99 protein-coding genes, 1 tRNA gene and 4 pseudogenes (1 of these 104 running past the window's edge) are annotated in these 112,685 nt (G+C 72.1%); 38 read left to right on the top strand and 66 right to left on the bottom strand.

Annotation, left to right across the window (positions count from 1 at the left end; translation table 11 throughout):
* Positions 1–743, top strand: the end of a protein-coding gene (locus ACZ7DE_RS26890; RefSeq protein ID WP_470765449.1) for a DEAD/DEAH box helicase. Its footprint begins 1,843 nt before the window's first position; 743 of the gene's 2,586 nt are visible here — the last part of the coding sequence; its start codon lies beyond the left edge, outside the window; its stop codon occupies positions 741–743.
* Here the strand turns inward: ACZ7DE_RS26890 and ACZ7DE_RS26885 are convergent.
* The 7 genes and pseudogenes from ACZ7DE_RS26885 to ssd all read right to left on the bottom strand — a co-directional run.
* Positions 643–1,080, bottom strand: a pseudogene (locus tag ACZ7DE_RS26885) (Rv3654c family TadE-like protein); the annotation flags it as partial. The gene ACZ7DE_RS26890 and the pseudogene ACZ7DE_RS26885 overlap by 101 nt on opposite strands.
* A gap of 89 nt (positions 1,081–1,169) precedes the next feature.
* Positions 1,170–1,613 (bottom strand): TadE family type IV pilus minor pilin, encoded by a 444-nt coding sequence (locus tag ACZ7DE_RS26880; RefSeq protein WP_470765532.1) that lies wholly within the window; start codon positions 1,611–1,613, stop codon positions 1,170–1,172.
* Positions 1,614–1,629: 16 nt separating this feature from the next.
* Entirely contained in the window at positions 1,630–1,839 is a 210-nt protein-coding gene (locus ACZ7DE_RS26875; protein WP_470765530.1) for a DUF4244 domain-containing protein, read from the bottom strand.
* A 280-nt stretch (positions 1,840–2,119) separates the two neighbouring features.
* Complete coding sequence (locus ACZ7DE_RS26870; RefSeq protein WP_470765447.1) at positions 2,120–2,902, bottom strand: type II secretion system F family protein; 783 nt, start codon at positions 2,900–2,902, stop codon at positions 2,120–2,122.
* A gap of 112 nt (positions 2,903–3,014) precedes the next feature.
* Positions 3,015–3,875 carry a type II secretion system F family protein gene (locus tag ACZ7DE_RS26865; RefSeq protein ID WP_470765445.1) on the bottom strand — a complete coding sequence of 287 codons (861 nt, stop codon included), beginning with the start codon at positions 3,873–3,875 and terminating at the stop codon, positions 3,015–3,017.
* Positions 3,872–5,191: a TadA family conjugal transfer-associated ATPase gene (locus ACZ7DE_RS26860; protein ID WP_470765444.1), complete on the bottom strand. Its 1,320-nt coding sequence runs from the start codon at positions 5,189–5,191 to the stop codon at positions 3,872–3,874. The genes ACZ7DE_RS26865 and ACZ7DE_RS26860 overlap by 4 nt, the downstream gene beginning before the upstream one ends.
* Positions 5,188–6,300: a septum site-determining protein Ssd gene (gene ssd, locus ACZ7DE_RS26855; protein ID WP_470765443.1), complete on the bottom strand. Its 1,113-nt coding sequence runs from the start codon at positions 6,298–6,300 to the stop codon at positions 5,188–5,190. The genes ACZ7DE_RS26860 and ssd overlap by 4 nt, the downstream gene beginning before the upstream one ends.
* A gap of 574 nt (positions 6,301–6,874) precedes the next feature.
* On the opposite strand from ssd, the gene ACZ7DE_RS26850 reads away from it, so the two are divergent.
* On the top strand, positions 6,875–7,708 hold the full coding sequence (locus tag ACZ7DE_RS26850; protein WP_470765442.1) for an HAD family hydrolase: 834 nt from the start codon (positions 6,875–6,877) through the stop codon (positions 7,706–7,708).
* Positions 7,709–8,344: 636 nt separating this feature from the next.
* On the opposite strand, the gene ACZ7DE_RS26845 is transcribed toward ACZ7DE_RS26850, so the two are convergent.
* Positions 8,345–9,169 carry a Fic family protein gene (locus ACZ7DE_RS26845; RefSeq protein WP_470765441.1) on the bottom strand — a complete coding sequence of 275 codons (825 nt, stop codon included), beginning with the start codon at positions 9,167–9,169 and terminating at the stop codon, positions 8,345–8,347.
* Between the two features lie 101 nt (positions 9,170–9,270).
* Here ACZ7DE_RS26845 and ACZ7DE_RS26840 point away from each other — a divergent pair, with 101 nt between their 5' ends.
* Positions 9,271–10,251 carry an ATP-binding protein gene (locus ACZ7DE_RS26840; protein ID WP_470765439.1) on the top strand — a complete coding sequence of 327 codons (981 nt, stop codon included), beginning with the start codon at positions 9,271–9,273 and terminating at the stop codon, positions 10,249–10,251.
* Between the two features lie 43 nt (positions 10,252–10,294).
* Here the strand turns inward: ACZ7DE_RS26840 and ACZ7DE_RS26835 are convergent, their stop codons facing one another.
* Positions 10,295–11,572: a polysaccharide deacetylase family protein gene (locus tag ACZ7DE_RS26835; RefSeq protein WP_470765437.1), complete on the bottom strand. Its 1,278-nt coding sequence runs from the start codon at positions 11,570–11,572 to the stop codon at positions 10,295–10,297.
* A gap of 336 nt (positions 11,573–11,908) precedes the next feature.
* On the opposite strand from ACZ7DE_RS26835, the gene ACZ7DE_RS26830 reads away from it, so the two are divergent.
* From ACZ7DE_RS26830 to ACZ7DE_RS26805, 6 genes are all read left to right on the top strand, one after another.
* On the top strand, positions 11,909–14,665 hold the full coding sequence (locus tag ACZ7DE_RS26830) for a SulP family inorganic anion transporter (protein ID WP_470765436.1): 2,757 nt from the start codon (positions 11,909–11,911) through the stop codon (positions 14,663–14,665).
* Between the two features lie 398 nt (positions 14,666–15,063).
* Positions 15,064–17,022 carry an acetate--CoA ligase gene (gene acs / locus ACZ7DE_RS26825; protein WP_470765434.1) on the top strand — a complete coding sequence of 653 codons (1,959 nt, stop codon included), beginning with the start codon at positions 15,064–15,066 and terminating at the stop codon, positions 17,020–17,022.
* Positions 17,023–17,258: 236 nt separating this feature from the next.
* Positions 17,259–18,719: a Na+/H+ antiporter NhaA gene (gene nhaA / locus ACZ7DE_RS26820; protein ID WP_470765432.1), complete on the top strand. Its 1,461-nt coding sequence runs from the start codon at positions 17,259–17,261 to the stop codon at positions 18,717–18,719.
* 60 nt (positions 18,720–18,779) lie between these two features.
* The gene (locus ACZ7DE_RS26815; protein WP_470765430.1) at positions 18,780–19,268 is read left to right on the top strand and encodes a phage holin family protein; all 489 of its coding nucleotides are present in this window, start codon (positions 18,780–18,782) and stop codon (positions 19,266–19,268) included.
* Positions 19,265–20,218, top strand: a complete 954-nt coding sequence (locus ACZ7DE_RS26810) for an alpha/beta fold hydrolase (protein ID WP_470765428.1) — start codon at positions 19,265–19,267, stop codon at positions 20,216–20,218. Before ACZ7DE_RS26815 ends, ACZ7DE_RS26810 begins: the two co-directional genes overlap by 4 nt.
* Before the next feature lie 127 nt (positions 20,219–20,345).
* Positions 20,346–20,528, top strand: coding sequence for a hypothetical protein (locus ACZ7DE_RS26805; RefSeq protein ID WP_470765426.1), 183 nt, complete (start codon positions 20,346–20,348; stop codon positions 20,526–20,528).
* Positions 20,529–20,562: 34 nt separating this feature from the next.
* On the opposite strand, the gene ACZ7DE_RS26800 is transcribed toward ACZ7DE_RS26805, so the two are convergent.
* The 3 genes from ACZ7DE_RS26800 to nth all read right to left on the bottom strand — a co-directional run bounded on the left by ACZ7DE_RS26800 (position 20,563) and on the right by nth (position 23,675).
* The gene (locus tag ACZ7DE_RS26800) at positions 20,563–21,762 is read right to left on the bottom strand and encodes a MarP family serine protease (protein WP_470765424.1); all 1,200 of its coding nucleotides are present in this window, start codon (positions 21,760–21,762) and stop codon (positions 20,563–20,565) included.
* Between the two features lie 13 nt (positions 21,763–21,775).
* A complete protein-coding gene (locus ACZ7DE_RS26795; RefSeq protein ID WP_470765422.1) occupies positions 21,776–22,471 on the bottom strand; it encodes an NUDIX hydrolase in 696 nt (231 codons plus the stop codon).
* Between the two features lie 265 nt (positions 22,472–22,736).
* Positions 22,737–23,675, bottom strand: coding sequence for an endonuclease III (nth, locus tag ACZ7DE_RS26790; RefSeq protein ID WP_470765420.1), 939 nt, complete (start codon positions 23,673–23,675; stop codon positions 22,737–22,739).
* Positions 23,676–24,003: 328 nt separating this feature from the next.
* Between nth and ACZ7DE_RS26785 the strand changes: the two genes are divergently transcribed.
* Positions 24,004–24,678, top strand: a complete 675-nt coding sequence (locus ACZ7DE_RS26785) for a Crp/Fnr family transcriptional regulator (protein WP_020129286.1) — start codon at positions 24,004–24,006, stop codon at positions 24,676–24,678.
* A gap of 273 nt (positions 24,679–24,951) precedes the next feature.
* Here the strand turns inward: ACZ7DE_RS26785 and ACZ7DE_RS26780 are convergent, their stop codons facing one another.
* From ACZ7DE_RS26780 to ACZ7DE_RS26760, 5 genes are all read right to left on the bottom strand, one after another.
* Entirely contained in the window at positions 24,952–25,782 is an 831-nt protein-coding gene (locus ACZ7DE_RS26780; RefSeq protein ID WP_470765417.1) for an MBL fold metallo-hydrolase, read from the bottom strand.
* A 16-nt stretch (positions 25,783–25,798) separates the two neighbouring features.
* Positions 25,799–26,011: a hypothetical protein gene (locus ACZ7DE_RS26775; protein WP_470765416.1), complete on the bottom strand. Its 213-nt coding sequence runs from the start codon at positions 26,009–26,011 to the stop codon at positions 25,799–25,801.
* On the bottom strand, positions 26,008–26,889 hold the full coding sequence (locus ACZ7DE_RS26770) for an NUDIX hydrolase (RefSeq protein ID WP_470765414.1): 882 nt from the start codon (positions 26,887–26,889) through the stop codon (positions 26,008–26,010). Before ACZ7DE_RS26770 ends, ACZ7DE_RS26775 begins: the two co-directional genes overlap by 4 nt.
* A 120-nt stretch (positions 26,890–27,009) precedes the next feature.
* Positions 27,010–27,474 (bottom strand): RidA family protein, encoded by a 465-nt coding sequence (locus tag ACZ7DE_RS26765; RefSeq protein ID WP_470765413.1) that lies wholly within the window; start codon positions 27,472–27,474, stop codon positions 27,010–27,012.
* Positions 27,471–27,629: a DUF4177 domain-containing protein gene (locus ACZ7DE_RS26760; RefSeq protein ID WP_020129281.1), complete on the bottom strand. Its 159-nt coding sequence runs from the start codon at positions 27,627–27,629 to the stop codon at positions 27,471–27,473. Before ACZ7DE_RS26760 ends, ACZ7DE_RS26765 begins: the two co-directional genes overlap by 4 nt.
* 118 nt (positions 27,630–27,747) lie before the next feature.
* Here ACZ7DE_RS26760 and bagA point away from each other — a divergent pair, with 118 nt between their 5' ends.
* Together bagA and bagB are read left to right on the top strand one after the other, a co-directional pair.
* Entirely contained in the window at positions 27,748–28,725 is a 978-nt protein-coding gene (bagA, locus tag ACZ7DE_RS26755; protein WP_470765412.1) for an ATPase BagA, read from the top strand.
* Entirely contained in the window at positions 28,722–30,242 is a 1,521-nt protein-coding gene (gene bagB / locus ACZ7DE_RS26750; protein WP_470765410.1) for an ATPase BagB, read from the top strand. The genes bagA and bagB overlap by 4 nt, the downstream gene beginning before the upstream one ends.
* A 35-nt stretch (positions 30,243–30,277) precedes the next feature.
* Here the strand turns inward: bagB and wblA are convergent, their stop codons facing one another.
* Entirely contained in the window at positions 30,278–30,616 is a 339-nt protein-coding gene (gene wblA, locus ACZ7DE_RS26745) for a transcriptional regulator WblA (protein ID WP_069768403.1), read from the bottom strand.
* 407 nt (positions 30,617–31,023) lie between these two features.
* Between wblA and ACZ7DE_RS26740 the strand changes: the two genes are divergently transcribed.
* Entirely contained in the window at positions 31,024–33,306 is a 2,283-nt protein-coding gene (locus ACZ7DE_RS26740) for a transglycosylase domain-containing protein (RefSeq protein WP_470765409.1), read from the top strand.
* A 157-nt stretch (positions 33,307–33,463) separates the two neighbouring features.
* Here ACZ7DE_RS26740 and ACZ7DE_RS26735 read toward each other — a convergent pair whose 3' ends face one another.
* Positions 33,464–33,928 carry a GatB/YqeY domain-containing protein gene (locus ACZ7DE_RS26735; protein WP_470765408.1) on the bottom strand — a complete coding sequence of 155 codons (465 nt, stop codon included), beginning with the start codon at positions 33,926–33,928 and terminating at the stop codon, positions 33,464–33,466.
* 154 nt (positions 33,929–34,082) lie between these two features.
* Here ACZ7DE_RS26735 and ACZ7DE_RS26730 point away from each other — a divergent pair, with 154 nt between their 5' ends.
* The 3 genes from ACZ7DE_RS26730 (at position 34,083) to ACZ7DE_RS26720 (ending at position 36,146) form a co-directional block, all read left to right on the top strand.
* Positions 34,083–35,009 (top strand): metallophosphoesterase, encoded by a 927-nt coding sequence (locus ACZ7DE_RS26730; protein WP_470765407.1) that lies wholly within the window; start codon positions 34,083–34,085, stop codon positions 35,007–35,009.
* Positions 35,010–35,244: 235 nt separating this feature from the next.
* Complete coding sequence (locus ACZ7DE_RS26725; RefSeq protein ID WP_470765406.1) at positions 35,245–36,030, top strand: Pr6Pr family membrane protein; 786 nt, start codon at positions 35,245–35,247, stop codon at positions 36,028–36,030.
* A gap of 42 nt (positions 36,031–36,072) precedes the next feature.
* Positions 36,073–36,146, top strand: a tRNA-Pro gene (locus ACZ7DE_RS26720).
* A 150-nt stretch (positions 36,147–36,296) separates the two neighbouring features.
* Here the strand turns inward: ACZ7DE_RS26720 and ACZ7DE_RS26715 are convergent.
* Positions 36,297–36,457, bottom strand: a pseudogene (locus ACZ7DE_RS26715) (tyrosine-type recombinase/integrase); the annotation flags it as partial.
* Between the two features lie 324 nt (positions 36,458–36,781).
* Here ACZ7DE_RS26715 and ACZ7DE_RS26710 point away from each other — a divergent pair.
* The gene (locus tag ACZ7DE_RS26710) at positions 36,782–37,612 is read left to right on the top strand and encodes an alpha/beta fold hydrolase (RefSeq protein ID WP_362031999.1); all 831 of its coding nucleotides are present in this window, start codon (positions 36,782–36,784) and stop codon (positions 37,610–37,612) included.
* Positions 37,613–37,741: 129 nt separating this feature from the next.
* Here the strand turns inward: ACZ7DE_RS26710 and ACZ7DE_RS26705 are convergent.
* Positions 37,742–38,152 (bottom strand): annotated as a pseudogene (locus tag ACZ7DE_RS26705) (tyrosine-type recombinase/integrase); the annotation flags it as partial.
* Positions 38,153–38,799: 647 nt separating this feature from the next.
* Positions 38,800–39,453 carry a TetR/AcrR family transcriptional regulator C-terminal domain-containing protein gene (locus ACZ7DE_RS26700; RefSeq protein ID WP_470765404.1) on the bottom strand — a complete coding sequence of 218 codons (654 nt, stop codon included), beginning with the start codon at positions 39,451–39,453 and terminating at the stop codon, positions 38,800–38,802.
* Between the two features lie 126 nt (positions 39,454–39,579).
* On the opposite strand from ACZ7DE_RS26700, the gene ACZ7DE_RS26695 reads away from it, so the two are divergent.
* Both ACZ7DE_RS26695 and ACZ7DE_RS26690 read left to right on the top strand, forming a co-directional pair.
* Positions 39,580–41,097: an FAD-dependent monooxygenase gene (locus ACZ7DE_RS26695; RefSeq protein ID WP_470765402.1), complete on the top strand. Its 1,518-nt coding sequence runs from the start codon at positions 39,580–39,582 to the stop codon at positions 41,095–41,097.
* A 253-nt stretch (positions 41,098–41,350) separates the two neighbouring features.
* A complete protein-coding gene (locus ACZ7DE_RS26690; RefSeq protein WP_470765400.1) occupies positions 41,351–41,560 on the top strand; it encodes a hypothetical protein in 210 nt (69 codons plus the stop codon).
* Between the two features lie 183 nt (positions 41,561–41,743).
* On the opposite strand, the gene ACZ7DE_RS26685 is transcribed toward ACZ7DE_RS26690, so the two are convergent.
* Positions 41,744–42,892, bottom strand: a complete 1,149-nt coding sequence (locus ACZ7DE_RS26685) for a hypothetical protein (protein ID WP_470765398.1) — start codon at positions 42,890–42,892, stop codon at positions 41,744–41,746.
* A gap of 323 nt (positions 42,893–43,215) precedes the next feature.
* On the opposite strand from ACZ7DE_RS26685, the gene ACZ7DE_RS26680 reads away from it, so the two are divergent.
* The 4 genes from ACZ7DE_RS26680 to ACZ7DE_RS26665 all read left to right on the top strand — a co-directional run bounded on the left by ACZ7DE_RS26680 (position 43,216) and on the right by ACZ7DE_RS26665 (position 50,105).
* On the top strand, positions 43,216–43,437 hold the full coding sequence (locus ACZ7DE_RS26680; protein ID WP_470765397.1) for a hypothetical protein: 222 nt from the start codon (positions 43,216–43,218) through the stop codon (positions 43,435–43,437).
* Between the two features lie 1,173 nt (positions 43,438–44,610).
* The gene (locus ACZ7DE_RS26675) at positions 44,611–48,882 is read left to right on the top strand and encodes an nSTAND1 domain-containing NTPase (RefSeq protein WP_470765395.1); all 4,272 of its coding nucleotides are present in this window, start codon (positions 44,611–44,613) and stop codon (positions 48,880–48,882) included.
* Between the two features lie 204 nt (positions 48,883–49,086).
* Entirely contained in the window at positions 49,087–49,332 is a 246-nt protein-coding gene (locus tag ACZ7DE_RS26670) for a hypothetical protein (protein ID WP_470765393.1), read from the top strand.
* Positions 49,329–50,105, top strand: coding sequence for a glycosyltransferase family 2 protein (locus ACZ7DE_RS26665; RefSeq protein ID WP_470765392.1), 777 nt, complete (start codon positions 49,329–49,331; stop codon positions 50,103–50,105). Before ACZ7DE_RS26670 ends, ACZ7DE_RS26665 begins: the two co-directional genes overlap by 4 nt.
* On the opposite strand, the gene ACZ7DE_RS26660 is transcribed toward ACZ7DE_RS26665, so the two are convergent.
* From ACZ7DE_RS26660 to ACZ7DE_RS26640, 5 genes are all read right to left on the bottom strand, one after another.
* Entirely contained in the window at positions 50,102–50,299 is a 198-nt protein-coding gene (locus tag ACZ7DE_RS26660) for a ferredoxin (protein WP_470765390.1), read from the bottom strand. The two genes, ACZ7DE_RS26665 and ACZ7DE_RS26660, sit on opposite strands and share 4 nt — an antisense overlap.
* A gap of 25 nt (positions 50,300–50,324) precedes the next feature.
* On the bottom strand, positions 50,325–50,843 hold the full coding sequence (locus ACZ7DE_RS26655; protein ID WP_470765388.1) for a hypothetical protein: 519 nt from the start codon (positions 50,841–50,843) through the stop codon (positions 50,325–50,327).
* 138 nt (positions 50,844–50,981) lie between these two features.
* Entirely contained in the window at positions 50,982–51,377 is a 396-nt protein-coding gene (locus tag ACZ7DE_RS26650) for a luciferase domain-containing protein (RefSeq protein ID WP_470765387.1), read from the bottom strand.
* A gap of 224 nt (positions 51,378–51,601) precedes the next feature.
* Entirely contained in the window at positions 51,602–52,318 is a 717-nt protein-coding gene (locus ACZ7DE_RS26645; protein WP_470765385.1) for a TIGR03943 family putative permease subunit, read from the bottom strand.
* Complete coding sequence (locus ACZ7DE_RS26640; protein ID WP_470765383.1) at positions 52,315–53,355, bottom strand: permease; 1,041 nt, start codon at positions 53,353–53,355, stop codon at positions 52,315–52,317. The genes ACZ7DE_RS26645 and ACZ7DE_RS26640 overlap by 4 nt, the downstream gene beginning before the upstream one ends.
* A 251-nt stretch (positions 53,356–53,606) precedes the next feature.
* Between ACZ7DE_RS26640 and ACZ7DE_RS26635 the strand changes: the two genes are divergently transcribed.
* Entirely contained in the window at positions 53,607–55,571 is a 1,965-nt protein-coding gene (locus ACZ7DE_RS26635) for an NAD-binding protein (protein ID WP_470765529.1), read from the top strand.
* A gap of 341 nt (positions 55,572–55,912) precedes the next feature.
* Here the strand turns inward: ACZ7DE_RS26635 and ACZ7DE_RS26630 are convergent, their stop codons facing one another.
* On the bottom strand, positions 55,913–57,727 hold the full coding sequence (locus ACZ7DE_RS26630) for a S9 family peptidase (protein ID WP_470765382.1): 1,815 nt from the start codon (positions 57,725–57,727) through the stop codon (positions 55,913–55,915).
* A gap of 146 nt (positions 57,728–57,873) precedes the next feature.
* On the opposite strand from ACZ7DE_RS26630, the gene ACZ7DE_RS26625 reads away from it, so the two are divergent.
* Positions 57,874–58,695 carry an SURF1 family protein gene (locus tag ACZ7DE_RS26625; RefSeq protein ID WP_470765380.1) on the top strand — a complete coding sequence of 274 codons (822 nt, stop codon included), beginning with the start codon at positions 57,874–57,876 and terminating at the stop codon, positions 58,693–58,695.
* Here the strand turns inward: ACZ7DE_RS26625 and ACZ7DE_RS26620 are convergent.
* The 7 genes from ACZ7DE_RS26620 to ACZ7DE_RS26590 all read right to left on the bottom strand — a co-directional run bounded on the left by ACZ7DE_RS26620 (position 58,665) and on the right by ACZ7DE_RS26590 (position 65,206).
* Complete coding sequence (locus tag ACZ7DE_RS26620) at positions 58,665–59,696, bottom strand: hypothetical protein (RefSeq protein ID WP_470765377.1); 1,032 nt, start codon at positions 59,694–59,696, stop codon at positions 58,665–58,667. The two genes, ACZ7DE_RS26625 and ACZ7DE_RS26620, sit on opposite strands and share 31 nt — an antisense overlap.
* A 134-nt stretch (positions 59,697–59,830) precedes the next feature.
* The gene (locus tag ACZ7DE_RS26615; RefSeq protein ID WP_470765527.1) at positions 59,831–60,499 is read right to left on the bottom strand and encodes a SigE family RNA polymerase sigma factor; all 669 of its coding nucleotides are present in this window, start codon (positions 60,497–60,499) and stop codon (positions 59,831–59,833) included.
* Positions 60,500–60,874: 375 nt separating this feature from the next.
* On the bottom strand, positions 60,875–61,933 hold the full coding sequence (locus ACZ7DE_RS26610) for an aspartate-semialdehyde dehydrogenase (RefSeq protein WP_470765526.1): 1,059 nt from the start codon (positions 61,931–61,933) through the stop codon (positions 60,875–60,877).
* A complete protein-coding gene (locus ACZ7DE_RS26605) occupies positions 61,933–63,210 on the bottom strand; it encodes an aspartate kinase (RefSeq protein WP_470765375.1) in 1,278 nt (425 codons plus the stop codon). Before ACZ7DE_RS26605 ends, ACZ7DE_RS26610 begins: the two co-directional genes overlap by 1 nt.
* Positions 63,211–63,486: 276 nt before the next feature.
* Entirely contained in the window at positions 63,487–64,152 is a 666-nt protein-coding gene (locus ACZ7DE_RS26600) for a DUF5063 domain-containing protein (protein WP_470765373.1), read from the bottom strand.
* Positions 64,145–64,744: a recombination mediator RecR gene (recR, locus tag ACZ7DE_RS26595; RefSeq protein WP_470765372.1), complete on the bottom strand. Its 600-nt coding sequence runs from the start codon at positions 64,742–64,744 to the stop codon at positions 64,145–64,147. Before recR ends, ACZ7DE_RS26600 begins: the two co-directional genes overlap by 8 nt.
* 117 nt (positions 64,745–64,861) lie before the next feature.
* Positions 64,862–65,206, bottom strand: a complete 345-nt coding sequence (locus tag ACZ7DE_RS26590) for a YbaB/EbfC family nucleoid-associated protein (RefSeq protein WP_470765370.1) — start codon at positions 65,204–65,206, stop codon at positions 64,862–64,864.
* 329 nt (positions 65,207–65,535) lie between these two features.
* Between ACZ7DE_RS26590 and ACZ7DE_RS26585 the strand changes: the two genes are divergently transcribed.
* Positions 65,536–66,270 carry an SLATT domain-containing protein gene (locus tag ACZ7DE_RS26585; RefSeq protein WP_470765525.1) on the top strand — a complete coding sequence of 245 codons (735 nt, stop codon included), beginning with the start codon at positions 65,536–65,538 and terminating at the stop codon, positions 66,268–66,270.
* A 22-nt stretch (positions 66,271–66,292) separates the two neighbouring features.
* Here ACZ7DE_RS26585 and ACZ7DE_RS26580 read toward each other — a convergent pair whose 3' ends face one another.
* The 3 genes from ACZ7DE_RS26580 to ACZ7DE_RS26570 all read right to left on the bottom strand — a co-directional run bounded on the left by ACZ7DE_RS26580 (position 66,293) and on the right by ACZ7DE_RS26570 (position 69,341).
* Positions 66,293–68,170, bottom strand: a complete 1,878-nt coding sequence (locus ACZ7DE_RS26580; RefSeq protein WP_470765367.1) for a serine/threonine-protein kinase — start codon at positions 68,168–68,170, stop codon at positions 66,293–66,295.
* A gap of 92 nt (positions 68,171–68,262) precedes the next feature.
* Positions 68,263–68,721, bottom strand: a complete 459-nt coding sequence (locus tag ACZ7DE_RS26575; RefSeq protein ID WP_470765365.1) for a MarR family winged helix-turn-helix transcriptional regulator — start codon at positions 68,719–68,721, stop codon at positions 68,263–68,265.
* Positions 68,718–69,341, bottom strand: coding sequence for a DJ-1/PfpI family protein (locus ACZ7DE_RS26570; RefSeq protein WP_470765362.1), 624 nt, complete (start codon positions 69,339–69,341; stop codon positions 68,718–68,720). Before ACZ7DE_RS26570 ends, ACZ7DE_RS26575 begins: the two co-directional genes overlap by 4 nt.
* A gap of 247 nt (positions 69,342–69,588) precedes the next feature.
* On the opposite strand from ACZ7DE_RS26570, the gene ACZ7DE_RS26565 reads away from it, so the two are divergent.
* From ACZ7DE_RS26565 to ACZ7DE_RS26550, 4 genes are all read left to right on the top strand, one after another.
* Positions 69,589–70,944, top strand: a complete 1,356-nt coding sequence (locus tag ACZ7DE_RS26565) for an aminotransferase class III-fold pyridoxal phosphate-dependent enzyme (RefSeq protein ID WP_470765360.1) — start codon at positions 69,589–69,591, stop codon at positions 70,942–70,944.
* 145 nt (positions 70,945–71,089) lie between these two features.
* Positions 71,090–71,791 carry a GntR family transcriptional regulator gene (locus ACZ7DE_RS26560; protein ID WP_470765358.1) on the top strand — a complete coding sequence of 234 codons (702 nt, stop codon included), beginning with the start codon at positions 71,090–71,092 and terminating at the stop codon, positions 71,789–71,791.
* The gene (locus tag ACZ7DE_RS26555) at positions 71,788–74,310 is read left to right on the top strand and encodes a glycosyltransferase (protein ID WP_470765356.1); all 2,523 of its coding nucleotides are present in this window, start codon (positions 71,788–71,790) and stop codon (positions 74,308–74,310) included. The genes ACZ7DE_RS26560 and ACZ7DE_RS26555 overlap by 4 nt, the downstream gene beginning before the upstream one ends.
* A gap of 87 nt (positions 74,311–74,397) precedes the next feature.
* The gene (locus ACZ7DE_RS26550) at positions 74,398–75,048 is read left to right on the top strand and encodes a hypothetical protein (RefSeq protein WP_470765354.1); all 651 of its coding nucleotides are present in this window, start codon (positions 74,398–74,400) and stop codon (positions 75,046–75,048) included.
* Positions 75,049–75,075: 27 nt separating this feature from the next.
* Here the strand turns inward: ACZ7DE_RS26550 and ACZ7DE_RS26545 are convergent, their stop codons facing one another.
* From ACZ7DE_RS26545 to ACZ7DE_RS26535, 3 genes and pseudogenes are all read right to left on the bottom strand, one after another.
* Positions 75,076–75,369: a hypothetical protein gene (locus ACZ7DE_RS26545; RefSeq protein ID WP_470765353.1), complete on the bottom strand. Its 294-nt coding sequence runs from the start codon at positions 75,367–75,369 to the stop codon at positions 75,076–75,078.
* 146 nt (positions 75,370–75,515) lie between these two features.
* Positions 75,516–76,817, bottom strand: a pseudogene (locus ACZ7DE_RS26540) (5'-nucleotidase C-terminal domain-containing protein); the annotation flags it as partial.
* 139 nt (positions 76,818–76,956) lie between these two features.
* Positions 76,957–78,240, bottom strand: coding sequence for an adenylosuccinate synthase (locus tag ACZ7DE_RS26535; RefSeq protein ID WP_470765351.1), 1,284 nt, complete (start codon positions 78,238–78,240; stop codon positions 76,957–76,959).
* 206 nt (positions 78,241–78,446) lie between these two features.
* On the opposite strand from ACZ7DE_RS26535, the gene ACZ7DE_RS26530 reads away from it, so the two are divergent.
* The 3 genes from ACZ7DE_RS26530 (at position 78,447) to ACZ7DE_RS26520 (ending at position 81,651) form a co-directional block, all read left to right on the top strand.
* Positions 78,447–79,436 (top strand): diacylglycerol kinase family protein, encoded by a 990-nt coding sequence (locus ACZ7DE_RS26530; protein WP_470765349.1) that lies wholly within the window; start codon positions 78,447–78,449, stop codon positions 79,434–79,436.
* A 75-nt stretch (positions 79,437–79,511) separates the two neighbouring features.
* Complete coding sequence (locus ACZ7DE_RS26525) at positions 79,512–79,928, top strand: DUF6086 family protein (RefSeq protein ID WP_470765347.1); 417 nt, start codon at positions 79,512–79,514, stop codon at positions 79,926–79,928.
* A gap of 214 nt (positions 79,929–80,142) precedes the next feature.
* Complete coding sequence (locus ACZ7DE_RS26520) at positions 80,143–81,651, top strand: APC family permease (protein ID WP_470765346.1); 1,509 nt, start codon at positions 80,143–80,145, stop codon at positions 81,649–81,651.
* A 10-nt stretch (positions 81,652–81,661) separates the two neighbouring features.
* On the opposite strand, the gene ACZ7DE_RS26515 is transcribed toward ACZ7DE_RS26520, so the two are convergent.
* Positions 81,662–82,153: a GbsR/MarR family transcriptional regulator gene (locus ACZ7DE_RS26515; RefSeq protein WP_470765344.1), complete on the bottom strand. Its 492-nt coding sequence runs from the start codon at positions 82,151–82,153 to the stop codon at positions 81,662–81,664.
* A 73-nt stretch (positions 82,154–82,226) separates the two neighbouring features.
* On the opposite strand from ACZ7DE_RS26515, the gene ACZ7DE_RS26510 reads away from it, so the two are divergent.
* Together ACZ7DE_RS26510 and ACZ7DE_RS26505 are read left to right on the top strand one after the other, a co-directional pair.
* A complete protein-coding gene (locus ACZ7DE_RS26510; protein ID WP_470765343.1) occupies positions 82,227–83,117 on the top strand; it encodes an ABC transporter ATP-binding protein in 891 nt (296 codons plus the stop codon).
* Positions 83,114–84,685: an ABC transporter permease gene (locus ACZ7DE_RS26505; protein WP_470765341.1), complete on the top strand. Its 1,572-nt coding sequence runs from the start codon at positions 83,114–83,116 to the stop codon at positions 84,683–84,685. Before ACZ7DE_RS26510 ends, ACZ7DE_RS26505 begins: the two co-directional genes overlap by 4 nt.
* Positions 84,686–84,811: 126 nt before the next feature.
* Here the strand turns inward: ACZ7DE_RS26505 and ACZ7DE_RS26500 are convergent, their stop codons facing one another.
* The 19 genes from ACZ7DE_RS26500 to ACZ7DE_RS26410 form a co-directional block, all read right to left on the bottom strand.
* Entirely contained in the window at positions 84,812–86,029 is a 1,218-nt protein-coding gene (locus ACZ7DE_RS26500) for a cytochrome P450 (RefSeq protein WP_470765339.1), read from the bottom strand.
* A gap of 447 nt (positions 86,030–86,476) precedes the next feature.
* Positions 86,477–87,142, bottom strand: coding sequence for a response regulator (locus ACZ7DE_RS26495; RefSeq protein WP_470765337.1), 666 nt, complete (start codon positions 87,140–87,142; stop codon positions 86,477–86,479).
* Positions 87,139–88,500 (bottom strand): sensor histidine kinase, encoded by a 1,362-nt coding sequence (locus tag ACZ7DE_RS26490; RefSeq protein WP_470765335.1) that lies wholly within the window; start codon positions 88,498–88,500, stop codon positions 87,139–87,141. The genes ACZ7DE_RS26495 and ACZ7DE_RS26490 overlap by 4 nt, the downstream gene beginning before the upstream one ends.
* A 273-nt stretch (positions 88,501–88,773) precedes the next feature.
* Positions 88,774–89,451: a response regulator gene (locus ACZ7DE_RS26485; RefSeq protein WP_470765334.1), complete on the bottom strand. Its 678-nt coding sequence runs from the start codon at positions 89,449–89,451 to the stop codon at positions 88,774–88,776.
* On the bottom strand, positions 89,448–90,941 hold the full coding sequence (locus ACZ7DE_RS26480) for a sensor histidine kinase (RefSeq protein WP_470765332.1): 1,494 nt from the start codon (positions 90,939–90,941) through the stop codon (positions 89,448–89,450). Before ACZ7DE_RS26480 ends, ACZ7DE_RS26485 begins: the two co-directional genes overlap by 4 nt.
* Positions 90,942–90,951: 10 nt before the next feature.
* Positions 90,952–92,184, bottom strand: coding sequence for an acyltransferase family protein (locus ACZ7DE_RS26475; protein ID WP_470765330.1), 1,233 nt, complete (start codon positions 92,182–92,184; stop codon positions 90,952–90,954).
* Positions 92,177–93,196, bottom strand: coding sequence for an alpha/beta hydrolase (locus ACZ7DE_RS26470; protein WP_470765327.1), 1,020 nt, complete (start codon positions 93,194–93,196; stop codon positions 92,177–92,179). Before ACZ7DE_RS26470 ends, ACZ7DE_RS26475 begins: the two co-directional genes overlap by 8 nt.
* A gap of 209 nt (positions 93,197–93,405) precedes the next feature.
* On the bottom strand, positions 93,406–94,299 hold the full coding sequence (locus ACZ7DE_RS26465; RefSeq protein WP_470765324.1) for an alpha/beta hydrolase family protein: 894 nt from the start codon (positions 94,297–94,299) through the stop codon (positions 93,406–93,408).
* A 269-nt stretch (positions 94,300–94,568) separates the two neighbouring features.
* Positions 94,569–95,753, bottom strand: a complete 1,185-nt coding sequence (gene kynU, locus ACZ7DE_RS26460; protein WP_470765322.1) for a kynureninase — start codon at positions 95,751–95,753, stop codon at positions 94,569–94,571.
* Entirely contained in the window at positions 95,746–96,591 is an 846-nt protein-coding gene (locus ACZ7DE_RS26455) for a tryptophan 2,3-dioxygenase family protein (RefSeq protein WP_470765320.1), read from the bottom strand. Before ACZ7DE_RS26455 ends, kynU begins: the two co-directional genes overlap by 8 nt.
* A gap of 155 nt (positions 96,592–96,746) precedes the next feature.
* Positions 96,747–97,160 carry a DUF3151 domain-containing protein gene (locus tag ACZ7DE_RS26450; protein WP_470765318.1) on the bottom strand — a complete coding sequence of 138 codons (414 nt, stop codon included), beginning with the start codon at positions 97,158–97,160 and terminating at the stop codon, positions 96,747–96,749.
* A 132-nt stretch (positions 97,161–97,292) separates the two neighbouring features.
* The gene (locus tag ACZ7DE_RS26445) at positions 97,293–98,810 is read right to left on the bottom strand and encodes an MFS transporter (protein WP_470765316.1); all 1,518 of its coding nucleotides are present in this window, start codon (positions 98,808–98,810) and stop codon (positions 97,293–97,295) included.
* A 98-nt stretch (positions 98,811–98,908) separates the two neighbouring features.
* Positions 98,909–99,940, bottom strand: coding sequence for a class II fructose-bisphosphate aldolase (fbaA, locus tag ACZ7DE_RS26440; RefSeq protein ID WP_470765314.1), 1,032 nt, complete (start codon positions 99,938–99,940; stop codon positions 98,909–98,911).
* A 213-nt stretch (positions 99,941–100,153) separates the two neighbouring features.
* On the bottom strand, positions 100,154–100,702 hold the full coding sequence (gene pyrE / locus ACZ7DE_RS26435; RefSeq protein WP_470765312.1) for an orotate phosphoribosyltransferase: 549 nt from the start codon (positions 100,700–100,702) through the stop codon (positions 100,154–100,156).
* Between the two features lie 23 nt (positions 100,703–100,725).
* Positions 100,726–101,532 carry an aldose epimerase family protein gene (locus ACZ7DE_RS26430; protein ID WP_470765310.1) on the bottom strand — a complete coding sequence of 269 codons (807 nt, stop codon included), beginning with the start codon at positions 101,530–101,532 and terminating at the stop codon, positions 100,726–100,728.
* Positions 101,533–101,614: 82 nt separating this feature from the next.
* Positions 101,615–102,472 carry an SRPBCC domain-containing protein gene (locus ACZ7DE_RS26425; protein WP_470765308.1) on the bottom strand — a complete coding sequence of 286 codons (858 nt, stop codon included), beginning with the start codon at positions 102,470–102,472 and terminating at the stop codon, positions 101,615–101,617.
* 178 nt (positions 102,473–102,650) lie between these two features.
* On the bottom strand, positions 102,651–104,288 hold the full coding sequence (locus ACZ7DE_RS26420; protein WP_470765306.1) for a polyamine aminopropyltransferase: 1,638 nt from the start codon (positions 104,286–104,288) through the stop codon (positions 102,651–102,653).
* Positions 104,289–104,369: 81 nt separating this feature from the next.
* Positions 104,370–104,909: a DUF2617 family protein gene (locus ACZ7DE_RS26415; protein WP_470765304.1), complete on the bottom strand. Its 540-nt coding sequence runs from the start codon at positions 104,907–104,909 to the stop codon at positions 104,370–104,372.
* 568 nt (positions 104,910–105,477) lie between these two features.
* On the bottom strand, positions 105,478–105,759 hold the full coding sequence (locus ACZ7DE_RS26410) for a hypothetical protein (protein ID WP_470765302.1): 282 nt from the start codon (positions 105,757–105,759) through the stop codon (positions 105,478–105,480).
* A gap of 140 nt (positions 105,760–105,899) precedes the next feature.
* Between ACZ7DE_RS26410 and ACZ7DE_RS26405 the strand changes: the two genes are divergently transcribed.
* Entirely contained in the window at positions 105,900–107,096 is a 1,197-nt protein-coding gene (locus ACZ7DE_RS26405; protein ID WP_470765300.1) for a pyridoxal phosphate-dependent aminotransferase, read from the top strand.
* A 76-nt stretch (positions 107,097–107,172) separates the two neighbouring features.
* On the opposite strand, the gene ACZ7DE_RS26400 is transcribed toward ACZ7DE_RS26405, so the two are convergent.
* Complete coding sequence (locus ACZ7DE_RS26400) at positions 107,173–107,709, bottom strand: YbjN domain-containing protein (RefSeq protein ID WP_470765298.1); 537 nt, start codon at positions 107,707–107,709, stop codon at positions 107,173–107,175.
* A gap of 141 nt (positions 107,710–107,850) precedes the next feature.
* On the opposite strand from ACZ7DE_RS26400, the gene ACZ7DE_RS26395 reads away from it, so the two are divergent.
* Positions 107,851–108,378, top strand: coding sequence for a hypothetical protein (locus tag ACZ7DE_RS26395; protein ID WP_470765297.1), 528 nt, complete (start codon positions 107,851–107,853; stop codon positions 108,376–108,378).
* A 76-nt stretch (positions 108,379–108,454) separates the two neighbouring features.
* Here the strand turns inward: ACZ7DE_RS26395 and clpB are convergent, their stop codons facing one another.
* Positions 108,455–111,052, bottom strand: a complete 2,598-nt coding sequence (clpB, locus tag ACZ7DE_RS26390; protein ID WP_470765296.1) for an ATP-dependent chaperone ClpB — start codon at positions 111,050–111,052, stop codon at positions 108,455–108,457.
* 120 nt (positions 111,053–111,172) lie between these two features.
* Here clpB and ACZ7DE_RS26385 point away from each other — a divergent pair, with 120 nt between their 5' ends.
* Complete coding sequence (locus tag ACZ7DE_RS26385) at positions 111,173–111,586, top strand: pyridoxamine 5'-phosphate oxidase family protein (protein WP_470765294.1); 414 nt, start codon at positions 111,173–111,175, stop codon at positions 111,584–111,586.
* A 337-nt stretch (positions 111,587–111,923) separates the two neighbouring features.
* Here the strand turns inward: ACZ7DE_RS26385 and ACZ7DE_RS26380 are convergent, their stop codons facing one another.
* Together ACZ7DE_RS26380 and ACZ7DE_RS26375 are read right to left on the bottom strand one after the other, a co-directional pair.
* Complete coding sequence (locus ACZ7DE_RS26380) at positions 111,924–112,259, bottom strand: hypothetical protein (protein ID WP_470765292.1); 336 nt, start codon at positions 112,257–112,259, stop codon at positions 111,924–111,926.
* Complete coding sequence (locus tag ACZ7DE_RS26375) at positions 112,256–112,531, bottom strand: hypothetical protein (protein WP_470765290.1); 276 nt, start codon at positions 112,529–112,531, stop codon at positions 112,256–112,258. The genes ACZ7DE_RS26380 and ACZ7DE_RS26375 overlap by 4 nt, the downstream gene beginning before the upstream one ends.
* Positions 112,532–112,685: the final 154 nt, after the last annotated feature.

Below are 112,685 nucleotides of genomic sequence, written 5' to 3'. Positions count from 1 at the left end.
CGGTCGCCCGCGACACGACGTCGATCTCCGTCCTGGAGACGGACGTCGAGATCCCCTGGGGCATGGGCCGGTTGTGCTACGGCTCCGTCGAAGTCACCAATCAGGTCGTCTCCTTCCTGCGTCGGCGTGTCATCACCGGTGAAGTCCTCGGCGAGTCGAAGCTCGACCTCCCTCCTCGTACGCTGCGCACGCGCGCCGTGTGGTGGACCGTCACCGAGGACCAGCTCGACGCGGCCCGGATCAACCCGGAGATCCTCGGCGGCGCCCTGCACGCCGCCGAACACGCCTCCATCGGCATGCTGCCCCTCTTCGCGACCTGCGACCGCTGGGACATCGGCGGCGTGTCGGTCCCCCTCCACCCCGACACCCTGCTCCCGACGGTCTTCGTCTACGACGGCCATCCCGGCGGCGCGGGCTTCGCGGAGCGCGCCTTCCACACGGCCCGCGCCTGGCTGACCGCCACCCGGCAGGCCATCGCCTCCTGCGAGTGCGACGCCGGCTGCCCGTCCTGCATCCAGTCCCCCAAGTGCGGCAACGGCAACGAACCGCTGCACAAGAGGGGGGCGGTGCGACTGCTCACGGAACTGCTGCGGGAGGCTCCCGACGAGAAGGCCCGGGAAGCGGCTCAGGAGACGAAGGAGGCGGAGGAGACGGAGAAGGTGAAGGAGGCGGAGGAGGCAGAGTCGGCGGAGGCAGAATCGGCGGAGGCGAGACCGCGTCCGCCGGGCCCGCCCGCGCCCTGACCTCGGCGGTGAACAGCCCTCGCCCCGAGGCCGCCGTCACGTCCGAGATCTCGCCGACGACCGCGCACCGCACCACGCGCGCCCCCTGAGCCCGGGCCACCCGGTCCGCCCGGGCACAGGCCTGCGCGACACCGTCCGACCAGTGGTCGGCCGCGGCGAGCGCCGCAAGATCGGCGCCGCCCGCGGCCCGGTGCCGGACCGCCACCGCCTGCCCGAGCGCGAGCACGACACCGAACACCACACACAGCACGGCCATCGCCCCGAGGCTCCAGACGGTGGCAGAGCCGCGATCCGCGTCCCCGCGGCCCCGGCCGAGCCGCCCGGCGCGACCCTGCACGAGTCGCCAGGCATATCGCTGAGCTCGTCGGTGGGCACATCGCTGGGCCAGCCGGTGGGCCAGTCGGTGGTGGGACCGTTGCCGGGCGCTCATGACCCCGCCTCCGAACCGGGGCCCGGGCCCGTCACCGGTCGTCGCGGCTCCTGTACCGCCCCGGGGCCGTCCCCTGCCGCACCCGCGGCTTCCTCTGCCGCCGCCACGGCCTCCTCCCTCACCTCGAAAGGCAGCCCCCGCAACGCCGGCGGTTTCGCCGCCACCACCACGCGGACCTGGTCACCCTCACGGCTGACCGTCACCTCCGCCCCGCGCGGCGCCGTCGCCCGGGTCACCTCGAGGACCTGGTCCGTCGGGTCCTGCCGGGCCGCCGCCCGGGCGCCGGCCCTGGCCGCGTCCACACACCGGATCTGAGCGGCCATGACGAGCAGCCCCCAGACCAGCGCCATCGCGAACGCCACCAGTACCGGCAGCACCACGGCCGACTCCGCCGTCACGAACCCCCCGTCCCCGCCGAACACCGACCGACGCCGGCACAGAGGCCCCCCGCCGCGCTCACGCGCCCGCACTGAGGGCCTGCCTCACCAGCGCCGTCAGCTGAGCGGAGACCACGTCGCTCGTCACCACCTGGTGGAGGAGCACCGCGAAGCCGACGGCCGCCACGATTCCCATCGCGTACTCGGACGTCACCATCCCCGCGTCCTTCCGTGCCGCACGCGTCCTGCACATCAGGGCACACAGCCGCGCCCGTACCGCCTTGTACATCTCAACCCCCGTGAGGTTCGTTTCCGTTGATCGCTGTTGGTCGTTCATGCGTTGCTCGTCCTGCACTGCTCGTTCACGCAGCCCGGGCTTGCGCTGTTCGTTCGCTCACGCAGCGCGGCTCGCGCTGCTCGGCGGATCGCCGTCGTCTGCGCTCTGGGCTCTGGGCTCTGCGCTCTGCGCTCAGTCGGAGGCTCGCCTCAGCCCAACTCACGCTGCTGCCCTGGGTGTTCGCGCTCGTCGCGCATCCCGCACCCCGCACCGCGGTCTCAGCGCCCTGTCATCACCCACCCCCTCCCATCACCCCGCCCGCGAGTCCGATGACAATCGGGAGTACGCCGACCGCGATGAAGGCGGGCAGGAAGCACAGCCCCACCGGTACGGTGACCATGACGGCGGCCCGCCGGGCCCGTGCCGTCGCGGCGCGCGCCCACTCGGCACGGGTGTCGGCGGCGAGTCGGGCGACCGGTCCGGCCGCCGGCAGGCCCGAGACGTCGGCCCGCTCCAGCAGTGCGGCCAGGGCCGCCGCCCCCGGTGTCGCGGCCAACCTCCGCCATGCGGTGGCCGGTTCGCCGCCGAGACGCACCTCGGCGGCACCACGCGCCAGCCCCTCCCCGATGGGGCCGCCCAAGGCTTCCCCCACGGCCTGCGCCGCGTCCACCGGACCGGCGCCGGCCGCGATGCAGGCGGCCAGCAGGTCGGCGGCCAGCGGAAGTTGCCGTTCGGCGAGGCGGACGTCGGCCTCGCTCACCGCTGCCGCCGCCCGCTGCCGGCGGCGCCACCGCCCGAGCGCCCCCGCGCCGACCAGCCCCAGTACAAGTCCGGTCACACCGCCGACCAGGGCCCATCCGGCACCAGCCACCACCACCTCGGGAAGCCATCTCTGTACGGCCCCCAGCACGGTGGAGCGTCGGGCCTCCGGCTCCCGTACCGACGCCAGCAGCTCGGCCACGCGTCGCCGTGCCCTGCGTCGGCGTCGCTCGGCCTTCAGCCGACGTCCCAGCCACCAGAGTGCCGTGACGATCGCCACGGCCGTCCCCAGCCTGTGGACGACTTCCCCGCTCATGGCGCCTCCTTCCTCGTCCTCCGCGCCGTGTCCCTGCCGTCCAACGTCCACGCGGTCACCGTCGCCGACGCCTGCGCTGTCGGCGTCCACGTCTGCGCCCACCGCGGCCCCATCACGTCGCCTCCGCGTTGCGCACGATCCGCAGGGCCCACCACGCGCCCGCCCCCGCCAGCAGACCGCCGACGAGCAGGCAGCCGAGCCCCGCTCCGGTGTGCAGCAGGACGTGCAGCGGGTCGGCCCCGAGGGCGGCGCCCAGCAGGAGGCCCAGGACCGGCAGGCCCGCGAGCATCACCGCCGTGGCGCGAGGACCTGCCAACTGGGAGCGCAGGTCGGCCCGTTGGTCCCGTTCGGCACGCAGCGCCTCTTCGAGGCGGTCGAGTCCGGCGGCGAGGCCCGCGCCCCGGTCCACGGCCACCCGCCAGCAGGCTGCGAGCCCCAGGAGTCCCTCCGCCCCGGGCTGCCGCGCGGCGACCACGAGAGCCTTGGACACGTCTCCGCCGAACCGTGCCGCCGCCAGCACCGAGGGCTGCGCCGTGCCCAGGCCGCCGGAGTCCCGGGCGGCCCGCTGCAACGCCTCCCCGGGCTGCCGACCGGCAAGGACCTCCCCCGCCAGCGCCGCGCACAATGCGATGACCGCGTCTCCTCGGCGGTCACGCACCCGCCGCGCGTCGGCGGCGCTCCGCGCCCGTCGCAGCAGCGGCACTCCGGCCGCCCCCGCGACGACCGGCAGGACCGAGCCGCCCATCACCGCCAGGACCAGCCCGGCGACCGGTGCCCACCACTCGGGCCGCCACAGCCCTCGGAGTCGTTGCAGTTCGTCGGTCAACTGCCGCCACGAAGGGGGGCCGATACCGACCGTCCCGCCGCCGGCGACCATCAACTGCGCCCGCCTGGCTCCCGAGTGCGGCCCGCCGATCAACCAGGCCGCCGCCCCGGCGCAGGCCACGGCCGCCGCCACCGGCATCTCACTCATCGCTCCCGCCCCTTCTCATCGTCCTCACCGCTTCCGCCCCTTCCTCCGCCCTCACCACTCCCGCCCCTCTCGCCTCCGCGCTCTCTGCTCCCGCCCCTCTCTCGTCCGCTCTCACTGCTCCCGCCGCTCTCTTCGTTGTCCTCGCTCCGCAGCAGCTCCCGCAGCCGCTTCCACCCCCGCTCGTAGGCGAAGGCGCCGGCCCGCCACCGCAGCGCCGGCACGGTCCGCACCAGCCCGCACGGGTCCCGCTCCAGCACGTGGACCTCGTCGATCCGCCGCCGCCCGGCCGAGTCGCGCACGAGGTGCAGGACCACCGCAAGAGCTGCCGCCAACTGGCTGTGCAGCGCGGCCCGATCGAGCCCGGCCGCGGTCCCGAGCGCCTCCAGGCGAGCGGGGACGTCCGCGGCGGCGTTGGCGTGGACCGTGCCGCACCCGCCCTCGTGGCCCGTGTTGAGCGCGGCCAGCAGATGGACGACCTCCGGCCCGCGCACCTCACCCACGACGAGCCGGTCCGGGCGCATTCGCAGGGCCTGTCGCACCAGGTCCTCCAGCGTGACGAGACCGGCTCCCTCCTGGTTGGCGGGTCTGGTCTCCAGGCGGACCACGTGCGGATGATCCGGACGCAGTTCCGCCGAGTCCTCCGCGAGGACGATCCGCTCCCCCGGCCCGACCAGGCCGAGCAGCGCGCTCAGCAGAGTCGTCTTGCCACTGCCGGTACCGCCGCTGACCAGGAAGGACAGCCGCGCCCGCATCAAGGCCCGCAGCACTGCGTCCCCGCCCGGCGGAACCGTGCCCGCGGAGACCAGTTCGTCGAGCGTGAACGCGCGGGGCCGTACGACGCGCAGCGACAGGCAGGTGCAGCCGACGGCGACCGGTGGCAGGACGGCATGCAGTCGTGTTCCGTCGGGCAGCCGGGCGTCGACCCAGGGCCGGGCGTCGTCCAGGCGCCGTCCGGCCACTGCGGCCAGGCGCTGTGCGAGACGTCGGACGGCTGCCGCGTCCGGGAAGGAGACGCCGGTCGGTTCCAGGCCGCCGCCCCGGTCGACCCAGACCCGGTCCGGGCCGGACACCAGCACGTCGGTCACCCAGGGGTCTGCCAACAGCGGTTCCAGGGGGCCGCTGCCGATGAGTTCGGATCGCAGCTGTTCGGCGGCGCCGAGCACTTCCGCGTCGCCGAGCACCCGACCCTGTTCGCGCAAGGCCTGCGCCACGCGCGCGGGGGTCGGTTCGGCCCCGCTCTCCGCGAGCCACTGCCGTACGCCGTCGAGCAGTGTCCCGGTCCCCCTCGCCCGTTCGAGCGCGGACGGCGTGGTCATGAGGCACCCGCTTCGGTCAACGCCCGCTCCCAGAACTCCTTGCAGAAACGGGCGAGCGGGCCGCGCGCGCTCGCGCCCGGCGGTGCCTTGCCACCGTCCGGCCTCAGCAGCCCCGGCTCGACGGGCACCTCACCGGCCAGCGGCAGCCCGAGCAGCCTGGCGACCTCGCTGTCGTCGAGTCCGGGGGCGTAGGGGCCGCGTACGGCCACCCGCAGGTCGCGCAGCACCATGCCGACGGCGGAGGCCACGCGCCCGCCCGCCGCGACGGCGCGCAGTTCGGCCGGGACCACGAGGAGCCCGAGGTCGAGCTGGGTCAGGACCTCGGCGACCCCGTCGTCGATGCGGCGCGGAAGGTCGACGACGACCGTGCCGCCCCGGCGCCGGGCCGCCGCGAGCACCGCGCGGATCGCCTGGGGCGCGATGGCGACGCAGTCACCCCGGTCCCAGCTGAGCACCCGCAGAGCGTGCAGCCGGGGCAGCGACTCCTCCAGGGCGCCGCCGCCGACCCGGCCGCGCGAGGCGGCGAACGCGGGCCAGCGCAGGCCCTCGGCGCTCTCGCCGCCGAGCAGCACGTCGAGTCCGCCCCCCAGTGGATCGGCGTCCACCAGAAGGGTGCGGAGTCCCTCACGCGCGGAGGTGACGGCGAGGGCGCACGCGAGCGTGGACGCTCCGGCGCCGCCGCGGCCGCCGATCACACCCACGGTGAGCGCGGGCCGGCCGACGCCTTCGGCCACGTCGGCGATGCGGTCGACCAGCCACTGTTCGCCGTCGGGCAGCATCAGGACGTGGTCCGCACCGATCTCCACGGCGCGCTGCCAGACTCCCGAGTCGTCCTGGTCGCGCCCGACGAGGACCACTCCGCGTCGTCGGACCGCCCCTCGTACCCGGCGTGCGGCGTCGTCGCCGACCAGGACGAGCGGCGCGGACTCCCAACTGCCCCGGCGCTCCGGCACCGTGTGGTGCACCTCGGGTGTGGCGCCGGCCGCTGCGCACAGGCGTAGCAGGTCGTCGAGGAGGTCAACGTCCTCCGTGACGATCAATGGCTTGCCCGGCCGCCCTCCGAGAGTGGGCGGCGGGTCGTGTGTGACGGCTCCGGTCACGATTTCCATCCCCCTTCGCCACGGGTCGCGCAGTCAACTGCGGCCCCGCGATTCCCAAACGTGTGGAGAACCGGCATCCGGCCTCCAAATGAACGGCCGTTGGAAACCGGCCGTGGACGCCCCGCAGACGGAACCGGCCATGTGAAGTCGGCACCGGCGGACGCGTTGGAATCACGGTGCAGCGAACCGGGAAATAATGTGGATCTTGGTGGATAACTGTGGATGAGCGCGCACTTGTGAATATCGCCATCACCCACACCGGTGAGCCGTGCACAGCCTTCGTGTGCGACTTCCACAGAGCAGTCCGACGACTACACACGGTGACGAGCAGTGGGCATGCGAAAGGGGCGGCCGACGCCGCCGCGATGCGGCGTCAAGGCCGCACAGGGAACGGAAAAACCCACCCGGACATGCGACGACCCCCGCCGGGGGGGAGAGCGGGGGTCGTCTCCACGGCCGACTCGGGGGGGGAGGAGCCGGACCGGGTTAGCACGGTCGCGAACGATCCGTGACTTCCATGGTGTACCCGAGAGCCCTCTCAGGCAAACCCACGCGCCAACCTTACGCCGAATGGGCTGCCCCTATGCTCTTGGTTGTGGAAAACCACTCCTTGCCCCGCACAGCGGCCTTCTTTGACCTGGACAAGACGGTCATTGCGAAGTCGAGCACGCTCACCTTCAGCAAGTCCTTCTACCAAGGCGGTCTGATCAACCGCAGGGCGGCCTTGCGTACCGCATATGCCCAGTTCGTCTTCCTCGTCGGCGGCATGGACCACGACCAGATGGAACGGACCCGCGAGTACCTGTCCGCCCTCGTACGCGGCTGGAACGTCCAACAGGTGAAGGAGATCGTGGCGGAGACCCTTCACGACCTGATCGACCCGCTGATCTACGACGAGGCCGCCTCCCTGATCGAGGAGCACCACACCGCCGGCCGTGACGTCGTCATCGTCTCCACGTCGGGCGCCGAGGTGGTCGAGCCGATCGGCGAACTGCTCGGTGCGGACCGCGTGGTCGCCACGCGCATGGTGGTGGGCGAGGACGGCTGCTTCACCGGCGAGGTGGAGTACTACGCGTACGGTCCGACCAAAGCGGAGGCGATCAAGGAGCTGGCCGAGTCCGAGGGGTACGACCTCTCGCGCTGCTACGCCTACAGCGACTCCGCGACCGACCTGCCGATGCTGCAGGAGGTGGGGCATCCGCACGCCGTGAACCCCGATCGGGCCCTGCGTCGCGAGGCCGTGGCGCGCGGGTGGCCGATTCTGGACTTCCACCGTCCTGTGCGCCTGAAGCAGCGGATCCCCTCCTTCTCCGTACCGCCCCGCCCGGCACTGGTCGCGGCCGCGGCCATAGGAGCGGCGGCAGCGACGGCGGGCCTCGTCTGGTACGCCAGCCGGCGGCGTACGGCGGCGGTCTGACGCGGCCGCACCCAACGGGTCCCCAGGTCCGAGCGAAGGCGAGTCGATGCGCCGCCGACGCTCCCCGCCGGTCGATACGTCGCCGACGCTCCCCGCCGGTCGATACGTCGCCGACGCTCCCCGCCGGTCGAAGCGCCACCGGCCACTCCTCGTCGGCCGAGTCCGCCACCGGCCATGCGCAGGCAGTCGAGGCGTCGGCGGTCGAGGCGTCGGCGGTCGAGGCGTCGGTGGGGGCGCACGCGGTCGAACGCCTCGCCACCACCCCATCTCGCCGGTTTAAAACCCGTTTGGGCGCAAAAGCAAAGAAGTGGTGCCAGCACTTCCGCTTGTCCGGGTCCTGGAGTACAAAGGACTTAACGGCCCGCGAGACCAAGGACATCCGAGAGGATCACCTTAATAACGCATTTGGCCCCACGGACCGCGCATGACCACTGGGCACCCACGCGACGTCGACCCGTCGATTACGGGCCAGCCGCACCAGGTGACGGGCGAAGTTCCCGACCTGATGGGCAATACATCGAGGACGCTTGGTAACCGGGTGAGCATGCCAGCGGCGGTACGAGAACTCGTACCGCCGCAACCCTTTGTACGGCCCTCCACGTGGGGGCCGTATTTCGTGCCACGCGCGTGTGGCCGTTACGCCGCGCCGCGCTGCAACGCCTCGCACACCGCCGTCGACTCGCGAGCGCCCAGTTCCACTGCCCTGCCGCAGTGGGCGATCCACGCCGCCATGCCGTCCGGGGTGCCGGACACGTAGCCGTCCAGAGCCGCCAGGTAGGCCGCCCGCCCCAGTTCGGCGTGTCCCACCTCGGCCGGGCAGACCGACTTGGGGTCGAGACCCGCGCCGATCAGGACGATGCGTTCGGCGGCCCGGGCGACCAGGCCGTTGTAGGAGGTGAAGGGCCGCAGGGCCAGAAGCTCGCCGTGGACGACGGCGGCCGTCACCAGAGCGGGGGCGGACCCACCCGCGATGATCAGCTCCGACAGCCCCTCCAGGCGGCCGGCCAGCTCGTCGGCGCCCGGCAGCGGCAGCTCGATGAGAGGCTCGTCGACCTCCTCCCCGGCCTGCCGGGGACGCCCGACCTCGTCGCCGTTGCTCGCAGCGGCCACCAGGTGCAACCGCGCCAGCACCCGCAGCGGCGACTGCCGCCAGATGGACAGCAACTGGCCCGCCTCGGCGGTCAGCCGCAGTGCGGCGCCCATGACCCGGGCCTCGTCGTCGACACCGAAGTCGCTGCGCCGACGCACCTCCTCGAGCGCCCAGTCCGCACCGGACAGCGCCGCCGAGCCGCGGGCCCCGCGCAGGGCCGCCTCGGAGGTGATCTCGGTGCTGCGACGACGCATGACACGGTGCCCGTAGACCCGGTCCACGGCCTTGCGCATGGACTCCACGGACTCGGCCACACCGGGCAACGAGCCCAGGGCCGCAAGCGGATCGGCGGACGCGCCTGTCGTACTCATGAGTACGACATTACGCAACCCACCCCCACACCCCACGAAGGAGTGGTCTTCTTCACGCACCACTGTCACCTAAAGCTAGGACTTCACTACGCTTGGTGAACGTGAAAATTGCTTTCGTCGGGAAGGGCGGCAGCGGCAAGACCACCCTGTCCTCCCTGTTCATCCGCCACCTCGCAGCAGCCGGCGCGCCCGTGATCGCGGTCGACGCGGACATCAACCAGCACCTGGGCCCTGCCCTCGGCCTCGACGAGGCGGAGGCCGCGCAACTACCCGCGATGGGCGCTCGGCTGTCGTTGATCAAGGACTACCTGCGCGGCTCCAACCCACGCGTCCCCTCCGCCGAGACGATGATCAAGACGACGCCGCCCGGCGAGGGCTCCCGTCTGCTGCGGGTGCGCGAGGACAACCCGCTGTACGACGCCTGCGCCCGACCGGTGGAACTCGACGGTGGGGCCGTCCGTTTGATGGTCACGGGCCCCTTCACGGACGCCGACCTGGGGGTCTCCTGCTACCACTCCAAGACGGGAGCGGTGGAGCTGTGCCTGAACCACCTGGTGGACGGGCGCGACGAGTACGTCGTGGTCGACATGACCGCCGGCTCGGACTCCTTCGCCTCCGGCATGTTCACCCGCTTCGACATGACGTTCCTCGTCGCCGAGCCGACCCGGAAGGGGGTCTCCGTCTATCGCCAGTACAAGGAGTACGCCCGCGACTTCGGCGTCGAGCTGAAGGTCGTCGGCAACAAGGTGCAGGGCCAGGACGACCTCGACTTCCTCCGCGCCGAGGTCGGCGACGACCTGCTCGTGACGGTCGGGCACTCGGACTGGGTGCGTGCCATGGAGAAGGGCCGGCCACCCCGGTTCGAGCTCCTGGAGAACGTCAACCGTCACGCCCTGCACCTGATGCGGACGACCGTCGACTCGGCGTACCACGGGCGCGACTGGGAGCGCTACACGCGGCAGATGGTGCACTTCCACCTGAAGAACGCCGAGTCCTGGGGCAACGAACGGACCGGAGCCGACCTGGCGGCGCAGGTCGACCCCGGGTTCGTCCTCGGGGAGGGCGTCACGGCCTCCGTGTGACAGCCGAGCCGCCACCGGCGTGCGCATCCATCGCCGCGCCCCGCTACTGCCGGACCGCCGGCGCCCCGGGCACACCCTTCGGGGCCGGGGCCGGAGCACTGGAGAGGAAGGACGTCCAGCCCTGTCTCGGGGCCTCGCCGACGTCCAGGGTGCGCAGTCTGGCCAGGACGTTCGGATCCTGGGCGTCCAGCCAGTCCGCCAGCTGCCGGAACGACACGCAGCGGACGTCGGGCTTGTTGCAGACGCGCTCGACGACCTCCTCGACGGCGCGCATGTACGTACCGCCGTTCCAGGACTCGAAGTGGTTGCCGATGATCAGCGGCGCGCGGTTGCCGTCATAGGCCCGATAGAAGCCCTTGAGCAGGCCGTCACGCATCTGATCGCCCCAGAAGGCGAACTTGCGGGGGTTCCCCTGGGTCGTGGTCCCGGACTGGTTGACCATGAAGTTGTAGTCCATGGTGAGCTGCTCGTAGCGGTGGCCGGGGAAGGGCACGAGTTGCATCGACAGGTCCCACAGGCCCTGCTTCCTGGCCGGCCAGACCTGGTTGTTGACACCGCTGGTGTCGTAGCGGAAGCCCAGCTCGCGGGCGGCCTCCATGAAGTTCTTCTGTCCCTCGAGGCAGGGGGTGCGGGCCCCGACGAGCTCCCTGTCGTAGTCGAACGGCAGCGGGGCCGCCTTCGTCATGCCCGTGTTGGTCTTCCAGGTCTTCACGAACTGCTTGGCCTGGGCGATCTCGTCCTTCCACTCCTCGACCGACCACGCGCCCACCCCGCGCTTCCCGCAGAAGTGGCCGTTGAAGTGGGTGCCGATCTCGTTGCCCTCCAGCCACGCCAGGCGCAGCTGCTTCACGGTGGCGGCGATGCCGCGCTCGTCGTTGAAGCCGATGTCGGAGCGGCCCCGCGAGTGCTGCGGCGGTCTGTAGAGGTCCGCCTTCTCCTCCGGCAACATGTAGACGCCACTGAGGAAGTACGTCATCGTCGCGTGGTTGGCCTTGGCCACGTCCCGGAAGTGGGAGAACAGCTTCTGACTGTCCTCGCCGGCGCCGTCCCACGAGAAGACCACGAACTGCGGCGGCTTCCGGCCCGGCTCCAGCCGCTCGGGCCGGGGCAGGTGGGGCTGCGCTCCGGTGTAGGCCGTGGAGCCGTCTCCGATCAGGCGGACCACGCTCTTGGGCGCCGGGGCGGGCTTCGCCTTCCGCGCGCCCGAAGCGCCTTTCTCCGGGCCGTGGGAGACATCGGCGCCCGTCGCGCAAGCGGCGAGTGACACGGCGACTGCCGCGGCGACCGCGGTGCCGACGGCGATCCTGTGGGTGGCGGCCATATTCCGCCCACCTTCTTCCTTCTCTCGGCCAACGCCGACGAGGGCGTTCTCTGGTGACGCGCCGGGATGAGCCGGCAGCGCCGCCAAGGTCGCATGGAGACCGAAAAGGAATTAATACGACAAGCCGATAAAAAGGGCACTTCACTCCTGCGAGTGATTAATTGACCTATTTGCCCCAAAAATCCATGCTTGACCTTTACTCTGCATTACGATCTGTTTACCGAGCGTTGATTTCATCCCGCCGCTGCACGCCGTGACCCACGGCCGCGACCGCCCCCGCAACAGCCGGGGGCCCACCTGTTCCGCGACCGCGCTGCCCCGGAGGAGACGGGAAACATGTCCGCCTGCGTCCCCACCCGAACCGACCACCCGACGCACACCGAGCGCGTCCACCCACCCCACAGCCCCCCACCGGCCCCGCGCCGCCGCTTTCGTATCGCGGGCGCCGACGTGTCCGCCGCGATCGCGGTCTTCCTGATCGCACTGCCCCTGTCGCTGGGCATCGCCCTGGCCACCGGCGCGCCCCTCCAGGCCGGCCTCGTCGCCGCCGCCGTGGGCGGGATCGTCGCCGGCCGGGTCGGCGGCTCACCCCTCCAGGTCAGCGGCCCCGCGGCCGGCCTGACCGTCGTCACCGCCGATCTCATCCAGCGCTACGGCTGGCGGACGACATGCGCCATCACCGTCCTCGCCGGGCTCGCCCAACTGGGGCTCGGATGCCTGCGCGTGGCGCGCACCGCACTCGCCGTCAGCCCCGCCATCGTGCACGGCATGCTCGCCGGCATCGGCGTCACCATCGCCGTCGCGCAACTCCACATCGTCCTCGGCGGCAACCCGCAGAGCTCGGTCCTCGACAACCTCCGAGCCCTGCCCGCCCAGTTGGCCCGCGTGCAGCCCGCGGCCGTCGCCATGAGCGCGCTGACGCTCAGCCTGCTGCTGCTCTGGCCGCGCATCCCCGGGCGGGCCGGCCGTGTGCTGCGCAAGGTGCCCGCCGCGCTCGTCGCCGTCACAGGCGCCACCGCGACCGCCGCGTTCGCCGGCCTGACCCTGCCGAAGGTCGACCTGCCGTCATGGAGCAGTCACGCCCTGGCCGGGATGCCCGAGGGGCCGGTGCTCGGGCTCGTCGCCGCCGTCCTCACCACCACGCTGGTGTGCAGTGTGCAGTCACTGCTCGGCGCGGTCGCCGTGGACAAGCTGATCGCCTCGCGCCCCGGCCTGCTCGGCTCCCGCGCCAACCGGGTCGGCCGCTCCGACCTGGACCGCGAGCTGCTCGGCCAGGGCGCGGCCAACATCGTCTCCGGCGCCCTCGGCGGACTGCCGGTGGCAGGCGTGGCCGTGCGCAGTTCGGCGAATGTGCAAGCCGGCGCCGTGAGCCGGAACTCCACGATGCTGCACGGCGTTCTCGTAGTAGTCGCCGCGCTGCTGATGGTCCCGATCCTGGATCTCATCCCGCTCGCCTCACTCGCCGCCCTGGTGATGGCCGTCGGCATCCAGATGGTGTCCCTGCACCACATTCGCACGGTGACCCGCCACCGAGAGGTGCTGGTGTACGCCGTCACCACCCTCGGCGTGGTGTGCCTCGGCGTCCTGGAGGGCGTGACGCTCGGCATCGCCGTCGCCGTGGCCGTCGCCCTCCACCGCCTCGCCCGCACCCGCATCACGCACTACGCGGAGGAAGGAGTCCATCACGTCCACGTACGAGGCCAGTTGACGTTCCTCGCCGTGCCACGACTCAGCCGCACCCTGCATCACGTGCCCCAAGGCACCTGCGCCGTGGTGGAGTTGGACGGCTCCTTCATGGATCACGCGGCATACGAGGCCCTGCAGGACTGGCAGAAGACCCACACCGCGCAGGGCGGCACGGCCGAGCTGACCGGCCGCCGCTCCGGCACGGGACTCGACGCCGCCTTCGACACGGGCATGAGAGCCGAGGACGACTCGGAGATCGAGGGAAGTGAGTCGACCACTCCCCTGGATCTCGATGCCTCCCGATTCTCCCGCCCCTCCCGGTCATCCCTGCCCTCCCGGTCTTCCCGGGCCGACGCCCCGATCGCCGACTGCCGCTGTCGTCCGTGGACGCCCTGGCGCAACCACCAGTGCCAGGTGCCGCGGGAAACGGCAGCGGACCCCCGGCAGCCGAAGGCAGCGGACCCGGCACACACGGTGGACTCACCGAACACGTCAGACACGGTGAGCCCGTCGGATCCGGCAAGGCCGTCAGAGCGGGCGGACACCACCACGGAGCGCTCGGACACGGAGAAGACAGAAGCGGCAGCCGCGTCGGGGCCAACAGTCTCGACGGCGGAACCGGCACCCGCTTCCAAGGTGAGCAAGCAAGATCAGAGAGAGGAGGCGACGGAGTACAAGAAGCCGACGGAGCCCATGGGCGCGACGCAGGCCCTCGAACCTAGTGGACACCAACTGGTGCGTGGCATCAGCGCGTTCCAGCGCAACACCGCGCCGCTGGTACGGGGTGAGCTCGCACGACTGGCCCGGGAGGGCCAGCGGCCCACCCAGCTCTTCCTCACCTGCGCCGACTCACGGCTGGTCACCTCGATGATCACCTCCAGTGGTCCTGGCGACCTGTTCGTGGTGCGCAACGTGGGCAACCTCGTGCCGCCGCACGGCGAGGAGAGCGGGGACGACTCGGTGGCGGCCGCGATCGAGTACGCGGTGGACGTGCTGGAGGTTCGGTCCATCACGGTGTGCGGGCACTCGGGGTGCGGGGCCATGCAGGCTCTGCTCAACGCCGAACCCGGAGACGTCCGGACCCCGCTGCAACGGTGGCTGCGACACGGGCTGCCGAGCCTGGAGCGGTTGGCCGACGACGACCGCCCTCGGGTCCGGCTGGCCGGACGGGCCCCGGCGGACGACGTCGAGCAGCTCTGCCTGACCAACGTGGTCCAGCAGTTGCAGCACCTGCGGTCGCACGAGTCGGTCGCCCGGGCGCTGCGGGCCGGAGCGCTGGAGCTGCACGGTCTGTACTTCCACGTGGGCGAGGCCCAGACGTACCTGCTCACCGAGACGACCGGGGGCGACGGCCTGGGCGACGGCGGAGTGTTCGACCACGTAGGGGTGGTGGACGTGCCCGCCTGAACTCCGCGCCGGTGTGCCGCCCCCGTTGGGGCAGGGGCGGCACACCGGCCGGCCCCGACACCGGTCGGCCCTCGACGCCGGCCCCTCGCCACCGGCCCCCCTGGCACCGGCCAGGCACCGGCCAGGCACCGGCCCCGGCCCCGGCACCGCCCGCACCCGCACCCGCACCCTCGTGACGACGGCGAAGGGATGTGAAAGGCGTTACATCCGCTGAACTCGGCCTGCTCGGCGTCCGTGGGTACGGATGACCACCGGACGACGGCTGACAGGGGCACGGAGCAAGGCCTCACGAGAGGTCTAAACCAATCCTTCGTCGGCTCTTGTCACCGGACCCCCGGGTCTGATGAGCTGTGGCCTGGGACACAACGGACACGGACACCCTTCGAAAGGGAGATGTCGTGAGCAACGAGAGCCTGGCCAACCTGCTCAAGGAAGAGCGCAGGTTCGAGCCGCCCGCCGACCTGGCGGCCGACGCCAACGTCACGGCGGAGGCGTACGAACAGGCCAAGGCTGACAGGCTCGGCTTCTGGGCCGAGCAGGCCCGTCGGCTGACCTGGGCCAAGGAGCCGACGGAGACGCTGGACTGGTCGAACCCGCCGTTCGCGAAGTGGTTCAAGGACGGCGAACTCAACGTCGCCTACAACTGCGTCGACCGCCATGTGGAGGCCGGACACGGCGACCGGGTCGCCATCCACTTCGAGGGCGAGCCGGGCGACAGCCGCGCCCTCACCTACGCCGAGCTCAAGGACGAGGTGTCGAAAGCGGCCAACGCGCTGCTGGAGCTGGGCGTTCAGAGGGGCGACCGGGTCGCGGTCTACATGCCGATGATCCCCGAGACGGCGGTCGCGATGCTGGCCTGCGCCCGGATCGGCGCCGCGCACTCCGTGGTCTTCGGCGGCTTCTCGGCGGACGCGCTGGCCACCCGCATCCAGGACGCGGACGCCAAGGTCGTCATCACGTCCGACGGCGGCTACCGGCGCGGCAAGCCGTCCGCGCTGAAGCCGGCCGTCGACGACGCGGTCGCGCGCGTGGACAGCGTCCGGCACGTGCTGGTCGTCCGGCGCACCGGTCAGGACGTCGCCTGGACCGAGGGCCGAGACGTGTGGTGGCACGAGGTGGTGGAGCGTCAGTCGGCCGAGCACACGCCCGAGGCGTTCGAGGCCGAGCACCCGCTGTTCATCCTCTACACCTCCGGCACCACGGGTAAGCCGAAGGGCATCCTGCACACCTCCGGCGGCTACCTCACGCAGACGGCGTACACGCACCACGCGGTCTTCGACCTCAAGCCGGAGACCGACGTCTACTGGTGCACCGCCGACGTCGGCTGGGTCACCGGGCACTCGTACATCGTGTACGGGCCGCTGGCGAACGGCGCGACGCAGGTCATGTACGAGGGCACGCCCGACACCCCGCACCAGGGCCGCTTCTGGGAGATCGTGCAGAAGTACGGGGTCACGATCCTGTACACGGCGCCGACCGCCATCCGCACGTTCATGAAGTGGGGCGACGACATCCCCGCGAAGTTCGACCTCAGCAGCCTGCGCGTGCTGGGCTCGGTCGGCGAGCCGATCAATCCCGAGGCCTGGATCTGGTACCGCAAGCACATCGGAGCCGACCGGACGCCCATCGTCGACACCTGGTGGCAGACCGAGACCGGCGCGATGATGATCTCGCCGCTGCCCGGCGTGACGGCGACCAAGCCGGGGTCCGCGCAGACTCCCCTGCCGGGCATCAGCGCGACCGTCGTCGACGACGAGGCGAACGAGGTGCCCGACGGCGGCGGCGGCTACCTGGTGCTGACCGAGCCGTGGCCGTCGATGCTGCGCACCATCTGGGGCGACGACCAGCGCTTCCTCGACACGTACTGGGCGCGCTTCGAGGGCAAGTACTTCGCCGGCGACGGCGCGAAGAAGGACGACGACGGCGACATCTGGCTCCTCGGCCGCGTCGACGACGTCATGCTCGTGTCGGGCCACAACATCTCCACCACCGAGGTCGAGTCGGCGCTGGTGTCCCACCCGTCCGTCGCCGAGGCGGCCGTCGTGGGCGCCGCGGACGAGACGACCGGGCAGGCCATCGTCGCCTTCGTCATCCTGCGCGGCACGGCCAACGCCGAGGACGAGCAGCTCGTCGCCGACCTGCGCAACCACGTCGGGGCCACGCTCGGCCCGATCGCCAAGCCGAAGCGGATCCTGCCGGTCGCCGAGCTGCCGAAGACGCGCTCCGGCAAGATCATGCGGCGGCTGTTGCGCGACGTCGCGGAGAACCGTCAGCTGGGTGACGTCACGACCCTGACCGACTCCACGGTCATGGACCTCATCCAGGCGAAGCTGCCGGCGTCCCCGAGCGAGGACTGACCCCGCGCCCCGGCCGGAAGGGCGCCCCGCGTGAAGCGGCGGGGCGCCCTTTTTGCGCCTAACGTGAAGTTCTGCCGGATACTGCACGAGGCGCCCCGCGTCGCATCTTAGGTAAGCTAAACAAAACAACGCGGCTCAACAAACAACGCGGCTCAACAAAACAACGTGACTCTCAAGGTGCGCCGGGAAGTCTGGTCGGCAAGTCGTTCCGCCCTGCCCACGACCGGAGGCCCACCGTGACCGCGCCCCGCACCCCAATCCCCCGCAAGGTCCTCGGACGGCTCTCCCTGCCCGAGCGGAACTTCGTCGCGGACGCGCTGCGCACCGAGACCGTCGGCGGAGTACTGCTGCTCGTCGCCGCCGTCGCCGCGCTGATCTGGGCGAACGTACCGGCGCTGCAGGCCGGCTACGAGAGCGTGAGCCACTACCACCTGGGCCCCGGCGCCCTCGGACTGCACCTGTCCGTCGCCCACTGGGCGGCCGACGGACTGCTCGCCGTCTTCTTCTTCGTCGCCGGCATCGAACTCAAGCGCGAACTCGTCGCCGGTGACCTCAAGGACCCCAGGGCAGCCGCGCTGCCCGTCGTGGCCGCACTGTGCGGGATGGTGGCGCCGGCGCTCGTCTACACGCTCACCAACGTCACCGGCGGCGGCTCACTGGCGGGTTGGGCGGTGCCCACAGCCACCGACATCGCGTTCGCGCTCGCAGTGCTCGCCGTCATCGGCACGTCCCTGCCGAGCGCCCTGCGCGCCTTCCTGCTCACTCTCGCCGTCGTCGACGACCTGTTCGCCATCCTGATCATCGCGGTCTTCTTCACGAGCACCATCGACTTCGCGGCGCTGGGCGGCGCGGCCGCCGGGCTCTTCGTGTTCTGGCTGCTGCTGCGCAAGAACGTGCACGGCTGGTACGTCTACGTACCGCTCGCGCTGGTCATCTGGGGACTGATGTACAACAGCGGCGTCCACGCCACGATCGCCGGCGTGGCGATGGGCCTCATGCTGCGCTGCACGAGGCGCGAGGGCGAGGGGCACTCCCCCGGCGAGCGGATCGAACACCTCGTCCGCCCCCTCTCCGCCGGCCTCGCGGTCCCGCTGTTCGCCCTGTTCAGCGCAGGTGTGACGATCTCGGGCGGCGCCCTCGCCGACGTGTTCGCCGAGCCGGAGACCCTGGGCGTCGTCCTCGGTCTCGTCGTCGGCAAGACGATCGGCATCTTCGGCGGCACCTGGCTGACCGTCCGCTTCACCCGAGCGTCCCTCAGCGACGATCTCGCCTGGGCGGACGTCTTCGCCGTGGCGTCCCTCGCCGGCATCGGCTTCACCGTGTCACTGCTGATCGGGGAGCTCGCCTTCGACGGCGACGCGACCCTCACCAACGAGATCAAGGCCGCCGTCCTGCTGGGCTCGCTGATCGCGGCCGTCCTGGCGACGGTCCTGCTGAAACTGCGCAACGCCAAGTACCGCCGGATGTGGGAGGCCGAGGAGCGCGACGACGACCTCGACGGCATCCCGGACGTGTACGAGCAGGACGACCCGGCGTACCACCTGCGCATGGCGGAGATCTACGACGGGAAGGCCGCCGAGCACCGCCGGATCGCCGAGGAGATCACCCGACGGCTCGCCCGGGAGGACGAGGCAGAGCGCCAGGGGCTTGCCGAAGTGCCGGGCGGGGCAGGCGAGGACGGCGGCCGTCCGGCATGATCTGACGGGACGGTACAAAAGAGTTCGGAAAACACAGAGCAGCAGAAGAGGGAGAACGCGATGAGCGCACCCGACGGCAGCCCGGTCGGCGCCGAACGCAGCATCGGCCAGCTGTTCGCCTCGGCGACGACCGAGTTGTCGGCGCTGGTGCATGACGAGATCGCCCTGGCGAAGGCCCAGCTGAAACAGGACGTCAAGCGGGGCGCGGTGAGCGGCGGGGCGTTCTCGGTGGCCGGCGCGGTCCTGGTGTTCTCCCTGCCGATGCTGAACTTCGCCCTGGCGTACGGCATCCGGACCTGGAGCGACTGGAACCTCGCGATCTGCTTCCTGCTGTCCTTCGCGGCGAACGTGCTCGTCGCGCTCGCCCTGGTGCTGATCGGCGTGGTCTTCGCGAAGAAGGCGCAGAAGGGCAAGGGCCCGCAGAAGGTCGCCGCGTCCATGAAGGAGTCGGCGGGCGTCCTGCAGAACGCCAAGCCGCACCCGCGGCCCGAGCTCCCGCAGGACCGGGTCCCGGAGGCCATCGAGGCTGTGGCACGCTCGTCGTCATGACGGACCCCGCCAGCACCCCATCGGCCCAGCCCGCTTCAGTCGTACGGCCGGACGCCGTCCTCGGCGTCCCGGTCACCCACCGCGAGGTCGCCGCGAACGGCGCGCGGTTCCACATCGCGGAGCTGGGCGACGGTCCGCTGGTCATGCTCGTCCACGGCTTTCCGCAGTTCTGGTGGACCTGGCGGCACCAGCTGGTGGCCCTGGCCGACGCGGGCTTCCGGGCCGTCGCGATGGATCTGCGGGGCGTGGGCGGCAGCGACCGCACGCCCCGCGGTTACGACCCGGCCAACCTCGCCCTCGACATCACCGGTGTGATCCGCTCCCTGGGCGAGCCGGACGCCGCGCTCGTCGGCCACGACCTGGGCGGCTACCTGGCGTGGACGGCGGCCGTGATGCGCCCCAAGCTGGTGCGCAGACTCGCCGTCTCCTCGATGCCGCATCCCCGGCGCTGGCGTTCGGCGATGCTCGCCGACGTCCGCCAGACCTCCGCCAGTTCCCACATCTGGGGGTTCCAGCGGCCGTGGATACCCGAGCGGCAGCTCACCGCCGACGACGGCGAGCTGGTGGGCCGGCTGATCCGGGACTGGTCCGGGCCGGGACTGCCGGACGACGAGGCGGTGGAGACGTACCGGCGCGCGATGTGCATCCCCTCCACCGCGCACTGCGCCGTCGAGCCGTACCGCTGGCTGGTGCGCTCCCTGGCCCGTCCGGACGGCGTCCAGTTCTACCGGCGCATGAAGCGGCCGGTGCGGGTGCCCACGCTGCACCTGCACGGTTCCCTCGATCCGGTGATGCGCACCCGCAGCGCGGCCGGCTCCGGCGAGTACGTCGAAGCGCCGTACCGCTGGCGGCTGTTCGACGGGCTCGGCCACTTCCCGCACGAGGAGGACCCGGTCGCCTTCTCCACCGAACTGGTCAATTGGCTGAAGGATCCCGAACCAGATCGGTGACGGAATCATCGCGCCCGGTATCCGGATCTGAACGCCTGTACTACGAACGGCCAAATGCCCGCCGCATAGGCCAATTGGCGGCGCAGAGCGCGGTTATCGACCTTGGGGCAGGGGCAGACGTCGGGGTATGGGCTGGACGCACGACTACAGTGATGCAGCACGCACCCGCCGCTCGGCCAGTGGCCTGAGCCCCCACCAACGAGGTGCCGACCCGCAGCTGCCGGGTTCCGATCTCAGGGTGGGCATTCCGCGCATCCTGCGCCGTCGAGCCCGCTGGGTCTCGGTACGCCTGCGTCACCCGCGAGGCTGACCCGCCGAAGGGCCCGGCTCCCTCAGCGGGCCCCTCACAGGGCGCAGCTGTCGCTGTCCACCTGCTGGCCCGCGGTCCGCCCGGCGGCGATGTCCTGGCGGATCTCGTCCGCGGTGAGGGCGTAGCCGGTCTCGGCGTCGTCGAGGGACTTCGCGAAGACCACGCCGTACACCTTGCCGTCGGCGGTGAGCAGCGGGCCTCCGGAGTTGCCCTGACGGACTGTCGCGTACAGCGAGTACACGTCACGACGCACGGTGCCCCGGTGGTAGATGTCCGGGCCGTTGGCGGTGATGCGACCGCGTACCCGCGCGGCACGCACGTCGTACGACCCGTTCTCCGGGAAGCCCGCGACGATCGCGCTGTCGCCGCTCGCCGCGTCGGCGGTGGCGAACCGCAGCGCGGGCGCGTCGAGTTCCGGCACGTCCAGGACGGCGATGTCGCGCTTCCAGTCGTACAGGACGACCGTGGCGTCGTACTTGCGGCCCTCGCCGCCTATCTGGACGGTCGGCTCGTCGACGCCGCCCACGACGTGCGCGTTGGTCATGACACGGCGCTCGCCGAAGACGAAGCCGGTGCCCTCCAGGACCTTGCCGCAGCTCTCCGCGGTGCCCATGACCTTGACGATGGAACGCTGCGCGCGCGTGGCCACCGCACTGTTGGCCAGGGCCGGGTCCGGTGGCTTGACGTCCGTGATCGGCTCGTTCGAGAACGGGCTGAAGACCTGTGGGAAGCCGTTCTGCGCGAGGACGGAGGAGAAGTCGGCGAACCAGGTGTCGGCCTGGTCGGGCAGCGCCCGGGACACTCCCTGGAGCACGTTGGAGCTGCGGACCTCCTTGCCCAGCGTGGGCAGGGTGGTGCCGGCGAGCGCGGACCCGATCAGCCACGCCACCAGCAGCATCGCCACGACGTTGACCAGCGCGCCGCCCGTGGCGTCCAGCGCGCGGGCCGGGGACCAGGTGATGTACCGGCGCAGCTTGTTGCCGAGATGGGTGGTGAGGGCCTGACCGACCGAGGCGCAGACGATCACGACGATCACCGCGACGACCGCGGCCGTGGTGCTCACCTCGGCGTTCTCGGTCAGCGCGTCCCAGGTCACGGGCAGCAGGTAGACGGCGACGAGGCCGCCGCCCAGGAAGCCGATCACCGACAGGATGCCGACGACGAAGCCCTGGCGGTAGCCCACGACCGCGAACCAGACGGCAGCGACCAGCAGCAGGATGTCCAGCACATTCACGGGGATCACCCTGTCATGACCGCCAGTCGAGCGGGACCTGCTTCTCGCGGTCCCACGGGACCTCCCAGCCCGCGAAGTGCAGCAGACGGTCGATGACCCCGGCCGTGAACCCCCACACAAGGGCCGATTCGACCAGAAATGCCGGGCCGCGGTGGCCGCTGGGATGCACGGTCGTGGCCCTGTTGGCCGGATCCGTGAGATCTGCCACGGGGACCGTGAAGACGCGGGCCGTCTCGCCCGGGTCGACGACGCCCACCGGGCTCGGCTCGCGCCACCAGCCCAGGACCGGGGTGACGACGAAACCGCTGACCGGGATGTACAGCTTGGGCAGCGCGCCGAAGAGCTGGACGCCCGACGGGTCGAGGCCGGTCTCCTCCTCGGCCTCGCGCAGAGCGGCCCTGAGGGGGCCGTCGCCGTGCGGGTCGCCGTCCTCCGGGTCCAGGGCGCCGCCCGGGAAGGAGGGCTGGCCGGCGTGGGAGCGCAGGGAGCTCGCCCGCTCCATGAGCAGCAGCTCGGGGCCGCGCTCGCCCTCACCGAACAGGATCAGGACGGCCGACTGGCGCCCACCGCCGTTCTCCGGGGGCAGGAAGCGGCTCAGCTGGCGCGGCTGGACCGTCTCCACCGCGTGCACCACCGGATCCAGCCAGGCGGGCAGGCCCTCCCTGCTCAGCGTCGTCGCACCGCCCTGGGTATCGCTCGCGCGTGTCATCGCCACACCACCCCCCGTTCTGCCGAGTACAACGCCCGGATGCCGACAGATCGTTCCGGGGCCCGCGTGCCGGGAGATCGCGCCGGGGGCCGCCCCGCGTCCCCCTCCGCGGGGCGGGGCGTCGCCGCTGCTGCCGCTGCCGCCCCGCTCCGGGTTCCCACCGGCCCCCGCACGCGCCGTCGCGGCGTCCGGTGCGCCGTCCGTGCCGCCGTCGATGCCGCCGTCGGTGCCGATCTCCGTCCCGCGGCCGTCGGCCGCCCTGCCGTCATCCGGCCCCCAGCGGCGGGGCGGGCCTGCCGCCCGCGTCCAGGTAGGCCTGGGGCGGGTTCAGGCGCTGGCCGGGGAAGCCGCCCTTCTCGTACTTCAGGAGCTTCTTCGCCTTCTCGGCGTCCGTCTCGCCCTCGCCGTAGGCCGGGCAGAGCGGGGCGATGGGGCAGGCGCCGCAGGCCGGCTTGCGGGCGTGGCAGATACGGCGGCCGTGGAAGATCACGTGGTGCGAGAGCATCGTCCACTCGCTCTTGGGGAAGAGCGCGCCGACGGCGGCCTCGATCTTGTCGGGCTCGGTCTCCTCGGTCCACTTCCAGCGCCGTACGAGCCGCTGGAAGTGCGTGTCCACGGTGATGCCGGGACGGCCGAACGCGTTGCCCAGCACCACGAAGGCGGTCTTGCGGCCGACGCCGGGCAGCTTCACCAGGTCCTCCAGCCGACCGGGGACCTCGCCGCCGAACTCCTCCACCAGCGCCTTGGAGAGGCCTATCACCGACTTGGTCTTGGCCCGGAAGAAACCGGTGGGCCGGAGGATCTCCTCGACCTGCTCCGGGTCCGCGGCCGCCAGGTCCTCGGGGGTGGGGTACTTGGCGAAGAGGCCGGGGGTCGTCTGGTTCACCCGGAGGTCGGTGGTCTGGGCCGACAGGACCGTGGCGATCACCAGTTGGAAGGGGTTCTCGAAGTCCAGCTCGGGGTGGGCGTAGGGGTAGACCTCGGCCAGCTCGCGGTTGATGCGGCGGGCGCGGCGCACGAGAGCGGTGCGCGACTCGGCCTTCCCGACGGCCGCCTTCTTGACGCCGGTCTTCTTCACGGCGGTTCCCTTGGGGGCGGCTTCCCCGCCCGACTTCTGGGCCGCCGCTTTCCTCGCCGCGGTCTTCTCGCCGGCCGCGTTCCCGGCGGCCGGGTCGTCGATGTCGGCCGCTTTCTTCGCAGGCATCTCGTTTGTCACCTTTGCCGTTTTCTTACCACCACTGGAGGCTTGTTCGCCCACAGCGGAAACGCGACGTGCAACCACCCGCCCAGCCCCCTCGGCCTGTGCTCTCACCGGCGTTTTGGACACTCGGCCAGCCTAAAGCCCGGCACGGACATCCGCCCCGGACCCTGAAGATCGGCCCCCAATTGGACCCCTGCCGCTTACCCCGGGACACCTGTGCGGCATCCTTGTGACAGATCACACTGTTTGGACCGTCCGGCAAAATGGGGAACACGGTCCCCTGGTACGCGGGGCGCAAGATCCCCTGAGCAGGTCGACAAGGAGAGAACTCGTGGACGACGTTCTGCGGCGCAACCCGCTCTTCGCGGCACTCGACGACGAGCAGGCCGCAGAGCTGCGCGCCTCCATGAGCGAGGTGACCCTGGCCCGCGGTGACTCCCTGTTCCACGAGGGCGACCCCGGTGACCGGCTCTACGTCGTGACCGAGGGCAAGGTCAAGCTTCACCGCACGTCCCCGGACGGCCGGGAGAACATGCTGGCCGTGGTGGGCCCCAGTGAGCTCATCGGCGAGCTGTCGCTCTTCGACCCGGGCCCGCGCACGGCCACGGCCACGGCCCTTACCGAGGTCAAGCTCCTCGGTCTCGGCCACGGCGACCTCCAGCCCTGGCTGAACGCCCGCCCCGAGGTGGCCACCGCGCTGCTGCGCGCCGTCGCCCGGCGCCTGCGCAAGACCAACGACGCCATGTCCGACCTGGTCTTCTCGGACGTCCCCGGCCGCGTGGCCCGCGCCCTGCTGGACCTCTCGCGCCGCTTCGGCGTGCAGTCCGAGGAGGGCATCCACGTCGTTCACGACCTGACGCAGGAGGAGCTCGCCCAGCTCGTCGGCGCGTCGCGCGAGACCGTGAACAAGGCGCTGGCCGATTTCGCCCAGCGCGGCTGGCTGCGCCTGGAGGCGCGCGCGGTCATCCTGCTGGACGTGGAGCGGCTGGCCAAGCGGTCGCGCTAGGCACGGGCCACTGCTCCGGTCGGGCCCAGTGCCCGCGCCAGGCACGGTCCGGTCGGACAGGACGGCGTTCCCCTGACGGAAGCGGCTTCCTCCCGAGGACTCGACTCCCAGGGACACACCGCCCGCGATGGCTCCCTCGCGCGCGTGGCGCCTGCGTTGCGGCCGGTCGTCGCCGCGTCACGCCCCGCTGAAACGGCCGGACCAGCGACCTGCACGAGTACGCGCCCCCGCATGGCGTGAAAGCCCCGGTCCGAGGGGACCTGGGACGAGCCCCTAGATGAGCCCGTGCTCCGTCAGGTACTCCACCTGCGCCCGCACCGACAGCTCGGCCGCCGGCCACAGGGAACGGTCGACGTCGGCGTACACGTGGGCGACGATCTCGGCGGGGTTGCGGTAGCCGTTCTCGACGGCCGTCTCGACCTGGGCGAGGCGATGGGCGCGGTGGGCGAGGTAGAACTCGACGACGCCCTGGGCGTCCTCCAGGACCGGTCCGTGGCCCGGCAGGACGGTGTGGACGCCGTCGTCGACGGTGAGGGACCTGAGCCGCCGCAGGGAGTCCAGATAGTCGCCCAGACGGCCGTCGGGGTGTGCGACGACGGTCGTGCCCCGGCCCAGGATCGTGTCGCCCGTCAGGACGGCCCGGTCGGCCGGGAGATGGAAGCAGAGGGAGTCGGCGGTGTGCCCGGGCGTCGGCACGACCCGCAGCTCCAGGCCGCCGACGGTGATCACGTCGCCGGCGCCCAGGCCCTCCTCGCCCAGCCGCACGGCCGGGTCCAGGGCCCGCACCTTGGTGCCGGTCAGTCCGGCGAAGCGGACGGCGCCCTCGGCGTGGTCGGGGTGGCCGTGCGTCAGCAGGGTCAGGGCGACGCGCTTGCCGGCCTGCTCTGCGGTGTCGACGACGGTGCGCAGATGGCGTTCGTCGAGCGGGCCCGGGTCGATGACGACGGCCAGCTCGGAGTCGGGCTCGGCGACGATCCAGGTGTTCGTGCCGTCCAGGGTCATCGCGGACGCGTTCGGCGCGAGGACGTTGACCGCACGCGCGGTGGCGGGGCCCGAGAGGACTCCGCCTCGCGGCTGGCCGGGGAGGGCGGCTGCGTCGGTCATGCGGGAGGGCCTTCCATCAGGCGTCGTCAGGCTGTCGTCGGGTGGTCGTCGTCAGGCGGTCGTCGTCGGACTGTCGTCGGGTGGTCGTCGTCAGGCGGTCGTCGTCGGACTGTCGTCCGTCCGGGGGCGGGGCGAAGGAGCGCCGCGTCGCCGACCCGGGGCCGAGTCGGCGGTCCGCGCCGAGTCGCCTGTCCGGGCCGTGGCCGGCGCGGGTGTCCGGGGCCGTCATGCGGGGCCTCCTCCGGTCGCGGCGTTCGGGATGTGCTTGGTGAACTCGTCGTGCCCCGGCCACGACAGGACGACCGCGCCGTCCTCCAGGCGGGCCTGCGCCAGGACCGGGCGGAGGTCGCGGTCGGGGGCCGCGGCGAGCGCCTGAGCCGCCGTGGCGTACGGGACGAGCCTGCGCAGTGTCGCGATGGTGGGCGGCATCATCAGCAGCTCGCCCCGGTCGTACGAGGCCGCCGCGTCCGCCGGGCGGATCCACACCGTGCGGTCGGCCTCCGTGGAGGCGTTGCGGGTGCGCTGTCCCTCGGGGAGCGCGGCCACGAAGAACCAGGTGTCGTAGCGCCGCGGCTCGAACTCGGGGGTGATCCAGCGCGTCCAGGCGCCGAGGAGGTCGGAGCGCAGCACCAGACCGCGACGGTCGAGGAATTCGGCGAAGGACAGGTCGCGGGCGGCCACCGCGGCCCGGTCGGCCTCCCAGTCGGCGCCGGTGATGTCACTGACGACGGAGTTTGGGGTCGGCCCCGCGAGCAGGACGCCGGCCTCCTCGTACGTCTCGCGCACGGCCGCGCAGACGATCGCCTGGGCCGCCGTCTCGTCGACGCCCAGCCTCGCGGCCCACCACGCGCGCGTGGGGCCTGCCCAGCGCACGTGACGGTCGTCGTCGCGCGGGTCGACGCCACCGCCGGGATAGGCGTACGCGCCTCCGGCGAAGGCCATGGAGGCGCGTCTGCGCAGCATGTGGACGACGGGGCCGCCGTCCTCGGTGTCCTTCAGGAGCATGACGGTGGCCGCGCGCTTCGGGGCGACCGGAGTGAGGGTGCCGTCCGCGAGCGCGCGGATGCGTTCCGGCCAGTCCGGGGGAAACCACTGCCCATTCGCCATGGGCGCGAGGCTATCCCGTGGCGCGTGAATGTTCGAGAGGTCCCCGAGGTCAGAGCACGTCCACGGGACGCCCGTGAACGCCCGGGAGGCCCTCCTGGGGCCCTGGAGGGCGCTCATGCGCTACGGGACGAGTTCCACCTGGATCTCGACCTCGACCGGCGCGTCCAGCGGCAGCACGGCGACGCCCACGGCGCTGCGCGCGTGCACGCCCCTGTCGCCGAAGACCTCGCCCAGCAGCTCGCTCGCGCCGTTGAGGACGGCGGGCTGGCCGGTGAAGTCCGAGGCCGACGCCACGAAGCCGACGACCTTCACCACACGCGCGACGCGGTCCAGGTCGCCCGCGACCGACTTGACGGCGGCCAGGGCGTTCAGCGCGCAGGTGCGGGCCAGCTCCTTGGCCTCCTCGGGGGTGACCTCGGCGCCGACCTTGCCGGTGACCGGCAGCTTGCCGTCCACCATGGGCAGCTGGCCTGCCGTGTACACGTACGGACCGGACTGCACGGCGGGCTGGTAGGCCGCGAGGGGCGGCACGACCGCCGGCACGGTCAGCCCCAGCTCGGCGAGCCTCGCCTCGACCGCGCTCACGCCTTGGCCCGCTTCAGGTACGCGACGAGCTGCTCCGGGTTGTTGGGCCCGGGCACGACCTGGACGAGCTCCCAGCCGTCCTCGCCCCAGGTGTCCAGAATCTGCTTCGTGGCGTGGACGAGCAGCGGCACGGTTGCGTATTCCCACTTGGTCATGGGGCCGACTGTATCCGCTGTACCGAGGCGCTGTTCCACAGGCCATGTGGCCGATTGCCGCCCCCGTTGTCCACAGTCTCCCGATCGCCTCGGGCGGCGACTGGTTACGCTCGAAGACGTGAGCAGGCTCCAGGTCGTCAGCGGCAAGGGCGGGACCGGTAAGACGACGGTCGCCGCAGCCCTCGCGCTGGCTCTCGCCACGGCGGGGAAGCGCACGCTTCTCGTCGAGGTGGAGGGCCGGCAGGGCATCGCACAGCTCTTCGAGACAGAGGCGTTGCCCTATGAGGAACGCAAGATCGCCGTAGCGTCGGGCGGCGGTGAGGTGTACGCCCTCGCCATCGACCCCGAACTGGCCCTTCTGGACTACCTCCAGATGTTCTACAAACTGGGGGGCGCCGGACGGGCCCTGAAAAAGCTCGGCGCCATCGACTTCGCCACCACCATCGCGCCCGGCCTGAGGGACGTGCTCCTCACCGGCAAGGCGTGCGAGGCGGTACGGCGCAAGGACAGAAACGGGCGGTTCGTCTACGACTACGTCGTCATGGACGCGCCCCCCACGGGCCGCGTCACCCGCTTCCTGAACGTCAACGACGAGGTGGCGGGGCTGGCCAGGATCGGCCCGATACACAATCAGGCACAGGCCGTGATGCGGGTGCTGAAGTCGCCGGAGACGGCCGTGCACCTGGTGACGCTGCTGGAGGAGATGCCCGTCCAGGAGACCGCCGACGGCATCGCCGAGCTGCGGGCGGCGAAACTGCCGGTGGGGCGGGTCATCGTCAACATGGTGCGCCCCGAGGTGTTGGACGGGGACGGGCTGGAACTCGTACGGACCGTGACGCGTTCTTCCGTCGCCCGGTCGTTGTCCGTGGCCGGGCTCGGCGGGGCGCGGCGCGGCGGGCGCGCCGAGCGGCTGGTGGATCCGCTCCTGCAGCAGGCCGAGGAGTACGCGGAGCGGTACGCGCTGGAGCACGAGCAGCGCGCGGTCCTGGGCGAGCTGGATCTGCCGTTGCACGAACTGCCGTTGCTCGCCGAGGGCATGGACCTCGCGGGCCTGTACCAGCTCGCCACCGAACTGCGGAAGCAGGGGATCGCATGAGTCCGGAACAGACTCACGACCAGGGAAGCACCCGTCACCGTCTCTCCCCCGCGCCCGTGCTCGAGCTCGACCCGCTGCTCGACGACCCGACGACCCGCATCGTGGTCTGCTGCGGCTCGGGCGGCGTCGGCAAGACGACGACGGCGGCGGCGCTGGGGCTCAGGGCTGCCGAGCGTGGCCGCAAGGTGGTCGTCCTCACCATCGACCCGGCACGCCGGCTCGCGCAGTCCATGGGCATCGACTCGCTCGACAACACCCCGCGCCGGGTGAAGGGCGTCGAGGGGGACGGCGAGCTGCACGCGATGATGCTCGACATGAAGCGCACCTTCGACGAGATCGTCGAGGCGCACGCGGACCCCGGCCGGGCGGCCGCGATCCTGGGCAACCCGTTCTACCAGTCGCTCTCGGCGGGCTTCGCGGGCACGCAGGAGTACATGGCCATGGAGAAGCTGGGCCAGCTGCGCGCGCGGGACGAGTGGGACCTGATCGTCGTCGACACCCCGCCGTCCCGCTCGGCGCTGGACTTCCTGGACGCGCCCAAGCGGCTCGGCTCGTTCCTGGACGGCAAGCTGATCCGCGTCCTGCTCGCGCCGGCGAAGGTGGGCGGCCGCGCGGGCATGAAGTTCCTGAACGTCGGGATGTCGATGATGACCGGCGCGCTGGGCAAGCTGCTCGGCGGGCAGTTGCTGCAGGACGTGCAGACGTTCGTGGCGGCGATGGACTCGATGTTCGGCGGCTTCCGCACGCGCGCGGACGCCACGTACAAGCTGCTCCAGGCGCCCGGTACGGCGTTTCTGGTGGTGGCGGCTCCCGAGCGGGACGCGCTGCGGGAGGCCGCGTACTTCGTGGAGCGGCTGGCCGCGGAGGACATGCCGCTGGCCGGTCTGGTGCTCAACCGCGTCCATGGCAGCGGCGCCCTCCAGCTGTCCGCCGAGCGTGCGCTCGCCGCTGCGGAAAATCTTGAAGAGCCCGGCATTGTGGATCAGGACGGCGGGAAAGCTGGACTTCGTAACTCTCCCGACACGCAAGGCAGTTCAGAATCATCCGCACCCGCATCCGCCCCGGAACGCGACGCCCCCACCGACGCGGACCGGACCACGGAAGCGGCCCCGGACACGGACCCTGCCCCGGACACGACAGGCCGCACAACGGACACCGGCCGGACGACGCACGCCGGCCGTACCACGGACACGGACGTCGACCCGGACACGGACGTCGGCACGGCCGGGACCGAGGTCGAGGGCGCGACCCCTGACGCGGACCGGACAGCGGCAACCGACGCGGACCGGACCGTGGACGCCTTCACCGCAGGCCTGTTGAGGCTGCACGCGGAACGCATGCACCTGCTCTCCCGCGAGCAGCGCACGCGCGACCGCTTCACCGCGCTCCACCCCGAGGTGGCGGTGACCGAGGTGGCCGCGCTGCCCGGCGACGTGCATGACCTCACGGGACTGCGGGACATCGGGAACCGGCTCGCGACCGACCGGCCGGAGCTGCCCGAGGCTGCCGACGCCTGAGCCGAGGGTTCCCCTCAGCCCACCGCCGCGTCGTTTCAGCCCACCGCCGCGTAGTTCTCGTACATCTGGTCGTCGTCGAGCGGCAGGATGCCCGCCCCACGCTCGTACTCCGAGCGCGCCGTCTCCAGGAGGCGGCGCCAGGAGGTCACCGTCGGCCGCCTGCGCAGCAGTGCGCGGCGCTCGCGCTCCGTCATGCCTCCCCACACGCCGAACTCGACGCGGTTGTCCAGCGCGTCGGCCAGACATTCGGTGCGTACCGGGCATCCGGTGCACACCGCCTTGGCCCTGTTCTGCGCTGCTCCCTGAACGAACAGTTCATCCGGATCAGTAGTGCGGCAGGCAGCCTGCGCACTCCAGTCGGTTACCCAGCCCATACCGGCGCCGTCCTCTCCCGAATCGAGGCTCCCCCACGGCGGCAGCGGCATATTCACCGCCGCCAGTTGAGGACGTTACGGAAGGTGGGCACAGCGCAACACCCCCTTCGGGCCCAATCTTGAATGGCCCGAACGGACTATGGGTAAGCGGCAGATCACCCGGGGGAGTGAGCCCGCGACATATGCGACTTTCCCGAAAATCGGGACAGTTCACCTGAGTCACAACGGACGCCGACTGACACACAAGGCGGATTCGGACACGCCCCCACCAGAAAAGTCGGGGAACCTCCGGAACGATTCGGGGTCGCCGGACGTATTGATACGTAGCCCTGCTGCCGTGACAGTTGAGAGCAGCTTAGGCCAAGGCATTGACGCGTGTCCGGCGAATGAGAACGTAGGCTGCCCTCATGCCAAAGAAGCGCTCGGGCGGTGGTCTGTCGCCAACGCAGCAGGCCGCGAAGTTCCTCGGTGTCAGTGTGCTCGCGGGAGCCGTGCTGGCGGGTATCGCCCTGCCCGCGTTCGGCGCGCTGGGCCTGGCCGCCAAGGGGTCGGTGGAGTCGTTCGACGAACTCCCGGCCAACCTCAAGACACCGCCGCTGAGCCAGCGCACCGCGATCCTCGACTCCGCGGGCGGCCAGATCGCCACGGTCTACTCCCGTGACCGCACGGTGGTCGCCCTGAAGAGCATCTCGCCCTACATGCAGAAGGCGATCGTCGCGATCGAGGACTCGCGCTTCTACGAGCACGGCGCGGTCGACCTGAAGGGCGTCCTGCGCGCGCTCAACAAGAACGTGCAGAGCAGCGGGGTCGCCCAGGGCGCCTCGACGCTCACCCAGCAGTACGTGAAGAACGTCTTCGTGGAGGAGGCGGGCGACGACCCGACCAAGGTCGCGCAGGCCACCCAGCAGACCATCGGGCGCAAGATCAAGGAGCTGAAGTACGCGATCCAGGTCGAAGAGGAGCTCGGCAAGAAGAAGATCCTCGAGAACTACCTGAACATCACGTTCTTCGGCGAGCAGGCCTACGGCGTCGAGGCGGCCGCGCAGCGCTACTTCTCCACCCACGCCAAGGACCTCACCCTGCCCCAGGCGGCGCTGCTGGCCGGCATCGTCCAGTCGCCCAGCCGCTACGACCCGATCAACGACGAGGCCGAGGCCACCAAGCGCCGTAACACCGTGCTGCAGCGCATGGCCGAGGTCGGCGACATCTCCGAGGCCGAGGCGGCCACGGCACAGAAGGCCCCGCTGGGTCTGAAGGTCAAGCAGCCGAAGAACGGCTGCATCACCGCCGTCCAGGGCGCCAGCTTCTTCTGCAAGTACGTGGAGCGCGTCTTCCTCAGCGACCCGGTCTTCGGCAAGACCAAGGAGGAGCGGGCGAAGGTCTGGAACCAGGGCGGCCTGACGATCCGCACGACGCTCGAACCGCAGTCCCAGAAGTCCGTCCAGAGCTCGCTCAAGGACCACGTCTACAAGTCGGACAAGGTCGCCGCCGCCGCCACGCTCGTCGAGCCCGGCACCGGCAAGATCGTCGGAATGGGCCAGTCCAAGCCCTACGGCTACGGCAAGAACGAGACCGAGTACAACTACTCGGTCGGCTCGTCCATGGGCGGCTCGAACTACGGATTCCCGACCGGCTCGACCTTCAAGCCGTTCGTGGCCGCCGCAGCGCTGGAGGAGGGCCGCCCGCCGAACCAGGAGTACTCCTCGCCGTACCAGATGGAGTACCCGAGCCCGGTCCAGACCTGCGGCAGCAAGGCGTGGGTCAACACGAACGACGAGAAGCTGGAGAACGAGAGCGAGTCCGAGAAGGGCCCGTACCAGCTGCGCAAGGCCATGGAGTTGTCGGTCAACACCTACTTCGTGCAGATGATCTCCGACATCGGTCTGTGCCCGGTCGTGAAGATGACCGACGCGCTGCACGTCGTCCAGGGCAGCGGCGAGAAGCTTCCCGAGGTGCCCGCCATCGCCCTCGGCTCCAAGGGCATCTCCCCACTGACGATGGCCACCGCCTACGCCGCCTTCGCCGCCCGCGGCATGTACTGCACCCCGATCGCCATCGAGTCGATCACCCAGAAGGTCGGCGACCAGCGGAAGTCGCTGGAAGTCCCGAAGTCGACGTGCTCCCGGGCCATGTCCGAGAAGACCGCGGACACCATCAACACCCTGCTGAGCGGTGTGGTCGACTCCGGCACCGGCAAGCAGGCCGGTCTGTCCGGCCGCGACAACGCCGGTAAGACGGGTACGACGGACTCCCGCAAGAACGCCTGGTTCGTCGGCTACACCCCGAAGCTCTCGGGCGCCGTCTGGGTCGGCAGCGCCACTCAGAAGGTGGAGATGACCAACATCTGGATCGGCGGCAGTTTCCACGACCAGGTCTACGGCGGCGACACCCCCGGCCCGATCTGGCGCGACGCCATGACCGGCGCCCTGGAGGGCAAGGACTCCGGGAACTTCAACCTCGTCGACATCCCCAACCCTCCCTCCAAGGACCGCGGCGACAACGACGGTGACGGCAACGGGGACGGCGACAACAACGACAACAGCAACGGCGGCGACAACGGCGGCTTCCTCAGCGGCCTGCTCACCAACGGCGGCACGACCGGCGGCAACTCGACCGGCGGTTCCGACGCGGGCACCTTCTTCCAGGGCCAGACGAACGGCAACGGCAACGGCGGCCGCGGACGCGGCTGAGACCGGTTGACCCGGCTCGAGGCTGAGACCGGCTCAGGTCAGGAGCGGCTCAGGCCGAGACCTGCTCAGGGCCGAGACCGGCTGGGGCCGGCGGTGGCATGAGAACGGTCCCTGACTCTCGTGAGGAGAGCAGGGACCGTTCGACGTAGGCCCCGAGTCAGCCCGCGAGCTGCTTCTTGACGACGGCTGCGACGCGGCCGCCCTCGGCCAGACCGGCCACCTTCGGGTTCACGATCTTCATGACGGCGCCCATGGCCCGCGGCCCCTCGGCCCCGGCCGCCTTCGCCTCCGAGACCGCCTGGGCGACGATGCCGTCCAGCTCCTCGTCGCTGAGCTGCCTGGGCAGGTACGTGGCGAGGAGCTCGCCCTCCGCCTTCTCCCGCTCGGCCGACTCGGCGCGACCACCCTGCGCGAAGGCGTCCGCGGCCTCGCGACGCTTCTTCGCCTCCTTGGTGATCACCTTGAGGACCTCGTCGTCGGAGAGCTCGCGCTTCTCCTTGCCCGCGACCTCCTCCTTGGTGATCGCGGCGAGCGTCAGCCGGAGCGTCGAGGAGCGGAGCTCGTCGCGCTCCTTGATCGCGGCGTTGAGGTCTTCCTGCAGCTTCGACTTGAGCGTGGTCATGGGTCTGATTGTCGCAGGTGTGGGCGGCCGGACGCCCGTTCATTTAAAGGGGGGTGGACGGAGAGCCCCCAAGGGGCAAGGAGGAACGGCACTTGGCGGACGGCAGCGGGAAGCGGCGTCGGCTGCGGCCGACGACGTCTGACACGATGGACGCATGCGCGCGCGATACGGAGTTCCACTGTCCATTGCGGCGGCAGGCGCCGCCGGCCTGGTGTACGCGGCGGGGTTCGAGGCCCGCTCCTTCCGCCTCCGACGGGTCACGGTCCCCGTCCTGCCCACCGGCATGCGTCCCCTGCGCGTACTGCAGGTCTCCGACATCCACATGGTCGGCGGCCAGCGCAAGAAGCAGCGCTGGCTGCGCTCGCTGGCCGGCCTGCGCCCCGACTTCGTGATCAACACGGGCGACAACCTGTCCGACACGGAGGCTGTGCCGGAGACCCTGGACGCGCTCGGCCCCCTGATGGAGTTCCCCGGCGCGTACGTCTTCGGCTCGAACGACTACTACGGCCCGAAGCTGCGCAATCCCGCCCGCTACCTCCTCGAGAAGGTCCAGGGCCGCCACGGCCTGAACGGCAACCCGCCCGCGGTGGACGTCGTCCACAACCCGTGGGAGGACCTGCGCGACGGTTTCGACGCGGCCGGCTGGCTGAACCTCACGAACACCCGGGGCGTGCTGAAGATCGAGGGCGCGTCGGTGGAGCTGACGGGCCTGGACGACCCGCACATCAAGCGTGACCGCTACGCAAAGGTGGCCGGCGGCCCGTCGGCGTCGTCCGACTTCTCGATGGGCGTGGTGCACGCGCCGTACCTGCGCGTCCTGGACTCCTACGCGGCAGACGGCTACCCCCTGATCCTGGCCGGCCACACCCACGGCGGCCAGCTGTGCATCCCCTTCTACGGCGCCCTGGTCACCAACTGCGACCTGGACGCGGACCGGGTGAAGGGCCTGTCCACACACACGGCGGAGGGCCGTACGTCCTACCTCCACGTCTCAGCAGGCTGCGGCACGAACCGCTACACCCCGGTCCGGTTCGCCTGCCCGCCGGAGGTGACGTTGCTGACGTTGGTGGAGAAGGAGTAGGGGGACGGAGGGCTGGGAGGCCGGGGGCCGGGAAGCGGGAGGCCGGGAGGCGAGGGACCGGGACCCCGAGGGCCGAGGGCCGCGGTCCGGGGGCCGGAGGCGGACGAGGCCTCCCGGATCACCGAAGAAGCGCCCAGGGACCGCCGATGTACCGGCGTGCGGGGTCCGGATGTTGCCATCCCCCGAACAGCCCACCCGTATCGCCCCTTATGTCACTCTTGCCTAGCGTGAGGGCATGACCGCGCCGATACCCAGGGACATCCCGGATCTGCCCGCGATTCCGCGGACCCACGCGCTTCTGCTCTCCTCCGTCCCCGCCTCAGCGGTGGTGGCGCCCGCACGCCGTCCGCTGGCTGCCGTGCTCCGCCTGCTGTTGGCCTGCACGGCGGCGGCGGGGGTGACGCTGGCCTTCATGCTCGGCAGCCCGTTGCGGGTCCTGAGCCACTTCGCGATCCAGAGCAACATCCTGCTGGCCCTGGTCATGCTGCTGTCCGCCCGCCGCGCTTGGGCCGCCCGCCGTCCGCTCCCCGCAGCCCTGACGGGCGCCGCGCTGCTCTACGTCATGATTACCGGCCTGGTCTACCACCTGTTCCTGGCCGACGCGACCGTCCCGTTCTCGGTGACCGGCACGACGACAGCCCCCACGGGCTGGCATCTGGTCGCCGGGCATCTGCTCCACACCGTGACCCCGGTGGCCGCCGTCCTGGACTGGCTGCTACTGACGGCCCCGGGCGGAATGCGCCTGCGCCGGGCGGCCACGTGGATGCTCTACCCCGTCGCCTACCTGGGGTTCTCCCTGGCCCGAGCCCAGCTGATCGCCGAGGGCAGGGCAGGCCGCTATCTCTACCCCTTCCTCGACGCCGAGGCCCACGGATACAAGCACGTCCTGGCCAACGCTCTCCTCCTCGGCCTCGGCTTCTACGCCCTCGCGATCCTGCTCGTGGTCCTCGACCACGCCCGGCCGGACCCCCTCACCCACCGCGCCAAAACCGGATTTCGTCTCCAGCCACCAGTGGGCTAAAGTAAACGACGTCGCCGCGACAAGCAGGACAAGCAGCGACATCGGGGTGTAGCGCAGCTTGGCAGCGCGCTTCGTTCGGGACGAAGAGGTCGTGGGTTCAAATCCCGCCACCCCGACAGCTAAATAGCAATGCCAGAGGGCCCTTACCGAATCGGTAAGGGCCCTCTGGCATTGCTGCGTGTCTAACTGCGTGACTATCGATTCCTGAGTGCTTGGCTGCGTGACTACGACAGCTACGGCCGCCGCGGATCGGTGCCGAAGATACCGTCCATGTACAGGACCCCGCGCCGCCGCTGCATCTGCTGGCGGACGTACAGGACGCGCTTGTCTAGGTCCACTCAGCCCAGCGCAGACCTACGAGTTCACCCCGGCGCAGCCCCATGGCGATGGCGAGTACGAACGCCGCGTACAACGGGTCTTTTCGAGATGGCGGGGGCGCCGTTCGCGGGTGCCGGCCGGGGCGTGCGTGGGGTGCTCCCATCCCGTCTGGATGGGAGCTGGGGCAAGTGGTGGGTTGAGGAGGATGGATGCCATGCCGCAGTGGCAGCATTACGGCCGCCAGCCTAACGATCAAGCCAGTTGAGAGGATCTCTGAGGCTTGGCGGACGTCTACAAGCTGCGGATGTGGCCCGCAGGGACAGGGCGTAATGTGGGCATACATCCGGACCGCGCCCGCTGGGCGTGAAGTTCCGCGTGCCCCCCACCCATTGCTCCGTGGCTGGGGTGCGCCTCGACAAGCGGAGGATCTGCGATGGGTACGGTCACGACCGACGACGGCACCACGATCTTCTACAAGGACTGGGGTCCTCGGGATGGGGAGCCGATCGTCTTCCACCACGGGTGGCCGCTGAGCGCCGACGACTGGGACAATCAGATGTTGTTCTTCCTGGCGCAGGGCTACCGAGTCATCGCCCACGACCGCCGTGGCCACGGACGCTCCACCCAGACCGCGACCGGCCACGACATGGACACCTACGCCGCGGACGTGACCACCCTGACCGACGCACTCGACCTGCGGGGCGCCGTGCACATCGGCCACTCCACCGGAGGTGGCGAGGTCGCCCGCTACGTCGCCCGCGCTAAGCCCGGCCGTGTCTCAAAGGCGGTCCTGGTGGGCGCGGTGCCACCGCTGATGCTGAAGACGGAGGCCAACCCGGGCGGCTTGCCGATGGAGGTCTTCGACGGCTTCCGTGAGGGCGTTGCCGGCAACCGGGCTCAGTCGTTCATTGATATTCCCTCGGGGCCGTTCTACGGCTTCAACCGTCCCGGAGCGCAGGTGTCGCAGGGTTTGATCGACAACTGGTGGCGCCAGGGCATGATGGGCGCGGCGAACGCGCACTATGAGTGCGTTGCGGCGTTCTCCGAGACCGACTTCACCGAGGACTTGCGGCAGATCGAGGTGCCCGTCCTCGTCGCGCACGGAACCGACGACCAGGTCGTCCCGTACGACGACTCGGCACCCCTGACGGTCAAGCTTCTGAAGAACGGGACCCTCAAGTCCTACGAGGGCTATCCGCACGGGATGCTGTCGACGCACCCGGAGGTCCTCAACCCGGACATCCTCGCGTTCATCCGTTCCTGACCCCGGCGGGCTGGCCTCAGCGTCCGGCCCGTTCCCCGGCGGCTTGCTGCCGCCGCCCAGTGCCTTTCCCAGCTTGCGGAGCGCTCGGCGGGTGTCGGCGGGTGTCGGCGGAAGGTACGTGGTGTAGGCCTCCATCGTCACCGCGATTTCGGAGTGGCGAAGGATCTGCATCGCGATCCGCGGGTGGATGTCGAGCGCGGCCAAGAGCGATGCGCAGGTGTGTCGGGTGTCGTGCACGCGGATACGGCGGCCGTCGGCGCGCTCGCAGCGGCGGTCGAACTCGCGGGTGAAGTTCCTCGGCTCGACCGGGGTGCCGTAGCGGGTGGTGAAGACCGTGTCCGATTCCGTCCAGAGATCATCGGCCCGCTCCGTCGCCGCCTGCTGTTCCTTCTGGCGGAGCCGGAGGGCGGTCAGGCAGATGTCCGGCAGCGGGAGCACAGCCTCCGACGCCTCCGTCTTGGCCGTGTCGGTGTGCAGGAGACGCCGGCGGATCCGCTGAAGCTGATGACGGATGTGCAGCTCCCCCGTGTCCAGGTTCACGTCCGTGGCTCTTGCCCCTGTGGGAGATCATCGAAGCAATACGAGCCTCCTGTCCCGGTGAGCCTCTGACCTGCCGGGCCGCAGCCTTCTCGGCACCGGAAGGCGGGTGAAGGGCAGCCGCGCCAACTCATGGCGTGTCCCGGCAGGGATGACAAGCCTGAGACCCCAGGCGGGTGCTTGCGCTTGCACTCCTGCCGAGTGCCGGTGCCGTTCCTCTGACATCAACGACCCCGGACGGCGTCGCCACACAACAGCCGCGTCTGGCACCGATGCACGAGACAGCGCGGAGCCAGTGCTCCATGGCCGCATTGCCCGCCCCGGACTTACTGTGCCCGCCCCGGACTTGGTGTCGCCCTGGACGCGGCGCCCCTTTCCCACGCTCCTGCTCGGCGAGGCGGACGCAGACGCGCAGGTTGTCGAGGTCGACGCCTCTGCGGCGAAGGCCGGCCGGCTCTTCCGGCCGCATCGGACCGTACGCGCCGCGGGAGGCCGACATGGCAAGTTCCGTCGGCGGGGGCGGAGTCTGCCGGTGATGATGGGCATTCCCTTCGGCCGAGATGGGCCCTGGTCCGCGTCGGCCTGTACATCGTCTTCAAGCGCCGCGACTGGCTGACGCGCCGGGCCCGGCAGGCGCGCCCGACCCCGGGTCAGCCGCGCTCCCGCTCCTCCCTGGCGGCGCGCAGACCGAGAACGACGATGCGAAGCCCGTATTCGAAGCCGACGTCGCCGTCCATACCGAGCAGGTCGCTCGACGCCTGGGCGGTGAGGGGGAAGCGTTCGGCATCGATCATCGCGGCGAGCCGCTCGGGGGCGTAGGGGTTGTCGTCGCCGTACGCCGCGCTGGTGTGGGCCTGCTCCTCGATGGTGTGGCCGATGGTGTAGTGCAGGACCACCGGGAAACCGCGTGCCGCCTCGGTGAGGGTGAAGCCGGCATCCCGCAGGGTTCGCAGGTTCAGCTCCACCGCCCGGTGCACGGTCTCGTGGTTCACGTAGGTGCCGGCGAGGACGCGTGCTCCGTCCTGATGGCTCAGCATCGCCTGACGCAGGTGGCGGGCCCAGTCGGCGAGCCAGTCCTCCCAGGAGGAGCCGTCGCGGGGTGGTTCCAGCCTCTCGGCCGCCTCGACGTACACCAGGGTGGCCATGGCGTCGAGCAGCTCCTGCTTGTTCTTGACGTGCCAGTAGAGGGTGGGGGCTCGTACGCCGAGGTCCTGGGCGATGAGGCGCATGGTGAGCCCGTCGAGGCCGACGGCGTCGAGCAGTCGCAACGCCGTACGGGCGATCACCTCGGAGTTGATCTTCATCCCGCCCCCTCCTTCCCGGGCACTTGACACCCTAACACCGTTAGGGACACTCTCTAATGGCGTTAGAGTCTCTAACGCCGTTAGAGACGGCGGACTGGAAGCCGAACCGGAACAGGGGAAATACGGATGAACGACGCAAAGAAGGACACGGATGTGGTGATCGCGGGAGCCGGTCCGACGGGCCTGATGCTGGCCTGCGAACTACGGCTGGCGGGGGTCGACGTGGTGGTGGCCGACCGGCTCGCCGCGCGGACCGGTGAGTCGCGGGCCGGCGGGCTGCACGCCCGGACCATGGAAGTGCTGGACCAGCGGGGCGTCCTGGAACGCTTCCTGGCGGCCGGCACACCGCGCCCGATAGGGCACTTCTCGGGGCTGTGGCTGGACTTCGACCAGTTCGAGACCAGGCATCCCCGGTCGCTGGTGCTCCTGCAGTCCCACATCGAGCGGTTGCTTGAGGAGTGGGCCACCGAGCTCGGTGTACGGGTGCGCTGGTCGTCCGAGGTGACGGGAATCCGACAGCACGACTCCGATGTCGAGGTCGAAGTAGGCGGACCGGAGGGCTTACGTTCGACACTGCGCGCCCGCTACCTCGTGGGCTGCGACGGCGGGCGCAGCGCGGTGCGCAAGCTCGCCGACATCGGCTTCCCTGGCACCCCGGCGACAGTGACCGCGCTGCTCGGCGACGTCGAACTCGCCGATCCGCCCGCCGAATCGCTGTTCATGCAGCGGCGAACGGCCGGTGACTTCTCGGTGTTCGCCTTTGAGCCGGGCTGGTACCGGGTGATCACCACGGAGTACGGCCGTGTCGCCGGCCAGAGGGAACCCGTGACGTTCGCGGAGCTGCGGGAGTCACTGCTGAGGATCGCGGGCACCGACTTCGGCATGCACAGCCCCCGTTGGATCTCCCGGTTCGGCGACGCGGCCCGGCAGGCCGAGCGGTACCGGGAAGGCCGGGTGCTGCTGGCGGGCGACGCGGCTCACATCCACTTCCCGGCAGGTGGCCAGGGACTGAATCTGGGGGTCCAGGACGCGGTCAACCTCGGCTGGAAACTCGCCTCGGTGGTGCACGGCCGGGCGCCGGAGATCCTGCTGGACAGCTACCACGCCGAGCGGTATCCGGTCGCGGAACGGGTGCTGCACAACACCCGGGCACAGGCGGCGCTGACGCGTCCGGGCCCGCAGACCGACGCGCTGCGCGACGTACTCCGTTCGCTCATCGAATACGACGACGTCAACCGGCACCTGGGTGGCATGATCACCGCACTGGACCTCCGCTACCCCATGAGCGACGACCACCCGCTGACCGGCCGCCGGGTCCCCGACGTCGATCTGAAGACCGGGGACGGCCGGCGTCGCGTCTTCGAACTGCTGCACACCGCGCGCCCCGTGCTGCTCGACCTCCGCGGTGACACCGCACTGGCGGCCACGGCCGAGAGCTGGGCCGATCGCGTCGACCTCGTCGAGGCCCGGTCCACGGCCGACCACTGGCCCGTCTGGCCGGTCGACGAGACTCCCGCCCCCGCCGCGCTCCTCATCCGCCCCGACGGCCACGTCGCTTGGACCGCACACGCCGGCGCCACCCCCGACCCCGCCGCCCTCCGGACCGCCCTCAGCGCCTGGTTCGGCCCGGCCACGGCCGACTGAACCGAGGCAAGAAGCTTGCTGCGGGACACCGCGGCGACGCGACACCGGTCTGCTGCAACACGGTGGACGCGAGGCCCCTGTCGGGCGCTGCCCACGGATGCCCTCGCCTGCGCCCGTTCTCCATGATCCCCCCGGATTAGATCGTCCTGGTATCGCAGTTGATCCAGTTGATCAAAAGATCGAACTTCCGACCCGGGGGTGCGCCCCAGAAAGCTGGCCACGTCACTGAACTTCAGCTCGTGAAAGGCATCTGATGCGCCATCGCACCGCCGAACTCTGCGCCCTCGTCACCATCGTCGTGGCGGTGGTGACATTGATCGCGCTGGGGCTTCCGTCCGACCAGATCATCGGAGTCGCCTCGGCCGTGGCGATCCTCTACTCCGCATGGCGTCAGGGAAGCGGCCGACCGCCCACCGGACAGGCCGACAGCGAAGTCGAGAGCGTCGAGAGCAGGGACAGGTAGCCGCGGCCGTCGGCATACGCCCGCCCTCAGGGTGACACGGCGAACGGTGGCGCGTCGAGGTGAAGTCGGCGGCATGACTCCCGTCCTGAGCGCGGTGCAGTCCCGACTGTCGGGGATCTCGTTCGCCGTCTCGACCGCATCGGCCCGGGCCGCTGAACGTCCGGCGGTGTCCGGGTGGTTGGGTCAGCGGGCTCCCTCTGGTGCGTCTGCTGTGGGGGGATGGAGGTGTCTGGTGTCGTCGAACGGGGTGAACCAGGATCTGAAGGCCGTGGGGGGCGCGAGGGCGGCTGCGGTGGGGGGTTCGTCGGTGTCGTCGGCCGGGTCGTCGTAGAGCCACTCGTGGTCCATGTCCTCGTACACGTTGTCCGTGAACGCGTCGAGTGCGGCCGACACCTCGTCGTCGAGAAGGCCGTGCAGTTCCAGGGTCGTGGTCGCCTGGTGGAGCAGGAACCTCAGGGCGAGCTCCTCGGCGACGCAGCCGGGGCGCCGGAAGCTGCCGTCGGTGAAGCGGGTGGTCATGGCGATCACCGTCACCAGGAAGCGGCGGGCGAAGCCGGCGTCGTACTGGAGGGCGTAGCGGTCGGGGAGGCGCTCCAGGTGCCACAGGGGGCCTTCGCACTCCGCGACGGTCGTGTCCTCCTGGACGAGGACCTGCATGTCCTCGAACAACTCGGTCACCAGGATGTCGGTCGCGTAGACGAGCGCGCCGGCGGCGAGTCTGGCGCTCCGGTCCTTCTCGTCCGTGTCGCGTCCGGCGTCGCCGGGATCGTCCTCGGCGTCCCCGGCCTCGTCGCCTCCCCTTCCGAAGATCGCCAGGGGGAAGGAGCGCAGTTCGTCGGCCAGGGCGAGCATGCGGGTGCGTACGGCCGTCGTCGTCTCCCCGGCCTCGTGACCGTCCTCGGCGGCTTCCGGGGGTGGGGCCGCGGTGTGGCGGGCCTTGCGTGCGGCGGGGTCGTCGGGCGGGGCGTCCGGGCCGTCGGCCGCGTCCAGGCTCGCCCTGGCCCTGTCCTGGTGCAGCTCGACCTCGCACCGCTCGATCGTCCAGTCGGCCAACAGCTCGGTTCGTTCCAGTAGTTCGTCCACGAGCACCTGCACCGAGTCCTCGGCGAACTCCAGCGCCGGAGCGTCCACGACGACCCTGAGGAGGGCGCCGCCCGGGTGGACGGACACGATGGTGTCGAGAAGGTCGACCTGCACGCCGTCCGGCCCCTCGACCGCCCGGACGGAGTCGAAGCCGTCCTCGATCAGCGCCACGGCGCCGGCACGCTGAAGCGGATCCATCTCCGGAATGCCCTCCGGGATGCAGGTGTCCACGGTCACTACGTACGTCACGGGTCCGAGCCTGTCAGTAAGGGGTCGCTCCGCGCGAGGGAGTGGCTCCGTCCGCGAAGTGAAATCTGGCCCCCGCGGGCGCCCTCCCGGCCGGGTACTCCTGCCACAAGTGCGCCGGATGCAGAAAATCAGCGGAAGTAGTCGAAGTAAACGAGGCATCAAGTTGTCGGGGCGCCCACCTTTCGGCCGGGGCGAAGTCCCAGGTCAGGGGCGGGTGACTGCGGATTCCCGGGGCGGGAGCGGTGGCCGCGGGCGCGGGCCGTGGCGAAGAGCGCACGCGGACGGCTGCCTCGAACCGGCGGGTGCAGGCCATACTGGAGACAATGACAAAGCCAGCTGCACAGAAGCGCTACCTGCCTACCAGCCCTTTCAAGGCACCGGTCGCGCCACCTCCCAAGCACTTCGCCGTGGGTGACCAGGTCACCCACGACATGTACGGACTCGGCCGGGTGATCGGCATCGAGGACGGAATCGCGGCGCTCGTGGATTTCGGTTCCGGGCAACAGCGGATCTTGAGTCCGTACTCCAAGATGAGCAAGCTGTAGAACCGCTGTGCCCGGTCACGGCACGCCAGGCCCTTTCCCGGGCCTGAATCGAATGGGAGACCTCTCATAGACCTGACCTTGCTGTTCTCCGCTCCGGAGGGGGCTCTCACGCACGCCGTGACGGCATCGCCGCCTCCGACTACGAACCCGTTCCAGGCCCCGGACTTCGGGGAGGACGAGACCTTCCCGGGCTCTGACCCGGCCTCTTTCCCGGCCGAAGATGCGCACGCATCCGGCTCGGACGTGAGCACGTCCCGCCGCAGGGCGAGCTAGCTCAGTCGGCTACGTTCACGGCCGTTCAGGCGGGTTTTCCTGAGCGGACCCCGCCTCATGGGCCGTCCGGCCATGAACGCAGTGCAGGAACACGCGGCGGCGAAGACGTCGGTCGGGACCTCGGCGAAGACGTCGGTGGGGACCTCGGCGGAGACGTCGGCTGGGAGTGCCCTTGGCGCGCGGTGTCGTGTCCCCCCGCGGTGTCGTGCCCTCGCGCCGTGTTGTGCCCTCGCCCCGTGTCGTGCCCCTCGCGGTGTTGTCGCCCTCGCGGTGTCGTGTCCGGCGCGGTGTCGTGTACCGCCCGCGTACCCACGTCAGCCGTCGGAGAGGCGGACCGCCTTCGCGCAGGCCTGGCCCCGTAGTCGTTCTCGCCGACCCGGATGCCGGCTCCAGGCCCCAGAACCCCAGGCCCAGAACCCCAGACCTCAGCACCCCAGCCCTCGGCCCCAGACCCTCAGAACTCGGCCCTCAGACCTCGGACCTCGGAGCGCCGCCTGAGCGCGGTCCGTCGGTGGTCCTTGTGCCGCCTCAAGGGACGCGTGCGTGTTGTTGTGGCGCGCGTTCTCTTGGTCACGCGGGTGACGTCGGCTGGAGGTAGGGCCGGATCTTCGCTCGCCGCACCGTTCGGCTCCGGTCCCTCCCCTCGTGCGGACCGGTGACGAACGGTGCGGACGGCGTCGACCGCGTCGAGACGGCGCGGTTCGCGCTGCGGGCGGATCGGTCGGCTGTACCGCTACCGCAGTCGCCGTACCGCGCCCGGTCGGTGCGCTTCTGTTTCGGGATCCTGCCAGGTGAGGCCTTGCGCGAGGAGGGCACGGCGTCCGGTCCACTGCTTCACCGCAGGTCAGGCATATAAAGTGGTTTTTCCGGTCCGGATTCCAGGTGTGGGGGAAGAAAGGAGTGGAGGCCTTGAGTCCCGACTCGGGGGCACGCACAGCTTTCGCGGAGCGGCTCGCGCTGTTGTACAGGGAGGCCGGCAATCCTCCCCTCAAGCGCGTGTCCGAGTCGGTCGTCCGACTGCAGCGGGTCGACGAGCGCGGACGGCCCGTGCGGGTGTCCGCCCAGCGGATCAGCGACTGGCGGCGGGCCAAGAACGTTCCCGCTCAGTTTGCGGCCCTCGCCGCGGTGCTGCAGGTCCTGATACCCGAGGCGCGTCGCTCGCGTCCCGTCCCGGTCTCCCCCGGTCTCTACGACCTCGCGCAGTGGCAGCGGCTGTGGGAGCAGGCCGTGGCCGATCCGGTCGAGGAGCGGTCCGCGACCGAGGACCGGACCTCTGCCGAGGGGCCCGGCGTCCCCGGGAGCGTCTGCCCGTACCGGGGGCTCGCCTCCTACCGGGAGCAGGACGCCCGCTGGTTCTTCGGGCGTGAGCGGAGCACCGAGGCACTCGTCGCCCAGTTACGCGCGGCCCGGCGGACGGGGGGCCTGGTCATGCTGGTCGGCGCCTCCGGGGCCGGAAAGTCCTCCCTCCTCAGCGCCGGGCTCGTGCCCGCGTTGCAGAACGGCGCGCTGGGCGGGGGCGACGGCGGCGAGGCGGCGGAGGTGCTGCAGCTCGTGCCCGGAGCCGATCCACTCGGCGAGCTCTCCCGGCACATCCCCCAACTCGACGAACTCTCCGATCGTGTCCGCCGCGACGCCGGGCTCGCCGACCTCACCGCCGGTCGAGCGAGGGCCGCCTACCCAGCAGGCGCCGTGCGCGAGGCGCTTACGGCGTGGGCACGACAGGGGTCAGCACCACAGGGGTCAGCACCACAGGGGTCGGCACCGCAAGGGTCTACGCGCGCGGAGTCGTCCTCCGCGGCCGGCCCCGCCGCCGGTCTCCCCGCCACCCCCGCCGACACCGATCCGCCAACCGGATCCACCGCAAGCCCCACCCCGAGCGCCCCGAGCGCCCCCGGCACCTCCACCGCCCCCACCGCCCCCGCGGTGATCATCGTCGACCAGTTCGAGGAGCTGTTCACTCTCTGTCCCGACGAGGCGCACCGGCGCGCGTTCGTCCAGCTTCTGCACGCCGCCTGCACCCCGGAAACGCCGGAAACGCCGAAGACACCGGAGACCAGTGAGACGGACGCACCCGGTGATCCGAACGCGCCGACCGCGCCGGGCGCGGCGCCCCCCGTCCTCGTCGTCCTCGGGGTTCGCGCCGACTTCTACGAGCAGTGCCTCAGTCACCCCGAGCTCTCCGACGCGCTGCAGCACCGGCACATGGTGCTGGGGCCGCTGACCACCCCGGAGCTGCGGGAGGCGGTGACCGGCCCGGCCCGCGCCGTGGGGCTGGAGCTCGAACCGGGGCTGGCGGAGCTGATCATCCGGGAGGTGAGCGCCGACGGCCCGCGCGGGGCGCACGCCGGGGTGCTTCCCCTGATGTCGCACGCCCTGCTCGCGACCTGGCAGCGCCGGAAGGCGGGGCGTCTGACGCTGGCCGGCTATCGCGCGGCGGGCGGAATCCAGGGCGCGGTGGCGGCCACCGCCGAGCAGGCCTGGTCCGGGCTCGACCCGGCGGCCCGCACAGCGGCGCGGCTGCTTCTGCTGCGTCTGGTCCGGCTCGGCGAGGACACCCAGGCCACCCGGCGCCGGGGCACGCGCAGGCAGCTGGCGCAGGAGTCGGCCGACCCCGGCAAGACGGAGGAGTCGCTCGAGGCGCTGGTGCGCGCGCGGCTGGTGACACTGGACGCGGACACCGTGGAGATCACCCACGAGGCCCTGCTGCACGCCTGGCCGCGGCTGCGCGACTGGATCGAGGAGGGCCGCGGCGATCATCTGCTGCGCCAGCGGCTGGAGGAGGACGGGCGGGCCTGGGAGAACTCCGACCGCGATTCGGCGCTGCTCTACCGGGGCTCCCGGCTGGAGCAGGCGCGCGGCTGGGCGAAGTCCGCCGGCGACACCTTCCTGACCCGCAGCGCGGTGGAGTTCCTGGCCGCGTCGGTCCGGCTGCGCCGCCGCATGGTGCTGCTCAGCAGGGGCGCGGTGTCGGCGCTGGTGGTGCTCGCCGTCCTCGCCGTCAGCGCGGCCGTCATCGCGTGGCAGCAGCGCAACGACGCCGTGTTCGAGCAGGTGGTCGCGGAGGCCGACCGGGTCCAGTACACGGATCCGTCGCTGTCCGCGCAGCTCGACCTGGTGGCGCACCGCCTGCGGCCGGACGACCAGGGGACGCGGAACCGGCTGATCTCGATCGTGAACGCGCCGCTGGCCACGCCCCTGCTCGGGCACACCGGCGCCGTCTACCTCACCTCGTTCAGCCCGGACGGCAGGGTGCTGGCCACCGCCAGTTACGACCGGACCGTCCGGCTGTGGGACGTCGCCGACCGGTCCCGCCCCCGGCCGCTGGGCAAGCCCCTCACCGGTCACCGGAGCTGGGTGAGCAGCGCGGTGTTCAGCCCGGACGGCGCCACCCTTGCCAGTGCCGGCGACGACGGCGCCGTCCGGCTGTGGGACGTCCGCGACCCCGCTCATCCGCGTCCGCTCGGGGCGCCCCTGACCGGCCACACCGGCACGATCTACCTGCTCGCGTTCAGCCCGGACGGGCGGACCCTGGCCTCGGCCGGCGAGGACCACACCGTGCGGCTGTGGGACATGACCGAGCCGGACCGGCCGGTCGCGCTCGGCGCGCCGCTCACCGGGCACACCGCCGCCGTGCGCTCGGTGGCGTTCAGCCCCGACGGCCGGACCCTGGCGGCGGGCGGCGACGACAACACGATCCGGCTGTGGGACACGACGGTGCCGCGCCGTGCGAAGCCGGTCGGCACGGCCCTGGCCGGCCACACCGACACCGTGCACTCGCTGGCCTTCAGCCCCGACGGGGACACGCTCGCCAGCGGCAGCGCGGACGACACCGTCCGGCTGTGGAACGTCGCCGATCCCCGGCGCGCGGCCCAGTTCGGCGCGCCGCTCACCGGGCACACCGGCCCGGTGTGGTCGGTGGCCTTCAACCCCTCGGGCACCCTGCTCGCCGCGGGCAGCGCCGACAGCACGGCCAGCCTGTGGAACGTGAGCGACCCGGCCTACCCCTCCCAGGTCGGCGAACCGCTCGCGGGCAGCAGCGGCGAGATGTACGCCGTCGGCTTCAGCCCCGACGGCCGCACTCTCGCCACTGGCAGCGGCGACGGCAAGGTGCGGCTGTGGTCGGTCCCGGCGTCGGACATGATCGGCCGCAGCGGCTCGTTCCGTCCGGACGGGCGGGTCCTCGCGACGGCCGCCCGCGACGGCCGGGTCCGGCTGTGGAACGTGGCCGATCCTGGGCGGCCCGTGACGCTGGGCGCGCCCTTCATGCCCGGCGACGGCGGCGAGCGCACCCTCGCGTTCTCGCCCGACGGCCGTACGCTCGCGGTGCTGACGGCCAACCGTGCGGTGCACCTGTGGGACGTCACCGACCCGGCCCGGCCGGTGTCCGCCGGGCCGCCCGTCGAGCTGCGCACCCGGTTCATGGGCCCCGACGCGCTGGCCTTCGCCCCGGACGGGCGCACGCTGGCGACCGCCTACGACGACCGCACCATCCAGCTGTGGGACGTCGGCGACCCCGCGCACGTCAGCGCGCTCGGCGTCCCGCTCACCGGCCACCGGGGGTTCGTCAACGCGCTCGTCTTCAGCCCGGACGGCCGCACGCTGGCCAGCGGCAGCGCGGACCACACCGTGCGGCTGTGGAACGTGGCCGACCCGCGGCACGCCACCGCGCTCGGCTCGCCGCTGACCGGGCACGCCGGGCCGGTCAACGCGCTCGCCTACAGCCCGGACGGCCACACGCTGGCCAGCGGCAGCGACGACGACAGCGTCCGGCTCTGGGACGTCGGCGACCCGGCCGACGCGAGCCGGCGCGGCTCGCCCCTGACCGGTCACACCGAGGCGGTCGTGTCGCTGACCTTCAGCCGGGACGGCGACACGCTCGCCAGCGGCGGCAACGACAACACCGTCCGGCTGTGGAACGTCGCCGACCCGGGCGGGGCCTCCCCGATCGGCCAGTCGATGAGCCCCAACGCCAAGACGGGCAACTTCCTGTCGTTCAGTTCGCGCAGCCATCTGCTGGGCGTCTCCAGCGGCGTCGACACGGTACGGCTGTGGGACCTGGACGTCGACGAGGCCATCGACCGCATCTGTGCGACCACCCGAGGCGTGCTGACGGCGCAGGAGTGGCACGAGTACCTGCCCCGGCTGTCCTACGAGCCTCCCTGCGAGGAGTGAGCGAGGAGTGAGCGGGGCGGCGACGGAACCGGCCTCGGGGAGTGATCCCCGTCACAACGGCGGGGCAGGTGAGAAGTCGGCTCCCGCCGGACCAGCAGCCTTGTTAGCCTTGGCCATAGCCCGGTCGCTGGTGCATCCCCCGTCGCCAGCGACCGGGCGTTTCGCTGCCCAGGAGCCCGCAGCCCGTAGGGTGTTGGCGTGCCCATGACCTACGAAGTGATCCCGGTCCGAGACGACGACCGGCGTCAGTGGGAGAAGGACCGGGCCCGTCGGTCCGAGGCCGCCCGTGCCGCGACGGGAGCGGCGGGAGCGGCGGGAGCGGCGGATGACGACACCCGCCTCGCCTCCGCGAGACTGGAGTTCCGGGCCCAAGCGGTGAACGTCCCCGAGGCCACGCTCCCCGGTGACCGCACGGAGCCGCCGTCCACCGCCCGTGCGGAAGGGCGGTGAGTGCCGCCGTGCGCCGGCGCGTCGTCGTCGTCACCGCCGTGCACGCCCCTTCCGCCCGGTACCTGACTGAGGCTCACCAGTCTTTATGTGCACAGGAGTTGCCCGCAGGCTGGGAGTGGCACTGGGTGATCCAGGAGGACGGTACGACCGACGAGGTCGTGCGGCACGTGCCCGACGACAACCGTGTGACCTTCCGTCAGGGACGCCCGGGCGGGCCCGGAGTGGCCCGCACGATGGCGCTCGCCCACACCGAGGGCGCATATGTGAAGGTCCTCGACGCCGACGACCGGCTCGCGCCCGGCGCCCTCGCCCGCGACCTGGCCGCCCTGGAAGGCGACCCGGGGCTCGGCTGGGCGACCTCCCGCACCCTCGACCTCCTGCCGGACGGTTCCACGGTCGGTTTCGCGGGGGATCCCGCCGAGGGCCCCATAGAGCGGGGGGCCGTGCTCGACCACTGGAAGAGGAACGACTTCCGCGCACCGGTGCACCCCGCGAGCCTCTTCGTCCGGCGGGACCTGCTGCTTGCCCTCGGCGGCTGGATGGCCCTGCCGGCGTCCGAGGACACCGGCCTACTGCTGGCGCTCGGCGCGGTGAGCCGCGGCTGGTTCTCGGCCGAGGTCGGGCTGTTCTACCGCAAGTGGGACGGCCAGGTGACGGGCCGCCCCGCGCACGTCGACCCCGAGGAGCGCGCGGTGCGCATGGCGGTGGTGGAGGCCAGGGCGCGGGCGCTGGAGTCCTTCCGCTGGAGCCACCCGGCCCCGGACAGGCTCTAGGACCCGCCCCGGCCGAGGACGATGGCCTGCGACGGGCAGCTCTCGGCCATGGCCCGCACCTGCGGGTCCTCGCCCGTGTCCTCGCGCCCGGGTAGGACGGCACCGAGCCCGTCCACCGTGGTGAAGACGGAGGGCACACGGTGGACGCACTCTCCGGAGCCGTAACACACCTCTGGGTCCACGGACACTCTCATACGACCTGACTGCCCGTCGGGCCGGTCACTCAACCGGCCTGCCCGCCACGGCCATCCAGTGGGCGACCCGGCGCAGCGTGGTCTCGTCGACGCGGTCGACCAGGGTCCGTACAGCCGTCACGTCGTCCGGCGCGAGGTCGTAGAGGCCCGCCTTGCCCAGACCCGTCATGAGGACCTGGTGGCGGCGGTCCTCCAGGCGTTCCGCGAGCCTGGCGTGGCCGGCCCGCGCGGGCCCGTCGTCCGGCGGCGGGACGGCGGGCTCGGGCGCGAGGGCGTCGGCGGCGTCCGCCGCGGCCGGGTCGAAGCGCTGCCACCCGCCGCCGTCCGGACCCCACAGGACGACGGTCACGTCGTCGCCCCTGGCTCGTCTGACCTGCGTCATCTCGCCGATCGCATACAACACGGGGGCGCGGTCGGGGGATTCGGCGGCCGACCGCCAGGACGCCGAGGACGGGTCGTAGAACATCGCCACCCAGCGGGGTGCGCCCGGCGGGGGCTGCGGAGCGTGTGGAGCTCGGGTCGAACGGTCCGGGTCGGCCGCCATGGCACTCACCCCTTCTGCGTCGGCACGTGTTCCGTTGCCACCGACCATATCTGACGGTCCGTCAGCTAACCAGTCCGTCGTGGGTCGACGAAGGAGCCCACGGGCGGACGGCTGAACGGGCCCTGGCGTGAACGGAGTTCACATACCGCCGACGCTCTGGCGGGTGAGCGCCGCTTCCCGGTGGTCGTTGCACCGCGGAAGGGGCGCGTCGTCGGCGTCGGGATGCCTCTGGTGGGCCTGCAGAGCGGCGCTGACGAGTGTCATGAGCAGGTCGATGTCCGTCTCGCACTCCAGGTGCACGGTGACCCAGGACGATCCGGGCAGCAGCCGGATGGCCGTGGAGTGTCTCAGGTCCCGCTCGAAACGGCGGATCGCCTTGGTGGTCAGATGCAGGTCGACACTCCGGTCGGAGTGGAAGTGCACGATCTCGACCACGCCCGAGCGAAGTGCCCGGCCGGTGCCGCAACTGGGCCGGCCCTCTGCGAGGTCCGGCCAGATCGCCAGTCGTGCCATGGCACGCGAGGCCGCCGTCATGGCCCCATCATGGGGCGCTCACCGCCCGGCCACCAGAGGTTGAGGAAGGCTTAACCGGGCCGATCGCTTACGGCGGCGGCCCTGCCGCACCGATCGTGATCCGCCGTGAGCCCTCAGTTGATCCCACGCCTCAGCTGTCGCACGATTCGGCGGTTCCGGGGCTCGGCGGTCCGGGGCGCGGCGGTCCAGGACTCGGCGGTTCCGGGGCTCGGCTGCTCCGGGACTCAGTTGTTCCAGGACTCGTCGTAGGGGTCCCGTGGCGTCGGCGCCGGCTTGGCCTCGGTGACCTCGATGAAGGGGATCGGCCCGTCGTTGACCGGGTCGCGGGTGACGCGAGGGGTGTAGGCGCCGGTGACCGTCAGCCAGGCGTCCGGCTGGAGGACCGGGGGGATGTTGCCGGTCAGGCCGACCTTGACCGGCTGGGCGTCCGCGGCACAGCAGTTGAGGGCCATGCGGACCAGATAGGGGGTTCCGTCGCGGTCCAGGGCCACGAAGCCGGTCAGCCGGATCCGACGGCCGGCGAGGGTGCGGCCGTGGTCGTACACGGCCCGTCCCGCGTAGTCGACGACGCTCAGCGGGAGGGGATCGGCGGCGGGCAGGGAGGGATAGGCGAGCGGCTCCTGCAGGGCCGTGCCGGCGCGGGTCGCGCTGTACGAGCCCAGGGCCGGCGGGGCGACCAGGATCAGCGCCAGGAGGGGCAGGATCAGGAGCCAGGAGACCCGGGGTTCGGGGTGGGAGTGGGCGTCCGGCCTGCGCTCCTTCGCCCTGCGCCGCTCGTAGCGGGCCGTCGCGAGCGCCGTCACGACGAGGATCGCACCGGCAGCCAGCAGCAGGGGCCGCAGGCCCGCCTTGACGTAACGCAGATACAGGTCGGTGGTGCCGGCGTGCAGCAGGGCCGCGCCGAGGAGGAAGAGGACGGCCGACTGGGAGTGCCGGTTCACAGCAGCACCCACCCGGTGAGCAGCGCCGACGCGACGGCCAGCGTGAAGGTCGCCGGGGCGAAGCGCAGCGCGAAGCCCCGGCCGAACGTTCCCGCCTGCATCGCGAACAGCTTGAGGTCGATCATCGGGCCGACCACCAGGAAGGCGAGCCGGGCCGTGAGGGAGAACTGCGTCAGGGACGCGGCGACGAACGCGTCCGCCTCCGAGCAGATGGAGAGGACCACCGCGAGGACCGCCAGGGTCAGCACGGCCACCGCCGGGTTGTCCGCCGCCGTGCGCAGCCAGCTCTCCGGGGCGACGGCCTTCAGCGTCGCCGCCGCCATCGCGCCCACCACCAGGAAACCGCCCGCGTGCATCACGTCGTGGCGGACCGAGTCCCAGAACGCGGCTCCCTTCGTCTCCCCCTCGTGCGGTGCGTGGGCGGGCAGGCGCAGCCAGTCCGTGCGGCCCAGCCGCTGCCACAGCCAGCCCATGGCGCACGCCGCCAGCAGACTGGCCGCGAACCGGGCCAGCACCATCTCGGGGTCGCGCGGGAAGGCCACTGCCGTCGCCGTCAGCACGATCGGGTTGATCGCCGGGGCGGACAGGAGGAAGGCGAGGGCCGCGGCGGGGGTCACGCCCCGCCGGACCAGAGCGCCGGCCACCGGGACCGACGCGCACTCGCAGCCGGGCAGCACCGCGCCCGCGACCCCGGCGACCGGCACCGCGAGCGCGGGGCGCGAGGGCAGCGCACGGGCGAAGAAGGAGGGCGGCACGTAGACGGCGATGGCCGCGGACAGCAGCACCCCCACGACCAGGAACGGCAGCGCCTGGACCACCACCGCCACGAACACCGTCATCCAGCTCTGCATCACCGGCGCGGACAGCGCGCGGCGGATCGGGCTCTGCAGCAGCACCATCAGGAGCAGCAGCATGGTCAGCACGAGGGGCGAACTCGGACGGGCGGTCCGGTCGGGCCGGTCGGGCGGCGCGGGCGACGGCTCCGGCCGGTCCCCGCGCATGTCCTCGTCGTGCGGGGCCGCTTTGGCGATGGCCACGGGTCGGGCACCTCCGGCTTCCGTGTTCTGCCTGCTGCCTGTTTCTCGCATTCCCTCCCCTTTCATACGAGAGTTCCGCTCCCGTCGTTCAGGTCGTTCCTCCCGTCGTTCACGTCGTTCGTCGCGGTGTTCACGTCGTTCGTCCGGGTGTTCACGTCCTGCGTGGAACCTCGCGTCCCGGTGAGGCAGTCTTCTCCCTCGTGGCAAGCGTTCCGAATCAGGGTCAGCCGCCGGGCGCCGCCGGCGCGCACATGGTGGTGTGCGGCGACGACGGCCTGGCGCACCGGCTCGCCGCCGAACTGAGGGGTGTGTACGAGGAGCAGGTCACGCTCGTCGTGCCGCCCGCCGAGCGCACGGTCCGGCCGCCGGTCGTCGGGAGGGCCCGGGCGGTGTCCGCGGCGTTGCTCGACCGGGTGGTGAGCGCGGCCGTCAACCGGGCGGCGGGCAACGGCGCGCAGCCCGTCGCGTCGAGCGAACCCGTGGGCGGGCAAAGGACGTTGGAGGCCGTGGAGGCCACCGAGGCGGTGCTCGCCGAGGCGGGCGTGGAGCGGGCCGCCGCACTGGCCCTCGTGTACGACGACGACGAGACCAACATCCGCGCCGCCCTCACCGCCCGCCGGCTCAACCCCCGGCTGCGGCTCGTCCTGCGGCTCTACAACCGGCGGTTGGGGCAGCACATCGAGGAACTCCTCGACCAGGCCGCGGCGTTGGCCACCGGCGGCGGCCCGGACTCCTCGGGCTCCCCGGACGCTGCGGGCTCCTCGCGCCCGGGACGCCCGGACCACTCCGGGCACCCCGGGTACGCGGGGGGCGACGCCTCGACCACCGTGCTGTCCGACGCCGACACCGCCGCGCCCGCGCTCGCCGCGACCGCCCTGGTCGGGACCAGCAAGGTCGTCCAGACGGACGGGCTGCTGCTGCGCGCCGTCGAACGGCCGCCGACGGGGCCCGGCGAGGCCGGCGAGCCGGGCCGCCCCACGCTCGCGCTGCTCTCCGCCGACGGCAACGACCCGGCCTTCGCGGACGGTTCCGAGGCCAGCGGCGAGCAGGGGCCGCTGCTGCTGCCCGACGCGGCGGCGGTGCGGGAGGCCGCGGCCTCGGGCAGACGCGGGTCGGTCGTCCTGGAACAGGTCGCGTACTCCGCCGGACCCGCACTGCCCTCCGGGCGCGGCGTCGGCGTCGTGGCGCCGTTCGCCTCGCTGTTCTCGCGGCGGCTGCGGTGGTCGCTGGCCGGACTGGTCGGGTGCGTGTTCGCGCTGGCGGTGGCCCTGTGGCTGGCCACCGGGATCCATCCGCTGGGGGCGCTGTACCTGACCCTGCTGGATCTGTTCGCCATCAACGACCCGGCGGTCGGGGCCACCACCGGACGCCAGGTCCTCCAACTGCTGTCCGGGCTGATCGGGTTGCTGCTGCTGCCGGTGCTGCTGGCGGCGGTGCTGGAGGCGCTCGGGACGTTCCGCGGGGCAGGGGCGCTGCGCCGGCCTCCCCGGGGGCTCGGCGGGCATGTCGTGCTGCTCGGACTGGGGAAGATCGGCACGCGGGTGCTGACCCGGCTGCGTGAGCTGAACATCCCGGTGGTGTGCGTCGAGGCGGGTCCCGAGGCCCGGGGGCTGGCGGTGGCCCGGCGGCTTCGGGTGCCGGTGGTGCTGGGGGACGTCACGCAGGAAGGCGTGCTGGAGGCCGCGAAGATCCACCGCGCGCACGCGCTGCTGGCGGTGACCAGCTCCGACACCACGAATCTGGAGGCCGCGCTGTACGCGCGGTCGCTGCGGCCCGATCTGCGGGTGGTGTTGCGGCTGTACGACGACGACTTCGCAACCGCCGTGTACCGCACCCTGCGGGCGGCGCATCCGCAGGCGCTGACCCGCAGCCGGAGCGTCTCGCACCTCGCGGCGCCCGCGTTCGCCGGGGCGATGATGGGACGGCAGATCCTGGGCGCGATCCCGGTGGAGCGGCGCGTGCTGCTGTTCGCCGCGCTGGAGGTCGCGGGCTACGCGCAGTTGGAGGGGAAGACGGTCGGGGAGGCGTTCCGGGCCGGGTACTGGCGGGTGCTGGCCCTGGACACCGGCCGGGACCGGCAGGGCGGGCCGGGGCTGGTGTGGGATCTGCAGGACGAGTACGTCCTGCGGGGCTCGGACCGGGTGGTGCTGGCCGCGACCCGGCGGGGCATGGCGGAGTTGCTGCGGCGCAGGCGCCGAGGGGCCCCGGGGGTGTAGGGGCGGGCGCAGGCGCGGAAGTGGGCGGAGGCCGAGCACGTCCGGCCCGCGTACGTCCGTGGGGAGCCGACGGACCCCGCGGGGCGGCCTGCGTGGCCCGCCGGACCACCTCCGCTTCCTCCGTCCCCTCCGCTCCCCCGGCCCCTTCCACTTCACCCGGCACCCTCCGCTCCCGCGGGCCTCCGCCGCCTCCCCCGGCACCCTCCGCTCCCGCGGGCCTCCGCCGCCTCCCCCGGCACCCTCCGCTCCCGCGGGCCTCCGCCGCCTCCCCCGGAGGCCACCGCTGGCGCCTCAGCCCAGGAGCCGCTCACGCCCCCGCGCGCCGCCGCGAGCCCCCCTCCCTACCGGAGGTGCCGTTCCGCGAACTCCAGTTCCAGACGCACCTGCTTGATCCGCTCGTCCACCACCAGCGAGCCGTGGCCCGCGTCGTAGCGGTACACCTCGTGCACCGCCCCCCTCGCCTCCAGGCGCTTGACGTAGTTGTCGATCTGGCGGATGGGGCAGCGCGGGTCGTTCACGCCGGCCGAGATGTAGACCGGGACCCGCACCTTGTCGACGTACGTCAGCGGGGACGACGCCTCGAAGCGTTCCGGGACCTCCTCCGGGGTGCCGCCCATGAGGGTGCGGTCCATCGCCTTCAGGGCCTCCATCTCGTCGTGGTAGGCCGTGACGTAGTCGGCGACGGGGACGGCCGCGATGCCCAGGGCCCACGCGTCGGGCTGCACGCCGAGGCCGAGGAGGGTGAGGTAGCCGCCCCAGGAGCCGCCGGTCAGGATCAGCCGGGAGGGGTCGGACAGACCCGAGCTCACCGCCCATTCCCGCACCGCCTCGATGTCCTCCAGCTCGATCAGGCCCACCCGGTGCTTCAGGGCGTCCGTCCAGGCGCGGCCGTAGCCGGTGGAGCCGCGGTAGTTCACGCGGACGACCGCGTAACCGTGGTCCACCCAGGCCGCCGGAGCCGCCGCGAAGGCGTCGCTGTCGTGCCAGGTCGGGCCGCCGTGGATGTCGAAGACGGTGGGCAGCGGGCCGGTGGCGCCCGCCGGCTTCTGCACCAGCGCGTGGATGCGGCCGCCCGGGCCCTCCACCCACACGTCCTGCACCGGGACCGAGCCCGGGGACTTCATGCCGGGAGGGTCCAGAACGACCTCGCCGGTCGTCGAGCGGACCGCCGGCGGCCTGGCCGAGGAGGACCACAGGTACTCCACGCTGCCGTCCGGGCGGGCCGTGGCCCCGGAGACCGTGCCCGGCGGGGTCTCGATCCGCTCCAGCGCCGCGCTCGCCAGGTCGTAGCGGAACAGTTCGCTGCGGGCCTCGAAGCTGTGCACGATGAGCAGGCCCGAGCCGTCCGGGTACCACTCGGCGCTGACGTCGCCGGGCAGGTCCAGGTCGAGGTCGGTCTCCGCGCCCGTGGCCACGTCCCAGACCAGGGGTTCCCAGCGGCCGCGGCGCTGGTGGCCGATCAGCAGACGGCTGTCGCCGTCGACCGGGGCGAAGCCCAGCACCTCCAGGCCCAGCTCCACGGTGCCGCCGCGGGTGTCGTCCAGCTCGGCGACCCTCGTGCCGTCGGGGCGCAGGACGCGCAGCGCCGAGTGCATGGCGTCGCCGTGCTCGGTGTGCTCGAGGGCGATCAGGCTCCCGTCGTGGGAGAGGTCGCCGACGCCCGCCGACTCACGGTGGCGGTAGAGCTCGAAGGGAGGTTCGCCGATCCGGGCCACATGGACCGTCGTGCCCTCCTCGTCGGTGGAGCGGCCGACCACGGCCGTGCGGCCGTCGCGGCCGAGGGCCAGGCCCGCCGGGTAGGAGGCGTCCAGGCCGGGCGTCGCCAGCTCGTCCTCGCCGCCGGCGAAGGACTGGCGGCGCCAGACTCCGAACTCGTCGCCGTCCTTGTCGTCGAACCACCAGATCCAGGCGCCGTCCGGGGAGAGCACGCCGTCCGTCGTGCCGTTGGCCCGGTGGGTCACCTGACGCCGTTCGCCGGTGGCACGGTCCCAGGCGTACAGCTCGTACGTCCCGGTCGCGTTCGAGACGAACAGGGAGTGATCGGGGGCGTCCTGCGCCCAGTCGGGCAGCGACACCCGGGGCGCCCGGAAGCGCTTCTCCCAGTCGGGCATGTCCTCGTACCGTTCGGGTGCGGCGGACCCATTGCTCTCAGTCATGGCCCCATACTGCCCGCCCGCGGCCACAACGAGACGCCAAGGTCCCCAGGCTGTGGACAACTTCCCACCCTCTTCGCACCTGCTTCCCACCGAACAGGCTCACCCCGCGGGCCGGGACCGCGCGTCCGCCCCGTACCGTGGAGGGTGTGTACCGGTTTCTGCTGACGCCCCGATGGTGGGGGATCAACGTCTTCGTGCTGCTGGCCATCCCCTTCTGCGTGTTCATGGGGTCCTGGCAGCTGAGCCGGTTCGAGGCGCGGGTGGACGACCATCGTGACGCGAAGGCGCAGGCACGGTCCGCCCGTACGGGGTCCGCGCGTCCGCTGGCCGAGCTGCTGCCCGTGGACAAGGCGACCTCCGGCAGGCAGGCCACCGCCACCGGGCGCTACGGCCGGCAGTTGCTGGTGCCCGGCCGGGAGCTGGACGGGAAGAACGGCTACTACGTGCTGACCCTGCTGCGCACCGACGGCGGCCGGGCGCTGCCCGTCGTGCGCGGCTGGCTGCCGGGGAGGGCCGACGCGGCGAAGGCGCCGGCGGCGCCGACCGGCGAGGTCACCGTCACCGGGGCGCTCCAGGCCTCCGAGCAGCCCGGCGACAACGGTGTGAGCGCCCAGGGCGGCCTGCCGGCCGGGCAGACCGCGGCGATCAGCGCCGCGTCGCTGGTCAACCTGGTGCCCTACGACCTCTACGACGCCTGGATCACCCTCGACACCGCCGACCCGGGGATGACGGCGGTTCCCGCGAAGGCGGCGGCCGACACGGGCCTCGACCTGAAGGCGTTCCAGAACCTGGGCTACACCGGCGAGTGGTTCGTCTTCGCGGGGTTCGTGGTGTTCATGTGGTTCCGGCTGCTGCGGCGCGAGGTGGAGTTCGCGCGGGACGCGGAGCTCGGGATCCTCCCGGAGGAGCCCGCGGTCACCGGTCGGTCAGCGCGGGCTCACGACGACGCCAGCACGCCCGTCCGGTAGATCGTCCCCGCGCACGCGTCCGAAACGGTCGCCCTGGCCGTCGGGGAGCCGCCGTCGGCCGTGTACGTCACGACGACGCTGCCGTCCGCCGTGCCGTCCTCGGTGTACAGCTGCGCCGACGAGCCGGTGGTGGTCTCGCCGCCGGTCGTGCCGGTGGGCTCGCTCGGGGTCGGCGAGGGGGATGCCGTGCCGCCGCCGTCGCCGCCGGTGCCGCCCGCGGTGGGACAGGTCTCGGAGGGCACCCAGGCGAACTTCACCTCGTAGGCGGAGCCGGGGGCGAGGGTGTGCCCGGTGACGTAGAGGGAGGGGTCGGGCAGGCCGGCCGCGACGTCGCCGGAGGCGTGCTCGACCACGGTGATCTTCGTGGCGTCGGCGGCTCCCTGCGCTTCGTACGTCACGGAGACGGCGCCGCCGACGGTGCAGGCGGCGGTGGAGGAGTTCTGGACCCGGAAGGCGCCGTAGACGTTGCCGGCCGCGTCGGGCACGTCGACGGCGGGCGCGCCGGTCTGCAGCTGGTCCGGGCGGCAGGCGGGTGCGCCGGCCTCGGACGCGGAGGTGGGGCCGGCGCCGCTGGAGGCGGTGCCGCCCACGGCCTCCTTGGTCCGGTCGGAGGCGGTGGCGCCGTCCTTGCCCTGCTCACCGGTCGTACCGGAGGAGTCGCCGACCCTGCCCGAGGAGCCGCCGTCGGGGTTCTTGCCCTGATCGACGCCCCCCTGCGCCTGTGAGGCCTGGCCGGCGATGGAAGGGTTGGCGTCGGAGCCGCCCGCCCCCGAGACGTGGAGCACGGCGGGCACGGCCGTGCCCAGGAAGAGGGCCGCGGCCGCCATGCCGACGGCTGCCTGGCGCTTGCGGGCCCGCCGGACGGGCACGGCCCGCCGCAGGTGGTCCAGCGTGCCGTCGCGGGGCGCCATCTCCTGGACGGCGTCGTGCAGCATCCGGCGCAGTGCCAGCTCGTCCGAGTCGAGCCCTTCTGGGCCCGGGTCGTCGAGGTGGTGGTTCACGGTTGAGTTCCCAGCGTGCGATTGCTTCGGCTCCGGTGTGCGCGACGAGGTCGTCGGCTTCTGCCGCGCGGGAGGCCCGTGGCTTTCGTGACCGTCGGCGTTCCCTCGGAAGCCCCGGTCTTCGGCATCCCCGCTCACGCGGACGCCTCCATGGCTATGCGCAGGGCGGCTATGCCGCGTGATCCGTACGCCTTGACCGAGCCGAGGGAGACGCCGAGGGTCTCGGCGACCTGGGCCTCGGTCATGTCGGCGAAGTAGCGCAGCACGAGGACCTCGCGCTGGCGTCGCTGCAGGCCCTTCATGGCCTTGATCAGCGAGTCGCGCTCCAGCTGGTCGTAGGCGCCCTCCTCCGCGCTGGCCATGTCCGGCATCGGCTTGGAGAGCAGCTTCAGGCCGAGGATGCGGCGGCGCAGGGCGGAGCGGGAGAGGTTGACGACCGTCTGGCGCAGGTAGGCGAGGGTCTTCTCCGGGTCGCGGACACGCTTGCGCGCGGAGTGGACGCGGATGAAGGCCTCCTGGACGACGTCCTCGCAGGAGGCGGTGTCGTCGAGGAGGAGGGCGGCGAGGCCGAGCAGCGAGCGGTAGTGGGCCCGGTAGGTCTCCGTGAGGTGGTCGACGGTGGTGCCGGCCGCCAAGGTGTCTTCCGCGGACGTGGCGGATCCGCCGCCGTCACGCTGGCTGGGGACGCGGGTGGGCCGCGCTGCGGGCATCGGCGCGATCACCGGCATGCCGCCGGCCACGCCGGGCGTGCGGGGTCGCAGGACGCCGCGCGGCGGCCGTAGTGCCGCGCCGCGGGACGCCATCGGGAGTTCGAGTACCTCTGCCACGCCAGTTGGACACTCTTCCCCCGGTGGGGGTTGTACGCGTCCGGCGTCACTTTTGTATCGGCCAAGGCCCCGCGCACCCGTCTCATGTCCCGCTCTTCCCCTGTGTCCCATAGGAACGGGCGTCCCCACGCCCGGACCACCGCGCCCCCGTACGCCGTGATCGTTCGCACGCCCGCGCACACCGAAGGGTGACCGCAAAGACGCTCCCCGCCCTGCGCACGGTTGCGGAGAGCGGGGAGGAAAATCTTCGGATGCCAAAGGTGCCCGATACAAGTGGTTCGGACCGTCGACCGGCTCACATTGCTTGAAAGATCCTACAATCAGCCAAAGCGCCGGTCGGCACCTTCGGTCTCAGGACAGCTCCGCCGCGAGCAGCTCGGCGATCTGCGCCGTGTTCAGCGCGGCCCCCTTGCGCAGGTTGTCCCCGCACACGAAGAGTTCGAGCGCCGTCGGGTCGTCCAGGGCCCGCCGCACCCGGCCGACCCAGGTCGGATCGGTGCCGACCACGTCGGCGGGCGTGGGGAACTCCCCCGCGGCCGGGTTGTCGAAGAGGACGACACCGGGCGCCGTCGCGATGATCTCGCGGGCTCCCTCGACGGTGACCTCGTCCTGGAAGCGGGCGTGGACGGTGAGGGAGTGCGTAGTGACGACGGGGACGCGCACGCACGTCACGGCCACCGGAAGCTTCGGCAGCCCGAGGATCTTGCGGGTCTCGTCCCGCACCTTCATCTCCTCCGACGACCAGCCGTCCTCGCGCAGCGACCCGGCCCACGGGACGACGTTCAGCGCCACCGGCTCCGGGAACGGCCCGGTGTTGTCGCCGACGGCCCGCCGCACGTCGCCGGGGCTGGTGCCCAGCTCGGTGCCGGCGACCAGCGCGATCTGCTGCCGCAGGGTCTCCACCCCGGCCCGCCCGGCCCCGCTCACCGCCTGGTACGAGGACACCACCAGCTCGCGCAGCCCGTACTCGGCGTGCAGCGCGCCCAGAGCGACGATCATCGACAGCGTCGTGCAGTTGGGGTTGGCGACGATCCCGCGCGGCCGGTTGCGCACCGCGTGCCCGTTGACCTCGGGGACCACCAGCGGCACCTGCGGGTCCATCCGGAAGGCGCCGGAGTTGTCGACCACGACCACGCCCTTGGCGGCGGCGACGGGCGCCCACTGCGCGGCGACCTCGTCCGGCACGTCGAACATCGCGACGTCGACCCCGTCGAAGACCTCCTCCGACAGGGCCAGCACCTCGACCTCCTCGCCGCGCACGGCCAGCTTGCGGCCGGCCGAACGCGGCGAGGCGACGAGTCTGATCTCACCCCAGACGTCGGCACGCTGGGACAGGATCCGCAGCATGACCGTGCCGACCGCACCGGTCGCACCCACGACCGCGAGCGTCGGTCGGCGCGTTGCCGAGATCAACGCCCGGTGCCCCCGTAGACGACGGCCTCGTCGCTGTCGGAGTCGAGTCCGAAGGCGGTGTGCACGGCGCGCACGGCCTCGTTGACGTCGTCCGCGCGCGTCACGACCGAGATGCGGATCTCGGAGGTCGAGATGAGCTCGATGTTGACGCCCGCGTCGGCCAGGGCCTTGAAGAAGTCGGCCGTGACGCCCGGGTTGGTCTTCATCCCGGCGCCGACCAGGGAGATCTTGCCGATCTGGTCGTCGTAGCGCAGCGAGTCGAAGCCGATGCCGGCCTTGTTCTTCTCCAGGGCGTCGATGGCCTTGCGGCCCTCGGCCTTGGGGAGCGTGAAGGAGATGTCCGTCAGACCGGTGGAGGCCGCGGACACGTTCTGCACGATCATGTCGATGTTGATCTCGGCGTCGGAGATCGTGCGGAAGATCGCGGCCGCCTCGCCCGGCTTGTCCGGCACGCCGACGACCGTGACCTTGGCCTCGGAGGTGTCGTGCGCGACACCGGAGATGATGGCCTGCTCCACCGGCTTGTCCCCTTGCTTGATCGGTTCACTGCTGACCCACGTGCCCTCGTGTCCACTGAAGGACGAGCGGACGTGGATCGGGATGTTGTAGCGGCGGGCGTACTCCACGCAGCGGTGGAGCAGCACCTTGGAGCCGGAGGCCGCCAGCTCCAGCATGTCCTCGAAGGCGATCCAGTCGATCTTCCGCGCCTTCTTCACCACGCGCGGGTCGGCGGTGAACACGCCGTCCACGTCGGTGTAGATCTCGCAGACCTCGGCGTCGAGCGCGGCGGCCAGGGCCACGGCCGTGGTGTCGGACCCGCCGCGCCCGAGCGTGGTGATGTCCTTCTTGTCCTGGCTGACACCCTGGAACCCGGCGACGATGGCGATGTTGCCCTCGTCCAGCGCGGTCCGGATGCGGCCCGGCGTGACGTCGATGATCCGGGCTTTGTTGTGGACCGAGTCGGTGATGACGCCTGCCTGGCTGCCGGTGAACGACTGGGCGCTGTGGCCCAGGTTTTTGATCGCCATCGCCAGCAGGGCCATGGAGATCCGCTCTCCGGCGGTCAGCAGCATGTCGAATTCCCGGCCGCTGGGCATCGGGGATACCTGCTCGGCGAGATCGATCAGCTCGTCCGTCGTGTCGCCCATCGCGGAAACGACGACGACCACCTGGTGGCCGTTCTTCTTCGCTTCCACGATCCGCTTGGCGACGCGCTTGATGCCCTCGGCATCGGCTACGGAGGAGCCTCCGTACTTCTGCACGACAAGGCCCACGTGCGCTCCTCGCTCAGTTTGTCTCTTTCCCGCACATACGCCCTTGTACTGCGGTCGGCTCAGTCTAACGAGCGCCCGAAATCCGCCTCCCGGGTACCGCATGGTGAGACTCGCGGGCACCGTGAGAGACGCACGGAAGCCCGCCGTCGGGACTTCCCTGCCCACTGACGCCGAAGTGATAGCTGTGAATTAAGTTTCAAGCACTTCGCACGCGGCCGGCCCGCCCCGGAGACGTCGGGGACGGGCCGGGGACGGTGGCGGTCCGCCCGCCGTGTGTCACTGCTTGACGGTGCCCAGCCCCAGCTGTCCGCCGATCTCCTCCGCCATCACGCGGCCCGCCTCGAACTCCAGCGTCTCGTCACCCAGGGGCGACTGGTCGGTGTCCAGACCGTCCAGCTCCTCGAGGGGCTGGTCAAGGCGGATGTGGGCGAGCACCGAGTGCAGGGCGCGCAGGGTCGCCGAGGCCGTGGAGCCCCAGTTGGAGAAGTAGGAGAACTGCCACCACCACAGGGCCTCCGAGGTGCGGCCCGCCCGGTAGTGGACCATGCCGTGGCGCAGGTCGGCGATGACGTCGGCGAGGTCGTCGGAGATCCGGGCCGGCACGGGCGCCTTGCGGGGCTCGTAGGGGTCGAAGACCTCGGAGTAGACGTCCACCGGATCCAGCAGGCGGGCCAGGTTCTCGCGGAGCTCGTCCGCGTCCGGCTCGAAGCCGGGGTCGGGCTCGTAGCGCTCGTCGGGGACGATGTCCTCGTGGGCGCCGAGACGGCCGCCGGCCAGCAGGAGCTGGGAGACCTCCAGGAGCAGGAAGGGAACCGCCGAGCCCGGCTCGTCGCCCTTCGCCACCTCGGTGACGGCCACCAGGAAGCTCTCGACCTGGTCCGCGATCTGGACCGCGAAGTCGTCCGGGTTCTGGTCGGTCGCGTGCAGCTTGGCGTCAGACATCTAGGAGTCGTCTCCCCTCGAAGGCGCGGCCGAGAGTGACCTCGTCCGCGTATTCCAGGTCGCCACCCACCGGGAGGCCGCTGGCCAGGCGGGTGACCTTCAGGCCCATGGGCTTGATCATGCGGGCGAGGTACGTGGCCGTCGCCTCGCCCTCCAGGTTCGGGTCCGTGGCCAGGATCAGCTCCGTGACCGTACCGTCGGCCAACCGCGCGAGAAGTTCTCGTATCCGCAGATCGTCGGGACCGACCCCCTCGATGGGGCTGATCGCGCCGCCCAGGACGTGGTAGCGGCCCCGGAACTCACGAGTCCGTTCGATCGCGACGACGTCCTTCGGCTCCTCCACGACGCAGATGACGGAAGGATCGCGACGGCTGTCACGGCAGATGCCGCACAGCTCCTCCTGCGCCACGTTGCCGCAGGTCGCGCAGAACCGGACCTTCGCCTTGACCTCCAGGAGGGCGTGCGCGAGACGCCGTACGTCCGTCGGCTCCGCCTGCAGGATGTGGAAGGCGATCCGCTGCGCGCTCTTGGGACCGACGCCGGGCAGCCGCCCCAGTTCGTCGATGAGGTCCTGGACCACGCCTTCGTACAACGGACTGCCGTCCTTCCTGGGGTTCCTTGCAGTACGTACGGTAGTTGGCCGGGGCCGGTCTTAGAAAGGCGGGACGGTCCCGGAAAACCCGGGCCGTCCCGGAGGGGCGAGCCGGTCCTAGAAGGGCAGGCCCGGGATGCCGCTGCCGCCGCCCAGGCCCTGGGTCAGCGGGCCGAGCTTCTGCTGCTGCAGCGTCTGCGCGTTCTCGTTGGCCGCGTGGACGGCCGCGACGATCAGGTCGGCGAGGGTCTCGGTGTCCTCCGGGTCCACTGCCTTCGGGTCGATCCGCAGGGCCCGCAGCTCGCCCGAGCCGGTCACCGTCGCCTGCACCAAACCGCCGCCCGCCTGCCCGTCGACCTCCGTGTTCGCCAGCTCCTCCTGGGCACGGGCAAGGTCCTGCTGCATCTTCTGGGCCTGCTGGAGCAGCTGCTGCATGTTGGGCTGGCCACCACCGGGAATCACGATCAACTCCTGTGTCGTACGCCTGTCGGGCGTGCCTCGAGCGGGATTTGCCCCGCTCGCCACGAGCCTACGTGGTCTGTGCGGGTGTCGCCCCAGCACTCTTTCGAGTGAGTTACGTGTGAGGCCTATACCTGATCAAGGCCCACTTCCAGGCGTAAAAGAGGTGAAACCTTCCTCTTAGCCACCCATTGGGCGGTAGGAAAGGTCCGGCGCAGCAGCGTCGGGCGTCGCAGGTGTCACAAGGTGGTCGGTCGGGGTCGGTCGGCACAGTCGGCCGGGATCAACCGGTCGGGATCAGTAGGGAGTGCCGGGTGGTTCAGCAGCCGGAGATGCAGCCCGAGGGTCCGCCTCAGGACGGGCGGGGCGAGGGCGCGGCCGGGCTGCGGCCGGGCGACCTGACGGGGCGGGCGCTGCCGCTCGGGGACTGGGGCGAGCCCGCCGAGCGGCTGGACGAGCTGTACCGGTGGGTGGAGCGCGGCGCGCTGGAGACCGCCGCCTGGTACCTGGCCGACCGGGTGTGGAAGCGGCGCGGCGCCCGGGTGCTGCGCGCCGGGGCGGCGGCCGGGGCCGTGTGCGGGGCCGCGCTGCCGTTGCTGGACCTCACCCGGGTGCTGGGCGGGGTCGCTCCCTGGGGGTATCTGGCGCTGGTGCTGGCGGTGGCGTGCGTGGCGGTGGACCGCTTCTTCGGCGTGACGTCCGGCTGGATAAGGGACGTGGCCACCGCCCAGGCCGTGCAGCGCCGACTGCAGGTGCTGCAGTTCGACTGGGCCTCGGAGAGCGTCCGGGAGGTGCTGGGCCCGGCCGAGGGCACGGCGAGCGAGGCCGCCGAGCGGTGCCTGGGGGTGCTGCGGCGGTTCTCGGAGGACGTCACGGACCTGGTGCGCACGGAGACGGCCGACTGGATGGTGGAGTTCCGGACCGGCCCGACGCCCATGGGCATCCAGGCGGCGGTCGCCTCCGGCGGCGGCCGGACGGATCCGACGGGGGCGGGCCGGTTCCCGCCCCCGCACGGAGTCAACGCCCGCCCCAACATGCCCCGCCAGCGCCCGCCGGAGCCCCGGTGAGGCGGCCGGGGGGCGGGGGTGGTCAGGGGCGGGTGTAGGTGAGTTTCTCACCGGTTCCGGTGTTGATCCGCTGCAGTCTGCCGTCGGCGAGCAGGGTGACCTCGGAGGCGGCTCCGGGGCTGCACGAGGAGAGCGGTTCGCCGGCGGTGACCTTGGACGGGCCGATCGCCAGCGGGCCGTCGTCGCCGGGCCGCCGGGTGAGGGCGGCGCTGAACTCGCAGTGGTAGGACTCCCCGTCGGCGACGAGCTTGAGCACGGCGTCACCGACCTCGCCCTGTGCGAGGGTCAGCCGGCGGGTGTTCGTGCCGGTCTCGTTCTCGATGGTGGTGGTCCAGGAGCCGAGGAAGGCCGCCGGCACCGCACCGGCCGAGGAGGACGGGGAGGGGGAGGCGGACGACGACGCCGACGCGGACGGGGAGGGCAGCGTCGAGGCCGCCGCGGACGGAGCGGTCGAGGCGGCGCCGGGCCCGCCGGTGGTGTCCCCGTCGTCGTCGCCGTTCATGAACGCGTACACCGAGCCGCCGGCGGCGATCGCCACCACCAGCGCGACCAGCACGAGCAGGACGGTGGTGCGGCCGCTGCGGCGCGGGGGCTCCTGCGCGTCGGCGGGGTCGGCCGCCCCGTACGGGCCGTACGGCGGCGGGGTGAGGCCCGGGGCCCCGTCGCCGTCCGCGTACGGGTTGTACGGCGCCGGCACGCCGGGCGCCGGGGACCAGGCGCCCGGGGCCTGGGGCGGGTAGCCGTAGCCGGGGGCCGACGGCGGATGCTGCTGGGCGTGGCCGTACGCCGGGTGCGCGGGGGCGTCCGCGCCGGGCGGGGGCGTCTGCGGCGGGATGCCGTCGGGGCCCGCGACCAGCGTGCGGCGCCGGTCCGGCGCGAACGCGTCGCCGCGCGGTCCGGAGTGTTCCTCGGCGCCCTCCGCCTGGCCGAGGAAGCCGAGGCGGGACGCGGCGCCGGTCAGGGACCCGTCCGCCCCCTCCGGGTCCTCCGCCTCCAGCAGCCGCACGGCGTGCCGGCCGAGCTGGGCCACGAGCGCGCTGGGCAGCCAGGGGTCGCGGGAGCGCCCGTCGGAGACGGTGTCGTCGACGCCGGTGAGCTCCAGGACGCGGGTGAGGGAGGGACGGGCGGCCGGGTCCTTGCGCAGACAGGCGCGGACCAGGTCGGCGACGCCCTCCGGGACGCCCGAGAGGTCGGGCTCGTCCTCGGCGACGCGGAACATCAGGGCGTGCGCCCCGTCCTCGGCGGAGCCGAAGGGGAGGACGCCGGTGGCGGCGTAGGCGATGACCGAGCCGAGGCAGAAGACGTCGCTGGCCGGGGTGATCCCGTCGCCGCGCACCTGCTCGGGGGCCATGAAGCCGGGCGAGCCGATCACCGCGCCGGTCTGGGTCAGCCGGCTGTCGCCGGTCACGCTCTCCAGCGCCCGCGCGACGCCGAAGTCGATGACCCGGGGCCCTTCGATGGTGACCATCACGTTGGACGGCTTGAGGTCGCGGTGGACGATGCCGGCCGCGTGGATGTTGGTGAGCGCGTGCGCGAGCCCCGCGGCGAGGATGCGCACCGACCGCTCGGGCAGCGGCCCGTGGTCCTGGCCCACGACCTGCTGGAGGGTCGGCCCTGCGACGTAGCCGGTGGCGACCCAGGGCACGGCGGCCTCGGTGTCGGCGTCGAGGACGGGCGCCGTCCAGAACCCGCCGACCCGCTGGGCGTTGCGCACCTCCTGGCGGAAGCGCGCCCGGAACTCCTCGCGCTCGGCCAGTTCGCGCCGGACCAGCTTCACGGCGACCGTACGCCCCCGGTCCGAGCGGGCGAGGTACACCCGGCCCATCCCGCCGGACCCGAGCCGTGCGAGCAGCCGGTAGCCGCCGATGCGCTGCGGGTCCCCGGGGCCCAGCTTCTCCATCGCAGCGCCGCCTTTCCGCCACATGTGTGATCGAGACATGTGTGTGGAGGCGAGGATAATCCGGCGGTTCGGGCCGTAGGGCCGCGCGGTGTCTACGGTTGCGTAACAGGCGGCTCCAGCCCGTCCAGCACCTTGGACAGGCGTTCCAGGACGTGTACGGCCTCGGCGAGCTCCGCGTCCCCGAACTCCCGCGCCAGCCGGTCGGCGAAGACCGCGTGCCCGGGATCGATGCGGGCCACCGCGGCCAGGCCCTCCCCGGTGGGCGCGAGCAGCTTGGCGCGCCGGTGGGCGGGATTGGGCCGGTACTCGGCGAGGCCGCGCTCCACCAGCAGGTCGGCGATGCGCTGCACGCTCTGCCGCGTGATGCCCATCGCGCGGGCGATGCCGGACACGGGCAGCGGCTCGCCCAGCACCGCGCCGAGCACCTGCCACCAGGCGGCGGTGAGCCCGGCTGGCCGGGCCAGCTCCTCCGCCACGGCGAGGAACTGGCCGTTCAGCCGGAAGACCCCGAGGGCGCTGCGGCTGAGCAGTTCCTGGCGCTGCGCGCTCACCGGTCGGCCGTCGCCTTCTCCAGGACGGCGTACGCGTCGGCGTCGGAGTCGTGGAACAGCCGGTACCAGGCGTCGAGCACCTCGCCCTCGTACACGCCGAGGAGGCGGAGGATCTCGCGAGCGAAGGCGACCGGCTCGGTGGGGCCGGCGGTGACCAGTGCGCCGTCCGTCACCGCGTCCGCCTCGACGTACCGCTCGCCGCCCCGGTAGCCGGTGGCGGCGAGGTAGAAGGAGACCGCACTGGTGTGGTCCCGGTCGTCGAGCAGGCCCTCGCGGGCGAGCCCGGCGGTGGCTCCGCAGATCGCGGCGACGGGCGTGCCCGCGGCGAGGAACGCGCGCGCGGCGCGGGCGAAGGGGGCCAGGTCGTCGGTGGTGTCCCAGAGGTCCCCGCCCGGCAGGATCAGCAGCGCGCTGTCCTCGGGGCGGACGTCGGCCAGGGCCAGGTCCGGCTGGACGCGCAGGCCTCCGATGCTGACGACGGGTTCGCGGGTCGGGCCCACGGTCCGGATTTCGTACCCGGCTCGGGCGAGGTACGCCGTGGCGTGGCCCGTCTCCCAGTCGGCCAGGGCGTCGTAGACGGCGAGGTGCACGGGCTTGCGATCGCTGCGGCTGCCGTTCATGGCTCCTCCTCGGTGACTGCCAAGCTTATGACAGCATACTGCTACTTCGACAGCATGCTGTCAATATCGAGTCGTGCTTCAGGGTGCCCCCGGGGGGCGGGAGTCAGGGGTCCCGGGCGCGGGCGTCAGGGTGCCCCGGGCGCGGCCCTGCCCTCCCCCACGCCCGACAACCTGTCGCGGAATCGGCCCGCCGACGGAACAGGACGCCGATACCGCTTCCGCATCGCGGACATTTACGCTCACTGGCATGACCCCTCAGATCGATCCCCGGGCCGGCGCCGCCGTGAAGGCCGCGGACCGCGCGCACGTCTTCCACTCCTGGTCCGCCCAGGAGCTCATCGACCCGCTCGCCGTGGCCGGCGCCGAGGGGTCGTACTTCTGGGACTACGACGGCAAGCGGTACCTCGACCTCACCAGCGGGCTCGTCTACACGAACATCGGCTACCAGCACCCGAAGGTCGTCGCCGCGATCCAGGACCAGGCCGCACGCCTGACCACGTTCGCGCCCGCCTTCGCGGTGGAGGCCCGCTCGGAGGCGGCCCGGCTGATCGCCGAGCGCACCCCGGGCGACCTGGACAAGATCTTCTTCACCAACGGCGGGGCCGACGCCGTCGAGCACGCCGTGCGCATGGCGCGGCTGCACACCGGCCGGCCCAAGGTGCTGTCCGCGTACCGCTCGTACCACGGCGGCACCCAGCAGGCCGTGAACCTCACCGGCGACCCGCGCCGCTGGGCCTCCGACAGCGCCACGGCCGGGGTCGTGCACTTCTGGGCGCCGTTCCTGTACCGCTCCCGCTTCTACGCCGAGACCGAGGAGCAGGAGACCGCGCGGGCGCTGGAGCACCTGGAGACGACCATCGCCTTCGAGGGGCCGGGCACGATCGCGGCGATCATCCTGGAGACCGTCCCGGGAACGGCGGGGATCATGCTGCCGCCGCCCGGTTACCTGGCCGGTGTGCGGGAGATCTGCGACCGGCACGGGATCGTCTTCGTCCTCGACGAGGTCATGGCCGGATTCGGCCGCACCGGCGAGTGGTTCGCGGCCGACCTGTACGGCGTGACGCCCGACCTGATGACCTTCGCCAAGGGCGTCAACAGCGGATACGTGCCGCTGGGCGGCGTCGCCATCTCCGGCGCGATCGCCGAGACCTTCGGCAAGCGGCCCTACCCGGGCGGTCTGACGTACTCCGGGCACCCGCTGGCCTGCGCGGCCGCCGTCGCGACGATCAACGTCATGGCGGAGGAGGGCGTCGTCGAGAACGCGAAGCACCTGGGCGCGTCCCTCGTCGGGCCGGGGCTGGCGGAGCTGGCCGAGCGGCACCCGAGCGTCGGCGAGGTGCGCGGGGTCGGCATGTTCTGGGCGGTCGAGCTGGTGAAGAACCGCCGAACGCGCGAGCCGCTGGTGCCGTACAACGCGGCCGGCGAGGCCAACGCGCCCATGGCGGCCTTCGCGGCGGCCGCCAAGAAGGCCGGGGTGTGGCCGTTCGTGAACATGAACCGCACCCACTTCGTGCCGCCGCTCAACGTCTCCGAGTCCGAGGTCAAGGAAGGTCTCGCGGCCCTGGACGCGGCGCTCTCGGTGGCCGACGAGTACACGGAGTAGGAGCGGGTCGGGGCCGGATCGGAGGGCGGGCGCGGCAGGCCGCGCGCGCCTGAGCTCGATTTCGTCGAACGCGTAAGGTGGCGTGCTCGTACACAACGACGAGCACGCCACTTTTTCCGCACCAGACGAGGGAGACGTCTCGACCATGCCCGGCAGTACCGGCAACGGCGCCGTGACGCGCAGCACCCTGCGCCAGCAGATCGCCGACGCGCTTCGCGACGAGGTGCTGGCGGGCCGACTGCAGCCCGGGCAGGAGTTCACGGTGAAGGAGATCGCCGAGCAGTACGGCGTCTCCGCCACCCCCGTGCGCGAGGCCCTCGTCGACCTCTCCGCCCAGGGCCTGCTGGAGGCCGACCAGCACCGCGGCTTCCGGGTCCACGAGTACTCCGTCGAGGACTTCCGGGGCATGGTCGAGGCGCGCAGCCTGATCATCGAGGGGATGTTCCTGGCCCTGGACGAGGGCCGCCAGCGCAACCTGAACTACGAGGAGCCGCGGATCGCGGCCGCCATAGCGGGGGTGCGCCGCCGCGGCGAGGAGGCGCAGCGGGCCGCGTCCGCCGGCGACCTCACCGTCCTCATCGGCTACGACCTGCGGTTCTGGCGCGAGTTGAGCGCCATGTTCGGCAACCCCTATCTCGCCGACTTCCTGCACCGGCTGCGGGTGCAGTCCTGGGTGTGCACGGTGCAGCATCTGCGCCGGCTGTCGGACCTGCGCGGCTTCCTGTGGTCGGGCCACACCGAACTGGTCGACGCCCTGTATGCCCGCGACACCGACGCCGCCCGCGCGATGCTCGCCGCCTACAACGACGAGTCCGTCGCCCTGGTCGAACGGCTGGCGGCGGGATGAGCCGTGCGGACGCACCCGGCGCGCGCCCCGAGACGCGCCCGGACAGGCGCCCCGCACCCCGCCCGGCCGGGCGCGCCGCCGCGACCGTGGAGCTCTCCGTCGTCATCCCCGCCTACAACGAGGAACGCCGGCTCGGCCCCACCCTGGACGCGGTCACCCGGCATCTCGACGCGGCCGGGAGCCACTGGGGCAGCTGGGAGATCCTCGTCGCCGACGACGGTTCCACCGACGCCACCCGCGAGCTCGTCACCGTCCGCCGCGACCCGCGCGTGAAGCTCGTCGTCGGCGCCGGCTCCGGCAACCGGGGCAAGGGACACGCCCTGCGCCTCGGCGTCGCCGCCAGCCGGGGCCGCCACGTCCTGGTCACGGACGCCGATCTCGCCACCCCCGTCGAGGAGCTGGAGCGTCTGGAGAAGGCGCTCGCCGACGGCCACGCGGCGGCCGTCGGATCGCGGGCCGTCCCCGGCGCGACCCTCGGCGACCGGCAGCACCGGATACGCGAACTCCTCGGCACGGCCGGCAACCTGCTCATACGCCGCACGACCCTGCGCGGGATACGCGACACCCAGTGCGGGTTCAAGCTGTTCGACGGCGACAAGGCCCGCGCCGCGTTCGCCGCCTCCCGCCTCAACGGCTGGGCCATCGACGTGGAGGTGCTGCGGTACTTCCAGCGCGTCGGCTGGCCGGTCGCCGAGGTGCCCGTGCACTGGTCGCACCAGCCCGGCTCGAAGGTCCGCCCGGCCGACTATCCACGGGTGCTGCGGGACCTGGTCCGGCTGCGGATCCCGACGCAGAGACCGGTGGACGTCCTCGCGGCCTTCCTCTTCCTCGCCCTGTCCGTCGCCCTCTACTCCGGCCGCTTCTTCGACCCGGCCCACCGCTACCTCACCGACTCCCTCCAGGACCAGAACCAGTGGGAGTGGTTCTTCGCGGTGACCGCCGACAACGTCGCCCGTCTGCGCACCCCCTTCTTCACGGACCTGCAGGGCTTCCCCGACGGCGTGAACCTGATGGCCAACACGACGATGCCGGGCCTGTCGGTCCCGCTCGTCCCGGTCACCCTGCTCCTCGGCCCCGCCGTCTCCCTCAGTCTGGTAATGACGCTGGGCCTGGCCGCCACCGCCGTCGCCTGGTACCGGCTGATCGTGCGACGGCTCGTCCGGCAGCGGGCGGCCGCCTTCGCCGGGGCCGCGCTCGCCGCGTTCGCGCCGCCGATGGTCAGCCACGCCAACGCCCACCCGAACTTCGTCGTGCTGTTCATGATCCCGCTGATCATCGACCGGGCGCTGCGGCTCACGACGGGCGAGCGGGTGGTCCGCGACGGGGCCGTCCTCGGTCTGATGGCGGCCTACCAGGTCTTCCTCGGCGAGGAGCCGCTGCTCCTGGCCGCCCTGGGGCTGGCCGTGTTCGCCGCCGCCTACGGCGCCGTACGCCCCGGCGTGGCCCGCGCGGCCGCGCGCCCCCTGCTGAACGGTCTGGCGATCGCCGCCGCCGTCTGTCTGCCGCTCGTCGTCTACCCGCTGGCCTGGCAGTTCTCCGGCCCTCAGAGCTACTCCGGCATCGACCACGGCAGCGCGCCCGGCGTCGCCAACTCCGTGCGCGCGCTGCTCTCGTTCGCCGAGCGCTCCCTGGTCGCGGGCGACGCCGGCCGCGCCGACGCCCTCTCCCTCAACCCGACCGAGCAGAACGCCTTCTACGGGTGGCCGCTGGTCCTGCTCGCCCTCGCCGTCACGGCGGGGCTGTGGCGCCGGCCCGTCGTCAAGGCGCTGGCCTGCACGGCGGCGGCCGCGGCGGTGCTCTCCCTCGGCACACGCGTCGCCCTTCCGCTCACCGGGACGACCGTCCCCGGCCCGTGGGCGCTGCTCGCCGGCCTCCCCCTGTTCGAGTCGGTCGTCGAGAGCAGGGTCGCGCTGGTCTGCGCCCCGGCGCTGGGCATGCTGCTCGCCCTGGCGATCGACCGGCTGGCCCGGGCCCGCCGCCTCGGCACGCAGTACGCCGGGCTGCTCGCCGTCTGCCTCGCCCTGCTCCCCCTGGTCCCCGCCCCGCTGAAGTCCGAGCCGCGCGACCCGACGCCCGCCTTCTTCGCCGGCGGCTCCTGGAAGGCGTACGTCCGGGACGGCGAGACCCTGGTCCCCGTGCCGCTCGCCGAGCCCGAGGACGCCGAGGCCCTGCACTGGCAGACGGAGGCCGGGCTCGGCTTCCGGATGCCCGGCGGCTACTTCAACGGCCCCCTCGGCGACGGCGACCGCACCGGCGTCTACGGCGTCCCGCTGCGCTTCACGGCGAGCCTGCTGCGGGACGTGCGGTACACGGGCGTGGTCCCGGTGATCGACGCCCGCGCCCGGGCCGCGGCCCGCGAGGACCTCGCCCACTGGCGGGCGGGCGCCCTGGTGCTGGTCCCGCAGCGCCACGAGGCACGGCTGCGTGAGACCGTGGACAAGCTGGTGGGCCGGCCGGGTAGGCGGGTGGCCGGAGTGTGGGTATGGGACCTGCACCAGGGGACGCAGGACGGGAGCTGACGTGAGGCGTACCGACTACCCTTCCCTGACCGGCAATGCCGCACTGTCCGTGAACGACCGTGCAACGCGCTGAGTGAGGAGCTCTCTTTGGCCTGTGACCTGTGGCTGGTGCCGCTCGTCGACGTGTTGTGCCACACCCCCGACAATCCCTTCGCCGACGAACTCGCCCAGTACAACAAGGTGCTGGCCGAGGCGGGACTCCCGCCGGTGCCGGTGTACCAGTACATGCCGGGCCTGTCCGGCGAGGTCGCCCCGGTGGCGGGCTTCGACTACGACGCCCTGCACTTCCTGCGCCGCGCCTATCTGCTCCAGGTGTGCCAGCTGCCGGTGACACCGGTCGACGAGCTGGGCGGCGACTACGAGCAGCTCCTGGAGATGTTCGAGGCGACGGCCCAGCAGTCGCACCTGGTCTGGCACTACGACCACGCGGGCGCGTACGTGCCCGTGGACTTCCCGCAGCCGCTGTCGAACGACGAACTCCTCGCGGGCGGCGGCCCGCTGGGCTCCGCCCAGTCCCTGCTGCGGGAGCTCGAGTTCGTGGCCCCGTCCATCGGCATCGATCCGGCCAATCCTCCCGCGGCGCCCCAACCGCCCGCCGGGCCGACGGAGTTGGAGGAGCCGGCCGTTCCCGCGCCGTACGACCCCAGCCCCTTCGCACGCGAGCGGCACGTCTGGCTCGGACTGCACGCGGCGGCGACGCGCAGTCTGGCGCAGGGGTCGATGATCGTGTTCAGCTGAGAGAGCGTCCTCGGTCGGCCGGGGCGGTCAACGGCCGAGCTGCGAGAGGCCCTTCTGCACGTCCTCCCCGTTCATCACCGGGGTGTAGGAGATCTCCGCTCCGAGTTGGAGGAAGAACGGCTCGCTGAGCACGGGCATCTGCGCGCTCTCTTCCATGTCGAAGAAGAGGAAGGCGGTGCGCCGGCCGTGATCGGTGGTGAAGTAGGCCGCCTCGGGCTTGAGCTGCGCCATGGAGTCCTCGATCAGCTTGCCGAGGGTCCCGTTGCGGATGGCCTCGTTCGCCCTCTCGGTGTCCATGGACGCCTTCAGCATCATGCGCATCGCAGTCACCTTCTTCTGGTCGACACACACGGATGTTGATCCCATGATATGCCGGTATGCGGCTTTTCTCCCTCGCTGCTCCCCTGGGGCCGGAGGGGAAGGCGCCCGCCCGACGGCCCGGGCGGACGCCTTCCGGCCGGCCGGTCTCAGAAGACGGCCGTGCCGGCCTGCGTCAGCTTCCAGTTGACGGCGGCGAAGTCGGCCGGGTCGAGCGTCCCCTTCGCCGTCACGTAGTCGATCATCAGCTGGCGGATCTCGTCGGTGGAGCTGAAGGCGATCTCGGCGGCGGCGATGTGCGGGTAGCCGCTGCCGCCGTTCGCGCGGTAGTTGTTCACGGCGACGACGAAGACCTGGCCGTCGGCGACCGCGGCGCCCCGGTAGGTGAGGTTCGTGATGCGGGAGCCCTCGGGCTGCGCGATGTCGATGTCGTACTCGACGCCCGCCGCCGTGTCGTACATGTAGTCCCGGAAGCCGCTGGCGTTGGTGAGGGCGGAGGTGTCGACGGCCGTGCCCGCCGGCACCTGGTGGTAGTACCTCGCCGCGTACTCCAGGTAGTCCTTCAGCTGGGCGCCCGTGAGCTTCTTGCCGTACAGGGTGTTGTCGTAGATGTAGAGCCCGGCGACGTCCTTGATGGTGACGTCGCCGGCCGGGATGTCGGCGGTGCGGCTGAAGGGCGCTGCGACGGAGACGAGCGGGAGGGCCGCGTCGGCGGCCGAGAGACCGGCGGCCACCGTCTTCGTCTGGACCTCGTGGACGAAGTCCATGATCGGGACGTCCTTCCAGCACGACTCCGCCGCCGAGAGTTCCGCGGTGCAGGTGCCGACGGGCGTGTTGACGTACTTCACCACCAGCTCGTGGTCGGCCTGGAGGAGTTTCCTGGTCCCCGGGTCCTCCTCGACTCCGGCGGGGTCGAGGGTCCGGGCCGTCTTGCCGGTCACCTTCCACTGCCCGTGGCACAGTTCGAGCTCGAAGTCGAAGACGCTCAGCCGGTAGCCCCAGCAGTACGGCTCCGACAGCAGCACCTCCTCTCCCGTCTCGGCGTTCTTCACCGTGTACGACGGCACTTCGACGTGGGTGTGGCCGACGAGGATCGCGTCGATGCCGGGGACCTGCTCGGCGACGAGGTTGGAGGCGTTCTCGACGTACGGGAGCGCGTCGCCGTAGGAGGAGGAGCCGTCGAGGCCGGAGTGGTCGGTGAGGAAGACGACGTCACAGCCCAGCGCGCGCAGTCTCGGGACGTACTTCTTCGCCTGCTCGACCAGGCCCGGGAACACCATCTTCCCGCCGACGTTGTCCTTGTCCCAGATCGCGATGCCGGGGTTGGTGACGCCGAGTATGCCGACCTTGACGTCCGGGACGCGGAGCCGCTTCACGGTGTACGGGGCGAACGCCGGCTTCAGCGTCTTCGCGTCCAGGGCGTTCGCGCCGCGCAGCGGGAAGCGGCACTGCCGGTTACGGGAGTAACCGCGAACAGCCCGTGGGCCGGTCAAGGATGTCCAAGACCGGCCCAGGCCGACGTGCCGTCGGGCCGCCGTCCGCCATGCCCTCGCGCCCCGCGGCGGCCGACGGGAACCGCTGTCCGGCGGCCTACAGGAACGAGTTGATCTCGATCGTCTCGTCCCGGCCCGGGCCCACGCCGATCGCGGAGATCGGGGCGCCGGACATCTCCTCCAGCGCCTTCACGTACGCCTGGGCGTTCTTCGGCAGGTCGGAGAAGGACTTCGCCTTGGTGATGTCCTCGGACCAGCCGGGCAGCGTCTCGTAGATCGGCTTCGCGTGGTGGAAGTCCGACTGCGAGTACGGGAGTTCCTCCACCCGCTTGCCGTCGATCTCGTACGCCACGCAGACCGGGATCTGCTCCCAGCCGGTGAGGACGTCGAGCTTGGTCAGGAAGAAGTCCGTCAGGCCGTTGACGCGGGTCGCGTAGCGGGCGATGACCGCGTCGAACCAGCCGCAGCGGCGGTCACGGCCGGTAGTGACGCCCCGCTCGCCGCCGATGCGGCGCAGCGCCTCGCCGTCCTCGTCGAACAGCTCCGTCGGGAAGGGGCCCGAGCCGACCCGGGTCGTGTAGGCCTTCAGGATGCCGATGACGCGGCTGATCTTCGTCGGTCCCACGCCCGCGCCCGTGCAGGCGCCGCCCGCGGTCGGGTTGGACGAGGTGACGAAGGGGTACGTGCCGTGGTCGATGTCGAGGAGCGTGCCCTGGCCGCCCTCGAAGAGGACGACCTTGTCCTGCTCCAGCGCCTGGTTGAGGACCAGGACCGTGTCGGTGACGTACGGAGCGAGCTTCTCCGCGTAGCCCAGCAGTTCCTCGACGACCTGGTCGACGGCGATCGCACGGCGGTTGTACAGCTTGGTCAGCAGCTGGTTCTTGGCGTCGAGGGCCGCCTCGACCTTCTGGGTCAGGATCGACTCGTCGTAGAGGTCCTGGACCCGGATGCCGACCCGGTTGATCTTGTCGGCATAAGTCGGACCGATCCCGCGTCCGGTGGTGCCGATCTTGCGCTTTCCGAGGAAGCGTTCCGTCACCTTGTCGACAGTGACGTTGTAGGGCGTGATGATGTGCGCGTTGCCGCTGATCAGCAGCTTCGACGTGTCGACGCCGCGCTCGTTCAGACCGCTCAGCTCGGAGAGCAGGACCGACGGGTCGACGACGACACCGTTACCGATGACCGGCGTGCAGCCGGGGGACAGGATTCCGGAAGGGAGCAGGTGGAGTGCGTACTTCTGGTCGCCCACGACGACCGTGTGGCCGGCGTTGTTGCCGCCCTGATAGCGCACTACGTAGTCCACCGAGCCACCGAGAAGGTCGGTGGCCTTTCCCTTGCCTTCGTCACCCCACTGAGCACCGAGCAGCACAAGTGCGGGCACGCGCGTACACCCCTTCCGGGTGGGGCATGTCCAAGGTCAGGGGCGTACGCGGCGGATCGTTCCACCGCGTGCACCACACACACCACGACCGTCGTTGGTCGCCGTCCGTCGGACCCGGATGCCCCGGAATAGACGAAGCCCCTGGCGCAATAGCGCAAGGGGCTCTTGCACAAAGATGCTACCCGAGGAAGCGAGGCAGGACCGAGGTGGCGACTTTCGCGACGTCCGACCAGCTGCTGGTGATCATCGATCCGGTCGCCCGGCGTATGGACGGGGAGTCCGTACGCATCGCGAAAGACGTGCTCAGCGCGGGTGCGGCGAGCACCAAGGTGTGCCTCCCCGACGACCTCGAGGAATTCGCCCGGATGCTGACGAGGCGGGGCTCGCGGCGACCGGTGGTCGTCGGCGACGACCGCGCGCTGACCCGGGCGGTGGCCCTGCTGCACCGGCAGCGGGCCCTGGCCGAATGTGTGCTGTCGGTGGTGCCGGTGGGCGGCTCGCTGAGCGTCGCACGCGCCCTGGGGGTGCCCACGGGGGCCGTGGCGGCGGCCCGGGCCGTCCTGGACGGCGCCGAGCGCCGTCTGGACCTGCTGGTGGACGACAGCGACGGCGTCGTGCTGGGCGCGCTGCGGATCCCGCCGCTGCCGCTCGCTCCACAGGACGCGGGGGACGCGCGGGACTCCGGGGACCCGGGGCTCTCCCGGAGCGGCCACGGGCCGAACGGCGCCCGCGGCCCGCAGGGTGTGCGGGACGCGCGGGACGCGCGGGATGCCCGGGATGCGCGAGGGGACGGGCCGGGCGGGGCGGATGCCGGGCGGCCGTGGCTGCGCACATGCCAGTCCCTGGTCCGGACGCTGGTGCCCTCCCGGCCGTCCCGGCTCTCCCCCGCCCCCGCGTCGACCGGCCCGGCCCGGCTGCGGATCGAGGTCGACGGGGTGCTGCTGGTCGACCTCGACCAGCCCGTGGAGGCCGTGTCGGTGACCCCTGGAACGGGCGCGTCCGGCACGGTGGCGGTGGAGGTGCGGCCGCTGTCACTCGGCGCGGAGGCGGCCCCGCTGCAGGCACGGGGGCAGACGGTGACCGTCTCGGGCGCCGACTTCCGCTACCGGGCGGACGCGGCGGTCGCGGGGCCGGTGCGGCGGCGGACCTGGACGGTGCGGGAAGGGGCGCTGGGGCTGATGCTGCCGGGGCGGTGAGGCCGTAATCCGGGAGCGCCGGACCGCGGGCCCCCGTTACGCTGCGGGTCCCGCGAACGGGGACGGGGGACCACGGTGAGCCAGTACTACGAGGTGGACGGGGAGTCGGTGTGGAACCCGGCGACGCGGGCGTCCCAGCTGTTCCTGGCGCATGTGCGCGTGTACGAGGCGTGGCTGGAGCTGCCGTCCGGGTTCGGTCCGATGCTCAACGACGAGTGCCCGATCGACGTGCCCGCCTTCGAGGCGTTCGTACACGGTCTGCTGGAACGGCACAACCGGACCGCCCACGCGGTCGTCAACGCGCTGTCCGACGGGTTCCTCGCCACGATGCTCGCGCTCGCCGCGCGGATCGGTCTCGACATACGCCTGCCGGAGCCGCCGGCCACGCTCAACGGGTTCGTGGCGGTGCAGGTGCCGCTGCCCGTCGACCCGGACCGCCGCGCCCGGCTGCGGGCCCAGGTCCTGGACCTGCAGCGCGCGATGCCCCGCTGAGCCACGGCCCGTCGAACCGGCGTCCGCCGAGCCGACCCCACCTGAGCCACGGGCCGCCGAACCGGCGTCCCGCTCTGCCGGTGTCGGCCTTCTAAAGGTCTGATTGACAAATATTTAACCGGCCCAACCCCTTGAACGACTCATTGGGACTGCACCATCCTCCTGCATCAGGGCGTCGTCGCGGCGCGCGGACGGCAACGGAAGGGGCCACCCGATGGCAGTGCAGGAGGGCGTCGCCCCCGAGGCGAAGACGGGCGGCGGCGAGGCCGTTCACCGGCTCAAGCCCAACGCCGTGGGCCTGCTCGGAGTGGTCTTCATGGCCGTGGCCACGGCCGCGCCGATCACCGCGATGACGGGCAACGTGCCCTTCATGGTGTCGTCGGGCAACGGCGTCGGGGCCCCGGCGAGCTACCTCGTCGCAATGGTCGTCCTGGCAATCTTTTCCGTCGGTTTCACCTCGATGGCGAAGCACATCACCTCGACGGGCGCCTTCTACGGCTTCATCTCCTACGGCCTGGGCCGCTCGGCCGGCCTCGCCTCGGGGCTGCTCGCGACCTTCGCCTACGCCGTCTTCGAGCCGGCGCTGATCGGCATCTTCTCCTCCTTCGCGACCACGACCCTCGAGGACCAGACGGGACTGCACATCCCCTGGTGGGCGTTCGCGGCACTGATGCTCGCCGTCAACGCGACGGGCACCTGGTTCGGCGTCTCCGTCGCCGAGAAACTGCTGGTGGTCCTGCTCGCGACCGAGGTGACGATCCTCGCGGCGATGGCGATCTCGGTCGCCCTGCACGGCGGCGGCCCGGACGGCTTCAGTGTCGACCCGGTCAACCCGGTCAACGCCTTCAAGGGGACCAGCGCGGGCCTCGGCCTCTTCTTCGCCTTCTGGTCGTGGGTCGGCTTCGAGTCGACGGCGATGTACGGCGAGGAGTCCCGCAACCCGAAGAAGATCATCCCCAAGGCCACGATGATCTCGGTCCTGGGCGTCGGCGTCTTCTACGTCTTCGTCTCCTGGATGGCCATCATCGGCACCGGCCGGTCGCAGGCCGTGAAGGTCGCCACCGCCGACCCGCTGGCCCTCTTCTTCGGCCCCACCGAGCGGTACGTCGGCCACTGGGCCGTCGACGTCATGCAGTGGCTGATGATCACCGGCTCGCTGGCCTGCGGCATGGCCTTCCACAACTGCGCCGCCCGCTACATGTACGCGCTGGGCCGCGAGGGCGTCCTGCCCTCCCTGAAGCGCACGGTCGGGCGCACCCACCCCCGGCACGGCTCTCCGCACATCGCGGGCCTGGTCCAGACGGTCGTCTCGGCCGTCCTGATCGGCGCGTTCTGGGCGGCGGGAAAGGACCCCTACACCGGCACGTACGTGCTGCTCGCGATCCTCGGCACGATGGCGATCCTGGTGGTGCAGGCGGTGTGCTCGTTCGCGGTGCTGGTGTACTTCCGCTCCCACCACCCCGAGAGCCGGCACTGGTTCAGGACCTTCACCGCGCCCCTCGTGGGCGGCATCGCGATGCTCGCGGTGGTCGCGCTGCTGGTGTCCAACATGGGGGCCGCGGCGGGACCGGAGTCGGGTTCGGCGGTACTGAAGGCGACGCCGTGGCTGGTCGCACTGATCGCGGTGGCCGGCGTGGGCTGTGCGCAGTACCTCAAGCGGCGCTCTCCGGAGAGGTACCGGCTGCTGGGGCGGACGGTGCTGGAGGAGACCAGGGAGCGCTGACACCCGCGGTTCAGGGGCCGAACAGCCGCTCGCGCTCGACCCGCCAGCGAGCCATCATGGCCGAGATCTCGCCGTCGACGAATTCGAAGAAGGCGAGCGTCTCGGCCATACGGCGACCGGCGGGGGTGTCGCCGCCGAGGCCGGCAACACCCTCGCGCAGCGCGCCCTCCCAGCGCTTGAGCACCGCCTCGCGGTTGGTGAGGGCCTCGTACCACTGGTTGCTGTGCACCCGGTAGCGCTCGCGCCGCGAACCTGGCTCGCGCTCCCGCGAGACCATGTGCTGCTGGGCCAGGTAGCGCACCGCTCCGGAGACCGCCGCCGGGCTGATCCGCAACTGGTCGCCCAGCTCCGCGGAGGTCATCGCGCCCTCGTCCGAGGAGAGGAGCGCGGCGAAGACCCGGGCGGGCATCCGCTGCATCCCGGCCTCGACGAGCTGTGCCGCGAAGGACTCGACGAACCGCGACACGGCGTCCGCGTCGCGCCCATCAGCTGTCTCGCTCATGGACCCATCCTAACGGCGATTCACTCTCTTCCTTAACTTCACAAAGTTCTGAAGGAAGCGTACGTTCTGGAGCATGACGAAGGCCATCACCGTGTCCGGACTGCACAAGTCCTTCGGACGCACCCACGCCCTCGACGGCCTGGACCTGGAGGTCGAGACCGGTGAGGTGCACGGCTTCCTCGGCCCCAACGGCGCGGGCAAGTCCACCGCCATCCGCGTCCTGCTCGGGCTGCTGCGCGCCGACTCGGGCACCGCACGGATCCTCGGACGCGACCCCTGGACCGACGCGGTCGAGGCGCACCGCCGCATCGCGTACGTGCCGGGCGACGTGACCCTCTGGCGCAACCTCTCCGGCGGCGAGGTCATCGACCTGTACGGCAGGCTGCGCGGAGGCCTGGACGCGGCCCGCCGGGCCGACCTCGTCGACCGCTTCGAGCTCGACCCGACGAAAAAGGGCCGCACCTACTCGAAGGGCAACCGCCAGAAGGTCGCCCTGGTCGCCGCGTTCGCCTCGGACGTCGACCTGCTCATCCTCGACGAACCGACCTCGGGACTGGACCCCCTGATGGAGGAGGTCTTCCAGCGCTGCGTGGAGGAGGAGCGCGACCGGGGCCGGACGATCCTGCTGTCGTCCCACATCCTCAGCGAGGTGGAGGAGTTGTGCGACCGCGTCAGCATCATCCGCAAGGGCCGCACGGTGGAGACGGGCACGCTGGCCGACCTGCGCCACCTCACCCGGACCAGCGTGACGGCCGAACTGGCCGGCCCGCCCAACGGGTTGACCCGCCTCCCCGGCGTGCACGACCTCGACGTCCGGGGAACGCGCGTGCGCCTCCAGGTGGACACGGACAAACTCGACGCCGTCCTGCGGTCGTTGAGCGAGGCCGGGGTGCGCTCGCTGACGTCGACGCCGCCGACGCTGGAGGAGCTCTTCCTGCGCCACTACCAGGAGGCGGGGGCATGACCACGCTCGTGGGCACCGTCCCTCTCCTGCGCTTCGCGCTGCGCCGCGACCGCGTGCTGATCCCGGTGTGGACGGCCGTGACCACCCTGATGGTCCTCTCCATGCCGAACACCCTGGAGAGCCTGTACGGCACCCCGGCCGAACGGGCCGACCTGCTGCGGCAGTTGGCGACCAACACCTCGCTGCGAGCCCTGATCGGCCCCGTCTTCGACGACTCGATCGGCGCGCTCACGGCATGGCGGGTCGGCGTGTACGCGGCCGCGCTCGCCGCCGTGACCAGCCTGCTGGTCGTCGTGCGGCACACCCGCGACGAGGAGGAGAGCGGCCGTCAGGAACTGATCGCGTCGGGCATGGTCGGCCGGCGCGCGTCGCTGACGGCCGCGCTGCTGGCCGCCGGGGCCGCCAACGCCGTACTGGCCCTGCTGGTCACGGCGGGGCTGGCCGGCCGGGGAGCGGCGGGGGCGTCGGCCTTCGGCCTCGGCCTGGCCGCGGTGGGCATGCTGTTCGCCACGACGGCGGCGATCGCGGCGCAGCTCACGCAGAGCGCCCGACTGGCCCGAGGCCTGACGGCGGCGGTGCTGGGCGCGGCGTTCGTCCTGCGGGCCGCGGGCGACTCCACGGCGGACGACGGTTCGTCAGCGCTGACCTGGCTGTCCCCGCTCGGCTGGCTGGAGAACCTGCGGCCGTTCGCGGACGAACGGTGGTGGGTGCTGCTGCTGTTCGCGGCGGCGATCGCGGCACAGGGCGCGCTGGCCTACGGGCTGGCCGGCCGCCGGGACGTGGGCATGAGCTTCCTGCCCACCCGGCCGGGTCCGGCGGCCGGACGCCTGGGCACCGCCGCCGCCCTGTCCTGGCGGCTGCAGCGGGGCGCCGTGCTGGGCTGGAGCACCGGCTTCCTCCTCGCCGGGGTGGTGTACGGCGGCCTGACCGAGGGTGCGGCCGATCTGGTCGGCGACAACGACAAGGCCCGCGAGGTCTTCGAGCGGATGGGCGGCCGGTCGGGGCTGACGGACGCGTTCCTGGCCTCGATGATCGGCATGCTGGGCCTGATCGCGGCCCTGTACGTCGTCGCGTCCGTACTGCGCCTGCACGGCGAGGAGACCTCCGGCCGCGCGGAACCGGTGCTGGCGAACGCCGTCGGCCGGCTGCGCTGGGCGGCCGGGCATCTGGTGATCGCCTTCGGCGGAGCGGCGCTGATCATGCTCCTGGCGGGGCTCGGTTTCGCGGCGGGCTACGGCAGGGAGGTCTGGCCGATCCTGGGCGCCTGTCTGGTGCAACTGCCCGCGGTGTGGGTGGTCGGCGGCGTGGCCGTCCTGCTCTACGGGACCGCCCCACGGCTGGCGCCCGCCGCGTGGGGGGTGGCGGTCGCGATCCTGCTGATCGGCTGGATCGGTCCGGTCGTGGACGCCCCGCAGGCGGTCCTGGACCTGTCCCCCTTCGGCCACCTGCCGAAGCTGCCGGGCGGGGACATGCAGTGGGCCCCGGTGTCGGCGCTCCTGGCCACGGCGGTGACGCTGGTGACAGCAGGACTGGCAGCCCTCCACCGACGGGACATGACGACGTCGTAACCACCGGGCCCCGGCACGCGCACCCGGCACCCGGCACCGCTGCGACTCCGGCGGGCGGCCCAGTAGGCCTCGGCCGGCGGGGCGGGCGGGTCGCGCGGGGCGGCCGGGTCGCGCGGATCGCGCGGATCAGAGGGTCACGGTGAGTCCCTCCAGCCCGCGGATCACGAAGTTGGGCTTGCGTCGTGGCTCGGCGGCGAGCGCGAGCGTCGGGGCCCGCTCCAGCAGGGCGGTCATGGAGGCCGCCAGCTCGATGCGGGCCAGGGGTGCGCCGATGCAGTAGTGGATGCCCGCGCTGAAGGAGATGTGCGGGTTGTCGGCGCGGGTGAGGTCGAGCCGGTCCGGTTCGGCGAAGACGGCGGGATCGTGGTTCGCCGAACCGAAGAGCATCGCGATCTCGGCCCCCCGCGGCACGACGGTCCCGTCGATCTCGATGTCGTCGAGCACCCACCGTTCGAAGAGCTGGAGCGGGGTGTCGTACCGCATCAGCTCCTCGACGGCCGTCGGTACGAGCGAGTGATCGGCGCGCAGCGCGGCCAACTGCCCGGGGTTCCGGAAGAGCGTCCACCACCCGTTGACCGTGGCGTTGACGGTCGCCTCGTGCCCGGCGTTCAGCAACAGCACCGCGGTCGAGATCAGTTCCTGTTCGGTGAGCCGGTCGCCCTCGTCATGCGCGGCGATCATGCCCGACATCAGGTCCTCGCCCGGCTCCTTGCGCCGCTCGGCGATCAGCTCACGCAGATACCCGGAGAACTCGACGGAGGCCCGCACGGCCCTCGCCGCGGTCTCCTCCGACGGATTCAGCTCGTACATCCCGCAGATGTCCGCCGACCAGGGCCTGAGAGGCGCCCGGTCCGACTCCGGGATCCCGAGCATCTCCGCGATCACGGCGACGGGCAGCGGTTCGGCGACGTCGCTCAGCAGATCGCCCCCGCCCTCCGCCACCAGCCGGTCCACCAGTTCTCCGGCCAGCCGCCGCACGTACGGCTTCAGCCGCTCCACCGTGCGCGGGGTGAACGCCTTGGACACCAGCCGCCGGATCCGGGTGTGGTCCGGCGGTTCCAGGTCGAGCATCCCGTGATCGTTGAGGGTGTGGAACGGCTCCTGCTCGGGCGGCGGCGCCGTCCTCCCGAAGTCCTCGTGCGTGAACCGGTGTTGATACGTCCGCCCCAGCCGCCGCTCCCGCAGCAGTGCCGAGACGTCCGCGTGCCGCGGCACCAGCCACTGGTCGGTCGGCTCGTAGTAGATCACCCGCCCCCGCTCCCGAAGCTCGGCGTACGCCGGGTACGGGTCCGACACGAACGCGGGGTCCCAGGGATCGAAGGAGAGGTCGTCAGCTGCTGCCATGGACGGACGCTAGCCGGTGGACGAGCTGCTGACCAGGGGGTCTGAGCCTCTGCCCGCTACCGGCGGCGGGCAGAGGGCAGAGGCCCGCTGCCCGCCGGCGCGGGAAGCGGCGAGCCCCGGACAGCGGGGCAGGCGGCGGGGCGGGACGGCGAGCCCCCGCACGGTGGCGCGGGACTGCAAGCCCCGGACAGCGGGGCAGGGCGGCGGCCCGGGACAAGGCGGCGCAGGACAGCGAGCCCCGGACAGCGGCCCCGAACGGCAGGGCAGGGCGGCGGCGCGGACGGTGGCCGCCCCGGGCGCCGGCACGGGACGAGGCGGCGGCCCCGGACGGTGGCACGGGACGAGGCGGCGGCCCCGGACGGTTGCCCCGGACAGCAAGCCCCGGACACCAGCCCCGGTGACGCCGGCCTCGAACGCCCGCCCCGGCCGGTGGCCGCGGGCGGCCGCCTAGGCCGGTGTGACCAGCCTCGCCTCGTAGGCGAACACCGCGGCCTGGGTGCGATCGCGCAGGCCCAGTTTCACCAGGATCCTGCTCACGTGGGTCTTGATGGTCGACTCCGCCACCACCAGCCGCTCGGCTATCTCCGAGTTCGACAGGCCCTGGGCGATCAGCACCAGTACCTCCGTCTCCCGTTCGGTCAGGTCGCCGTACGCCGCCTGCGCGGTCGGCGACAGCCGCGGGGCGTCGGACAGCTTCGAGAACTCCGTGATCAGGCGTCTGGTGACGGACGGCGCCAGGAGCGCCTCGCCCGCCGCCACCACCCGCACCCCGTCGGCCAGTTGCCGCGCGGACGCGTCCTTCAGCAGGAAGCCCGAGGCTCCCGCGCGCAGCGCCTGGTAGACGTACTCGTCCAGGTCGAAGGTGGTCAGGACCAGGACCTTCGCCGTTCCGTCCGCCGCGACGATCTCCCTCGTCGCCTCGATGCCGTTCAGCTCCGGCATGCGGATGTCCATCAGGACCACGTCGGGGGACAGTTCACGGACTCGGTCCACCGCCTCCCGGCCGTTGACCGCCTCGCCCACCACCTCGATGTCCGGCATCGCGTTCAGCAGGACCGAGAAGCCCTCGCGGACCATCATCTGGTCGTCGGCGATCAGTACTCGGATCGTCACGTTCCACCCTCACTCGCGGCGGGCACCGGCAGGAACACCGTCACCTCGTAGCCGCCCGCCGGGGTCGGCTCCGCCGTCATCTCGCCGTTCAGCATGGTCACCCTCTCCCGCATCCCCGTGATCCCGTGACCGGCCCCGGGCGAAGGTTTGACCAGGGTCGGGTTCGGCGGCGCGCCGTTGACTATCCGCAGCCCCAGGCCGCCCAGCACATAGCCGATCTCGACGCGTGCGCTCGCGCCGGGCGCGTGGCGCAGCGTGTTGCTCAGCGCCTCCTGCACTATCCGGTACGCCGACAGCTCCACGCCCTGTGGCAGCTCGCGCACCGCCCCGGTGACCGTCTTCTCCACGTCCAGACCCGTCTCGCGCACGTTGGCGAGCAGACCGTCCAGTTCGGCGAGCGTCGGCTGCGGGGCGTCGGGGACCTCGTAGTCCTCGGCGCGGACCACGCCCAGCACCCGGCGCAGCTCCGTGAGGGCCGCCACCGCGTTCTCGCGGATCGTGGCGAAGGCCTTCTCCAGTTCCGGCGGCGGGTTCTCCACCCGGTAGGGGGCGGCCTCCGCCTGGATGGCGACCACCGACATGTGGTGCGCGACCACGTCGTGCAGCTCGCGCGCGATCGTGGTGCGCTCCTCGAGCAGGGTGCGGCGGGAACGCTCGTGCGCGGTCGCCGTCTGCTGCGCCGTCACCTTCTCTTCGGCCTGCCGGCGGATGTGCCAGACGGTGACGGCGAGCAGGAGGATCGCGGAGAACACGAGCATGGGCGCGACGTTGTTCAGCGGATGGTCCCAGCCGAACGCGGTCTCGGCGATGAAGCCGTAGACCGCCGTCAGCAGCCACATCCACGCCGCCGTGCGCGGGCGGGTGCGTATCGCCACGACCGTCAGGACGATCAGGTGGGCGGTGAAACTGCCCGGCAGCCACGGCCACTCGCTGTACGTCGAGCCGATGCCGGCGACGATCGTGGTCGCCGCGAGCGACAGCCAGAACGCGCCGACCGGCCGCACCAGCGTCAGCAGCACCGGCGCCAGGGCGAGCAGCCCGCTCAGGGTGCCCACGGAGCTGCCCTGGCCGTCCCCCCAGGCGATCAGCATCGCCAGTGCGCCGCCCGCCCCGACCGCCGCGTGCCGGGACCAGGTCGCGTACTCCCGCTTGCGGCCCTTCAGGCCGCGCAGGAGGCGGCCGCTGGGGTTCCTGAGGGGCAGCGGGCGGTAGGCGAAGGCGTCCTGGAAGAGGTCCTCCCGCAGGCCGCGCAGGGCGCCCACGGCCGCCCGGAACTCCGGGCTGCGGGGCCGGTAGGCCTCGTAGGAGTCGTCCGGGTCGTCCGGCCGCATGGGGTGCGTCTGCGTCGTCTCGGTCACGCTCAGAACGGTATGCGGAGGAGGGGGCCCCGGTCGTCACCAGTGAGAGGGGTTCCGGTGGATCCCTCTCAAGTACTACGGGACCGACGGGGAGCCCCGGAGGGAGCACCGGGGAGCCACCGAGGGGCGGGGTGGGGCGAGCCACCGAGGGGCACGAGGGGCGTCGCCCAGGGTGTGCCACGGGGACCTGCCCGGGGTGTGCCACGGACCTGCCCGGGGTGTGCCACGGACCCGCCCGGGGCGGCCACGGCGTGGCGCCGGGGCCGCCCGAGCTCAGTACCCCGACGGTCTGACCAGCCCCGACTCGTACGCGAACACCGCCGCCTGTGTTCGGTCCCGCAGGCCCAGCTTCACCAGGATGCGGCCCACGTGCGTCTTCACGGTCTGCTCGGCGACGACGAGATGGCTCGCGATCTCCGCGTTGGACAGACCCTGCGCGATGAGGGTGAGCACCTCCGTCTCGCGTTCGGTGAGGTCGCCGACCCGCTCCTTCAGCGGAGCCCTGGGCTTGCCGTCGAGGCGGGAGAACTCGGCGATCAGCTTGCGGGTGATGCCGGGTGCGAGCAGGGCGTCGCCGTTGGCCACCACCCGGACCGCCTCGGCCAGTTGGTCCGCCGAGGCGTCCTTCAGCAGGAATCCGGACGCGCCGGCCCGCAGCGCCTCGTACACGTACTCGTCGAGGTCGAAGGTGGTGAGCACCAGCACCTTGATGTGCGGATGCGCGAGGGTGATGCGGTGTGTGGCTTCGATGCCGCCGAGGTCGGGCATGCGGATGTCCATCAGCACGACGTCGGGGGCCAGTTCGGCGACCTTCGCCACGGCGTCGAAGCCGTCCACCGCCTGCCCGATCACCTCGATGCCCGGGTGTGCGTTGAGCAGCACGGTGAAGCCCTGCCGGACCATCTGCTGGTCGTCGGCGATCAGTACGCGGATGGTGCCGCCGGTCGTCATCGGTTTCCTTCTCGTGTCGTGGACGGTTCGTCCCGGCCGTCCGGGCCGTGACGGCCGTGACGGTCGTCCGGTCGGTCCCGGCCGTACGGCCCGTTCGCGTCGACGTGCGGGCCGGACAGGCCGCGCAGGCCGTCCGCGTCGTTCAGGTCGTCCGGGAAGACGAGTTCGAGGCCCTCCGGGGTGCCGAGGTCCTCGAAGTCGTCGAGGTCGGACGGCACACCGTCTCTCGGCAGGAACGCCGACACGGCGAACCCGCCGTGCAGGGTCGGGTACGCGGCGACGTGGCCGCCGAGCATCGCCGCCCGCTCGCGCATGCCGAGCAGACCGTGCCCCGCTCCGGGAGAAGGCCGCACGGGTCGGCGCGGGCGGGAGTTGACGATCTCCAGGTGCAGGCCCCGGGCGTCGTGGGTGACCGTCACCCGCACCTGGGAGCCGGGCGCGTGCCGCAGGGCGTTGCTCAGCGCCTCCTGGACCATCCGGTACGCCGACAACTGCACGCCCGGCGGGTACACGGGCGCCTCGCCGACGACGACGGCGACCACCTCGAGACCGGCCGCGCGGGTGTTCTCCAGCAGCGCGTCGAGACGTTCGAGTGTGGGCTGCGGGGTGTCCGGGGCGGCTCCGGCACCGGCCCCGCCCAGGCCGTAGGGGTCCTCCGGGTTCTCCGAGCGCAGCACGCCGAGCACCCTGCGCAGTTCGGCCAGCGCCTCCAGGGCGTTCTGCCGGATGCCGGCGAGGTTCTCCTTCAGCTCCTCGGACGGGTCCTCCACCAGGTGCGGGGCGACCTGGGCCTGGATGGAGATCACCGACATGTGGTGGGCCACCACGTCGTGCAGCTCGCGCGCGATCCGGTTGCGCTCCTCCAGGACGGTGCGGCGGGCGCGTTCCTCCGCCGTGATCGTCTCCTGTTCGACGAGCTGGGTGCGGGCCTCGCCGAGGCCGCGCAAGGCGGTGCCGACGAGGACGACCGCGCCGAAGATCCCGACGGCCGTGAGGCCCGTCGACGTGTACGTCGCCCCGCCGATGAGGCCTTGCACCAGCCACGTCGTCAACGCCGTGGCCCCGAGCACCGCGAACGACACCCGGGGCCGCAGGCGGAGCGCCAGCAGCAGGAGCACGAGGGCGTGGGCCACGACCTCGGCGGTGGTCCACGGCCAGGGAGGCCCGGGCAGCGGATGGCCCTGCAGGGTCGGCCGGGCGGTCAGCGCGGCGACGACGACTCCGGCCAGGGACAGCGCCCACGCGGGCGCCGGCCGCCACAGGGCGAGGACGACGGCCACCCCCTGCGCGACACCGACCAGCACCCCCAGTTCCGCGCCCACGTCGTAGCGGCCCATCTGGTCCGTGCAGGCCAGTGCGATGCCGAGGGCGGCCCAGCACACCACGACATACCCCGGAAACCGCAGCCAGCGAAGGCGGTGGAGGCGGGGCCTGCCCGCACGTTCGGGGGCGGAGCGGTCGGGCGGCCTGCTGCTCTCCTCGCCGTTCACGGGCTCAACCCTAGGCATTGCGGGCCGCCTTCACTTCCGCCGGGCCGGGGCGGCCGCGGTGCACGCGCACCACCCGGGACCCATGGCCGTCCCCTGGGCGCGGCCTTCGTTCGCGGGAGTGGAACGCCGCCCGGCACACCCCGAGCACCGCGGCGAAGACCGGCAGCCACAGCAGCCGGTACGCCACCCAGTCCAGCCCGTCGGGAACGGTGTGCAGGCCGGGCAGGCGGCCCGCGAGGAGTCCGGTCGCAGTCGTCGCCATCAGGGCCGTCTGGTGCCAGAGGAACACCGTCATCGCGGAGAGGTTGACCAGTGCCACCACCGCCCAGGCCAGGGGGCGCGTCATGGCCCCGCGCAGACGGTCGCGCAGCAGCAGGGCCAGGCCGCACTGGGCGAGGCCGAAGGCGACGGCGGCCAGCGTCGGCGGGTTGAGGTTGGACACCGCGGCGCCGGGCACGCCCACCATCGACGCCGGGTAGCCGGCCCAGCAGACCAGCACCGCCGTCGCCGTCGCCCCGCCGAGGAGCAGAGTCCAGCCGGCGCGTGGGCGTTCCAGGTCTCCCCTGCTCCAGGCCGCGCCGAGGGTGTACGGCACCAGCCAGCCGGCCACCAGGTTCACCCAGCCCAGCCATGGCGGGCCGCCCAGGCCGAAGCGCACCAGGTCCACATGGAGGACGACGGCCAGCGGCCACAGCGGGTTGAGCCGGACCAGCAGCGGGGTGGCCGCCGTCAGCAGCGCGAAGACCAGCAGGAACCACAGGGGGGACAGCGCCAGCTTGACCACGGTGTGCACGGTGACGAAGGACGCGCCGCCCAGCAGCAGCCCGACCGCCGCCGTCGTCCACAGCGCCAGGAGCGCCGCCACCGGGACGAACAACCGGGACAGCCGGCTCCTCAGCCATCCGCCGTAGCCTGCGCCGCGCGCCCGTGCCGAGGCGAGGCTCCTGGTCGCCACATGGCCGCCCACCATGAAGAACACGGCCAGCGTCTGGAACGTCCACGACACCGGGGCCAGCCAGGGCATGGGCCCCAGCGGGCTCGCGGCGCGCAGGGCGCCGCCGTCGGCGACGAGCGCCGTCACCAGCCAGTGGCCGAGGACGACGCCGAGGATCGCCAGGGCCCGCAGCGCGTCCACGGCCCGGTCGCGATCAGGGGGTGTGGCGGCGTCCACCCGGGCGGCCGCCCGCCGCAGCCGGGCCGACGCCCTCGGCCGGGGGTGCCGTGTCTCCTGTGTCTCACCCACCGGTGACCTCCGAGGTCTCGCCGAGGACGATCCGGGCCACGTTGGCCAGCGAGGCCGAGCCCGGCCGGAAGTAGTCGCTGTGGCCGCCGGAGCCCGCCGCGAAGACCCGGGCGCCGAACGAGGGGGACATCGGGTCGGCGCCGAAGCCGACCGTCTCGCCGAACAGGCCGGCGCTGACGTGCGGGACCTCCGCCACCCAGTCGTCGGCGCCGCGGGCCGCCCAGACCCGGGCACGGGTGTGCAGATCCGCCGCCGACTCCACGCCGGTGCCCGGGCTGCCGAGCAGGACCAGGTCGCCCACGTCCGCGTGGGAAACGGCACGAGCGCACACGACGGTGCCGTAGGAGTGGCACAGAAGGGCGACGCGGGCGCCCGCGCCGGTGACGGCACGCAGCTCGCGCAGGAACTCCCGTAGTTGCGGGGCCGCTTCCTCGGCGCGGGCCGAAGTGATCGCGGTCGTGGAGATCGTGCCGGGGGTGGAGTAGCCGAGCCACGCCACCACCGCCGTACGCGGTCCGGCCCCCGGCTGGCGGGTGAGCCGCTGCCGCAGTGCGGCCGCCCCGGCGCGGAAGCGCTCGTAGGTGTCCAGCGAGGTGTCGGAGCCCGGGACGAGGACGGCGACGCGATCGGCGTGGGCGAGGTCGCCGAACACCTCGACCGCCCGGCCGGGACCGCGGCCGTCGAAGGAGAGCAGTCTGCGGGAGGGGGCGGCCAGGGCGCGGTCGGCGGACGCGCGGTGCCGGTCCCCGTGCGCGGCGGCCATCCGGGACGCCAGCGCGGCGTTGGCCCGGTTGGCGGCGTACGCCTCCTCCAGCGTCGCCGCCGTCACCAGGGCGAGGGCGGCGGGGGCCGGCGCAGGGATGCGCGGCCGGGCCGCGGCCGCGGTGAGGGGGACGACCACGGCGGCGGTGATGAGGAGGGCCAGCAGGGCGCGGAGCCCCCTCCGCCCCCCGGGCGCGCCCTCTTCCCCGCCTCCGCCGCGCCGCCGTCCGCGCCTTCGAAGCTGCGCCATCGCGCCCCTCCCCCACCAGTCCGCCCGGCCGTCGGGCTTCGCTGGCTTGGAAGTTACGGATCGACGCTCGTCGTTCGCGTCCCACCGTGGAGCTGTCCTGCGACGTAGCTCTCAGGTACTACGGGTACGACACCTACGGGGTCCGGGGCCCTGGGCAGTAGGTGTCGTACCCGGGGCCGGAGCGGAGGCCGGGTTGCGGCCGCCGCACGTCACCACGCCAGTTGCGCGATCTCCTCCGCGACCACCGCGCACGCGTCCGCCGCCGGGTCGATCAGCGGGAAGTGGCCGACGTCCTCCAGGAGGGTCAGGCCCACCACCTCTCCCGCCTTCGCCGCCGCGTCCGCGTACGCCTCCGCGACCGCCTGCGGGACGACCAGGTCGCCGCGGCCCTGGACCAGCGTCGTCGCGATGCCGGTCGGCAGCAGCAGCGCGGGGTCGGCCGACAGCCTGCGCTCCTCGAACTGCCCTTCTCCGCCCAGGAGTTCACGGGCCGCCCCGCCGCACACGTCCAGCTTCTCGGCGACCGCGAAGTCGGCGATCGCGGCCAGCGCCACGACGCCCCGCAGCGGGACGGGACGGACAGTGCGCCAGGGCGCGCCGACGGGCAGCACATGCCGGGCGGCCGCCCACAGCGCGAGGTGCCCGCCCGCCGAGTGGCCGGTGAGCACCGTGCGGCGCACGTCGGCCTGCGGCAGCGCCTGCCGGACGAGGTCGGGCAGCGCGTCCAGGGCGGCGGCGACGTCGTCGAAGGTGTCGGGCCAGCGCCCCGCGATCGGGGGCGTCCCCTCCGGGACCGGGCCCGGGTCCGGGCTCGCGCCGCGCCGGTACTCGACGTTGGCGACGGCGAACCCCCGCCGGGCCAGGTAGTCCGCGAACGGCGTCATGTACCGCCGGTCGAACGGCGCCCGCCAGGCCCCGCCGTGCAGCACGACGACCAGCGGAACGGGACCGCCCGGGCCCACCGCCACGCGCGGGACGTAGAAGTCGATCACCTGGTCGGGGTGGTCGCCGTACGTCAGGGTGACGTCGGGGTCGACGGGCGGATGGGAAAACGCCGACTCCTCCTCGGCGGCGGCCCGGGCTGCGACAACGTCGTCCGGCATGCTCCAACCTCTCAGCGGCGATGGGGGTACCTCCCAGGCTTTCGGCACTGGGGGAGGATTTGGCGGACCAGGGGGGAACTCGGCCGTTGGCCGGGACGGTATCAGGCCCGTGACGTGCGCGGACACGGGGATGTCACGCACGGTGAGAGGTAAACGGTTCTGCTGTCGTGCCATCTCGTCGGGCTGCCCGCCAGGCGGTTCCGGTCTCCTGGACGTACCCCCAAGTACGCCCAGGAGAGCCGGTCGGCTCAATCAGCCCGTCGGCCGGATCAGCGCAGTTCCTCCGCCAGCGTCCGCGCCGCCCGCTCCACGTCCGCGAACCCGACGTACAGCGGGGTGAAGCCGAACCGGAGGACGTCCGGACGGCGGAAGTCGCCGACCACCCCGCGCTCGATCAGCCGCTTCATGACGTCGCCGGCGTCCGCGCAGCGCAGCGCCACCTGGCTCCCGCGCTCCTCGTGACGCACCGGAGTCAGCGACTCCACCCGCCCCTCGGGCACGTACGCGTGCACGCAGTCCAGGAAGAAGTCCGTCAGGGCCAGCGACTTCGCCCGCACCGCCCGGACCGACACCCCGTCCCAGACCTCGAGCGCCGCCTCCAGGGCGAGCATCGACAGGATGTCCGGCGTGCCCACGCGCCCGCGCACGGCGCCCGCCGCCGGCTCGTAGGCCTCCCGCATCCCGAAGGGCTCGGCGTGCGAGTTCCAGCCGGGCAGCGGGGAGTCGAAACGGTCCTGCAGCCCGGTGCGCACATACAGGTACGCCGGTGAACCCGGGCCGCCGTTCAGGTACTTGTAGGTGCAGCCGACCGCGAGGTCCACGCCGTGCTCGTCCAGGCCCACCGGCAGGGCGCCCGCGCTGTGGCACAGGTCCCACACGGCGATCGCGCCGGCCTCGCGCACGGCGGCGGTGAGCGACGGCAGGTCGTGCAGCCGCCCGGTGCGGTAGTCGACGTGGTTGAGCAGGACGGCGGCCGTCCGCCCCGACAGCGCCGCCGGGACCTCGGCGGGCGTCACCGGGCGCAGCGTGCGGCCGGTCAGCCGGGCCGCGGACTCGGCCATGTAGCCGTCCGTGGGGAAGGTCGTCGCGTCGACGAGGATCTCGTCGCGGGCGTCGTCCACCAGGCGCGTCGCTCCCACGAGCGCCTTGAACACGTTGACGCTCGTCGAGTCGCCGACCACGATCTGCCCGGCCGCGGCGCCCACCAGCGGCGCGATCCGGTCACCGATCCGCTCGGGCGCCGTCCACCAGCCGCTCTCGTCCCAGGAACGGATCTTCAGCGCACCCCACTGGCGGCGCACGACGTCCTCGACGCGGCCGGGGACGGAACGCGGGAGCGCGCCCAGCGAGTTGCCGTCGAGGTAGACACCGTCGTCGAGCACGAACAGGGCGCGGGCGCCCGAGAGTTCATCGCCCGCGTCCAGCTCGTGGGCCCTGAGGGAGAGGTCAGACATGGGACCTCGCCGTCCACAGCTCGGGGAAGACGTTCTTCTGCGCGCGCTTCTCCAGCCAGGTCACGCCGGCCGAGCCGCCCGTGCCGGTCTTCGCGCCCATCGCGCGGCGGGTGGCGACGAGGTGGTCGTTGCGCCAGCGCCACACCAGCTCGGCGACGTCCGTCAGCGCCTCGCCGAGGCGCGCCGTCTCGTCGGACTCGTCGCCCGCGTACACGGCCGTCCACACCGCCTCGACCTCCGCCGCGGGCTCGTACCGCTGTGAGACCTCACGCTGCAGGACGGAGGAGGGAATCGCGTGGCCGCGGCGGGCCAGCAGGCGCAGCACCTCGTCGTACAGGCTCGGCTCGTGCAGCGCCTTCTCCAGCTCCGCGTGGACGCGGGGCGCTCCGCGGTGCGGGACCAGCATGGACGCGGACTTCTCGCCGAGCAGGAACTCCATGCGCCGGTACATCGCCGACTGGAAGCCGGAGCCCTCGCCGAGCGCGGAGCGGTAGGAGTTGAACTGGGCCGGGGTCAGCTGAGCGAGCGGCCTCCACGACGCGTTCAGCGCGTCCAGTTCGCGGACGGAACGCTTCAGCGCGGCGATCGCCGTCGGTACGTCGTCCGAGCGCAGGGCGCGCGCCGCCGTCTCCCACTCGTGGACGATGACCGTGAACCACAGCTCCATGACCTGGGTCGTGACCAGGAAGACCATCTCTCCGGGATCGTCGGAGAGGGTGTGCTGGAGGTGGGTGAGCACGTCCGCCTTGACGTAGTCCTCGTACGGCGTCGTGCCGGCGAAGTCGAGATGCGGGGTCTCGGGCTCCGAAGCCTCGTGAGGCTGAGCCTGCTGGGACATCGCTGTCTCCTGTTGTGTACTCCGGGTAGCGGTCCGCCCCTGCCGTTACCGACACGGGGGCCCCGGTCCCCACCGGCATCCTGCGCAATCGCCACCCGAAAACGCAAGGCCCGTCCGGTCACACCAGGACCGGACGGGCCATGCGCCGCCTGCCGCTAACCCAGGGTCTGGGCCGCCGTCGGCGAGGAGTCCTTCAGGAACTGCGTGCAGCGCTCGTACTCCTCCTGCTCGCCGATCGCCTGCGCGGCGCGGGCGAGAGCGTGCAGGGCGCGCAGGAACCCGCGGTTCGGCTCGTGCTCCCAGGGCACCGGGCCGTGCCCCTTCCAGCCGCCTCGGCGCAGGCTGTCCAGGCCGCGGTGGTACCCCGTTCGGGCGTACGCGTACGACTCCACCACGCTGCCGCGCTCGAACGCGTCGTCGGCGAGCTGAGCCCAGGCCAGCGAGGACGTCGGGTACTTCGCGGCGACGTCGGCGGGCGCCGTGCCGTTCGCGAGGAGCTCGCGCGGCTCGGGGTCGTCGGGGAGGTGGGTCGGGGGCGGGCCCCCGAGGAGGTTTTCGTGAATGGACATGCGTCCAGTCTCCTCCATCCGGCGGCCCGCGGCCCCGCCCGCTCCGCGAAACGCACCCCACCCGCACACGGGGCGCGAGCCGGCCGCCCCCGAGGGCCGCGGCACGGGGCCGCCCGCCCGGCGCACCGCCCCCTAGGAGAGCCGTCCCCTCGACCTCTCCCCCTCGAGCGGGGGTGCGAGGACACTGCCGTGGGTTCTGCATTCGGGCCTGCGGCAGTCCGGGGGCAGGTGGCGCACCCTCGTGAAGGCGATCACCGCTCCCAGCGCCAGCACCCCCGCGCACAACACCATCGCCCGGCGGAACGCGTCGTCGAAGGCGGACGGGGACCGGTACGCCTCCGGGCCCATCCCGGTGAGCAGGGGCAGCGCGGCCACCGCGACCAGGCCCGCCGCCCGCGCCGCCGCGTTGTTGACGCCGCTGGCGATGCCCGCCCGGGCGACGTCCACGGAGGCCAGGACGGTCGCGGTGAGCGGGGCGACCAATGCGACCATGCCGAGGCCGAGGACCAGGACGCCGGGCAGGACGTCGGCGACGTAGGACGCGTCCGGCCCCACCCGCAGCATCAGCAGCATCCCGGCGGCGCACAGCAGCGGGCCGGCGGTGAGCGGGATGCGCGGACCGATCCGCTCGGCCAGTTCGCCGGAGCGGGCGGACAGCAGCAGCATCAGCACGGTCGTCGGCAGCAGCGCCGTGCCCGCGCCCAGGGCGGACCAGCCGGCCACGACCTGGAGCTGGACCGCGCAGAGGAAGAAGAACCCGCCGAAGGCCGCGTACACGCACAGGGTGACCAGGTTGACGGCCGTGAACTGACGGGAGGCGAAGATGTCGAGGGGCAGCATCGGGTCCGGGCGGCGACGCTCCACCGCCACGAAGGCCACGCCGGCCGCCACACCCCCGACCGCGGCCCCCGTGACGACCCCCGGGGGTCCGCTCCCGGCCTCGATCAGGGCGTAGGTGACGAGGGCGAGCGCCAGCGCGCCAAGGAAGGCGCCGAGCACGTCGAAGCGGCCGCGCGTACCGCCCTTCCCCTTCCCGGGCCCGCTCCCGGCGAGGCTCGCGGGCGACGCCCCGCCGGCCGACTCGGGCACGTGCCGCAACGCCACCGGCACGCACACCAGCGCCAGCGGCACGTTCAGCAGGAACACCCACCGCCAGCCCGGGCCGTCCACCAGCCAGCCGCCAAGAAACGGCCCCACGGCCGCCCCGATGGCCCCGAACCCCGACCACAGGCCCACCGCCCGCCCCCGGTCGTCGCGGTGGAAGGACGCCTGGATGATGGCCAGGGAGCCCGGGGTGAGGAGCGCGCCGCCGACCCCCTGCAGGGCGCGCGCGGCGACCAGCACCCCGGCGCTCGGGGCGATCCCGCACAGCAGCGAGGCGGCGGCGAACCACACCACCCCGACCACGAAGACCTTGCGCCGCCCGTAGTGGTCCCCCAGCGAGCCGCCGAGCAGGATCAGCCCCGCCAGCGTCAGCAGGTACGCGTTGACCGTCCACTGCAGGACGGCCAGGTCGGCGTCCAGGTCGCGGCCGATGCGCGGGAGCGCCACGTTGACGACGGTGGAGTCCAGCAGGGCCATGCTGGAGCCGAGCACGGTGGTGAACAGGATCCACCTGCCCTGGGACGAGGCCAGCCGGACATCGGGCATGCCCCCAGGTATACAGCGAGCCCGGCGCCGTAGACAGACGCCGGGCTCACCCGTACCCGTGACACCCCTCGGGGGGTCACGGGGCCTCGCGCGGAGGCTTACTTGATCTTCTGGCCCGCCGAGCGCAGGTGCTGCGTGGCCTCGACGACGCGCGCGGCCATGCCCGCCTCGGCGAGCTTGCCCCAGGTCCGCGGGTCGTAGGTCTTCTTGGAGCCGACCTCGCCGTCGACCTTCAGGACGCCGTCGTAGTTCTTGAACATGTGGTCGGCGACGGGACGCGTGAAGGCGTACTGCGTGTCCGTGTCGAGGTTCATCTTGACGACGCCGTTGTCCAGCGCGGTCGCGATCTCCTCCGCGGTGGAGCCGGAGCCGCCGTGGAAGACGAAGTCGAACGGCTGGGAGCCGGCCGGCTTGCCGTACTTCGCGGCGACGCCCTCGTTCAGCTCCTTGAGCAGGTCGGGACGGAGCACCACGTTGCCCGGCTTGTACACGCCGTGAACGTTGCCGAAGGACGCGGCGAGCAGGTAGCGGCCCTTCTCACCGAGGCCGAGCGCCTCGACCGTGCGCACCGCGTCGTCGACCGTCGTGTACAGGGAGTCGTTGATCTCGTGCGAGACGCCGTCCTCCTCGCCGCCGGTCGGGGTGATCTCCACCTCGAGGATGATCTTCGCGGCGGCGGCGCGGGCGAGCAGCTCCTGCGCGATCTCCAGGTTGTCGGCGAGGGTCTCGGCGGAGCCGTCCCACATGTGCGACTGGAAGAGCGGGTTGCGGCCGGCCTTCACGCGCTCCTCGGAGACCGCGAGCAGCGGACGTACGTACCCGTCGAGCTTGTCCTTCGGGCAGTGGTCCGTGTGCAGGGCGACGGTGACCGGGTACTTCTCGGCGACGATGTGCGCGAACTCGGCGAGCGCGACCGAGCCCGTCACCATGTCCTTGCTGTACTGGCCGCCCAGGAACTCGGCGCCACCCGTGGAGATCTGGATGATGCCGTCGCTCTCCGCCTCTGCGAAGCCGCGCAGCGCCGCGTGCAGGGTCTGCGTCGAGGTGACGTTGATGGCCGGGTAGGCGAACTTGCCTGCCTTCGCCCGGTCGAGCATCTCGTTGTAGACCTCGGGGGTTGCGATGGGCATCTGTCCGCTCCTTGATTGTGCGGGTTGGCGATATGCGTACTACGGCCCTGACCTAGACCTTGGGGTTCGACGTCGTCGTCGGCCCCATCTTTCCAGAGATGCGCGAATGGTCCATGCCTGGTCCGCCCACCGGTCGGGGCCGGGCCGAGGAAGCCGACGGGGCCGGGCCGAGGGAGCCTGCGGGGGCGGGCCGACGAAGCCGGCGGGGGCCGGTCAGTCCAGTCCCAGTTCGTCCTTCGAGAAGGCGAACAGGTAGGGCACGCCCGCGCCCTCGCGGATCTTCTCGTCGGCGCCGGTGGCCCGGTCCACGATGGTCGCCACGGCCACCACCTCGGCGCCCGCCTCGCGCACGGCCTCCACGGCGGCGAGCGGCGAGCCACCGGTGGTGGAGGTGTCCTCCACCACGAGGACCCGGCGGCCCTTGATCTCCGGGCCCTCGACCCGCCGCTGCAGCCCGTGCGCCTTGGCCGCCTTGCGTACGACGAACGCGTCCAGCCTGCGTCCCCGCGCGGCGGCCGCGTGCAGCATGGCCGCGGCGACGGGGTCGGCGCCCATGGTGAGCCCGCCGACGGCGTCGAAGTCCAGCTCGGCGGTCAGGTCGAGCAGCACCTGACCGACCAGCGGGGCGGCCTCCCCGTCGAGGGTGATGCGGCGGAGGTCGACGTAGTAGTCCGCCTCCAGGCCCGACGACAGGGTCACCTTGCCGTGCACCACGGCCTTGTCCTTGATCTGCTGCAGCAGCGCGCCGCGTGTGTCCGTCATGCCCCTCAGCTTAGAGGCGACGCTCAGAGGCGGGTCCACGACCAGGTGGTCGTCGCCTCCAGCGGCTCCAGCGGGGTGACCAGGCGCGGGAGGGTGTTCAGACCGTCGGGCGGGCCGGTCTGCGGCTCCACGCACACGGCCGCCTCCTGCTCGTCGTAGACGACGACCCACTCCTCGGGGCTGGTCACCTTCAGCTCCAGTTGCCCGGGCCAGGTGAGGGTGACGTCGACGCCGCCGGGCATGCCGAAGCAGTCGTCCCAGGGACCGGGCAGGGGGTCGATGCGGTTGCCGGTCGGCAGATGGTCGTCGCCGCGCTCCTCCTGCCAGGCCGGGTCGAAGGAGATCCGCACGTCCTGGCCGTCGCGGCCGTCGCCGGGACCGAGGTTCCGGTTGAACCAGGGGTGCCAGCCGATCTGGGCCGGGAAGGACGAGTCGAGGGTCTCCACGGACATCGCGACGGTCAGCTCGTCCTCGGCCAGCGTGATCACCTGGGTCACCAGGCCCGCGTAGGGCCAGGGATCCACCAGCGCGTACGTCAGCACGACGTCGTCCGCCGTGCGCCGCGCGACCTTCCAGGCGCCGTCGCGGGCGGTGCCGTGGATGGCGTTCGGCGCGGCGTTGAGCGGCATCTGGTGGACGGTCGCGCCGTCCCGGAAGCGGCCGTCGCGGATCCGGCCGCACCAGGGGACCATCGGGAAGCAGCCGAACCGCTCGCCCTGGCGCAGCAGTTCGAGGCCGCCGACGCGCAGCCCACCGACCCGGCCGCCATTGCCCGGCTGCACGGTCACCTCCGCGTCACCCGCGGTCAGCGTGATGTCTTCGTCACTCACGGGACGACCCTACTGGGACATCCGAGGGGGGCCGCGGAGCAGGGGCGCGGGAGGAAGGCACCCGCGCCCGGGCACGCCGCCGCTAGCCTCGTCGGCGCAGCGCCCTGCCCACCACGATCGCCGACGCCACCACCAGCGCGGCCGCCGGAGCGGCCCACCGCAGCGTGCTGTTCGGGACGACGGTCTGCGGGGCCGGGACCGGCGCGTAGCGCCCGCGCGGCGGAGCGTGGTCCACCTCCTCGGCGCTGCGGCCGATCATCGTGCGGCGCGCGTGCGCGGCCTCGGCGGGCGGCTCCCCGGGACCGGGCAGGTCCTCCGGCGCGGAGGGCGGCACCTCCGCCTCGAACCCGCCGTGGTCCGCGGGTTCGTCGACGTCGTCCGGGGAGTCCAGAGCGTCGAGGGCATCCGCGTCGTCGGTGGCTTCGGTGGCTTCGGCGTCGTCGGCGGCTTCCGTGGCTTCGGTGGCTTCGGTGTCGTCGTCGTCCGCCGTCTGCTGGGCTTCCGGTGCGGCTGCCGCTCCCAGGTTGCCCGCGAAACGGTTCAGCAGGCGGGCCACCGCCGAGCCGACCGCCTCCGGGGGCAGCTCGGTGACCCGGCCGTCCGCCGAGACCGTGCCTTCGAAGCGAAGCGTGGTGCCGTCGGCGGCGCCCGCGTCCGCCTCCCGCAGTCGCAGTGTGAGCGCGAGTTTCACCGAACCGCTGCCGCGAGCCTCGGTCGCGTCGCCCGACACGGCGAAGCCGCCGTCCTCGAGCGGCGAAACGCGTACGGCGCCCCGGTAGGTGATGGTGTGGCCGCCGATGCGGACCTTCAGCCGGCCCGCCACGGGCTCGGTGCCGACGTCCTGCTGGAGCCCGGGGACCGCCCGGGCCACCTGCGCGGGATCGGCGAGTGCCGCCCTCAGCCGCTCGGCCGGAACCGGAACGAACACCTCATGCTCCATGAGTGCGGAGCCTACCCAGCAAGTGCCGGAAAGCACCCGGCGAAACCGGGATTCCGCCTCGCCGGGCCACGACCGGTGGTACGCGCCGGCAACCCGCCGGGACCAGGTCACCTGCGCGTCCGTACCCTCCGCGCAGGTCTTCCCGGGACCGACCGCCGGTACGGCCGACGCGGACTCGTCAGTACCGCGGATGCACCAGCGTGGAGGCCTCGACCCCCGGCACCCGGGTGGCTTCCGCGGCCCGGGCGTCCGCCGTCAGCGCCGCCTGGGTCAGGGTGCGCGCGGGGCGCTCGGGGTCGTCGAGACGCAGGGGGGGACGGGCCCCGGCGGCCGCCAGGACGAAGCCCCAGTCGCCGGGCGCCCGGGAGGCGTCGGCCGTGCGGTCCGGGCCCGCGGCGAAGCCGCCGCCGCGGCCGTCCACGCGGTAGGGGGCGGTGCGCAGGCCCGCCGCGCGCATCGTCGCCTCGACCGTCCAGAACACGCGCGGCCGGGTGGCGACCGGGCCGGCGTGCACCACGAGGCGGCCGCCGGGGGCCAGGGCGCGCCGGGCCAGGCCGTAGAACTCCTGGGAGTAGAGCTTGGTGCTCGCCGTGATGCCGGGGTCGGGCAGGTCCGTGACGACCACGTCGTACGTCGCCGGAGGGGCGCCGCGCAGCCACGTGAAGGCCTCGCCGGTGGCGACGTGGACGCGCGGGTCGCCCCAGGCGTGGCCGTTGAGGCGGGACAGGGCCGGGTCGGTGCGGGCCAGCCGGACCAGGCCGGGGTCGAGTGCCACGACGTCGACGCGGTGCACGCCGGGGTGGCCGAGGGCCTCGCGGGCGGCCAGGCCGTCCCCGCCGCCGAGGATCAGCACGCGCGCGTGGCGGCCGCTCATCGCGGGGTGGACCAGGGCCTCGTGATAGCGACGCTCGTCGCGGCCCGCGAAGCGGAGACGGCCGTCCAGGTAGAGGTCGAGGGGGCGGCCCTCGGCGCCGCCGGTGAGGACGATCTCCTGGACGCCGGTCCGCACCGCCACCCGCACGTGGTCGCCGTACATCGCCTGCCGCGCCGCCCGTTCGAAGTCGTCGACGAGGACGGCGGCGGAGGCGAGGACGCCGAGGACGGTGATGTTGGCGACGAGCAGGAGGCAGCGGGCGCGGCAGGTGAGGTCGCGGCGGAAGAGCCCCAGCACCAGCAGGGCCCCGGCCACGACGTTGACCCCGCCGGTCAGCAGCGAGCTCGTCAGCTGGCCCAGGAACGGCAGGAGCAGGAACGGGAAGGCGAGGCCGCCCACCAGAGCGCCCACGTAGTCCGCGGCGAACAGGTCGGCCACCGCGCCGCCCGCGTCCTGGCGGCGGACGCGCTGGATGAGCTCCATGAGGAGCGGCACCTCGGCGCCGATGAGCAGGCCGATGGCCAGGGAGAAGGCGACGAGGAGGACGCGGGGGCCGTCGGCCCACAGGCCGCCCCAAGCGCCCGTCCAGGCGAACACGGCGTACAGGGCCATGGCGCTGCAGCCGCCGACCAGGGCGAGGGTCGCCTCCAGGGCGCCGAAGCCGGCCGCGGCGAACCGGCGCAGCCGCTTGGCGGCGAGGGAGCCGATGCCCATCGCGAAGACCATGACGGACAGCACGACGGACGCCTGGGTGACGGAGTCGCCCATCAAGTAGGAGGCGAGCGCGACGAGTTCGAGTTCGTAGACCAGACCGCAGGCCGCGCAGACGAAGACGCAGGCGAGGACCAGGAACCGCCCGGTGGCCGGCCGGACGGGGAGCCGCGCGGGGCCGCGCCAGGGCGGCGGGGCACCGGGTGGGGCTGGTGCGAGCGGTTCGATCACGACTGCGACGTTACGTTACGGCGCGGGCGCCCTTCGTCACCCACACGTGTGGAACTCGGGGCCGATTGTGGCGCTGTGCGTTTATTTCGCCGCCAACGGGACGGAGTCGTCCGACCGGACCCGGGCCCCGACCCGTGTCCGCGTCGCCACCAACTGCCCGTCCTGCGGGTAGGCGTGCCAGGTGCGCCACTGCACCTGGCCCTCGTGGCGCTGGGCGAGCAGCGCGGTGAAGGCGTGCGGGCTGCCCGGGAAGACGCCGGCCAGACCGTGCGGGTGTTCGGAGACGAGGGCCAGGAGTTCCTGGGCGCGGCCCGCGAACTGGCCCGGCGAGAGCACCTCGACGCGCGCGGCGAACTCGTACTCCCAGTCGCCCACCCGCTTGGCGACGCCCAGCGGGAGGGGGGTGCTGCTGCCGGGGATGCAGGCCACCGTCTCCGAGCAACAGCTCTGCTCCTCCTCCAGCAGCACCTGATGGGATGCGCCGAGCAGTCTCAACTGCAGCTTTGCACCGCACAGTTCGAGGTCGAGCGTGGCGAGGGCGGGCAGCGGTTCGCGCCCCAGGGCCCAGGCGAGATCGGCCGCGCGCGTGTCGGTGTAGGAGGTGTTCAGGGTCGTGAGCATGGGTCGGCTCCGCGGAGACACAAAGAAAAGGGGGTAGGTCCGGCGCACCCCGGTCGACACCGGGAGACGGCCCCGGTCAGCCCGGTCTGGGAAGGTCGTCCGCTCGGGACGTCCGAAGGGGTCCGAGGGGCTGCGTTGGTGGTTTAGAGGGAATCATGAACTGTGGTGCCGCAACAGCGTTTTTACCCAACTTCGTGGGGTTTCCATCCCTCGGGGGGCTCTCAGCTCAATTGTTCAACTATGGCGTACGCCAAGCGATGAGACGTGCGCCCATGCGCCCCGCATGAAAGGCGCGACCGCGGGTACACGCTGTGGCCGCCCACGCGCCACGGCCCGAGCGTGAGCCCACGGCCCGAGCGTGAGCCCACGGCACGGGTGTGCGCGGCACGGGTGTGCGCGTGAACCCACGGCAGGGTGTGAACCCGTGCCGACGGCACGGGTGTGAACCTGAAGCCACGGCAGGGGGCGAGCCCGAGCCGACGGCGTGGTGCGACCGCGGGGCCCGTGGTCGAGGCGGGCCCCGCGGTCGGGATGCGGCTCCCCCCGCGGGGAGCTCAGCTGCCCCGTGTCAGCTGCCTCCGCCGCATCCGCCGCCTCCTCCGCAGGACGAACCGCCACCGCAGGACGATCCCCCGCCGCAGGACGAACCGCCGCCGCAGGAATGCCCTCCGTGGGAGCCGCTGTCGCCCCCGCCGGCCCACCAGCCGCCGCTGCTGCCGGAGCCGGCCGCCATGCCGCGGCGCGAACGGCCGCCGCGATACGACCTCGCTGCGCTGCGCCTGCTCGCGTTGGCGATCAGGGCCGCCACGAACGCGATTCCGATCACCGCCAGGATGATGCCGAAGAACATGGCGTCACCCTCCTTCCGGGTCCCCCGAAGCGACCCCCCGTGGGTGCCTCGCGCGGTGTCTGAGCGCCGCGTGAACGGGGGATGCCCGTCCGTCTCACCGGCCAAAGCAGAGTTGAGGAACTCCAGAGCTTCGGCGCAGGATGACGGGCATGACCTCCACCGCGCGCCCCTTCCTCAACCGCCGCCTCGCCGAGTTCGGGACGACGATCTTCGCCGAGATGTCCGCCCTCGCGGTGACGACCGGCGCGATCAACCTGGGCCAGGGCTTCCCCGACACGGACGGCCCCGAGGAGGTCCGTGAGGCGGCCGTACGGGCCCTGCGGGACGGGCGGGGCAACCAGTACCCACCGGGTCCGGGCGTCCCCGAGCTGCGCACGGCGATCGCCGACCACCAGCGCCGCCGCTACGGCCTGGCCTTCGACCCGGACACCGAGGTGCTGGTCACCGCGGGCGCCACGGAGGCCATCGCCGCCACGCTCCTCGCCCTGCTGGAGCCCGGCGACGAGGTGGTCGCCCTGGAGCCGTACTACGACTCCTACGCGGCCTGCATCGCCATGGCAGGCGCCGCGCGCGTGCCGGTCACCCTGCGCCCGGACCCGGAGCGGGCCCGTTTCCGCCTCGACCTGGACGAGCTGCGCGACGCGGTCACCGACCGCACCCGGCTGCTGCTGGTCAACACCCCGCACAACCCGACCGGCACGGTCCTCACCCGCGAGGAGCTGACGGCGATCGCCGAGCTGGCGGTGGAGCGGGACCTGCTCGTGGTGACGGACGAGGTGTACGAGCACCTGGTCTTCGACGAGGCCGAGCACGTGCCGCTGGCGACGCTGCCGGGGATGCGGGAGCGCACGGTCACGATCGGCTCCGCCGGCAAGACGTTCTCTTTCACCGGCTGGAAGGTCGGCTGGGTGACGGCCGCGCCCGGCCTGGTCACGGCGGTGCGCTCGGCGAAGCAGTACCTGACGTACGTGTCGTCCGGCCCGTTCCAGTACGCGGTCGCCGAGGCCCTCGCCCTGCCCGACGCCTACTTCGACGCCTTCCGCGCGGACATGCTGGCCAAGCGCGACCTGCTGGCGGCGGGGCTCACGGAGGCCGGCTTCGCCGTCTTCCGCCCGGCCGGCACCTACTTCATCACCACCGACATCCGGCCCCTCGGCGAGAGCGACGGCTTCGCCTTCTGCCGCTCGCTGCCCGAACGCGCGGGCGTGGTCGCCATCCCCAACGCCGTCTTCTACGACCACCGCGACGCGGGCGCGCCGTTCGTGCGGTTCGCGTTCTGCAAGCAGGCGGGCGTGCTGGAGGAGGCGGCGAACCGGCTGAAGGCGCTGGCGGGCTGAGCGACGACGAGAGGCGCCCGTCCACAGGCTGTGGACGGGCGCCTCTCGTCGTGGGGCGCGTGCAGGCCCGAAGGACCTACTCGTCGCCCTCCTCGGGCTTCTCCTCCGCGTCGTTGACCTCCGACTCGAGGCCCAGCTGCTCCACCAGCCACTTGTCGAACTCGATGGCCGCGCGCACCCAGCTCACCGTCGAGGAGACGAACAGCTCGATGTTGACGCCGGCGCCGATCAGCAGCTGCGCCTCGCCGATGAGGCGGACGGTGCCGTCGTCGTGGGTGTGCGTGTAGACCTTGGGCCACAGTGTGCGCCGGTTCCAGTCGTCGATCGACTCGAGCAGCTGCACCTTGTCGTCGATCTTGTGGGGCCGGTCGTAGAACGTCCGCACCGAGTAGACCGCCTGGTCCCCCTCGCCGCGGAACATGAAGTACGTACGGAACTCCTCCCACGGCGCCGCGAGGTCACCCTCGTCGTCGACGACGTACTTCAGCTCCATCTGGTCGAGGAGCTGCTTCACGAGATCCTGATCCGGGACGACGGGGCCCGCCGGTCCACCCTGGGGCTGCGGCTCGGGCTGGCCCCCGAAGTTCGGAATCGAGGACGGGTCGATGGTCACCGTGTTTTTCCCTTCGTACGGATTCCGCCATCCTCCCCCATGCGGGGAGGGGGGTGGCAAGCCCAGCCATGGCCTGTCAGCCCTGAGCTGACAGGATCCGGCCTGTCGCACCAAGGTCGGTGACGGGTGGAGGGGAATCGCATGACGAACGAGCGAACCGGTACGGGCGTGCGGCCGGAGCCGGCGGGGCCGCCGGAGCCGGCGGGCCGGACCAGGTGGGGGCTGGTGGCGGCGATCCTGGCGCTGCCGGTGTCGCTGGTGGTGGGCCTGGTGGTGCTGATCGGCGTCTGGGCGCTGACCGACGACGAGGAAGAGGACGGGACCCGGCTGAAGCAGGTGCCCTGCGCCGAGGCGCTGGCGTTCGGCGGGGCCGAGCTGCCGGCGGCCGCGCGGGACGCGGAGTGCACCGTGCAGTCCTGGCTGGACACGAACTACCAGGCCGACTTCCGCATGCCGCGCGCGGGCGTGAGCGCCTGGCTGGCCCAGGCCTACCCCGAGGCTCCCGGCCCGGGCGGCCCGGGCACCGAGGCCTGCGCCCACGGCTCGGACTACTGCTTCCAGCTCGACGTGACCGAGCACCCCGGCGCGGACGCGTACTACGTCAACGTCACCGTGACGTACGAGAACGCCGAGACCGCACGGGTGCGGTACTCGGCGTTCACGACGTGACGTGAGCCGGGGGCGCGGTCCGGGCGCCCTGGGGAGCCCGGGGGGACCGGGCGCCGGACGGGAGGCTCGGGGGCCGCTACAGCGTCTTGCCGGTCGCGGGGCCCACGATCAGGCCCTCGCCGAACGCGTCCACCCGGACCGTGTCGCCGTCCTTGACCTCGCCCGCCAGGATCTCCTTGGCGAGCCGGTCGCCGATGGCCGTCTGGACCAGCCGGCGCAGCGGACGGGCGCCGTACGCCGGGTCGTTGCCCTCGTCGGCCAGCCAGGCCAGGGCCGCGTCGGTCACCTCCAGGGTGAGGCGGCGCTCGGCGAGCCGCTTGGCCAGCCGGTCGATCTGGAGGCGCGCGATCCGCTCCAGCTCCTCCTTGTCCAGGGCCGAGAAGACGACCAGGTCGTCGAGCCGGTTGAGGAACTCCGGCTTGAAGGAGGCCCTCACCACCTCGAGGACCTGCTCCTTCTTCTCCGCCTCGGTGGTCACCGGGTCGACGAGGTACTGGCTGCCGAGGTTGGACGTCAGCACCAGGATGGTGTTGCGGAAGTCGACCGTGCGGCCCTGGCCGTCGGTCAGCCGGCCGTCGTCCAGGACCTGGAGCAGGACGTCGAAGACCTCCGGGTGCGCCTTCTCCACCTCGTCGAGCAGGATCACGCTGTACGGCCGCCTGCGCACCGCCTCGGTGAGCTGGCCGCCCTCCTCGTAGCCGATGTAGCCGGGGGGCGCGCCGACCAGGCGGGCGACGCTGTGCTTCTCGCCGTACTCCGACATGTCGATGCGGATCATGGCCCGCTCGTCGTCGAAGAGGAAGTCGGCGAGGGCCTTGGCCAGCTCGGTCTTGCCGACGCCGGTCGGACCGAGGAAGACGAACGAGCCGGTCGGGCGGTCGGGGTCGGCGATGCCCGCGCGGGAGCGGCGGACGGCGTCGGACACGGCCCGCACGGCCTCGGTCTGGCCGATGAGCCGCTTGCCCAGCTCGTCCTCCATGCGCAGCAGCTTCTGCGTCTCGCCCTCCAGGAGGCGGCCGGCCGGGATGCCGGTCCAGGAGGCGACGACGTCGGCGATGTCGTCCGAGCCGACCTCCTCCTTGACCATCGTGTCCTTCGCGGCCTCCTCCTCGGCCTCGGAGGCGGCCTCGAGATCGCGTTCCAGGGTCGGGATCTCGCCGTACAGCAGCTTGCTGGCGGTGTCGAAGTCGCCGTCGCGCTGGGCACGCTCGGCCTGGCCGCGCAGGTCGTCGAGCTTCTCCTTCAGCTCGCCCACCCGGTTGAGGGACTGCTTCTCCTTCTCCCAGCGGGCGGTCAGGCCCCGCAGCTCCTCCTCCTTGTCGGCGAGGTCGCGGCGCAGCTTCTCCAGGCGTTCGCGGGAGGCGGCGTCGGTCTCCTTGCTGAGGGCCAGCTCCTCCATCTTCAGCCGGTCGACGGAACGCTGGAGCTCGTCGATCTCGACCGGGGACGAGTCGATCTCCATGCGCAGGCGGGAGGCCGCCTCGTCGACCAGGTCGATGGCCTTGTCGGGCAGGAAGCGGGAGGTGATGTAGCGGTCGGAGAGGGTCGCGGCGGCGACCAGGGCGGCGTCCGCGATCTGCACCTTGTGGTGGGCCTCGTAGCGGCCCTTGAGACCGCGCAGGATGGCGATGGTGTCCTCGACGGAGGGCTCCGCGACCAGCACCTGCTGGAAGCGGCGCTCCAGCGCCGGGTCCTTCTCGATCCGTTCGCGGTACTCGTCGAGCGTCGTCGCGCCGACCATGCGCAGCTCGCCGCGCGCGAGCATCGGCTTGAGCATGTTGCCGGCGTCCATGGCCGAGTCGCCGCCGGCGCCCGCGCCGACGACCGTGTGCAGCTCGTCGATGAAGGTGATGATCTGCCCGTCGGAGTCCTTGATCTCGGCCAGGACGGTCTTCAGCCGCTCCTCGAACTCGCCGCGGTACTTCGCCCCGGCCACCATCGCGCCGAGGTCCAGCGCGACCAGCCGCTTGTCCTTGAGGGACTCGGGGACGTCGCCCTTGACGATCCGCTGCGCCAGCCCCTCGACGACGGCGGTCTTGCCGACGCCGGGCTCGCCGATGAGCACGGGGTTGTTCTTGGTGCGGCGGGACAGCACCTGCACGACCCGCCGGATCTCGGTGTCCCGGCCGATGACGGGGTCGAGCTTGCCCTCGCGGGCGGCGGCGGTGAAGTCGGTCCCGAACTTCTCCAGGGCCTTGTACTGGCCCTCGGGGTCGGCGCTGGTCACCCGGCGCCCGCCGCGGGCCTTGCGGAAGGCTTCCTGGAGCTTCTCGGGGGTCGCGCCCTGCCGGGTGAGCACCTCGGCGGCCTGGCCGCCCTTGGCGGCGATGCCGAAGAGCAGGTGCTCGGTGGACAGGTACTCGTCCCCGAGGTCACGGGCCCGGCTCTGCGCGTCGGCGACGACGGCCAGCAGCTCGCGGTTGGGCTGCGGGGGCGCGACGGTGGACCCGGTCACGCTGGGCAGCGAGCCGAGCACCTTCTCGGCCCCGGCCCGCACGGCGGCCTGGTCGGCGTCCACCGCCGCGAGCAGGTCGGTGATGTTCTCGTTGTCCTGGCCCTGGAGCAGCGCGAGCAGCAGGTGGGCTGGGGTGAGGTCGGCGTGTCCCTGGGACACGGCCCTGCTGCTGGCCGCGTTGATCGCGTCCCGGCTCCGGTTGGTCAGCTCGGCGTCCACGTTCGCTGTCTCCTCCTTGCGTCAGCGCTCTCCCGTACTGACTCTGTCAGCGTACACAAAGTTGAGTCTATTCCGCTCAAGGTGTGCGCGGTGAGTCCATGGAGCACTAAGTTCCGGACCATGGCCGCATACCCCCAGGACCCGGGCGCCCCGGACGCGCCGTATCTCGCCTTCTGGCGCGAACGACACCTGTGCACGCTGACCACACCACGTCCGGACGGCAGCCCGCACGTGGTTCCGGTAGGCGTGACGTACGACCCCGAGAACCGGCTGGCCCGGGTCATCACCGACAACGCCAGCGCGAAGGTGGGCCACGTCCTGGCGGCGGGACCCGACGGCGCGCGGGTCGCGGTGTGCCAGGTGGACGGCCGGCGCTGGGCCACGCTGGAGGGGCGGGCGTTCGTCCGGTCGGAGCCGGAGAAGGTCGCGGACGCCGTGCGGCGGTACGCGCAGCGCTACGGACGCACGCCCGGCCCGAACCCCACGCGCGTGGTGATCGAGATCGAGCTGACCCGGGCGATGGGACGCGGGTGAGGGAGGCGGTTGCGGGAGGCGCGCGAGGGACGCGGGCGAGAGGCGCCGGCGGGTCGGGCGAGAGGCGCCGGCAGGTCGGGCGAGGAGCGCGGGCGGGCCCGCCGAGGGACGCGAGCGGGACGGAAGCGGGACGGGCCGGGGGCCGAAGCACGATGGGCGGGGGACGGAAGCAGGGCGGGTGACCGGATTTCGATCCCGTCGATTTCCGGCCAACGCTCAACCAGGTCGATAACCGGAAATGTCCCCGCAAACTGCAGCGGCGTCACCGTGTTCAGGTCACGGTGACGCCGCTGCGGGGGGAAGCACCTGAGCGATCTGTTACGACGGGGGAATCGCGTCAGGCACTGCGGGGGGTGGCTGAGATGGTCTTCAGGGGCGGAGCCTCGGTCTCCACCAGCCGGTGGTCGCGCTGGTCCAGGTTCACAAAGATCATTCCGTACCGGATGGCACACCGCACGGGCTGCGGCGCGCCGCGGGGCTTGCGCAGGCACCGGTAGGCCCGTACGTCCTCGTCCTCGTCGCGGGTCACGACCACGGGTTCGCCGAACACGGTCACCATCAACGAGTCACCGCTGTGGGGGATGGCGGTGACCAGGTCGATGAAGTGCCAGCCGGAGCGGTAGGCGGTGGCCATTTCACGGCGGAAGGAGCGGTCGTCGGGTGGCGTGGTCATGACTCGGCGACCCACGTGCTGTCGGCCGGAGCGACCCAGGTGCTGTCGGCGGGGGCCTCCCAGGTGCTGTCGCCCGGCACGTCTGCCGCGGTGACGACCCAGGTGCTGTCGCGGGGAGCGACCCATGTGCTGTCACCGGCCACGGCGACGGTGCCGGCACCCGGACTCCAGGTACTGTCGCGCGCCGCGTCGGCCGTCGTCCCCGCAAGGCCGCTCAGCGCTCCGAGGGCCAGGGCGGCGGAGAAGGCGGCGGCAAGCGCCGAGCGAAGCATTCTCTTATGCATAGTCGGCTTCGTCCTCATTTGAAGGTCACCTCTCCCCCGTCGACTACGACGATGGCCCATTCGGGCACGTCATGGCCACACAATCGATGCATCATGTTCCTGCACGTTCAGGACCCTGGGGGGTGGAGATTTGACGAAAAAT

Source organism: Streptomyces sp. NPDC037083, assembly GCF_055606485.1.
Note: the sequence above shows the minus strand (reverse complement) of the source record. Positions and strands in the feature narration are given on the sequence as shown.

What these genes read in the sequence shown, in the direction of transcription:
- ACZ7DE_RS26875 (WP_470765530.1), bottom strand. Translation starts at nt 1,839, where the DNA reads ATGTACAAGGCGGTACGGGCGCGGCTGTGTGCCCTGATGTGCAGGACG.
- ACZ7DE_RS26870 (WP_470765447.1), bottom strand. Translation starts at nt 2,902, where the DNA reads ATGAGCGGGGAAGTCGTCCACAGGCTGGGGACGGCCGTGGCGATCGTC.
- ACZ7DE_RS26865 (WP_470765445.1), bottom strand. Translation starts at nt 3,875, where the DNA reads ATGAGTGAGATGCCGGTGGCGGCGGCCGTGGCCTGCGCCGGGGCGGCG.
- ACZ7DE_RS26860 (WP_470765444.1), bottom strand. Translation starts at nt 5,191, where the DNA reads ATGACCACGCCGTCCGCGCTCGAACGGGCGAGGGGGACCGGGACACTG.
- ssd (WP_470765443.1), bottom strand. Translation starts at nt 6,300, where the DNA reads ATGGAAATCGTGACCGGAGCCGTCACACACGACCCGCCGCCCACTCTC.
- ACZ7DE_RS26850 (WP_470765442.1), top strand. Translation starts at nt 6,875, where the DNA reads ATGCTCTTGGTTGTGGAAAACCACTCCTTGCCCCGCACAGCGGCCTTC.
- ACZ7DE_RS26845 (WP_470765441.1), bottom strand. Translation starts at nt 9,169, where the DNA reads ATGAGTACGACAGGCGCGTCCGCCGATCCGCTTGCGGCCCTGGGCTCG.
- ACZ7DE_RS26835 (WP_470765437.1), bottom strand. Translation starts at nt 11,572, where the DNA reads ATGGCCGCCACCCACAGGATCGCCGTCGGCACCGCGGTCGCCGCGGCA.
- ACZ7DE_RS26830 (WP_470765436.1), top strand. Translation starts at nt 11,909, where the DNA reads ATGTCCGCCTGCGTCCCCACCCGAACCGACCACCCGACGCACACCGAG.
- ACZ7DE_RS26815 (WP_470765430.1), top strand. Translation starts at nt 18,780, where the DNA reads ATGAGCGCACCCGACGGCAGCCCGGTCGGCGCCGAACGCAGCATCGGC.
- ACZ7DE_RS26810 (WP_470765428.1), top strand. Translation starts at nt 19,265, where the DNA reads ATGACGGACCCCGCCAGCACCCCATCGGCCCAGCCCGCTTCAGTCGTA.
- ACZ7DE_RS26805 (WP_470765426.1), top strand. Translation starts at nt 20,346, where the DNA reads ATGGGCTGGACGCACGACTACAGTGATGCAGCACGCACCCGCCGCTCG.
- ACZ7DE_RS26795 (WP_470765422.1), bottom strand. Translation starts at nt 22,471, where the DNA reads ATGACACGCGCGAGCGATACCCAGGGCGGTGCGACGACGCTGAGCAGG.
- nth (WP_470765420.1), bottom strand. Translation starts at nt 23,675, where the DNA reads ATGCCTGCGAAGAAAGCGGCCGACATCGACGACCCGGCCGCCGGGAAC.
- ACZ7DE_RS26780 (WP_470765417.1), bottom strand. Translation starts at nt 25,782, where the DNA reads ATGACCGACGCAGCCGCCCTCCCCGGCCAGCCGCGAGGCGGAGTCCTC.
- ACZ7DE_RS26775 (WP_470765416.1), bottom strand. Translation starts at nt 26,011, where the DNA reads ATGACGGCCCCGGACACCCGCGCCGGCCACGGCCCGGACAGGCGACTC.
- ACZ7DE_RS26770 (WP_470765414.1), bottom strand. Translation starts at nt 26,889, where the DNA reads ATGGCGAATGGGCAGTGGTTTCCCCCGGACTGGCCGGAACGCATCCGC.
- ACZ7DE_RS26760 (WP_020129281.1), bottom strand. Translation starts at nt 27,629, where the DNA reads ATGACCAAGTGGGAATACGCAACCGTGCCGCTGCTCGTCCACGCCACG.
- bagB (WP_470765410.1), top strand. Translation starts at nt 28,722, where the DNA reads ATGAGTCCGGAACAGACTCACGACCAGGGAAGCACCCGTCACCGTCTC.
- wblA (WP_069768403.1), bottom strand. Translation starts at nt 30,616, where the DNA reads ATGGGCTGGGTAACCGACTGGAGTGCGCAGGCTGCCTGCCGCACTACT.
- ACZ7DE_RS26740 (WP_470765409.1), top strand. Translation starts at nt 31,024, where the DNA reads ATGCCAAAGAAGCGCTCGGGCGGTGGTCTGTCGCCAACGCAGCAGGCC.
- ACZ7DE_RS26735 (WP_470765408.1), bottom strand. Translation starts at nt 33,928, where the DNA reads ATGACCACGCTCAAGTCGAAGCTGCAGGAAGACCTCAACGCCGCGATC.
- ACZ7DE_RS26730 (WP_470765407.1), top strand. Translation starts at nt 34,083, where the DNA reads ATGCGCGCGCGATACGGAGTTCCACTGTCCATTGCGGCGGCAGGCGCC.
- ACZ7DE_RS26725 (WP_470765406.1), top strand. Translation starts at nt 35,245, where the DNA reads ATGACCGCGCCGATACCCAGGGACATCCCGGATCTGCCCGCGATTCCG.
- ACZ7DE_RS26710 (WP_362031999.1), top strand. Translation starts at nt 36,782, where the DNA reads ATGGGTACGGTCACGACCGACGACGGCACCACGATCTTCTACAAGGAC.
- ACZ7DE_RS26700 (WP_470765404.1), bottom strand. Translation starts at nt 39,453, where the DNA reads ATGAAGATCAACTCCGAGGTGATCGCCCGTACGGCGTTGCGACTGCTC.
- ACZ7DE_RS26695 (WP_470765402.1), top strand. Translation starts at nt 39,580, where the DNA reads ATGAACGACGCAAAGAAGGACACGGATGTGGTGATCGCGGGAGCCGGT.
- ACZ7DE_RS26690 (WP_470765400.1), top strand. Translation starts at nt 41,351, where the DNA reads ATGCGCCATCGCACCGCCGAACTCTGCGCCCTCGTCACCATCGTCGTG.
- ACZ7DE_RS26680 (WP_470765397.1), top strand. Translation starts at nt 43,216, where the DNA reads ATGACAAAGCCAGCTGCACAGAAGCGCTACCTGCCTACCAGCCCTTTC.
- ACZ7DE_RS26670 (WP_470765393.1), top strand. Translation starts at nt 49,087, where the DNA reads ATGACCTACGAAGTGATCCCGGTCCGAGACGACGACCGGCGTCAGTGG.
- ACZ7DE_RS26660 (WP_470765390.1), bottom strand. Translation starts at nt 50,299, where the DNA reads ATGAGAGTGTCCGTGGACCCAGAGGTGTGTTACGGCTCCGGAGAGTGC.
- ACZ7DE_RS26655 (WP_470765388.1), bottom strand. Translation starts at nt 50,843, where the DNA reads ATGGCGGCCGACCCGGACCGTTCGACCCGAGCTCCACACGCTCCGCAG.
- ACZ7DE_RS26650 (WP_470765387.1), bottom strand. Translation starts at nt 51,377, where the DNA reads ATGACGGCGGCCTCGCGTGCCATGGCACGACTGGCGATCTGGCCGGAC.
- ACZ7DE_RS26635 (WP_470765529.1), top strand. Translation starts at nt 53,607, where the DNA reads ATGGTGGTGTGCGGCGACGACGGCCTGGCGCACCGGCTCGCCGCCGAA.
- ACZ7DE_RS26630 (WP_470765382.1), bottom strand. Translation starts at nt 57,727, where the DNA reads ATGACTGAGAGCAATGGGTCCGCCGCACCCGAACGGTACGAGGACATG.
- ACZ7DE_RS26615 (WP_470765527.1), bottom strand. Translation starts at nt 60,499, where the DNA reads ATGGCGTCCCGCGGCGCGGCACTACGGCCGCCGCGCGGCGTCCTGCGA.
- ACZ7DE_RS26600 (WP_470765373.1), bottom strand. Translation starts at nt 64,152, where the DNA reads ATGTCTGACGCCAAGCTGCACGCGACCGACCAGAACCCGGACGACTTC.
- ACZ7DE_RS26585 (WP_470765525.1), top strand. Translation starts at nt 65,536, where the DNA reads ATGCAGCCCGAGGGTCCGCCTCAGGACGGGCGGGGCGAGGGCGCGGCC.
- ACZ7DE_RS26580 (WP_470765367.1), bottom strand. Translation starts at nt 68,170, where the DNA reads ATGGAGAAGCTGGGCCCCGGGGACCCGCAGCGCATCGGCGGCTACCGG.
- ACZ7DE_RS26570 (WP_470765362.1), bottom strand. Translation starts at nt 69,341, where the DNA reads ATGAACGGCAGCCGCAGCGATCGCAAGCCCGTGCACCTCGCCGTCTAC.
- ACZ7DE_RS26565 (WP_470765360.1), top strand. Translation starts at nt 69,589, where the DNA reads ATGACCCCTCAGATCGATCCCCGGGCCGGCGCCGCCGTGAAGGCCGCG.
- ACZ7DE_RS26560 (WP_470765358.1), top strand. Translation starts at nt 71,090, where the DNA reads ATGCCCGGCAGTACCGGCAACGGCGCCGTGACGCGCAGCACCCTGCGC.
- ACZ7DE_RS26555 (WP_470765356.1), top strand. Translation starts at nt 71,788, where the DNA reads ATGAGCCGTGCGGACGCACCCGGCGCGCGCCCCGAGACGCGCCCGGAC.
- ACZ7DE_RS26545 (WP_470765353.1), bottom strand. Translation starts at nt 75,369, where the DNA reads ATGCGCATGATGCTGAAGGCGTCCATGGACACCGAGAGGGCGAACGAG.
- ACZ7DE_RS26520 (WP_470765346.1), top strand. Translation starts at nt 80,143, where the DNA reads ATGGCAGTGCAGGAGGGCGTCGCCCCCGAGGCGAAGACGGGCGGCGGC.
- ACZ7DE_RS26515 (WP_470765344.1), bottom strand. Translation starts at nt 82,153, where the DNA reads ATGAGCGAGACAGCTGATGGGCGCGACGCGGACGCCGTGTCGCGGTTC.
- ACZ7DE_RS26510 (WP_470765343.1), top strand. Translation starts at nt 82,227, where the DNA reads ATGACGAAGGCCATCACCGTGTCCGGACTGCACAAGTCCTTCGGACGC.
- ACZ7DE_RS26505 (WP_470765341.1), top strand. Translation starts at nt 83,114, where the DNA reads ATGACCACGCTCGTGGGCACCGTCCCTCTCCTGCGCTTCGCGCTGCGC.
- ACZ7DE_RS26500 (WP_470765339.1), bottom strand. Translation starts at nt 86,029, where the DNA reads ATGGCAGCAGCTGACGACCTCTCCTTCGATCCCTGGGACCCCGCGTTC.
- ACZ7DE_RS26485 (WP_470765334.1), bottom strand. Translation starts at nt 89,451, where the DNA reads ATGACGACCGGCGGCACCATCCGCGTACTGATCGCCGACGACCAGCAG.
- ACZ7DE_RS26470 (WP_470765327.1), bottom strand. Translation starts at nt 93,196, where the DNA reads ATGGCGCAGCTTCGAAGGCGCGGACGGCGGCGCGGCGGAGGCGGGGAA.
- ACZ7DE_RS26465 (WP_470765324.1), bottom strand. Translation starts at nt 94,299, where the DNA reads ATGCCGGACGACGTTGTCGCAGCCCGGGCCGCCGCCGAGGAGGAGTCG.
- kynU (WP_470765322.1), bottom strand. Translation starts at nt 95,753, where the DNA reads ATGTCTGACCTCTCCCTCAGGGCCCACGAGCTGGACGCGGGCGATGAA.
- ACZ7DE_RS26455 (WP_470765320.1), bottom strand. Translation starts at nt 96,591, where the DNA reads ATGTCCCAGCAGGCTCAGCCTCACGAGGCTTCGGAGCCCGAGACCCCG.
- ACZ7DE_RS26450 (WP_470765318.1), bottom strand. Translation starts at nt 97,160, where the DNA reads ATGTCCATTCACGAAAACCTCCTCGGGGGCCCGCCCCCGACCCACCTC.
- ACZ7DE_RS26445 (WP_470765316.1), bottom strand. Translation starts at nt 98,810, where the DNA reads ATGCCCGATGTCCGGCTGGCCTCGTCCCAGGGCAGGTGGATCCTGTTC.
- fbaA (WP_470765314.1), bottom strand. Translation starts at nt 99,940, where the DNA reads ATGCCCATCGCAACCCCCGAGGTCTACAACGAGATGCTCGACCGGGCG.
- pyrE (WP_470765312.1), bottom strand. Translation starts at nt 100,702, where the DNA reads ATGACGGACACACGCGGCGCGCTGCTGCAGCAGATCAAGGACAAGGCC.
- ACZ7DE_RS26425 (WP_470765308.1), bottom strand. Translation starts at nt 102,472, where the DNA reads ATGGAGCATGAGGTGTTCGTTCCGGTTCCGGCCGAGCGGCTGAGGGCG.
- ACZ7DE_RS26415 (WP_470765304.1), bottom strand. Translation starts at nt 104,909, where the DNA reads ATGCTCACGACCCTGAACACCTCCTACACCGACACGCGCGCGGCCGAT.
- ACZ7DE_RS26410 (WP_470765302.1), bottom strand. Translation starts at nt 105,759, where the DNA reads ATGTTCTTCGGCATCATCCTGGCGGTGATCGGAATCGCGTTCGTGGCG.
- ACZ7DE_RS26405 (WP_470765300.1), top strand. Translation starts at nt 105,900, where the DNA reads ATGACGGGCATGACCTCCACCGCGCGCCCCTTCCTCAACCGCCGCCTC.
- ACZ7DE_RS26395 (WP_470765297.1), top strand. Translation starts at nt 107,851, where the DNA reads ATGACGAACGAGCGAACCGGTACGGGCGTGCGGCCGGAGCCGGCGGGG.
- ACZ7DE_RS26385 (WP_470765294.1), top strand. Translation starts at nt 111,173, where the DNA reads ATGGCCGCATACCCCCAGGACCCGGGCGCCCCGGACGCGCCGTATCTC.
- ACZ7DE_RS26380 (WP_470765292.1), bottom strand. Translation starts at nt 112,259, where the DNA reads ATGACCACGCCACCCGACGACCGCTCCTTCCGCCGTGAAATGGCCACC.
- ACZ7DE_RS26375 (WP_470765290.1), bottom strand. Translation starts at nt 112,531, where the DNA reads ATGCTTCGCTCGGCGCTTGCCGCCGCCTTCTCCGCCGCCCTGGCCCTC.